71 protein-coding genes and 5 tRNA genes (1 of these 76 cut by a window edge) are annotated in these 84,986 nt (G+C 53.5%); 19 read left to right on the top strand and 57 right to left on the bottom strand.

Features of this window, described 5'->3' with window-relative positions; genetic code table 11:
• The 14 genes from L462_RS11835 to pdxB form a co-directional block, all read right to left on the bottom strand.
• On the bottom strand, window positions 1-597 hold the 5' portion of the coding sequence (locus L462_RS11835; RefSeq protein WP_008502590.1) for an ABC transporter permease. The gene continues 120 nt to the left of window position 1, outside the view; the window shows 597 of its 717 coding nt (coding positions 1-597); the start codon lies at window positions 595-597; its stop codon lies beyond the left edge, outside the window.
• On the bottom strand, window positions 594-1,280 hold the full coding sequence (locus L462_RS11830) for a histidine ABC transporter permease HisQ (protein WP_020883127.1): 687 nt from the start codon (window positions 1,278-1,280) through the stop codon (window positions 594-596). Before L462_RS11830 ends, L462_RS11835 begins: the two co-directional genes overlap by 4 nt.
• Window positions 1,281-1,368: 88 nt before the next feature.
• A complete protein-coding gene (hisJ, locus tag L462_RS11825) occupies window positions 1,369-2,151 on the bottom strand; it encodes a histidine ABC transporter substrate-binding protein HisJ (protein WP_020883126.1) in 783 nt (260 codons plus the stop codon).
• Window positions 2,152-2,377: 226 nt separating this feature from the next.
• Complete coding sequence (argT, locus tag L462_RS11820; protein ID WP_014171026.1) at window positions 2,378-3,160, bottom strand: lysine/arginine/ornithine ABC transporter substrate-binding protein ArgT; 783 nt, start codon at window positions 3,158-3,160, stop codon at window positions 2,378-2,380.
• 290 nt (window positions 3,161-3,450) lie between these two features.
• Window positions 3,451-4,020, bottom strand: coding sequence for a UbiX family flavin prenyltransferase (locus tag L462_RS11815; protein ID WP_014171027.1), 570 nt, complete (start codon window positions 4,018-4,020; stop codon window positions 3,451-3,453).
• Between the two features lie 89 nt (window positions 4,021-4,109).
• Entirely contained in the window at window positions 4,110-5,627 is a 1,518-nt protein-coding gene (gene purF / locus L462_RS11810; RefSeq protein ID WP_014171028.1) for an amidophosphoribosyltransferase, read from the bottom strand.
• 36 nt (window positions 5,628-5,663) lie between these two features.
• Window positions 5,664-6,152, bottom strand: coding sequence for a colicin V production protein (cvpA, locus tag L462_RS11805; RefSeq protein ID WP_000262116.1), 489 nt, complete (start codon window positions 6,150-6,152; stop codon window positions 5,664-5,666).
• 211 nt (window positions 6,153-6,363) lie between these two features.
• Window positions 6,364-7,065 (bottom strand): cell division protein DedD, encoded by a 702-nt coding sequence (dedD, locus tag L462_RS11800; RefSeq protein ID WP_014171030.1) that lies wholly within the window; start codon window positions 7,063-7,065, stop codon window positions 6,364-6,366.
• Window positions 7,055-8,323 carry a bifunctional tetrahydrofolate synthase/dihydrofolate synthase gene (folC, locus tag L462_RS11795; protein ID WP_032678618.1) on the bottom strand — a complete coding sequence of 423 codons (1,269 nt, stop codon included), beginning with the start codon at window positions 8,321-8,323 and terminating at the stop codon, window positions 7,055-7,057. The genes dedD and folC overlap by 11 nt, the downstream gene beginning before the upstream one ends.
• Window positions 8,324-8,390: 67 nt before the next feature.
• Complete coding sequence (gene accD / locus L462_RS11790) at window positions 8,391-9,296, bottom strand: acetyl-CoA carboxylase, carboxyltransferase subunit beta (RefSeq protein ID WP_020883123.1); 906 nt, start codon at window positions 9,294-9,296, stop codon at window positions 8,391-8,393.
• Between the two features lie 154 nt (window positions 9,297-9,450).
• Window positions 9,451-10,110, bottom strand: a complete 660-nt coding sequence (locus L462_RS11785; RefSeq protein ID WP_020883122.1) for a DedA family protein — start codon at window positions 10,108-10,110, stop codon at window positions 9,451-9,453.
• Between the two features lie 28 nt (window positions 10,111-10,138).
• Window positions 10,139-10,951 carry a tRNA pseudouridine(38-40) synthase TruA gene (gene truA / locus L462_RS11780; protein ID WP_032678619.1) on the bottom strand — a complete coding sequence of 271 codons (813 nt, stop codon included), beginning with the start codon at window positions 10,949-10,951 and terminating at the stop codon, window positions 10,139-10,141.
• Window positions 10,951-11,964: an aspartate-semialdehyde dehydrogenase gene (locus tag L462_RS11775; RefSeq protein ID WP_014171035.1), complete on the bottom strand. Its 1,014-nt coding sequence runs from the start codon at window positions 11,962-11,964 to the stop codon at window positions 10,951-10,953. Before L462_RS11775 ends, truA begins: the two co-directional genes overlap by 1 nt.
• Window positions 11,965-12,031: 67 nt before the next feature.
• A complete protein-coding gene (pdxB, locus tag L462_RS11770) occupies window positions 12,032-13,168 on the bottom strand; it encodes a 4-phosphoerythronate dehydrogenase PdxB (RefSeq protein WP_025203570.1) in 1,137 nt (378 codons plus the stop codon).
• A gap of 113 nt (window positions 13,169-13,281) precedes the next feature.
• On the opposite strand from pdxB, the gene flk reads away from it, so the two are divergent.
• A complete protein-coding gene (flk, locus tag L462_RS11765; RefSeq protein WP_025203569.1) occupies window positions 13,282-14,286 on the top strand; it encodes a flagella biosynthesis regulator Flk in 1,005 nt (334 codons plus the stop codon).
• A 77-nt stretch (window positions 14,287-14,363) separates the two neighbouring features.
• On the opposite strand, the gene L462_RS11760 is transcribed toward flk, so the two are convergent.
• Together L462_RS11760 and fabB are read right to left on the bottom strand one after the other, a co-directional pair.
• Window positions 14,364-15,542, bottom strand: coding sequence for an MFS transporter (locus L462_RS11760; protein WP_032678620.1), 1,179 nt, complete (start codon window positions 15,540-15,542; stop codon window positions 14,364-14,366).
• A 205-nt stretch (window positions 15,543-15,747) separates the two neighbouring features.
• Window positions 15,748-16,965: a beta-ketoacyl-ACP synthase I gene (fabB, locus tag L462_RS11755; RefSeq protein WP_014171039.1), complete on the bottom strand. Its 1,218-nt coding sequence runs from the start codon at window positions 16,963-16,965 to the stop codon at window positions 15,748-15,750.
• Between the two features lie 158 nt (window positions 16,966-17,123).
• On the opposite strand from fabB, the gene mnmC reads away from it, so the two are divergent.
• Window positions 17,124-19,121 carry a bifunctional tRNA (5-methylaminomethyl-2-thiouridine)(34)-methyltransferase MnmC2/FAD-dependent 5-carboxymethylaminomethyl-2-thiouridine(34) oxidoreductase MnmC1 gene (gene mnmC, locus L462_RS11750; protein ID WP_032678621.1) on the top strand — a complete coding sequence of 666 codons (1,998 nt, stop codon included), beginning with the start codon at window positions 17,124-17,126 and terminating at the stop codon, window positions 19,119-19,121.
• A 50-nt stretch (window positions 19,122-19,171) separates the two neighbouring features.
• Here the strand turns inward: mnmC and L462_RS11745 are convergent, their stop codons facing one another.
• The 6 genes from L462_RS11745 to prmB are packed head-to-tail and all read right to left on the bottom strand — an operon-like array spanning window position 19,172 to window position 23,723.
• Complete coding sequence (locus L462_RS11745; RefSeq protein ID WP_020883115.1) at window positions 19,172-19,450, bottom strand: YfcL family protein; 279 nt, start codon at window positions 19,448-19,450, stop codon at window positions 19,172-19,174.
• A gap of 13 nt (window positions 19,451-19,463) precedes the next feature.
• On the bottom strand, window positions 19,464-20,009 hold the full coding sequence (locus tag L462_RS11740) for an elongation factor P hydroxylase (protein WP_020883114.1): 546 nt from the start codon (window positions 20,007-20,009) through the stop codon (window positions 19,464-19,466).
• Entirely contained in the window at window positions 20,009-20,818 is an 810-nt protein-coding gene (locus tag L462_RS11735; protein ID WP_014171043.1) for a sulfite exporter TauE/SafE family protein, read from the bottom strand. The genes L462_RS11740 and L462_RS11735 overlap by 1 nt, the downstream gene beginning before the upstream one ends.
• Complete coding sequence (gene mepA / locus L462_RS11730) at window positions 20,818-21,642, bottom strand: penicillin-insensitive murein endopeptidase (RefSeq protein ID WP_014171044.1); 825 nt, start codon at window positions 21,640-21,642, stop codon at window positions 20,818-20,820. Before mepA ends, L462_RS11735 begins: the two co-directional genes overlap by 1 nt.
• Window positions 21,643-21,644: 2 nt before the next feature.
• Window positions 21,645-22,730: a chorismate synthase gene (gene aroC / locus L462_RS11725; RefSeq protein WP_025203566.1), complete on the bottom strand. Its 1,086-nt coding sequence runs from the start codon at window positions 22,728-22,730 to the stop codon at window positions 21,645-21,647.
• A 60-nt stretch (window positions 22,731-22,790) separates the two neighbouring features.
• Window positions 22,791-23,723, bottom strand: a complete 933-nt coding sequence (gene prmB, locus L462_RS11720) for a 50S ribosomal protein L3 N(5)-glutamine methyltransferase (protein ID WP_014171046.1) — start codon at window positions 23,721-23,723, stop codon at window positions 22,791-22,793.
• A gap of 145 nt (window positions 23,724-23,868) precedes the next feature.
• On the opposite strand from prmB, the gene smrB reads away from it, so the two are divergent.
• A complete protein-coding gene (gene smrB, locus L462_RS11715) occupies window positions 23,869-24,420 on the top strand; it encodes an endonuclease SmrB (protein ID WP_014171047.1) in 552 nt (183 codons plus the stop codon).
• A gap of 48 nt (window positions 24,421-24,468) precedes the next feature.
• Here smrB and sixA read toward each other — a convergent pair whose 3' ends face one another.
• The 4 genes from sixA to L462_RS11695 all read right to left on the bottom strand — a co-directional run bounded on the left by sixA (window position 24,469) and on the right by L462_RS11695 (window position 29,145).
• Entirely contained in the window at window positions 24,469-24,954 is a 486-nt protein-coding gene (gene sixA, locus L462_RS11710; RefSeq protein ID WP_014171048.1) for a phosphohistidine phosphatase SixA, read from the bottom strand.
• A gap of 209 nt (window positions 24,955-25,163) precedes the next feature.
• Window positions 25,164-27,311 carry a fatty acid oxidation complex subunit alpha FadJ gene (gene fadJ, locus L462_RS11705; RefSeq protein ID WP_032678622.1) on the bottom strand — a complete coding sequence of 716 codons (2,148 nt, stop codon included), beginning with the start codon at window positions 27,309-27,311 and terminating at the stop codon, window positions 25,164-25,166.
• Window positions 27,311-28,621: an acetyl-CoA C-acyltransferase FadI gene (fadI, locus tag L462_RS11700; protein ID WP_032678623.1), complete on the bottom strand. Its 1,311-nt coding sequence runs from the start codon at window positions 28,619-28,621 to the stop codon at window positions 27,311-27,313. Before fadI ends, fadJ begins: the two co-directional genes overlap by 1 nt.
• A 239-nt stretch (window positions 28,622-28,860) precedes the next feature.
• Window positions 28,861-29,145, bottom strand: a complete 285-nt coding sequence (locus L462_RS11695) for a YfcZ/YiiS family protein (RefSeq protein ID WP_014171053.1) — start codon at window positions 29,143-29,145, stop codon at window positions 28,861-28,863.
• A gap of 372 nt (window positions 29,146-29,517) precedes the next feature.
• Between L462_RS11695 and fadL the strand changes: the two genes are divergently transcribed.
• Window positions 29,518-30,846 carry a long-chain fatty acid transporter FadL gene (fadL, locus tag L462_RS11690; protein ID WP_020883109.1) on the top strand — a complete coding sequence of 443 codons (1,329 nt, stop codon included), beginning with the start codon at window positions 29,518-29,520 and terminating at the stop codon, window positions 30,844-30,846.
• A gap of 63 nt (window positions 30,847-30,909) precedes the next feature.
• Here fadL and mlaA read toward each other — a convergent pair whose 3' ends face one another.
• A complete protein-coding gene (gene mlaA / locus L462_RS11685) occupies window positions 30,910-31,662 on the bottom strand; it encodes a phospholipid-binding lipoprotein MlaA (RefSeq protein WP_020883108.1) in 753 nt (250 codons plus the stop codon).
• A gap of 315 nt (window positions 31,663-31,977) precedes the next feature.
• Between mlaA and L462_RS11680 the strand changes: the two genes are divergently transcribed.
• Together L462_RS11680 and L462_RS11675 are read left to right on the top strand one after the other, a co-directional pair.
• Window positions 31,978-32,907 (top strand): formate/nitrite transporter family protein, encoded by a 930-nt coding sequence (locus tag L462_RS11680; RefSeq protein ID WP_020883107.1) that lies wholly within the window; start codon window positions 31,978-31,980, stop codon window positions 32,905-32,907.
• Window positions 32,908-32,982: 75 nt separating this feature from the next.
• Window positions 32,983-33,057: transfer RNA gene (locus L462_RS11675), tRNA-Arg, on the top strand.
• Between the two features lie 308 nt (window positions 33,058-33,365).
• On the opposite strand, the gene L462_RS11670 is transcribed toward L462_RS11675, so the two are convergent.
• From L462_RS11670 to L462_RS11565, 22 genes are all read right to left on the bottom strand, one after another.
• Window positions 33,366-34,757: a VasL domain-containing protein gene (locus L462_RS11670; protein ID WP_032678624.1), complete on the bottom strand. Its 1,392-nt coding sequence runs from the start codon at window positions 34,755-34,757 to the stop codon at window positions 33,366-33,368.
• 107 nt (window positions 34,758-34,864) lie between these two features.
• On the bottom strand, window positions 34,865-35,317 hold the full coding sequence (gene tssE / locus L462_RS11665; RefSeq protein ID WP_032678625.1) for a type VI secretion system baseplate subunit TssE: 453 nt from the start codon (window positions 35,315-35,317) through the stop codon (window positions 34,865-34,867).
• On the bottom strand, window positions 35,310-35,846 hold the full coding sequence (gene tssJ / locus L462_RS11660) for a type VI secretion system lipoprotein TssJ (protein WP_181006732.1): 537 nt from the start codon (window positions 35,844-35,846) through the stop codon (window positions 35,310-35,312). The genes tssE and tssJ overlap by 8 nt, the downstream gene beginning before the upstream one ends.
• A complete protein-coding gene (gene tssG, locus L462_RS11655) occupies window positions 35,827-36,930 on the bottom strand; it encodes a type VI secretion system baseplate subunit TssG (RefSeq protein WP_032678627.1) in 1,104 nt (367 codons plus the stop codon). Before tssG ends, tssJ begins: the two co-directional genes overlap by 20 nt.
• The gene (gene tssF / locus L462_RS11650) at window positions 36,885-38,648 is read right to left on the bottom strand and encodes a type VI secretion system baseplate subunit TssF (RefSeq protein WP_032678628.1); all 1,764 of its coding nucleotides are present in this window, start codon (window positions 38,646-38,648) and stop codon (window positions 36,885-36,887) included. Before tssF ends, tssG begins: the two co-directional genes overlap by 46 nt.
• Window positions 38,649-38,667: 19 nt before the next feature.
• Window positions 38,668-40,263, bottom strand: coding sequence for a type VI secretion system protein TssA (tssA, locus tag L462_RS11645; RefSeq protein WP_032678629.1), 1,596 nt, complete (start codon window positions 40,261-40,263; stop codon window positions 38,668-38,670).
• Window positions 40,263-43,682 carry an ImcF-related family protein gene (locus L462_RS11640; RefSeq protein ID WP_072031451.1) on the bottom strand — a complete coding sequence of 1,140 codons (3,420 nt, stop codon included), beginning with the start codon at window positions 43,680-43,682 and terminating at the stop codon, window positions 40,263-40,265. Before L462_RS11640 ends, tssA begins: the two co-directional genes overlap by 1 nt.
• Before the next feature lie 11 nt (window positions 43,683-43,693).
• On the bottom strand, window positions 43,694-44,884 hold the full coding sequence (locus L462_RS11635; protein WP_032678631.1) for a hypothetical protein: 1,191 nt from the start codon (window positions 44,882-44,884) through the stop codon (window positions 43,694-43,696).
• Window positions 44,885-44,886: 2 nt separating this feature from the next.
• On the bottom strand, window positions 44,887-45,144 hold the full coding sequence (locus L462_RS24405; RefSeq protein ID WP_072031452.1) for a PAAR domain-containing protein: 258 nt from the start codon (window positions 45,142-45,144) through the stop codon (window positions 44,887-44,889).
• Between the two features lie 143 nt (window positions 45,145-45,287).
• On the bottom strand, window positions 45,288-45,617 hold the full coding sequence (locus tag L462_RS11630; protein ID WP_032678632.1) for a hypothetical protein: 330 nt from the start codon (window positions 45,615-45,617) through the stop codon (window positions 45,288-45,290).
• Between the two features lie 1,031 nt (window positions 45,618-46,648).
• Complete coding sequence (locus L462_RS11620; protein ID WP_032678634.1) at window positions 46,649-47,635, bottom strand: formylglycine-generating enzyme family protein; 987 nt, start codon at window positions 47,633-47,635, stop codon at window positions 46,649-46,651.
• 10 nt (window positions 47,636-47,645) lie between these two features.
• Window positions 47,646-49,973 carry a hypothetical protein gene (locus tag L462_RS11615; protein ID WP_032678635.1) on the bottom strand — a complete coding sequence of 776 codons (2,328 nt, stop codon included), beginning with the start codon at window positions 49,971-49,973 and terminating at the stop codon, window positions 47,646-47,648.
• A 16-nt stretch (window positions 49,974-49,989) separates the two neighbouring features.
• Window positions 49,990-52,500: a type VI secretion system Vgr family protein gene (locus L462_RS11610; RefSeq protein WP_032678636.1), complete on the bottom strand. Its 2,511-nt coding sequence runs from the start codon at window positions 52,498-52,500 to the stop codon at window positions 49,990-49,992.
• 550 nt (window positions 52,501-53,050) lie between these two features.
• Window positions 53,051-53,683 (bottom strand): hypothetical protein, encoded by a 633-nt coding sequence (locus tag L462_RS11605; protein ID WP_032679721.1) that lies wholly within the window; start codon window positions 53,681-53,683, stop codon window positions 53,051-53,053.
• Window positions 53,684-53,687: 4 nt separating this feature from the next.
• The gene (gene tssH, locus L462_RS11600) at window positions 53,688-56,336 is read right to left on the bottom strand and encodes a type VI secretion system ATPase TssH (RefSeq protein WP_032678637.1); all 2,649 of its coding nucleotides are present in this window, start codon (window positions 56,334-56,336) and stop codon (window positions 53,688-53,690) included.
• Window positions 56,337-56,506: 170 nt separating this feature from the next.
• Window positions 56,507-56,998 (bottom strand): type VI secretion system effector Hcp, encoded by a 492-nt coding sequence (gene hcp, locus L462_RS11595; RefSeq protein WP_032678638.1) that lies wholly within the window; start codon window positions 56,996-56,998, stop codon window positions 56,507-56,509.
• 4 nt (window positions 56,999-57,002) lie between these two features.
• Entirely contained in the window at window positions 57,003-58,727 is a 1,725-nt protein-coding gene (locus tag L462_RS11590) for an OmpA family protein (protein ID WP_181006733.1), read from the bottom strand.
• Window positions 58,728-58,730: 3 nt separating this feature from the next.
• On the bottom strand, window positions 58,731-59,384 hold the full coding sequence (gene tssL / locus L462_RS11585) for a type VI secretion system protein TssL, short form (protein WP_032678639.1): 654 nt from the start codon (window positions 59,382-59,384) through the stop codon (window positions 58,731-58,733).
• Complete coding sequence (tssK, locus tag L462_RS11580; RefSeq protein WP_032678640.1) at window positions 59,381-60,718, bottom strand: type VI secretion system baseplate subunit TssK; 1,338 nt, start codon at window positions 60,716-60,718, stop codon at window positions 59,381-59,383. The genes tssL and tssK overlap by 4 nt, the downstream gene beginning before the upstream one ends.
• Before the next feature lie 18 nt (window positions 60,719-60,736).
• Window positions 60,737-62,284 carry a type VI secretion system contractile sheath large subunit gene (gene tssC / locus L462_RS11575; protein WP_032678642.1) on the bottom strand — a complete coding sequence of 516 codons (1,548 nt, stop codon included), beginning with the start codon at window positions 62,282-62,284 and terminating at the stop codon, window positions 60,737-60,739.
• Between the two features lie 33 nt (window positions 62,285-62,317).
• Window positions 62,318-62,818: a type VI secretion system contractile sheath small subunit gene (gene tssB, locus L462_RS11570; RefSeq protein WP_025204527.1), complete on the bottom strand. Its 501-nt coding sequence runs from the start codon at window positions 62,816-62,818 to the stop codon at window positions 62,318-62,320.
• Between the two features lie 857 nt (window positions 62,819-63,675).
• Entirely contained in the window at window positions 63,676-64,344 is a 669-nt protein-coding gene (locus L462_RS11565) for an ECs1377 family protein (protein ID WP_032678644.1), read from the bottom strand.
• Window positions 64,345-64,517: 173 nt separating this feature from the next.
• Here L462_RS11565 and L462_RS11560 point away from each other — a divergent pair, with 173 nt between their 5' ends.
• The 3 genes from L462_RS11560 (at window position 64,518) to ypdK (ending at window position 66,624) form a co-directional block, all read left to right on the top strand.
• Window positions 64,518-64,994, top strand: coding sequence for a WbuC family cupin fold metalloprotein (locus L462_RS11560; protein ID WP_032678645.1), 477 nt, complete (start codon window positions 64,518-64,520; stop codon window positions 64,992-64,994).
• A 283-nt stretch (window positions 64,995-65,277) separates the two neighbouring features.
• Window positions 65,278-66,198, top strand: coding sequence for a kdo(2)-lipid IV(A) palmitoleoyltransferase (lpxP, locus tag L462_RS11555; RefSeq protein WP_025203512.1), 921 nt, complete (start codon window positions 65,278-65,280; stop codon window positions 66,196-66,198).
• 354 nt (window positions 66,199-66,552) lie between these two features.
• Window positions 66,553-66,624 (top strand): membrane protein YpdK, encoded by a 72-nt coding sequence (ypdK, locus tag L462_RS25135; RefSeq protein ID WP_099458937.1) that lies wholly within the window; start codon window positions 66,553-66,555, stop codon window positions 66,622-66,624.
• Window positions 66,625-66,676: 52 nt separating this feature from the next.
• Here ypdK and alaC read toward each other — a convergent pair whose 3' ends face one another.
• A complete protein-coding gene (alaC, locus tag L462_RS11550) occupies window positions 66,677-67,915 on the bottom strand; it encodes an alanine transaminase (RefSeq protein ID WP_025203511.1) in 1,239 nt (412 codons plus the stop codon).
• Between the two features lie 386 nt (window positions 67,916-68,301).
• On the opposite strand from alaC, the gene L462_RS11545 reads away from it, so the two are divergent.
• The gene (locus L462_RS11545) at window positions 68,302-69,999 is read left to right on the top strand and encodes a sensor histidine kinase (protein WP_032678646.1); all 1,698 of its coding nucleotides are present in this window, start codon (window positions 68,302-68,304) and stop codon (window positions 69,997-69,999) included.
• A 13-nt stretch (window positions 70,000-70,012) separates the two neighbouring features.
• Window positions 70,013-70,744 (top strand): LytR/AlgR family response regulator transcription factor, encoded by a 732-nt coding sequence (locus L462_RS11540; protein ID WP_020883103.1) that lies wholly within the window; start codon window positions 70,013-70,015, stop codon window positions 70,742-70,744.
• Between the two features lie 32 nt (window positions 70,745-70,776).
• Here L462_RS11540 and glk read toward each other — a convergent pair whose 3' ends face one another.
• Window positions 70,777-71,742, bottom strand: a complete 966-nt coding sequence (glk, locus tag L462_RS11535; protein WP_014171063.1) for a glucokinase — start codon at window positions 71,740-71,742, stop codon at window positions 70,777-70,779.
• Window positions 71,743-71,947: 205 nt separating this feature from the next.
• Here glk and L462_RS11530 point away from each other — a divergent pair, with 205 nt between their 5' ends.
• Window positions 71,948-73,183, top strand: coding sequence for an ion channel protein (locus L462_RS11530; protein WP_020883101.1), 1,236 nt, complete (start codon window positions 71,948-71,950; stop codon window positions 73,181-73,183).
• On the opposite strand, the gene ipdC is transcribed toward L462_RS11530, so the two are convergent.
• Window positions 73,184-74,842 carry an indolepyruvate decarboxylase gene (gene ipdC / locus L462_RS11525; RefSeq protein ID WP_032678647.1) on the bottom strand — a complete coding sequence of 553 codons (1,659 nt, stop codon included), beginning with the start codon at window positions 74,840-74,842 and terminating at the stop codon, window positions 73,184-73,186. It abuts the gene before it with no gap.
• Window positions 74,843-75,025: 183 nt separating this feature from the next.
• On the opposite strand from ipdC, the gene mgrA reads away from it, so the two are divergent.
• Complete coding sequence (gene mgrA, locus L462_RS11520) at window positions 75,026-76,024, top strand: L-glyceraldehyde 3-phosphate reductase (RefSeq protein ID WP_032678648.1); 999 nt, start codon at window positions 75,026-75,028, stop codon at window positions 76,022-76,024.
• Window positions 76,025-76,151: 127 nt separating this feature from the next.
• Window positions 76,152-76,499, top strand: coding sequence for a DUF2502 domain-containing protein (locus tag L462_RS11515; RefSeq protein ID WP_014171067.1), 348 nt, complete (start codon window positions 76,152-76,154; stop codon window positions 76,497-76,499).
• 75 nt (window positions 76,500-76,574) lie between these two features.
• On the opposite strand, the gene L462_RS11510 is transcribed toward L462_RS11515, so the two are convergent.
• On the bottom strand, window positions 76,575-77,813 hold the full coding sequence (locus L462_RS11510) for an Nramp family divalent metal transporter (RefSeq protein ID WP_020883097.1): 1,239 nt from the start codon (window positions 77,811-77,813) through the stop codon (window positions 76,575-76,577).
• A gap of 350 nt (window positions 77,814-78,163) precedes the next feature.
• On the opposite strand from L462_RS11510, the gene L462_RS11505 reads away from it, so the two are divergent.
• Window positions 78,164-79,351 carry a NupC/NupG family nucleoside CNT transporter gene (locus L462_RS11505; RefSeq protein ID WP_014171069.1) on the top strand — a complete coding sequence of 396 codons (1,188 nt, stop codon included), beginning with the start codon at window positions 78,164-78,166 and terminating at the stop codon, window positions 79,349-79,351.
• Window positions 79,352-79,395: 44 nt separating this feature from the next.
• Here the strand turns inward: L462_RS11505 and L462_RS11500 are convergent, their stop codons facing one another.
• The 3 genes from L462_RS11500 to L462_RS11490 all read right to left on the bottom strand — a co-directional run bounded on the left by L462_RS11500 (window position 79,396) and on the right by L462_RS11490 (window position 81,992).
• The gene (locus L462_RS11500; protein ID WP_025203504.1) at window positions 79,396-81,585 is read right to left on the bottom strand and encodes a sensor domain-containing phosphodiesterase; all 2,190 of its coding nucleotides are present in this window, start codon (window positions 81,583-81,585) and stop codon (window positions 79,396-79,398) included.
• Between the two features lie 213 nt (window positions 81,586-81,798).
• Window positions 81,799-81,874 (bottom strand) — tRNA-Ala (locus tag L462_RS11495).
• Window positions 81,875-81,916: 42 nt separating this feature from the next.
• Window positions 81,917-81,992 (bottom strand) — tRNA-Ala (locus L462_RS11490).
• A gap of 217 nt (window positions 81,993-82,209) precedes the next feature.
• On the opposite strand from L462_RS11490, the gene L462_RS11485 reads away from it, so the two are divergent.
• Window positions 82,210-82,572: a YfeC-like transcriptional regulator gene (locus tag L462_RS11485; RefSeq protein WP_014171072.1), complete on the top strand. Its 363-nt coding sequence runs from the start codon at window positions 82,210-82,212 to the stop codon at window positions 82,570-82,572.
• Between the two features lies 1 nt (window position 82,573).
• The gene (locus L462_RS11480; protein ID WP_032678650.1) at window positions 82,574-82,966 is read left to right on the top strand and encodes a YfeC-like transcriptional regulator; all 393 of its coding nucleotides are present in this window, start codon (window positions 82,574-82,576) and stop codon (window positions 82,964-82,966) included.
• A gap of 44 nt (window positions 82,967-83,010) precedes the next feature.
• Here L462_RS11480 and gltX read toward each other — a convergent pair whose 3' ends face one another.
• Window positions 83,011-84,426, bottom strand: coding sequence for a glutamate--tRNA ligase (gene gltX, locus L462_RS11475; RefSeq protein WP_032678651.1), 1,416 nt, complete (start codon window positions 84,424-84,426; stop codon window positions 83,011-83,013).
• A gap of 258 nt (window positions 84,427-84,684) precedes the next feature.
• On the opposite strand from gltX, the gene L462_RS11470 reads away from it, so the two are divergent.
• Both L462_RS11470 and L462_RS11465 read left to right on the top strand, forming a co-directional pair.
• Window positions 84,685-84,760, top strand: a tRNA-Val gene (locus L462_RS11470).
• A 41-nt stretch (window positions 84,761-84,801) separates the two neighbouring features.
• Window positions 84,802-84,877: transfer RNA gene (locus tag L462_RS11465), tRNA-Val, on the top strand.
• Window positions 84,878-84,986: the final 109 nt, after the last annotated feature.

Below are 84,986 nucleotides of genomic sequence, written 5' to 3' on the forward strand. Positions count from 1 at the left end.
CGGCTGATAGGTTGCCGAGTTAATATCCCGGGCAATCTTCAGTAAGTCCGGCACCGTGGCGGTAAAGGCCAGCGCCGTGGAGTGCAGCATCAGAATCACTTCGTTACTGTACGCCGGTAACGCAATACGCAGCGCCGACGGCAGAATGATGCAACGGTAAAGCTTCACGGAGGAGAAGCCGTACGCACGCGCCGCTTCAATTTCACCGTACGGGACAGAGCGAATCGCCCCTGCGAAAATCTCGGTGGTATAGGCGCAGGTATTGAGCGTCAATGCCAGCACCGTACAGTTCAGACCGCTGCGGAAGAACGCATTGAGCATTTCAGTGCCTTTTACGATCTCAAGCGTGTACATCCCCGAATAGAACACCAGCAGTTGCACGTACAGCGGCGTACCGCGAAACACATAGGTAAACAGCCAGATTGGGAACTGGATAAATTTATTGTTCGACACACGACCAATGGCAAGAAATACCGCCAGAATGCCGCCCATCACCACGGAGGAGATCAGAAGCCAGAGCGTAATGGCAACGCCGGTGAAGCGATAGCCATCTGTCCACAGCAGCGATTTCCAGTATTCCTGAATAATCTCAATCACAGATCAGCCCTCTTCACACCCACGGAGTAGCGACGTTCGAGCAAAAGCAGCACACCATTGGAGGCGGTCGTAAAGACCAGATAGATTACGCCACATACCACCGCAAAGTAGAACGGCTCCCAGGTGCTTTTGCCGGCAAGCTGGGTCGCTTTCACCACATCTTCCAGGCCAAGCAGAGAGACCAGCGCGGTTGCCTTAAGAATAACCTGCCAGTTGTTACCGATACCTGGAAGCGCATAGCGCATCATGGCCGGGAACATGATTCGACGAAACGTCTGTGAGGAGGTGAAACCGAATGCGGTTGCCGCTTCAATGTGGCCTTTCGGCACAGCCATATACGCGCCGCGGAAGGTTTCGGTGAAGTAGGCCCCGTAGATAAAACCGAGCGTAATAATACCGGCCACCATCGGGTCGATATCGATTTGTCCCATACCCATTGCGTCCGTCACGCTGTTAAGCGCAATCTGCAGACCGTAAAAGATCAGAAGCATCAGCACCAGATCGGGAACACCGCGAATCAGCGTCGTATAGCCTTCAAAAATCAGCGCCAGCGGCTTGTTAGCCGAAAGCTTCGCCCCTGCGCCCGCCAGACCTATCAGCACCGCCAGCACCACGGAGCTGAGAGCCAGCTCAAGGGTGACAAGCGCGCCCTGTAAAATAACGCCAGAAAATCCGTACAGCATACCGCGAGCCCTGTCGTATCGTGAGTGGTGGAACCGTGTCTTTTCCCCTCCCACAGTGGGAGGGGCTGCACGTTATTTGACGGGGCGATTAGCCGCCGTAAACATTGAAATCGAAGTATTTTTTCGCAATTTTCTCGTACGTGCCGTCAGCGCGCATTTCGGCAAACGCTTTGTTCAGCGCTTCACGCAGTTCGTTGTCTTCCTTGCGCAGGCCCATACCGGTGCCTACACCAAACAACTTCACATCCTTGATGGATGGACCGCCAAACTTATAGTCTTTGCCGACCGGCTGCTTCAGGAAGCCTTCGCTCGCCGCGACTTCATCCTGGAACGCTGCGTCAATGCGACCTGCCGTCAGGTCAGCGTAGATATTTTCCTGGCCCTGATAAGAGACGATTTCAATCCCTTTCGGCGCCCAGTGTTCGTTACCGTAGGTTTCCTGAGTGGTCCCCTGCAGCACGCCCACGCGTTTGCCTTTCAGCGACTCGAGAGTGGGCTGAATGTCGGAAGATTTGGCGACAACCAGACGTGAATCTGCCGCGTAGAGTTTGTCCGTGAAAGCAATCTCCTGCTGGCGTTTTTCAGTGATGGAGAGCGAGGACATAATCACGTCGATTTTTTTCGCTTTCAGCGACGGGATCAGCGCGTCCAGTGGGTTCTCAACGTAGGTACACTGCGCTTTGATGCGTTTGCACAGTTCGTTGGCCAGATCGATGTCAAAACCAACCAATTCACCTTTAGAATTCTTCGATTCGAACGGTGCATAGGTAGGATCGGTACCGATTCGAATTTTCTGCGGAATTGCTGCGAATGCCGCGGTGGCGCTGGAAAAGGCCAGCACCAGAGAAAGTGACAATACTAGTTTTTTCATATCTGTCCTCAACAAACTGTCTACATACGGGATTTTTACGACGACGGGGTGGTGCTAATGTGCCATCAATCCCCTCCGTCAGGCAAAGAATAATGCCTTTGAGCCGGGATTTTTTGCATTATAAATGCGTAAGTATGCACACAGCGATCCAATACAGTGCATTAATTGCACCATATTGGATCATCCCGCCCGACAATGCACCTCAGCAGTGCATTGTCGTCAGGTATTAGTCACCGTAGACGTTGAAGTCGAAGTATTTCTTCGCCAGTTTGTCGTAGGTACCGTCTTTACGCAGCTCAGCAAACGCTTTGTCGAAGGCGGCTTTCAGCTCGGTATCGTCCTTACGCAGGCCGATACCCGTACCGTCACCAAAGTACTTTTTGTCTTTCACGGACGGGCCAGCAAAAGCGTACTCTTTGCCCGCTGGCTGTTTCAGGAAGCCTTCGCTCGCGGCGACTTCATCCTGGAATGCCGCATCCAGACGGCCTGCCGCCAGGTCAGAGTAGATCAGATCCTGGTTCTGGTACGCCACCACATCGACGCCCTTTTCACGCCAGTTCGCATTGGCAAACCCTTCCTGCGTTGAGCCCTGAAGCACGCCGACATGCTTGCCTTTCAGCGAGTCGATGGTGGGTTGAATCGGGGAGCCTTTAGCGGCAATCAGACGTGAATCTGCAGCGTAAAGCTTGTCAGAGAAGGCAATCTCCTGCTGACGTTTTTCGGTGATAGAGAGAGAAGAGATAATGGCGTCGATTTTCTTGGCTTTCAGCGACGGGATTAACGCATCAAAGTCGCTGCCCACCCATGTGCATTTCACCGCAATGCGTTTGCACATTTCATTTCCCAGATCGATATCAAACCCAACGAAATCGCCTTTCGCATCCTTGGAAGAGAATGGCGCGTAGGTTGCGTCTGTACCGATACGAACTGTCTGTGGAAGCGCTGCGTAGCTACCTGCTGCCGCACTTAACCCCACCAGCAAAGACAGAGCCAGAACCGTCTTCTTCATACATTTACCCTCAAGTACCGTGATTTTATTATGTATTGTGTTGTGTGTTGTGTTGCAGGCTTCTCTTGCAGGTCTTATGCCACATTGCCGTCTGGTGAAAAGTTCGACGTTAAATATGTTAATAAAACGTTGCGATATTGCCTTAATGGTGAAAGATAGCAGGTCTGCCGAACGAACCGGAAAGAGAAAAAGGGAAAAAGCGAATTAAATGTCGAGGATATGATCGCCGTTGCATAATTGCCCTGAAACAGGGCACGTTATCTTTTCATGCACGCTGTGGGTGCACAGATTCAGGCACCCTGCCAGCGGGTGAAAAGGTCTTCAGGCAGGTCGATATCAAACTGATCGAGAACGCGGTTAACCGTCTGATTAATCACATCATCCAGTGAAACGGGTCGGTGATAGAACGCCGGTACCGGTGGCATGATCACCGCGCCGAGTTCAGCAGCCTGAGTCATTAAACGCAGATGTCCCAGGTGCAGCGGCGTTTCCCGCACGCAGAGAACCAGAGGACGGCGCTCCTTCAGCACCACGTCCGCGGCGCGGGTCACCAGCGTGTCGGTATAGCTGTTTACAATGCCAGAGAGCGTTTTAATGGAACAAGGCAGGATAACCATGCCCGCCGTTTTAAACGAGCCAGAGGAGATGCTGGCGGCGATATCGCGGGCATCGTGAACCACATCCGCCAGCGCCTGGACATCACGCAGTGAGAGGTCGGTTTCAAGAGAGAGGGTCTGACGTGCCGCCTGGCTCATGACCAGATGCGTTTCCACTTCTGCCACGTCGCGCAGCACCTGTAACAGACGTACGCCGTAAATCGCGCCACTGGCACCACTGAGCCCAACAATGAGTCGTTTCATGATTTTCGCCCTAACTGATTTCAGGGCAGACTGTGCAGGATTTTGCGGGGAGTTGCAAGTGAGGGCAAATGCCCTCACTTGCACAGACATCAACCTTCGTTGTGCATCTCTAAACTTTCGAGATCGTTTTGCAGCTGGACGGCTTTCGCATCGTCGTTGCGCAGCGAATCAAGGTAGTCGAGGTACTGCTGGTCAACGTCTTTCGTCACGTAAACGCCATTAAACACGGAGCATTCGAACTGCTGAATATCCGGGTTCTCAGCGCGTACTGCGTCGATAAGATCGTTCAGATCCTGGAAAATCAGGCCGTCGGCACCGATGATCTGACGAATTTCGTCCACTTCACGACCGTGAGCGATCAGCTCATTGGCGGTTGGCATATCGATGCCGTACACGTTCGGGAAACGAATTTCCGGTGCGGCTGAGGCCAGATACACTTTCTTCGCACCCGCTTCGCGCGCCATCTCAATAATCTGTTCTGAGGTGGTGCCGCGAACGATGGAGTCATCCACCAGCAGGACGTTTTTGTCGCGGAACTCAGCGCGGTTTGCGTTCAGTTTACGACGCACGGACTTACGGCGCAGCTGCTGACCCGGCATGATAAAGGTACGACCAACGTAGCGGTTTTTCACAAACCCCTGACGGTATGGCTTGTCCAGAATGCGGGCGATTTCCAGAGCGATATCGCAGGACGTTTCCGGAATAGGAATAACGACGTCGATATCCAGATCGTCCCATTCGCGGGCAATCTTCTCGCCAAGTTTTGTCCCCATGTTCACGCGCGCGCTGTAGACGGAAATCTTGTCGATAAACGAGTCCGGACGGGCGAAGTAAACATATTCAAACAGGCACGGATTGCTCACCGGGTTGTCAGCACACTGGCGGGTGAACAGCTGGCCCTTCTCAGTGATATAGACCGCTTCGCCAGGCGCAACATCACGCAGGAACTCGAAGCCCAGGGTATCCAGCGCCACGCTTTCAGAGGCAACCATGTATTCGGTACGACCATCACCGAGATCGCGCTTACCGAGCACCAGCGGGCGGATGCCGTTTGGATCGCGGAAGGCAACCATCCCGTGGCCGATAATCATCGCCACGCAGGCATACGCACCACGGATCTGGCGGTTAGTCGCGGCAACGGCGGCAAAAATGTTGTCTGCTTCCAGCGGGTAGTGACGGAAGTTATCCAGCTCGCTGGCAAAGATATTGAGCAGAATTTCAGAATCAGAGGTGGTGTTAATGTGGCGACGTTTCTCTTCGAACAACTTCTTACGCAGCTCGTGCGCGTTGGTCAGGTTGCCATTGTGGGCAAGCGTGATGCCATACGGTGAGTTGACGTAGAAAGGCTGAGCCTCAGAGGCGCTGGAACTGCCAGCAGTAGGATAACGAACGTGACCGATCCCCATATTACCTTGCAGACGCTGCATATGGCGGGCTTCAAACACATCATTTACCAGACCATTCGCCTTACGTAAACGGAAGCAGTTGTTTGCATCAATGGTGATGATACCCGCAGCATCCTGCCCACGGTGCTGAAGCACCGTTAACGCGTCATAAATCGACTGGTTTACCGGCATGAAACCGGCGATACCGACAATACCGCACATTCGTCTTTTCCTCGTTAAGCCACATCTCAGAGCGCATTACGCTCTGGGCAAGAAACTCGACGAGCTTTGCAGATAGTCAAAGAACCATCTGATGATGAAACTGAACTCTGGAATGAGCTGCGATTTTTGCCAGTCTTCACTTTTGGAGAACCCGGTAAAGGTATCCAGGAAGAACAGGATCGCGGCCACAATCAGCACGCCTCGTAGTGCGCCGAAACAGATCCCGAGTACCCTGTCTGTTCCTGACAGACCGGTTTTCTCGACCAGCTGACCTATCACGTAATTTACGATAGCGCCGACAATCAGCGTCGCGATAAACAGCACCGCGATAGCGATTCCATTTCGGACCAGTTCATCTTCAAAGCCCGTGAACCAGACAGACAGGTAAGTGTAGTAATGACTGGCAACAAAGAAAGCACAACCCCAGGTTACCAGCGATAACGCTTCACGAACAAAGCCACGGATCAGGCTAACCAGACAGGAAAAACCAATCACCGCAATGATGGCGTAATCAATCCAGACCATATGTGTCCCACGATTTAACGCCCTGTCATCCAGTTCGGGGCGAATTCTAACAGAAAAAGAAAACGTTTGCGTAGGGATTTCCTTCCCGCGCGTAAATAAAAAAGGCGCTGAAAAAATGTTCAACGCCGTGGCTTTTTACGTCTCTGTGGACGTCTGCCGTCACTCTTCCCCCCACCCTCTCCTCATAGAAAGGATAAGGGTGAGGGAGGGGTTAGTTCGCGCTGTAGCTCATCACCACACCGCTCAGGCCGGAGATCTGCTTCAGCTCACCCAGCGATCCTTTAAGCTTATCTTTGGACGCTTCTGGCCCCACGAGAATACGGGTAATTTTACCCTGTACCGGCGTGGAAGGTGAAGTGTAAACACGATATCCCGCACTGCGCAGTTTACCCACCACCTCATTGACCTTATCGGCATTTTTCAGCGCACCCAGCTGCACGACGTAGGCTTTGCCCGTCGGTGCGGCTTCCTGCTGAGCCGGTTTCGCCGGAGGCGGTGTCTCAGTCGCTGCGGCAAGCTGTTCGCTCGTTTTATCACGCTGCGGTTTCGGCTGCGTTTTTTCGACCGGCTTCGGTTTCTCAGCCGGTTTAGGCTGCACGACCGGAACCGGTACCGGATCGATATCGTTGGTGTTGCTCGCCGCCAGACGAGACGGATCAAGAGACGGCGCAGCCGCATCGCCCGCGCGAACCTCTTCCGCTGCGCCTTCCGGCGGCTGAGCAGGAAGGGCCTGTGTCGCCGCAGGCAGCATATCCGGCTCGTCGCGATCGCCCGGTTTCGGTACCAGAGGAATGGCTGCAAACTCATCCTGATAGTGCTTTTTCTGCCCGTCGAGCAGGCCCGGGAGAATAATGACTCCCAGCGCCACCAGCACTATTGTTCCTGCTAAACGGTTCTGAAACTTACTCGCCACCGGTTCTCCCCGCGTCCATCACTTCCATGACATGTGCCACCGTGTGGAACGAACCACACACCAGCACGGTATCTTCTGGTTTAGCATCCGCCATCGCGGCATGCCAGGCCTGAGCCACGCTATTATAGATTGCGCCTTTGCCGAGATGTTCCATCAACTGCTCAGCGGTCGCCCCGCGTGGCCCCTCCAGAGGAGCACAATACCAGCTATCGACCACACTCTCCATGCAGGCCAGCGTACCGCCAATATCTTTATCATGAAGCATACCGATAACCGCCAGCACGCGCCCGGTTTTTGGTAACGATTTGAGACGTCCCGCGAGATACGCCGCGGCATGCGGGTTGTGCGCCACATCGAGGATCAGGCGCGGTGACTCGCTGACAATCTGGAAACGCCCGGGCAGAATCGCCCGCTCAATGCCCTCGCGAATCGCCTGCTCGCTCACCGCCAGACCGCTTGCGCGCAGTGCCGCCAGCGCGGTTGCCGCGTTAGGCTGCGGCACCTGCGGCAATGGCAGGTTGTCCAGTGCGCCCTGCGCATCGCTAAAGCGCCAGCCGTCTGCCTGAACCTCATACTGCCACTCTACGCCACGGCGCAGCAGACGCGCACCCGTCTCATTCGCCACCTCTGCAATGGTGTGCGGCATATCCGGCTCGCCGACCACGGCAGGTTTATTCGCCCGGAAAATCCCGGCTTTCTCGCGACCAATGCTTTCGCGATCCGGCCCCAGCCAGTCGGTATGATCCAGCGCAATGCTGGTCACGACGGCCACATCCGCATTCACCATGTTGGTGGCATCAAGACGCCCGCCGAGGCCGACTTCCAGAATCACCACGTCCAGTTGCGCCTGCTTAAACAACCACAGTGCCGACAGGGTGCCGTATTCAAAATAGGTTAATGAAATTTCACCGCGCGCAGCTTCAATTTCCGCGAAAGAGGCGGTATGCGCTGATTCCGGCAGCTCGCGATTTTGCACACGCACCCGCTCGGTATACCGCACGAGGTGTGGAGAGCTGTAAACGCCAACCTTATAGCCTGCTGCCATCAGGACAGATTCCAGCGTGCGGCACGTCGTGCCTTTACCGTTCGTTCCGGCAACGGTGAACACAAACGGCGCTGGTTTCAGTACGTCGAGACGCGCGGCAACCTGGCTTACGCGCTCAAGCCCCATATCGATGGTTTTACTGTGCAGGTTTTCCAGATAAGAAAGCCACGCGGCCAGGGGCGACGTGGCTTGGGGAATGCTTTTATTTTCCATGATGCCCGGTCATTAACAGTTGAGAAAGCAAAAGGGCAGCGCCATCCGGCCCTGCCCTTTTCAGTTATCAGGCCTCGGGTTCCTGATCCGGTACCACCACGCCTTCGCGCGGCTCGTCCGGGTTCGGCGCTGGCAGATTCATCAGCTTCGCCAGGATACTTGCCAGTTTCAGGCGCATCTCCGGACGGCGGACGATCATGTCGATAGCGCCTTTCTCGATGAGGAACTCACTGCGCTGGAAACCCGGCGGCAGTTTTTCACGTACGGTCTGTTCGATAACGCGTGGACCCGCAAAACCGATCAGCGCTTTCGGCTCAGCGATGTTCAGATCGCCCAGCATGGCAAAGCTTGCGGAAACGCCACCCATCGTCGGGTCGGTCAGCACGGAGATGTACGGCAAACCGCGCTCCTGCATTTTCGCCAGCGCAGCAGAGGTTTTCGCCATCTGCATCAGCGACATCAGCGCTTCCTGCATACGTGCACCACCGGAGGCGGAGAAGCAGATCAGCGGGCAGTTGTCTTCCAGCGCCTGCTCAACGGCACGCACGAAGCGCGCACCCACGACAGAGCCCATTGAGCCACCCATAAAGGAAAACTCAAACGCGGCAGCCACCACCGGCATCGTGTGCAGGGTGCCTTTCATGACGATCAGCGCGTCTTTCTCGCCGGTCTCTTTCTGTGCAGAGGCCAGACGGTCTTTGTATTTTTTGGAATCACGGAACTTCAGCACGTCTTTTGGCTCAAGCTCGCTACCCAGTTCTACCAGAGAACCTTCGTCCAGCAGGCTATGCAGGCGATTACGCGCCGTCATACGCATGTGGTGGTCACATTTCGGACACACCTCAAGATTGCGTTCCAGCTCTGCGCGGTACAGAACCTGGCCGCAGCTATCACACTTCGTCCATACCCCTTCAGGAATGCTCGCTTTACGAGTCGGGGTTATGTTGCTTTTAATTCGTTCAATCCAGCTCATTGATAACCTTTCTGCCTGAACCTGGTCGTATGCCAGTTTTGCTATAAGAGGCGAATAATGCCATTTTTGCCTCCAACAGACCATGAATGTTGCACATTAAAACATAACAGCCCGAAACTTTGGATAAAAAAGTGGTCGAACCGCCAGTATGCATTTACTTCGCTTGCTTTGCTGCCGCACGTCGGTGACGAATAATCTCAATAACCCCAGGCAGTACCGAAAGCACAATAATCGCTACAATCAGTAACTTAAGGTTTTCCTGGACCACCGGGAGATCGCCAAACAGGTAGCCGGCATAGGTAAACAGCAACACCCACAGCAGCGCGCCAACAACGTTATATGCCGCAAAGTGACGATAGGACATATGCCCCATTCCCGCCACAAACGGTGCAAATGTACGCACAATAGGCACAAAACGGGCAAGGATAATGGTTTTGCCGCCATGGCGTTCATAGAACGCATGGGTTTTATCGAGATAGCTGCGACGGAAAATTTTCGAGTCCGGATTGCTGAAAAGCCGCTCACCAAACACCCGCCCAATCGTGTAGTTCACCGCATCACCAATAATCGCGGCGATAACCATCAACACAACCATCAGATGCACATTCAAATCGTTAGTCGGTAACGCGGATAACGCGCCGGCCACGAACAGCAGTGAATCCCCCGGCAGGAACGGGGTGACAACCAGACCGGTTTCACAGAACAGAATGAGGAACAGAATAGCGTAAACCCAGACGCCGTACTGCGCGACCAGCTCCGCCAGGTGAACATCAATATGCAGGATGAAATCAATCAAAAAACGTATTACGTCCATTTTGTCTAAGCCTTAATTGCACCTTTGATTAGTCCGCTAAAAACAGCGGGCCCATTGGCGGTTTCGGCAGGTCAAACCGATCCGGATAGTCTACCGAGACCAGATACAGCCCTTCCGCTTTCGCCGTGGCTGCCGCAAGCGTTCTGTCCTTCGCTGCCAGCAGTTCTGCAATCCAGCTCTCCGGCTGGTGTCCGGCACCCACTTCCATCAGGCTGCCCACAATGTTCCGCACCATATGATGTACAAAGGCATTGGCTTTGATATCCACCACCACATACGCGCCATAACGGCTGACGTTTATGTGCATGACATTACGCCACGGCGTACGGGACTGGCACTGCACCGCACGGAACGAGGTAAAGTCATTTTCACCAATCAGACACTGCGCCGCACGATGCATACGTTCAGCATCAAGCGGTTCATAAAAATGCGTCACGCCCTGGCTTAACACCGCCGGACGTAGACGCTGATTGTAGATGACATAGCGGTAACGGCGCGCGGTGGCGCTGAAACGCGCATGAAAATCTTCGGGAACATCTTTAACCCAACGAACCGCAATGTCTCCAGGTAAATTCGCATTCACCCCCAGCGTCCATGCAGCGTCCTTTCGCACAGCGGTGGTTTCAAAATGAACCACCTGCCCCGTGCCGTGAACGCCGGCATCCGTACGCCCGGCACAGAAAACGCTTATCGGTTCGTTCGCCACCTGTGAGAGCGCTTTTTCCAGTTTTTCCTGGACGCTGCGCACCTCATTTTGACGCTGCCAGCCATAATACTTACTGCCATCGTACTCAATACCGAGGGCAATTTTATGAACGGGCTTGTGATCCACTTCTGACATCAGTACAGGTACTCCTGCACGAGTTTCTCCGCAATTTTCACCGCCATCAGCGCACCGCCAAAGCGAACGTTATCGGCAACTGACCAGAACTGGATCTGCTCAGGCATTCCGTAATCGTTACGCACGCAGCCAACAGACAGATGTGCGCTACCGGTCGCATCACCAACCTGCGTCGGGAACTCACTCTCTTCGGAGAGGGCGATATCCTCACCACGACCAAACGCGTCACGCGCTTCTTCTGCGGCGAGCGGGCGCAGCGCTTCAAAACCAACCATCTGCGCGTGGCCGTAGAAGACAGGAGACTGCACGCAGCTGGCAGAGATCATCAGGCCGTCATCCTGCAGAATTTTACGGACTTCATCGACAATACGGCGTTCTTCGCGCACGCTGCCTTCGCGATCCGGCAGCAGTGGCAGCATGTTAAACGCCAGCTGGCGACCAAAATAGTCGTCTTCATCAATCGGAACGCCGCTCAGCAATTTCGCGCTCTGCCCGGCTAGCGCGTTAACCGCTTGCTTGCCGTTGGCAGACGCAGACAGCAGGCTGGTGACGAAGATACGCGACAGGCCGCCTTCATCGATCAGCGGTTTCAGCGCGGTAAGCAGCTGACTGGTCAGGCTGTTCGGTACGGCGATAACGTTGCGGTTACGGTAGTCTGCCAGCACAAACGGGTTCACATCCGGCACCACCAGCGGCACATCCGGCTCAAGCGCGAACAGGCCGCTTAAGTCAATCACCAGACAACCCGAGTTGGTGGCCTCTTCAATGTAAGACGCCGTAGCCTCAGCACCGGCTGCAAAAAACGCCAGCTGCGCCTGAGTCCAGTCGAACCCGGCCGCATCCTGAACCATGACAGATTTACCGCCAAAACGCAGATGTTCACCCGCGCTATCTGTACGCGCCAGCGCATAGATATCACCCACCGGGAACTGACGCTCAGCAAGGGTTTCGAGCAGGGCTTCACCCACGGCACCCGTGGCACCTAAAATGGCAATGTTCCAGCCTTCAGACATGGTGGTTTACTCCAGAAATAAAAAAGCGTCCCTGTCGGAGTATCCAACAGGGAGCATTAAGAAGACATTAATGTGCCGGGTGATGAACGGCGTTAAAACCCAGTTTATGCAGCTGCGTCGCAGCCGTTGCGTCGTCGCAAATCACATACAGGGAAGACCACTCGCGGCGCTCAACATAGTTCTTGCGCAGCTTATCAAACTCACCCGGAATACCCGCCACTTTACGCAGCAGCGCGTCATCGCGGCGCACATCATACACCAAATGGACCAGTCGTTTCAGCGTTGCCTGATCGAGTGGCCCGTGCAGGGTAATGCGGCCAAATTCAGGCGCAGGCAGTAAGGTATCCAGCGCCACCTGCTGTGGATGGCCGATAAAGGCGCTATAGGCCTCAAAGACCTGCGTCGTGCCGCGGGCTTTTCCTTCAAGGGTATAACCGGCTATATGCGCCGTTGCGACGTCCACCTTGTTAAGCAGCGCAACGTTAAGCTCAGGCTCCGGCTCCCAGACGTCCAGCACCACGCTAAGCGCTTGCCCCTCGTCCAGACATTTCAGCAACGCAAGGTTATCGACCACCGGGCCCCGGCAGGCATTTATCAGAATAGTGCCAGGCTTCAGACGACGGATCAGGGCTTCGTCAGCAAGGTGCAGCGACTTATAAGGCCCCTCTTTAAACAGTGGCGTATGGAAAGTGATCACATCGCACTGTGCAACCAGTTCATCCAGCGAACGGAAGTCGCCTTCATCACCGTTGTCTTTACGCGGCGGATCGCACAGCAGGGTGCGAATGCCTAACGCCTCAAGACGTTTATGCAGGCGCCCGCCCACGTTGCCCACACCAACAATCCCGACGGTACGGTCCTGCAACGCAAAACCGTCGCGCTCTGCCAGCATCAGCAGGGAGGAGAAGACATATTCCACGACCGCAATGGCGTTGCAGCCCGGCGCGGCTGAAAAACCGATCCCCGCCTGCTTAAGCCATTTATCATCCACATGATCCGTCCCTGCCGTTGCGGTCCCGACAAATTTCACCGCTTTGCCGGAGAGCAACGCCTCATTTACTTTGGTTACCGAGCGCACCATCAGCGCGTCTGCATCATCCAGCTCGTTTACCGGGATCGGCCGACCCGGGACAGCCTTAACGTTGCCGAGGCGGCTAAAGAGCTCGCGGGCATAAGGCATATTTTCATCAACGAGGATTTTCACGTCTGAGTACCTGTTTGAGAGGAAGAAAACCCGTCAAGTGTGCCATAATCTGGCCGCCAGGCATATACGTCTGCCAGGTTTACGCTGAGTTTTGACTTTAAGGATTTTTGACGATGCAGCCCATTTCAGGTACGCCGCCGCGCCCTCCGGGTGAAGGCCCTGTCACGCCAAACGTTGCAGGCGAACAACCGCTATCCACACAACAGCGCACCGTGCTGGAGCGACTGATCACGCGTCTGATCGCGCTGACGTCGCAGCAAAACGCGGAAGTCTGGGCTGGGGTAAAGCACGATTTAGGTGTCAGGAACGACGCACCTTTGCAGTCGCGCCATTTCCCTGCTGCCGAGCAAAACCTGAACCAGCGGATTGATACTGCACAGCAGAATCACAGCACACGCCAGATTGTCTCGCAGCTGACCGAGCTGTTGGGCCAGGGAAATAACCGCCAGGCGGTGAGTGATTTTATTCGCCAGCAGTTTGGTCAGACCGCCCTGAGCCAGCTGACCCCGGAACAGCTCAAAACCGTACTGACGCTGCTGCAAACCAATCAGCTGTCAATTCCACAGCCTCAGCAACGCCCTGCGACCGAGCGTCCGCTGCTGCCTGCCGAGCACAACACGCTCAAGCAGATGGTGACCAAGCTGGCCGCCGCCACCGGCGAACCAACGAAGCTTATCTGGCAATCAATGCTGGAACTCTCCGGCGTAAAAGCGGGCGAGCTGATCCCGGCGAAACAGTTTACGCATCTGGTGACCTGGCTACAGGCGCGTCAGACGCTCAGCACCCAGACCGCTCCAACCCTGCACACGGTTCAGGCGGCACTTAAGCAGCCGCTGGAGCCGAACGAATTTGACGCCATTCGTGATTACGCCCAGCAAACCTGGCAGGCCACACCGCAAACGGTACTGACCACCGCGCAGGTGCAGGATGTGCTCAATCAGATTTTCGTTCGCCGCGCCGAACGCGAAGGGGGCGTGCCGGAAGCACGAAACATTCAGCCAATCTACAATCCGCTGTTTGCGCCGGTGGTGGAAACGTTCAGAACCCTCTCTGCCCGTCCAGGGTTGATGTTTATTGCGTTAATGATTGCACTGGCGATTTTCTGGCTGGTCGCATAACGGTTTCGCCCGGTGGCGCTACGCCTGCCGGGCCGACAGCACACCGGGGAAGGCATGTCGCCCCGGCACTTAACTAGCTAAGACTGCCGAAAAGCCACCAGCGTCACCACAATGCCCACAACCGCTGCAACCGCGCCCGCCAGGAAAACAGACGGATACCCGAACGACGTCGCTAACAGACCTGCCAGCGGCCCGGTTACCCCGTATGAGATATCCTGAAACGCCGCATAGCCGCCAAGCGCCGTGCCACGCACCTGCGGGGCGACACGTTTTACCACCTCCACACCCAGCGCCGGGAAAATAAGCGAACATCCGCAGCCGGTCAACGCCGCGCCTAACAACGCTACGGACGCAACGGGTGCACTCCACAGTAATAGCAAACCCAGGGTTTCAATCACCAGTGATGCCACTGCAACCTTCATGCCACCAAAACGATCCGGCATCCAGCCGAACAGCACGCGCATTAAGACAAATGCGCCACCAAAGGCGGTCAGCGTAAAACCTGCCATCGCCCAGCCGCGGCTCATAAAGTAGAGCGAGACGAACGTACCGATTACCGCAAAACCGACGCCCTGCAGGGCCAGGCCAAGGCCCGGCTGCCAGATTTGGCCCACCACGCTCCACAAAGACGGGCGCTCCCCTTTATGGGCAGGGACTTTACGTACCGGACCGTTGAATGCCCATGCCAGCAGAGGCAGCATCAGGGTAGTCGCTGCCAGCGCGGCAAAGCCAAAGTGGCTGTGGATAAGCAACCCGAGCGGGGCGCCTGCGGCAAGCGCGCCATAAATGGCCATACCATTCCAGGACATGACTTTGCCGGAGCGTGCAGGCCCCACCAGTCCCATACCCCATGTCAGCGTACCGGTCAGGAGCTGGCTTTCACCAAAGCCCAGGATTAAACGCCCCACGATCAGCAGCGCAAATTTATACGCAGCATCAACTGGCAGGAGAGCGGCCAGCAGCCATGCACCTCCCGCCAGACCACAGGCAAACATGCCCTGTAACGCCGAGCGTTTTGCCCCGTGCTGATCCGCCAGACGTCCGGCGTAACCGCGGGTTAATACCGTAGCCAGGAACTGAATACCCACGGCGACGCCGACCATGGTGTTGCCATAGCCCAGCTCCTGATGAACAAACAGCGGGATCACCGGCAGCGGCAGGCCGACGGTCATATAGGTCAGGAACACCGCAAACGCGATGCGAAACAGCGAGACGTTCGCTGAAGAGGTTGTTTCTGTTTGAGTGACTGCAGTCATGCTTTACTCCGAAATGAAGAGTAAGGCGGGGAAAAACCACGCCCCCTCTTCCTGATAACCAGGATTTAGGTGCGTTGGTTGACGTTGAACGCTTACGCATTATCGTGAGGATAATGTTGAGGTAGGAAGTTTGCCTGCGAGATCAGCCGCTTGTCAATGCATAAAAAAAGGAGCCGTCAGGCTCCCCTTTTGAATCAGTCAGAACTTATGCGTTGTACTTACGCATCACCAGCGTGGCGTTAGTACCGCCAAAACCGAAGCTGTTGGACATGACGGTAGTCAGTGTCGCTTCTTTTGGCTGGGTCACGATGTTCAGACCTGCGGCCTGCTCGTCCATCTCGTCAATGTTGATGCTTGGGGCGATAAAGCCATTTTCCAGCATCAGCAGAGAGTAGATCGCTTCCTGAACGCCAGCAGCACCCAGAGAGTGACCGGTCATGGCTTTGGTCGCGGAGATAGCCGGGCTGTTGTCGCCGAACACTTCACGGATCGCACCCAGCTCTTTCACGTCGCCTACCGGAGTAGAGGTACCGTGGGAGTTCAGGTAGTCGATTGGTGTGTCAACGCCGTGCATCGCCATCTTCATGCAGCGCACTGCGCCTTCACCGGATGGAGCCACCATGTCAGCGCCGTCAGACGTTGCACCGTAGCCCACGATCTCAGCGTAGATGTGCGCACCACGCGCCAGCGCGTGCTCCAGCTCTTCAACCACAACCATACCGCCGCCGCCTGCGATAACGAAACCGTCACGGTGCGCATCATAGGTACGGGATGCTTTATCTGGAGTTTCGTTATATTTGGTGGACAGTGCCCCCATTGCGTCGAATTCACAGGCCATTTCCCAACCCAGTTCTTCGCCGCCGCCAGCAAACACGATGTCCTGTTTACCCAGCTGGATCTGCTCAACCGCATTACCGATGCAGTGTGCGGAGGTCGCACAGGCAGAGCTGATGGAGTAGTTAACGCCGTGGATTTTGAACGGGGTCGCCAGGCAAGCGGAAACCGCTGAACCCATGGCTTTAGTCACAACATAAGGACCTACCGCTTTCAGACCACGTGGGCTACGCATTGCGTCGGCACCAAAGACCTGCGCTTTAGATGAGCCACCGGAACCGGCGATCAGACCTACGCGTGGGTTGTTCTGGTAAACTTCCGCGCTCAGACCCGCATCCGCAATCGCTTCCTGCATGGAGAGATAAGCATAAATAGAGGCATCGTTCATGAAACGAACCACTTTACGGTCAATCAAACCGGTGGTGTCCAGTTTGACGTTACCCCATACGTGGCTACGCATACCTGAATCTTTAAACTCTTCAGAGAAAGTGATCCCGGAGCGTCCTTCACGCAGAGATGCCAGGACTTCCTGCTGGTTATTACCGATGCTGGAAACGATGCCCAGGCCAGTAATCACTGCACGTTTCATTCAATACCTCTGTAAGTCGCACTATATTAAGTTTCGAGTCGCACAATAGCGTACACTTGTACGCCGAACAAGTCCGATCAGACATTTTCTGCGGAAATTTGCACCGATGGACGCACATCGTTAAGATCGTGTCACTGCCTGTCAGACGAGTAACTTACGTGAAACAAAACGCTATACAACCCGCCAACCTCGAATTCAACGCTGAGGGTACACCTGTTTCCCGAGATTTTGATGACGTCTACTTTTCTAATGATAACGGACTGGAAGAAACCCGCTATGTTTTCCTCGACGGAAACCAGTTAAACGCCCGTTTCCCCACGCATCCGCGCAGTCTGTTCGTGGTCGCTGAGAGCGGGTTTGGTACCGGTCTGAATTTTCTCACCCTCTGGCAGATGTTCGATCAGTTTCACGCTGCTCACTCTGACGCTACACTGCAAAGATTACATTTCATCAGTTTTGAAAAATTTCCGCTCACCGCGCATGACCTTCGTCTCGCCCATCAGCACTGGCCGGAACTTGCGCCATGGGCGGAGCAGCTTCAGGCGCAGTGGCCGCCGCACCTCGGCGGCTGTCATCGTCTGCTGCTGGACGGCGGGCGCGTCACGCTGGATCTGTGGCTCGGCGACATCAATGAACTGACCGATAAGCTTGATGATTCAATGAATCAGAAAGTGGACGCATGGTTCCTTGATGGTTTTGCCCCCGCCAAGAATCCGGACATGTGGAGCCAGCATCTGTTTAACGCAATGGCACGCCTGGCGCGTCCTGGCGCAACGCTCGCGACCTTCACCTCGGCAGGCTTTGTCCGCCGCGGATTGCAGGAGGCCGGCTTTACCATGCAAAAGACCAAAGGTTTTGGTCGCAAGCGCGACATGCTGGTCGGAAGAATGGATCAGACGCTGGAGATCCCCGCTCAGACGCCCTGGTTTTCACGCAGCGCCAGCACATCACGAGAGGTAGCAATTGTCGGCGGCGGGATTGCCAGCGCCCTGCTTTCGCTCGCGCTTTTACACCGTGGCTGGCAGGTAACGCTCTACTGCGCCGACGACGCGCCGGCAAAGGGCGCTTCCGGCAACCGCCAGGGGGCGCTCTACCCACTGTTAAGCGCTCACGATCCGGCGCTGAGCCAGTTTTTCCCGGTAGCCTTTACCTTTGCCCGGCGCCTGTATGATGCCCTGCCTGTGGCGTTTGACCACGACTGGTGTGGCGTTACGCAACTGGGCTGGGATGAGAAGAGCCAGCAAAAAATCGCGCACATGTTGTCGCTGGGTCTGCCGCTCGAAATTGCCCGGGCGGTGAATGCGCAGCAGATAACCGAAACCGCGGGCGTCGATACGGGCTGCGACGGTATCCACTATCCGCTCGGTGGCTGGCTGTGTCCGGCAGATCTGACGACGGCAGCCATTGCGCTGGCGCAGTCGCGCGGGTTGACGGTGCACTATTCCCGCCAGGTCGCCTCACTTCACCACACGGAGCACTGGAACCTGCATTTCACCACGGGCGAAGAGGCGCAGCATACCTGCGTAGTGCTGGCCAACGGTCACCCTATCAGCCAGTTCAACCAGACGGAAAAGCTGCCGCTTTACCCTGTCGGCGGCCAGGTCAGCCATATCCCCACCTCGCCAGCGCTGGAAAAACTGCAGCAGGTACTCTGCTACGACGGCTATCTGACGCCACAAAATCCGTCCAACGGCCACCACTGCATTGGTGCCAGCTACCATCGCGGTGAGACCGACATGCGCTACAGCGAAGACGATCAGCAGCAAAATCGCCAGCGCCTGCTCAACTGCTTCCCGCAGGCCGACTGGGCAAAAGAGGTTGATATCAGCGCCGGTGACGCGCGCTGTGGCGTACGCTGTGCCACCCGGGACCATCTGCCGATGGCGGGAAATGTGCCTGACTATGAAGCAACGCTTGAGGCCTATCAGGATCTTGCTGAAAACCGTGATACCGCGGTGAGTGCGCCAGTTTATCCGCAGCTGTTTATGCTCGGGGGGCTCGGTTCACGGGGATTGTGCTCAGCGCCGTTGCTGGCCGAAGTGCTGGCGGCACAGATGAGTGATGAGCCCGTTCCGCTGGACAGCGTTACGCTTGCGGGGCTCAATCCCAACCGTTTGTGGGTACGGAAGTTACTGAAAGGAAAAAGGGTGAAGTAACGTGCGGGCTAATGCCCTCCCTCTCCCACCGGGAGAGGGAGGAGAAATGACTACCTGGCTTTTGCCTGCTGGAACAGGGTGTCCCACATACCCAGCACTAATGACTGGTCACGCGGAGAGAGTTCCCCTGCCTGGATCGCTTTCTCCAGGCTGCGGCTCACTTCATCATGAATGGCCTCGGCAGAGTGATCGTCCCCTGCTTCCAGCTCAGCGACAGCCAGCGTCAGGTGACCACGCAGATAACCGCTGGCGAACAGCTCATCATCACTGGCGTGTTCCACCATGTCATCAATTAACGCCAGAATGCGTGATTCAAATTCTGCGATCATCTTCTTTCCTCTGTTAAAGATCTTCCGGCCAAGGGAAGCATTCCGCCGTGATCTCCGGCGTGTGGTAATAATTCTGTAAGGCCTCGATCAGGCGCGCCGGACGTTCCGGGATGCCTTTCTCAAGATACTCCATCACCTGCGCATGAACGCGGCGCTGGAAGACAATACGGTCTGGCTCGACCTCTCCTTCGAGGTTGTCACAGCTGACGTTGAACGGGAAACCTGCCGCCACACAGAATAACCATTCCAGCGCCTGCGGTTTCACCTCCACATCTTCAAACTGGCTCTGCGTGGCGGCGTCACGGCCGTCCGGACAATACCAGTAGCCGAAGTCCACCTGCTCACGACGCGCTTTCCCCGCTATACACCAGTGCGAAATCTCGTGTAACCCGCTGGCGTAAAAGCCGTGCGCGAACACGATACGGTTATACGGCACGTCCGCATCAGCAGGAAGATAGATCGGTTCGTCGTCGCCTTTAATCAGACGGGTATTAAAATCATCAGCAAAACAGCCATCAAAAATCTCAATCAGCTGTTCGTATTTATGGGTTGTGTTCATTAATTCATTCCCAGCCAGGTGAGGATCTCTTGTCCATGGCTGTCATAAAGCAGTTTGGCACTCATGACCGCTGAGACGACAACAATCATCGGGCGAATGAGCTTCTGTCCTTTGCTTAATACCAGACGCGAGCCCGCGCGTGCGCCTAAAAACTGCCCTGCCATCATCACAAATCCGGTTGCCCAGATAACTTTGCCACCAATGATAAACAGCAGCAGGCCGCCGACGTTTGACGTCGCATTGAGCACTTTGGCGTGGGCGGTGGATTTAGCGAGATTAAAGCCGGCCAGCGTCACGAACGCAAGGGCATAGAACGAGCCTGCTCCGGGGCCAAAGAAGCCATCGTAAAACCCGACGCAGCCACCCGCGATAAGAGCGAACGGCAGGCCATGCAGACGTCGCTGCCGGTCTTCTTCCCCGAGCTTTGGCATCAACAAAAAGTAGAGACCGATGCAGATAACCAGAATGGGGAGGATCTGGCGCAGAATATCGGACTGTACATGCTGAACCAGCAGTGCACCCGAGGTCGAACCAATAAAGGTCATCAGGATATTGAGCTTCTGGTCAGCCAGACTGACGACCTTACGGCGAATAAAATAGAGCGACGCGGAGAGCGAGCCGCCGCACGCCTGAAGCTTGTTAGTGGCGAGCGCCTGTGCCGGGCTCATGCCCGCGGCCAGCAGCGCCGGTACGGTTAACAAACCACCGCCGCCCGCCAGAGCATCAATAAACCCGGCCAGCATCGCCACAAAGAAAAGCACCACCAACAGAAGCGGCGACACCATAAACAGTTCGACGAAATTATCCATTAAAGTACATGCTCATCCAGTAGCGCCTGGCAGGAAGGCGGCAACGGAGGCGGTGTCTTCTTCTCAGGCTTAGAGGTTCCAGGTTTTGCCGGCTCAAACCAGCTCTGCAGTTCCGCACCACAGCCATCGCCTGGCGGGGGTAACGGCTGATCTTCACATTCCAGGCTGTTTGCCGGGCAGCGCAGACGAACGTGCATATGTGCACGATGCTGGAACCACGGGCGCACTTTACGCAGCCAGTCGCGATCGGTGCCGGCATCCAGGCAGAGCTGCTGCTTGATGGCCGGGTTCACGAAAATCCGCGTGACATCGTTATCTTTCGCCGCCAGCTTAATCATGCTGAAGACGTCCTGCGTCCACAACGATGGCACGACGTTTTTACCGTCGCGCGCCACCAGATCCAGCGCCTGCGGTTTCAGCAACTGGGCTGAACTCCAGCGCGCTTTCGGCAGTTGCAGGAAGATATCGACATCGAGACCGGTCTGGTGACTGGCGTGTCCGCCGTTGAACCGACCGCCGGCAGGCATCCCCATATCGCCAATCAGCATCGTGCCCAGCCCCAGGTTATGCACCTGGTTTCCCAGACGCTGGATAAACAGCACCAGATCCGGGTGGCCAAAATAACGACGCTGGTCGGTACGCATCACCTGATAGGTATCGGACTGCAGCGGAAGTTCCTGTGCCCCAACGATACAGCCGTTCGAGAACGCGCCAATAGACTGCGCGCTGCCCGCCACAGGATGGGTGATTTTCTGCCATGGCGTCGCGGCCAGACTGGCTCCACTGGCAAGCAGTGCCAGCAGAGCAATGACGGTTTTTTTCATGTTTACCAGCGTGGAATGGTGGTCGTCACATCCGCATTCTGCGCGCGCTGGCGCAGGAAGTGATCCATCAGTACGATCGCCAGCATCGCTTCTGCGATCGGCACCGCACGGATCCCCACACAGGGATCGTGACGTCCTTTAGTGATCATCTCAACTTCTTCGCCAGAGCGGTTAATCGTGTGGCCTGGCACGGTAATGCTGGAAGTCGGTTTCAGCGCAATATTGGCAATAATCTGCTGACCGCTGCTGATACCGCCGAGGATGCCGCCCGCGTGGTTGCTCTGGAAACCGTCTTTGGTGATTTCGTCGCGGTTCTGGCTGCCCCGCAGCGCAACGACGTCAAAACCGTCGCCAATTTCTACGCCCTTCACCGCGTTGATGCTCATCAGTGCGTGAGCGATGTCCGCATCCAGACGGTCAAATACCGGTTCACCCCAGCCTGGCGGTACGCCATCAGCCACGACGGTGACTTTGGCACCAATGGAGTCGCCCTCTTTTTTCAGGCCACGCATCAGTTCGTCCAGCGCTTCCAGCTTATCTGCATCGGCACAGAAGAACGGATTTTGCTCGACCAGATCCCAGTCTTTGATAGCCAGTGGAATATCGCCCATCTGGGTCAGACAGCCGCGGATCACAATGCCAAATTTCTGCTGCAGGTATTTTTTGGCGATAGCCCCTGCCGCAACGCGCATCGCGGTTTCACGGGCAGACGAACGTCCGCCGCCGCGATAATCACGGAAGCCATACTTTTGTTCGTAGGTGTAATCGGCGTGTCCAGGACGGAACACATCTTTGATGGCGCCGTAATCCTGCGAGCGCTGATCGGTATTTTCAATCAGCAGCCCGATGCTGGTGCCGGTGGTGCGGCCTTCGAAAACGCCGGAAAGAATTTTGACCTGGTCCGGCTCGCGACGCTGCGTGGTGTAGCGAGAAGTCCCCGGACGACGACGGTCGAGGTCGTGCTGTAAATCAGCTTCGGTCAGTTCGATGCCTGGCGGTACGCCGTCAACGATACAGCCCAGTGCCAGCCCGTGCGATTCACCAAAGGTGGTCACCCGGAATAATTGTCCAATACTGTTTCCTGCCATCACGGCTCCGATGTCGTTATTTGTGTTTGAGCGTTGTGAAACGGGCCGAAGCCCGCTGGATTAATCTTTGTAAATGCTGAAGTATTCGCGCGCGTCAAGCAGCTGCGCTTTGGTCAGCATAAAGACGCCGTCACCGCCGTTATCGAACTCAAGCCAGGTGAACGGCACATCCGGGTACTGCTCTATCAGATGTACCATGCTGTTGCCCACTTCACAAATCAGAACACCGTCGTCGGTCAGATAATCCGGCGCGCAGGCCAGAATGCGACGGGTAAGCTTCAGGCCATCAGAGCCTGACGCCAGACCCAGCTCCGGCTCGTGGCGATATTCGTTTGGCAGATCGGACATGTCTTCCGCATCAACATACGGCGGGTTGGTGACGATCAGATCGTACTGCAGCGTTGGCAGATCGCGGAACAGATCGGAGCGGATTGGCGTAACGTGATGGATCAGACCGTGTTCTTCAATATTGTGCTCGGTCACAGCCAGCGCATCGGTGGAGATATCCACGGCATCCACTTCCGCTTCCGGGAAGGCGTACGCACAGGCAATCGCGATACAGCCGCTGCCGGTACACATATCAAGGATATGCTCTGGCTGATGGTTAATCAGGCCTTCAAAGTGGTTGTTGATCAGTTCGCCAATCGGCGAGCGCGGCACCAGAACGCGTTCATCAACATAGAACTCGTGACCACAGAACCAGGCTTTGTTGGTCAGATAGGCAACCGGAATGCGCTCGTTAACGCGGCGGATAACACGCTCCACGATACGGTGCTTTTCGCTGGAGGTCAGGCGTGCGGTACGCATGTCTTCCGGAATATCGAGCGGCAGGTAGAGGGACGGCAGCACCAGTTGAACGGCCTCATCCCACGGGTTATCGGTACCGTGCCCGTACCAGATATTTGCGGCGCTGAAGCGGCTAACCGACCAGCGCAACATGTCCTGTATGGTATGCAGCTCGTTTACTGCTTCATCGACAAAAATTTTATCCACTCTTTCCTCCAGGGCATGCTCGCATAATTTTCGGCGGCTAGTTTGCCATGAAGACGGCGATAAATCAGCAATGACGCGTCGCGCTTGAGGTTAAAAAATGCGTTTAGTCGGGTACACTGTCGGAAATACGAGATGAGAATGACCCATGAAAAAGAAAACATCCCTTAGCGAGGAGGATCAGGCGCTCTTCCGTCAGCTGATGACCGGGACGCGTCAAATCAAGCAGGACATCATTGTCCACCGTCCGATGCGCAAAAAAATCACGGAAGTCCCGGTCAAGCGATTGCTCCAGGAGCAGGCGGATAATAGCCACTATTTTTCAGATGAATTTCAGCCGCTGCTCAATACGCAGGGCGCGGTGAAGTACGTACGGGAAGATGTCAGCCACTTTGAGCTGAAAAAATTACGCCGGGGGGATTACTCGCCCGAACTGTTTCTTGATCTGCACGGTTTGACGCAGATGCAGGCGAAGCAGGAGCTGGGAGCGTTAATTGCCGCCTGTCGTCGCGAACATGTTTTCTGCGCCTGCGTGATGCACGGCCACGGCAAACATATTCTGAAGCAGCAAACACCGCTATGGCTGGCTCAGCATCCCCACGTGATGGCGTTTCATCAGGCACCCAAAGAGTACGGCGGAGATGCCGCATTACTGGTGTTGATTGAAGTAGAAGAGTGGCAGCCGCCAGAATTACCCTGACAGGACGGCGGGAGGCATATTCTGCTCCCCGCCATATCGCACGTCACATCAGATAGCTTTTGCCATCTTCAGATTGCACGGACTCATTTGCCAGTTGAAGACCCCTTTGCCCGTTTCGTCGAGAGCGACGTTGGCAATGGCGGAAGTCGTGAACATCGGCGGCGTCTCGCCCGGGCACAGCTCAGATACCAGATAGCCAACGAGTGGCAGGTGGGAAATGACCAGCGCGGAAGCGACACCTTCATTGCACAGCGCCTGAAGATAAGCGCTGACAAGGCCGACATCACCGCACGGGGTGAGTTCCGGGAGAACATCCACACTGGCTGGCAGGTTCATACACTCCCCCACCACTTCCAGCGTCTGTTCTGCACGCAGGAACGGACTCACCAGAACGCGTTCGATGTCCACTTTTTGACCTTTAAGCCAGGTCGCCATCAGACGAGATTCGTCGCAGCCACAGACGGTCAAAGGACGTACTGAGTCACTGGCGGCATCGAGTGCCGCGTCGCCGTGACGCATGATAAAAACTTGCATATTGCACCGCTTTTGTTAACCAGAATCACCGGCGTTGACTACCCGCGATTACCGCTCCGAGGTAGAAAACCCGATGGTCGGGCATTGTGCCTGATCCATTCGGTGAATGAAACGCTGTTTTTTACCTCAATGGCGTAAGTATAGTCAATCTCTGTTTACAAAATCGCCAAAACAGGTTCATACACTTCAGGATTTACCCTTTTTTGACCTCAACTTACGAGGACAGTTTCCCTTGAAGGCCAAAATGTCTGGCCCCGTTCCGCCATCTGCAATAATTCGTCACACGGTGTAAACCGCGGACCGTATTGCGAGGCCAGACGTTGCAGGATTGCAACCACTTCACCCGCACCGAGAGTGTCCATGTAACGGAACGGGCCGCCGAGGAACGGCGGGAAACCAATACCAAATACCGCACCGATGTCACCATCGCGCGCGCTTTTAATCACCTGCTCACCAAAGCAGCGTGCCGCTTCATTAAGCATCATCATCACACAGCGTTCAGCACATTGAACGGGTGACAGTTTTCCCTGACCGGTTGTCGGAATAAGCCCATAAACCGAAGGGTCGACCTGTTTCTTGCTTTTACGCCCTTTCGCGCCGTAAAGATAGAAACCGCGTTCATTTTTTCTGCCTTTGCGATCGTCCTTCAAAATTGCAGAAACAATGTTTGCAGGCGGGCTAAAACGATCTCCATAAGCATCTTCCAGCACAGGTATAATTTTAGTGCCGGTGTCGATTCCCACCTCATCCAAAAGTTGGATTGGGCCAACGGGGAACCCAAACTTCACCAGCGCCTCGTCGACGTGTTCGATCTTCTCCCCTTCCGTCAGCAGCCGCATCGCTTCATTTATATAAGGCGCCAGAATGCGGTTAACGTAAAAGCCGGCTTTGTCCGCCACCACTATCGGTGTTTTCCCCTGCATTTTGGCCAGTTTAACCACGGTAGCAACGGTTTGCGGGCTGGTGCTGGCGTGCGGGATAACCTCCACCAGCGGCATTTTTTCAACCGGACTGAAATAGTGCAGGCCAATCACCTGCTCCGGACGCTGGGCTCTGGCCGCAATATCACCAATGGGCAATGACGAGGTGTTCGACGCAAAAATGGTATGGGGTGCGCAATGTTGCTCAACGTCAGCCACCATCTGCTGCTTAAGCGCCAGGTCTTCAAACACCGCTTCAATCACCAGATCGCGATGGGCAAAACCGCTGTAGTCTGTCGTGCCGGAGATCAGTGCCAGGGTTTTATCACGCCCATTGGCCTTGATATGGCGGCGTTTAACCTTTTGATCAAGGTTCTGCCAGCTGTACTGCAGCGCGTGATTGATTCCTTTCGCATTGATGTCTTTGATACGTACAGGCAATTTGCCTTTGCTGGCGGTAACAAAAGATATTCCGCCCCCCATCAGCCCGCCACCCAGTACGCCAATGGCATGCAGCGGTGCAGGTTGCGCCTCGCTGCCGGGGTCTTTTTTTACCTCTGTACTGGCAAAAAAGATGTTACGCAGCGCCTGAGACTGCGGCGTCATCGCCAGCTCACCAAAGGCTTTTGCTTCTGCGGCATAGCCGCTGCTGCTGCCCTGAGATAAGCCCACTTCAATAACCTCAAGGATACGTTTCGCCGCCGGGTAGTTGCCTTTGGTTTTTTGTTCGGTTTTCTTGCCCGCCATGCTGAACAGGAGTGTGCGGCCCAGTGGCCCGGCCAGCACGCGCTCACGCACCGGCAGAGGACGTTTTGCCTGCCGTCCTTTGAGCGCCAGTTCAACCGCCGCCTCAAGCAAAATGGCGTGAGGAACCACCTCGTCGACCAGGCCGGCTTTCAGCGCCTGACGGGCACGCAGTTGTTTGCCGGTTAATATCATTTCCAGCGCAGTGCTGACCCCAACCAGACGCGGCAGACGCTGCGTCCCGCCGGAGCCTGGCAGGAGGCCTAACTGTACTTCAGGCAGGCCCAGAACGGTTTTCGCATCGTCGGTACAAATGCGGCTGTGACAGGCCAACGCCAGCTCCAGCCCACCGCCCAGACAGGCACCGTGGATCGCCGCGATGACCGGGATAGACAGCGCATGGATCTCCGCCATAACCTGTTGTCCCTGACGCGCCAGCTCTTCGGCTTCCTGTGCGCTTTGCGCCCGGGCAATCATGTTGATATCGGCTCCGGCAATAAAGTTGTCCGGTTTCGCCGAGATAAACACCAGGCCGCGAATCGCTTTGTTCTCACGGATCTGCTTTAGCATCGCGCGCACCTGAACGCCGAACTCGGCTTTCAGGGTGTTCATCTTCTCGTTGGGAACATCGATAGTAATAACGGCGACGTTATCGAGGCGTACCGTCAGATTAAATGCAGATGGCATATCCATTATTCAGCCTCCAGAACCATTGCCGCGCCCAGACCACCCGCTGCGCAGGCGGTTACGAGACCAAAACCACCGCCCCGGCGACGTAACTCATGTAATGTCTGAGTGATCATCCTCGCCCCCGTCGCCGCAAATGGATGACCGTAGGCGATGGAGCCACCCAGGACGTTAAATTTGCTCTGATCCACTTCGCCAGTGGCATGCGCCCGGCCAAGAACATCGCGCGCGAAACGCTCACTCGCCAGCAGTTGTATGTTTGCCAGGGTTTGTGCAGCAAAGGCTTCGTGCATATCAATGAGGGTTAAATCCGCGAGGGTAAGTCCCGCGCGTTCCAGCGCCAGCGGTGTGGACCACGCCGGCCCTAACAACATGTCCTGCCACACATCTATCGCCGTGAAGGCGTAGCTGCGCAGGTAGCCCAGCGGTTTTATGCCCAGCTCTTTGGCACGGGATTCCGTCATCAGGATCACCGCGGCGGCACCGTCCGTCAGCGGAGTACTGTTGGCGGCCGTGACGGTACCGTGTTTGCGGTCAAATGCCGGACGGAGCCTGGCGTAATCCGCCATCGTCGAGCTGCCGCGAATATTGTTATCTTCTGAGAGCGGTTCACGGTATGGCGGGATGTACGCCGTCATGACTTCATCAGCCAGTTTGCCTTCCGACCAGGCTTTCGCCGCCAGCTGATGTGAGCGATGAGCCAGCGCATCCTGCTGCTCACGGGTGATCCCGTAAGTTTTTGCCATCTGCTCGGCGGTATCGCCCATTCTCAAACCGGTGGAATACTCCGCCACTGCGGGCGGTACAGGCATGAGGTCACGCAGGCGTAAGCGTGAGAAAAGTTTGAGTTTCTGACCGACGGTACGGGCTTTGTTGGCGTCAACCAGGATCCGGGCCAGCTTTTTACTGACCCCAATCGGCAGAACCGAAGAGGAGTCCGCCCCGCCGGCGATCCCAGCACGAATGGTACCTGCCATCAGGCTTTCAGCCACGTTAGCCACCGCCTGGAAACTGGTAGCACATGCCCGGCTGACGCTGTAGGCATCAGTGTGGACATTCATCCCCGTACCGAGGACGATTTCGCGCGCAATATTGGGTGCTTCAGGCATCTGCACAACCTGGCCAAAAACCAGCTGCTCGATGACCTCAGGCGGAATTTCGCTGCGAGCCAGCATCTCCCCCACCACCATTTTCCCCAGATCGACAGCCGGTATGCCATGAAACGCTGTCGCCTGACGTGCAAATGGCGTACGTAATCCACTGACAATGGCAATGCGATCGCCCTGACGGGTAATAAGCGGTAACGCCTGACTCATAACCTTCCCCTGTAAAATTTTTTACTCAAACATAAAGTGGTCTGACCTGATAACAGTCTTAACCATTTTTTTACATTCAGCCAATCAGGGAAACGAAAAAGTGCGAGCTAAGGCACAGAGAAGAAAAAGAAAATGTCTCTGCGAAAACAAAAGCAAAACGGTAACCCGAAGGTTACCGTTTTAGTGTGCACCCTCTTCTGTGAGAGAGGGGCCAGGATGAGGGCATTACGCCGTTGAGGTTAGCGCAGACCCAACTGGAAAATTAGCGTTTCCGCCTCGCAGGCGAACACAAAGTCGATATCCAGCTTTACACCGCCGTCCACGTCAGTAAAGGTGGATTTGATTTCGCACGGATCGGATTCGACTTCACGTGCACGTTTGCTCAGCGCGGCCAGGGTTTCTTCCGCCTCGGCGCGGTTGCTGAATACACGGCTGTAAGAGGCGGTGCAATCGGAGTTGTCCATGATGGTACCAACATCCATACAGCAGCAAACCGGGGTTTCATCAGCACTGCATTTACTCATAGCTCAATTTCCTCTGTATTCGCGCAAGGCGCGAGATAAACACGATGCTGCTATTTTACGCCCTGGGGCTGGCTCTCTCCAGCCGTTAATGGCGCAAAAGCGGATAAGTGACCAATATCACACTAAAAAATGATCTAGAGCAAAAATCACCCTTTCAGACGATTCGCAATGGTCACAATTTTGCCAACCAGATCTCGTTTCAAGAAACATGTTTGAAAATATTAATAAACAAACTTGCAACATTCTGGCTGGTCAGACCTATACTCTCGCCACTGGTCTGATTTGTATGTCATACCTCAGACCCTACACTTCGCGCTCCTGTTACGGTATGTAACAATTATTGAATAAAAATAACTCAATGAGGTTATGGTCATGAGCCAGAAAACCCTGTTCAAAAAGACTGCGCTGGCAGTCGCAGTGGCAATCGTCTCTACGTCCGCCTGGTCCGCGGGCTTTCAGTTAAACGAATTTTCTTCCTCTGGCCTTGGCCGTGCGTATTCCGGGGAAGGCGCAATTGCTGATGATGCGGGCAACGCGAGTCGTAACCCTGCACTGATCATGATGTTCGATCGTCCGACCTTCTCTGCTGGTGCAATCTTTGTTGATCCGGGTGTTGATATCTCGGGCCGCTCTCCAACAGGCGCCAGCCTGAAGGCAGACAACATCGCGCCAACAGCCTGGGTGCCAAACCTCCACTTCGTTGCGCCAATTAATGACCAGTTCGGCTGGGGCGCTTCCGTGACGTCTAACTACGGTCTGGCTACCGAGTTTAATAATAACTACGCCGCAGGGGCGTATGGCGGTAAAACCGACCTTGAAACCCTGAACCTGAACCTGAGCGGTGCTTACCGTCTGGACAACCACTGGAGCTTCGGCGTCGGCTTTGATGCGGTTTATGCTAAAGCGAAGATCGAGCGCTACGCGGGTGATCTGGGTAAAGTCGTTGCTGGCTCAGGCGCTCTGCCGCCGATTCCGGGTCTGGCACAGCAGGTTGCAGGTATTCCGGCAGATACCCAGATTGCTTACCTTAAGGGTGACGAATGGGGCTTCGGCTGGAACGCCGGTATCCTTTATGAAATCGATAAAAATAACCGCTACGGTTTAACCTACCGTTCCGAAGTGAAAATTGACTTCGATGGCGATTATAAGAGCAGCCTGCCTTCAGCCTATAACCAGATTCTGGGTAGCTTCGGCCTGCCAATGGGCACCGACGGCCGTACCACTGGCGGTTCTCTGAGCCTGCACTTGCCAGAAATGTGGGAACTGTCGGGTTATAACAAAGTGGCACCGCAGTGGGCGGTTCACTATAGCCTGACCTACACCAGCTGGAGTCAGTTCCAGGAGCTGAAAGCGACCAACAGCAATGGTGACACGCTCTTCTATAAAGATGAAAGCTTCCGTGATGCCTACCGTATCGCGCTGGGTACCACCTACTATATGGATGACAACTGGACATTCCGTACCGGTATTGCCTTCGATGATAGTCCGGTACCGGCTGACAAGCGTTCCATCTCCATTCCAGACCAGGACCGCTTCTGGCTGAGCGCAGGTGCAACCTATGCCTTCAATAAAGATGCTTCTATCGATGCGGGCATCTCTTACATGCACGGTCAAAAAGTTAACTTTAAGGAGGGGCCGTATGAGTTCTCTTCTGAAGGTAAAGCCTGGCTGTATGGCATGAACTTCAACTACGCGTTCTAATCGCGCAGGGATTAAAAAAGGTGAGCATGGCTCACCTTTTTTCTTTATTCCGGGTCGATATCTTTATTCCGAGTCGATATCTTTTAATTCGTTCTCGATTGCTTTCGCGTTCGGATTCTCTTCCGGCTTCAGCTTGCCGCCATTGGCAATAAAGTCGTGATTCTGGAAGTAAGCTTCGCGGACCATAATATACGGGTCAGAAGACTGACGTAGCAGACCGTCCGAATCAAGCAGTTGCGCACGCGTCTCGATCCCTTCCACCGTCCATTTTCCTACCGACAGCGGCCAGGTCAGCCACGACAGAACCGGATACAGCGTATCCACCATGTCGCCGCCGTCATCACGTACGGTGAAACTGCCGTAGAATGGCAGATGAACATACGGACCATAACCCACGCCATAATGCCCCATCGTACTGCCGAAACGGTGCGGCTGCTCACGCTGAAGTTTCGGGTTCGCCATACCGGCAACATCGATGAATCCCCCCATCCCCAGCAATGAGTTCAGGAAGAAGCGGGTAAAGTGCACCATACCCTGATACGGATCGCCCTGCAGGAAGTAGTTCACCATCACCGCAGGTTCTTCCAGGTTACTGGTGAAGTTACTCAACCCGTTACGCGCAGGTTGTGGAACATAATCACGCCATGCAACTGCCACCGGGCGAACCACATACGGGTCCAGCACGTTGTAGTTGAAGCTGTACATTGAGCGGTTAAATCCTTCGAGAGGATCGGAGCGTCCCGTTTGCTCTCCAGAGCTGGCGCAGCCCACAAGCATCGTCGCGCCCAGCGCAAGCGCCGACAGCCGAAGTTTCATAAATATCTCCCTGTTCAGTATGGCTATCGTTGATTGCCATCCGTAACGGAGCATGGGTTGCTCCGCCTGTAAACGTGCAAGTGATTGTAACAGCACGTTTACCGATGTCTACGAGCACAATTACGGGCAGTAACCACCGTCACTCTGATCTCAGCATAGCCTGGCTTTTAGAATTCGTTTCGCTGGCAATTTTATAATGTCTTTTAATGAGATGTATCGCCTTTGTTGCCATTGCCGCCAATTTAAGAGCATCCCCACGGGCATTTCATTAAAAGCCGCTACGCTTTATAGAAAGATCATCGTGTTGGAGTGGCTATGAAAGAAGTGGGCGAAGAAAAAATTGGCGAGAGTAATGAGGAAATTGAAATTGAAAGCGAGGAAAAAGAGCGCGGTGAGGAGATAGAAATCAATGAAGATCGCCTTCCTTCCCGTGCGATGGCGATCCATGAACATATCCGACAGGATGGCGAAAAAGAGATGGAGCGTGATGCCATGGCTCTGTTTTGGTCGGCCATCGCGGCAGGCTTGTCGATGGGCGCCTCACTCCTCGCCAAGGGCATATTTCATGTGCAACTGGAAGGGGTACCCGGTGGATTTTTACTTGAAAATCTCGGCTACACCTTTGGCTTTGTGATTGTCATTATGGCGCGCCAGCAGCTGTTTACTGAAAACACCGTTACTGCCGTTCTCCCGGTGATGCAAAACCCTACCCTCGGTAATTTCGGTTTACTGATGCGTTTATGGAGCGTGGTGCTGCTGGGGAATATCATCGGTACAGGCGTGGCGGCATGGGCATTTGAATATATGCCGATATTCGATGAGCCCACCCGGGATGCCTTCGTGAAAATCGGTATGGACGTAATGAAAAACACGCCGTTCGAAATGTTCTCGAATGCCATCATCTCCGGCTGGATAATCGCGACCATGGTGTGGATGTTTCCTTCCGCGGGCAGTGCCAAAATTGTCGTGATCATATTAATGACCTGGTTGATAGCGCTGGCTGACACCACGCACATCGTGGTCGGAACTGTTGAAATCCTCTATCTGGTCTTTAATGGTACGCTTCACTGGAGCGATTTTTTCTGGCCGTTCGCCCTGCCGACGCTGGCAGGCAATATCTGCGGCGGAACGTTTATCTTCGCACTGTTAAGCCATGCGCAAATCCGTAACGACATGTCTAATAAGCGCAAGGCCGAACAGAAAGCGCGGGAAAACGATGATAAATCTGCAAAAAAATCGACCTGAATGGTGACTCTTTGAGCAGTCAGGCGGCGATGAGCTTAACGCAAAGTGTAAATGAGGCTATACTCGTGCCGCCTTGTCCCCTTAGTTAAATGGATATAACGAGCCCCTCCTAAGGGCTAGTTGCAGGTTCGATTCCTGCAGGGGACACCATGTACCCCCTCTCCTGATGTCTACCAGACTCAAGAAAACTCCCTTATAAACAGTGATACACTCTCTCCTCTTGCTACCCGATCTCAACCGACTTCGCGCTTTTTCAATCGCTCTTTTGATCCTGATGGTTACAGCTGTGCCTACTCAGGGATAGTCCGCTTTAAGAATATCAAGTTGCTCATCGCGTCAGATACGACCACTTTGCACTCCAGACGTCTCCACCATCACCCCTACCGCATCTGAAGTCCGCTCTGGTCACTCACCCATCTCGGTAACAGACTGAATTTCATAAAATTTTTAGCACCATTTTACTCTGGTGAATTCCGTTTTATTTCAGCGTATCGGGCTGCCAGTTGTTTCAGATGCATCTCCAGCTGAGACCTCGCAGCTGCAGGTAAAGGTACACCAGGAGGATTTTCGGACAAGATACGCAGTTGCTCTTCAGCCGGAATGGACTGGTTAAAAGACTGCCGGACGGAAAATACAACGGACTTCAGTTCACTGACCGTCATGTATTTGCCTTTCTGCTCATCAAGCCCGTTCAGCCGGTCACTCAATTTTTGTAGCGTTGACATTCCCTTATACCAGCCATTGAGCTGTTCTACCGGTAATGCGGCAGCATTAAGGTGTTGCTGCCACTGTTGTATCAGGGGTTTTGCTTGCTCCGGCCACAGCACCTGAGCCTGTTCTGTAAGTTTTCGGCTGTAAGTAATACTCCAGTCAGGAGGCAATTTATCCAGTCGGGCAAGCTGCTGCTGTGTTTGTTCTATCATTGTTTGTGATGACGGAGATTGTTGACGCAACATATCCAGTTTTTCAGGCGCGAGAGGTGCAGGTAACGGAGCCAGTGAGGCAGCAAGCTGAGTCTGTAGCGGGTCTGGCCGGTGAAGAAATTGCCAGCTCCACACTGCGCTCGTACTTATTATCAGCATGGTACACATTCCGGCAGCGAAGGATTTCCACTTTTTTACCTGAGTGGGCATTGCCGTCAGTACTTCCACATTTGGGTGGTGTTCTGGCTGTGCAACGAATACCCACTTCACTGGGCTGTCTGGCGCTGGGGTCTCTTCAGAGAGACTACCGGTATGAGAGCCTGTTGATATTACTGCACCATTCTTTACGGTGGCAGGCAGGACAATCCCAGACTGAATATTCGACCCGGTACCGGTTGTATCGTTGCTGTTTTCCAGCCGGACAGCGCTGTTGTGCATCAGGGAACGCAACGTATCGAGCTGGCTCAGATGCTTAAGCTCCAGACGTTGAAGTACCTCCCCCAGACTGCCAAGCAGTTGCTCAGCCCGATACAGTTGTCTGAGATCGCTGTAATTGAGCGGGAGCGAGCGCATCCGCTGCTGAAGACGCTGGTTCAGACTGCTGAGGATTTCCATGCGGGCATGTACCGGCTGCGGCCACAGTGTCCCCCACTGATGGCTTATCAGCGCATCCAGTATCGCCAGGCCTTCATTGAGGCCGAATAAGCCGGCCAGCTGCGTCCGTGCCAGCGTGTACCAAGCCGCCGTCTGTAACTCCACACCGTTTTGCTCAAACAGTGAAAGGCAGAGTTTTTCGACATAATGCCAGTTCACATCCGGACGAGCCGGATGTGTCAGCTTACTCAGTTCATCACGCAGGGTGGCATAATCCGCTAGCGTGCGCGGATCGCCACCGGTTTTTAGTTTACGTGGAGTGATGTCATGCATGACCAGTTGTCCATTTGACATATAAGGAGGAGCTATAGAAGGTTATTGTTTCTGCAATATCAGCCAGACTTTTACTGACAGATGGAGCCTGCGCGGGCTGTCTGATCTTACAGGCGGGTCGTCGTGTCGAGATAATGCTGTTGCTTAAGATGTCGCAGGAGAACCCGCCCTTCTGGCATAAACTCGGTGCCATAGCGCACCAGACCAACACCTTTGAGTTCGGCATCAATGGCATAGCGCATTTCGCCCGGGACGTCCTGCTCCAGCAGGACAACCGTTATTTTTTTCAGACGAGGCTCATATTTGAGCAAAACAGCCGACAGGGTGCCCATCAGCTCATGGGCAGTGCCCGGCATGCCCTGCAGAATTTTTGCCATATCCGGCAAACCATAGTCCGGCAGATGCGCCAGCGTGCCCGCACGGCTGCTGAGAATACGCTGCATGTTGTCGAGTACGGACAGAATGACCTGGTTCTGCTCACTGACCTGATGCAGGTCGAGGCTGCCGGTAAAGTTGCCGTAGAGCGTTTCATACAACGAAGGACGGGCTGACTCACTCATCTTTCAGCGCCTGCAGGGTCAGCCGGTTATTGTCCGCTTCAATCACCCGGGCCTTATCCGGATCAAGGTCATCGCGGCTCAGTACCACGCGCCAGGTATTGTTCACCTGATCCGGTGACATAAACATCCCGGCTACTGCCACATACTGAGCGTCTTCCTCCATTGGCATATCGACCGTCACCGCGCCGCCCGGCTGCAGGCGGATATCCTTTTCGGCCACCTGGTCAGCCCTGATAGCCTGACTGTCGGTTTTAAACAGTGACGGGTAGTCCATGCTGTCGAAGGTCTTTCGATCTTTCAACTGATAAATTCTGACAACAGTGGACAATGCCACTCCGCCGGCATTGCTGTTCACGCCTTCGCGGGCGCGTATATCCAGATGCAGGGTTTTTACCTGCTTATAAAAAATCGACCTGGTCACAGCAACGGTGCCGTCTGTCACTTTTTGAGTCAGCCCACAGCCCGCGAGTATCATTGTGATACCAGCGACCAGCGCAGCCAGAGGAAATTTACCAGCGGTAATCGCCATCTTCATCGGTCTCCCTGCGGTGAATATTTTCTTGTACCCGCTCATAGCGGCCAAGATTGATGGTTATGGTTTTGGGGTGCGCGGCGATGTTCGCCGCATTCAGCGGTCGCATAACGGCAGTGCGGCCCAACTGTACTGCGCCAGCTTTAGGGTGAATACTCATCGTCGCGTCCGGCAACAGGCTACGGTCGACACACAGCTGCAGGCGGACATCAAGCCGTGACCCAAGATACACGTGCAGCAGCGCCATCAGGTCCGTGTGAAGCTCCCCACCCGGTAACCAGCCCTGCACTTCATCCGGGTCGGTTGTGACCAGACGCATCAGTACCTGGCTGTTCACCTCGGTGGCATAGTTGCCCATCACCGGACGATTTGTCAGGGTGACAGGCTGGCTAACGCTCATGGTCAGGGGCTTCTTCAGCGGCACACGGCGTTTATCATGGTGCCAGATTTTCGCCTGCGTGTTGGGTGCCAGCAGACGCACCAGCGAGGTCATACCTTCCCCAGTCCGCCCCGGCAATAGCATGACCGGCAGCAGCGCCAGAAAGCGTGAGGCTGGCGTCGCTATGCTGTCTGTGCATCCATCAATTCCTAGGCCGGCAAGCCCCAGAAGGTACTGCGAGGTTTTGTCTTTCCCCCCTTCCTCAAAGGTTGCCGGATACGAATATTTCCGCCAGATGCGGTAGTACTGGGCAATCAGTCGGTGGTTAAAGATATCGAGGAAATCCGCAGTGGCTTCATACCCTTCCCGCCGCTGGGTGATGTCATCAATGTAGTGTGTCGGCAGCGGAGACTCCACGCCGTAGAGCCCCATAAAGGTAATACGCACCGTTGGTGGAAGATGCGAATGCTCAGACTGTTCAATCCCTTTGATTTCAGATGCCGGGAAGCCCATGCCCGGATGGGGCCGGAAGCGTACCGGTTCATGACGTACCTGCCAGGTGCTGCCCGTAACCGGTTTGTCAGGCTGGCTCTGTTCCAGTAACTGGCAGAAGCGGTAAAAGTTAATATATGGCAGCCGATCGCCCAGCCGCTTTATCAGCCTGGCAGGCGCGGACTGTGATTCTCTTTCCACCGGATGCATTTTCCTTCTGGCTGAACGATGAGGGTGAGCTGGTTGAACTGATTCATATCGGCATACAACGAAAAGAACCGGTTAAGCATTTCACCAAACAGGTGAATATCGCCCTCACCGGTGAAGCCGTTGCTGTCGAGGGTCACTTCGATATCCAGCCCCCGCAACAGGTAGCCCTGCTCAAAACGTTGAAGGCGGTGGTGCTCAACATGCTGTATCGCTTCCAGACGCCGGGTGTTCAGCTCATCTTCCTGCCAGTTATAGAGCGCAAGCGTCCCGCGTAGCACTTCGGCGGTGCTCATCATGTTCAGGAACCCGGAGCCCAGGTGGCTCAATACCCTCCAGTGGAAACGGTCTTCCGCAGGCGGGTATACCGGCAGCGTGGGCTTACAGAGGTTGTGAACCGTCAGTTGCGTATCCACCACCTGCTCGCAGCGGTCCAGCAGCGTGCTCTGCAGTGCCCGGCGCGGTAACTGACCGTTGGTACCCGTGATTTGCAGCGAGACAGCTTCGCGCTCAAACAGGCGGTCATCTTCCCACTGGTGCCCGCCAAGGATAAGCCAGGTGTCATATAGCCCAGTGATGCCACGCTTTACACGGGTGTGGTAATACCGGGGCGGCGCATGACGGCGCATCATTCCACCCTTGTGGCGGAAGCTGCTGAACGGCACGTATTCGGCATCACGAGTCCTGTTTGAGCCGGTGACTGAATCGACGGCATAAATCTCGGTGTGTCCATCCTGCAGCCGTTTAGGGCGCAGCAGGTACTCACTTTCCAGCCCCGTAATGGTGAGCGGATCCGCCTCCAGCGTGAAAAGGTTAATCACTGGCACACAGTGCAGACGAACCGCGTCATCGGTGACCGGCAGGTCTGATGGCCACGGCGTACTGAACACGACCTCAATGTCGAAGTACTCTGCCCCGGCAGGTGGCGTGATACCGGCCAGACCATTGAGGTGGACAAACATAAACTTGTCGCGGAAAGTGAAGTACTCCAGCAGCAACTGGTAGCCACTGAAAGCGGCGTCACCTTTCGGCCACAGGCCGTCCTCTTCAGCAAACCCGCCCGGCGAGAAATAACCGTCAAGCCGGATACGATCAGTCTGCCCGGGCAGGCGCATGTACAGCGCCGCCTGCCGTTTGGTGAGCATCAGATGTAACTGGTTGCTGACGGGGGCATCCGCCCCGAGATACAGGCTCAGACGGCTGAGGTCAGCACTGGACCAGTCTGCCTGGCTGCTGCAGGCAAAGCGTATCCGCAACAGCGACCGACCGTCGGGTTCAGTTGTCATGGTAATGCCCGAAACACCCAGGGGATTAAGCCTCACATCCTGGGTGGTACGGTAACGACAGACGGTGTTCTTTGGCCCTACCGGACGGGAATATATCTCAAGACCCGCTGGCACCACTTCTGCCATTTTCATCGCATGCGGCGCAGGGGTAAATGCCACTACCGAGAGCGACGGAATAGTGCGTAGATAGTGTGGCCAGAGCATGCTGACCAGCCCTTCTGTCAGTTCCGGCAGATCGTCATCTATCTTTTCACGCAGGCGCCCCATCGAAAAAGCAAAGCCTTCGAACAGGCGTTCAACATACGGATCTGGTGTACCGGCCTTGTCGAGGTCCAGCATCGCGGCGCGAGCGGGGTGGGTTTGGGCAAATTCTTTCGCGGCCTCACGCAGGTAGCGCATTTCCGCGTCGTAATAACGCAGGGTCAAATCTTCCATTTATTCAATTCCTGTGGATTTAACCGCAAAGTACGGCGGCGCGGGCAGGATCGGCAGCGATCAGCCCGGCAAGTAACTGGTCCATTACGGGTATTAGTCGGGCCTTATCAGCCTCACTGCGACCGGCTTTCAGGCGCAGGAGTTTCAGATGGCGGGCGTGGACTTCAAACAGCAGTTCTGGCTCCCACTCAGTGAGAGTGACCTCGCCAGCGCGCACGCCCAGCTCAGCAAACAGATGCACCGCCAGTTCATTTTTTCCGTACTGCTCCGCGATACGCCCCATCAGCAGGCGCAACAGCCACTGCTGTCGGGCAGTGGTGACGCCAGGGCGGTTCTGTAGCCAGGCCAGCGCCATATCCGGGCCTTCATTGTCCGCCAGGGCCATCGCTTCCGGCTCCAGTGCCAAAATGTCATCGTTGCCGCCGGACATCCGTGCCAAAGCTGTGTCATTACCCCACCCGCCACTGGTATCCAGCACGCTTTGCTGGATCCAGTTCAGCGTCACTTCATCCGCAAACGGGGTACCGTCACTGAAGGCAAGCGTTTCGAGCCCGGATAACCGGGCCAGCAGTCCTTTCAGGTCAGCGGCAATGATGTCGGCCAGCGCCTCCTTGCCGGACTTCGTCAGCGCCTGATGGATATACCATTGCAGATCCAGCCACAGGTGATTGGCACCGCGGGAAAACGTGCTGTCTGCTGTTTCCAGCATCTCAGCCCAGTTCTGTTGCAAGTAGAGGCGTTTGAGCAGAGCTCGCTGGTCCGCTCTTGGTGGTTCGATGCGGGTACGACCCTGCGCATCCGGGGCAGGAATGGCCCGCAGGGTATCATGGCGCAGGCTTTTCATCAGATGGTGTGCTGACAGCCAGCCATCAGGCTGCTCTCGGAGGTATTCAGTGAGTGTGCGGGCCTGGGCCAGCAAATCCTGGCCTGAAGTGATTCGCCCGATTGACGGCACATCGCTGTGACTCACTGGAGGAGGGTTTTCTCCTGCGCTGGCATTCTGCGGTACCACGGCATCCACACCGCCGGCTTTCTGCAGACGATTCTCCAGCGCACCGTACAGCGCATTAAGTTCCGGCCGTGTTTCATCCGGCTCATTTTCAGTCAGCTGCGCTATCAGCAGCAACGCCCCGGTAGTACGCACAGCCTCTTCCCTGACTACTTCCGGGTACAGGAAAAGAGAGTCAGTCATGCGCGAACCCGCCAGCCACTCCAGCGCCGCCTTACGGCTGCGGTCACGCTGCGGGTGCAAATGTGTACCAAAGCGCTCCAGCATACCGGCCAGCAGTTCGAGTCCTTCTGCCAGCCCCTGTTCACCCTCGCGGTGCAGCTTTGCCCAGCAGTAGTAGGTGGCAACACGGATATCTTTGGCAGTCGTGGTCAGCAGTTTCTCTGCAAGCCGGCAGATGAGCTCAGTATCCGCACCGGAAAGTTTGTTAACCTCCTCGCGCATCTGCTGGAAATCATCGTCATAACCCGGGTCTTCGCCTACGGGGGATGATCCGGTCAGCGGCAGCAGCCAATTATCCCACTGCGCCACATGCTCACGGGTAGCGGCAAGCAGTGGTGCCTGCTCTGCCTGACAGGTACTGAGTAAGGCATTTAGCGTGCTCATCAGTACACCTCTCCGTCGTCACTGGACACGTCTGCCACCGGGTCTGACGATGCGACACCGGTGGTACTGAAGATGGTTTCCGGCAGACGGAAATTACGCAGCTTCAGCAGTGCCAGCGGGCCTTCTCCCGCTTCGGTACGCAGAGTGTAATTGAGCGAGCGACCATCCTGCGCTTTCCAGCTCAGGCTGTAGCTGCTGCCCACGCCCGGATAGGCTTTAACGCTGGCTTCATCGAGCAGACGGATTAGGCCCCAGTGCCCCGGTATATCCGCGTACTGACGGGTCCCGGCCTGAGTACTAATCCAGCTCAGGTTCGCGCCGGGGGCTTCCGTATCTGCAGGCCACGTGAAGCGCTTCCACACCGGCATTTGATTCACGTAGGTCAGTTTCTGGCTGTCAATAATCATGTCGGTCTGCATCACGCCATCAGCGGTGCCCGGACGAAGCTCAAAGTTCATGCCAGCATTGCCTTCCGTGAAGGCCACATCCGAGATGTGGCTCAGGGTGTTGATGGCATTGAGGAATGCTGGATTAAACACCAGCCCCTGCGAATTGATGCTGTCCGGTACCCAGTGGTTGCCCTCTTTATGCAGCACGCCCTTAAGACGGGTCTGCAGGAATTGGGCGATACGCCCGGAATCGGCATTCAGATATTTAGCCAGCAGCGGCAGAGAAACATCACTGCTGGAGTTATTAAACGGATAACGGCCCCCAAATGCACTGTTCCACTCCGCCACCACCGCCTGCTGCCATTGGGTATTGAGGCTGTCGGCCGCCGGGGTCAGCACCTGCTGCCAGGCCTGCTCCATCGGGTTTACAAACACCGTGCGACCGAAGCCACTCCATTCCTGACCCAGACCGGCGGCCATCAGGCTGCCGTAGTCACGGGTTTCGGTGAGGTCCACGGCTTTGCCCTGGAATACGGTCTGGGCAATGGTCTGGGTCATTGCCTGCGGGTCAGCGGCATTGGTCACCTGCTGCAGGCGCAGACGCACCTGCGTCACGCGGGTCAGGAAGGACTGCAGACTTTGCTCCTGTACACCTGAACGGTTCTTGTCCATCAGCGCCAGTACCGGGCCAAAGGTCGCATCCAGCGGACCATGAACGCCGGCACTCTGGTCAATGGCATCATTGTTATCACCGCCGAGCAGATTTTTGGCCGATTTCACCAGGGAATCCGAAATGGCTTCGCCCGTCTGCCCGGTACGCCCCTGCACATTCAGGGTGTTCATCAGCGCAACCAGAGGTGACTGACGCACATCGGCCATCAGGGTGAGCTGGTCAATTGAATCAGACAGCGTGGTGGCCCGGTTCCAGCGCAGGCTGTTCAGAAATGCCAGCCAGGCTCCGCCAAAGTCAGCAAAGTACCGCTCCGTCAGGCGCTTTTTCAGTGCTTCCGGGGAGGTTTCGTCCTGCGTTTTCGCCTGACGCCTGCCGTCAGTGAGCACCCAGTCGAGTTCGTCCCGGCGGGCCTTCACGACCTTCTCGATGGCAGGCTGCACCGCCTGCTCCCAGGCCTGGCGGATAAACATCCCCGGCACGACTTCATGAGTGCTGAACAGACGGGATGCATCGGTATCGCCGGTTATGTCTTCGAGGCGCATATCGACATACAGGTGTGCCACCCCGGAGAGCATCTTCTGGTACAGAGCCGATTCGCTGTTACGTACTCCCATCAGGCGAACCAGCAGGGAGCGGGCCTGGCTGACCATGTTTTCATCGGCACGGAGTTTCCACTCCGGGTGCGCGACCAGCTGCGCGCCCCAGAACGACAACAGAGACGGAGCCATCCCCAGCCAGACACCGTCTTTCACACCGTTACGCTTCGGCCAGTCGTTCAGCAAAGCAGAGCTGAACCAGGCAGCATCCATATGCTCCGGACGCGCCAGCATCAGGTAGAGTTTGAGCTGGTCATACGTGCTTTTTGCCATCTGTTCACGCAGCGGGCTACCCGGCGGCAACGCATTAAAGGCACTGACCTGCATCTGCAAATGGTCAGCAGCCGCATCCCGCAACAGCGGCAGAGCGCTGTCCTGATAACGTGGCCAGAGGGCTGCCAGCAGGGCGTTATTCTGGCTCAGCCCAGCCTGCTCGTACCACGGCACGCCGTGTTCAGACCGGTACTGCAGACGGGCCAGCGTTTTCTGTAGCTCAGACAGCGCGTGCAGACGCTGTTCCAGAGGCTGGTTTTGTCGTGCGGCAAGTGCAGCCTGGGCATTCGCACCGTCAATCTGGCTGCGGTTGGTCACGTACGCTGTCCCCATCCACGCCGCCCAGCCCACCATTGCCACGGTGACAGCAGATGCCAACAGCTTACGCCATGGAATGCCTGGCTTGCGCGGACGCAGTCCGGCAGGAAGAGTCCGGACTGACTCCGGCAGAACCTCCCAGCGATTATCCATGCCCCAGTGATGCGCCACTGCGCGCTCAGCCCCCGCAGAAGGCTGGCTGAACACCACACCGGCCAGCGGCAGCGGTCGGTACGGATTGAGCATCACCGACAGCGGTGTGGTCACGCTCTGTGGCTCACGAATGAGCTGGTCGGCAAGCGCCAGTAAGAAGTTATGTTTCACTTCACCGCAGGTCTGCTGCAGGCCCAGTGAGGTCAGTTCCGGCGCCAGGGAGGACAGTTGTTCTGCCAGCCCTTCGGTACGACAACCGGCAGGCAGCAGACAGCCGGCTGCCTGTACAACCCGTCCTTCCGGCTTACCGGCGCGCGGGTGCAGGGACCAGACATACAGCGGGATCTGCCAGCCAAGCGCTTCCATACGTGCGCTGATGGCGTGAGACAGGGAATCCATGGTGCTTTCTGACGGTACCGGCAGCGGCAGCTCCAGCCCAGGTGCTGACAGCTGGTCAAAGGCCGAGGTGACCCACACCATGCCATCCACCGGACGGCGGCGCAGTTTGCGCAGTGCGGTCAGCCAGGCACTGTCTGCTGGCGTGTTGAGGTCACCGCCCCACAGCAACAGTGTGCCACGGTCTTCCTGCCAGAGCTGGCTGGTGAGGCCGGGAGTGAGCTGTTCCACTTCGCTGGCAGTGCCGGTGATGATCAGAACACGGATTTTGCTGGCCCAGTTGCAGTTATAAATAGTGCGAAGAGACTGGTGGATTTCTTTAACTACATTAGAATGTAGGTTGTTATTATGTTCATATTCTGGCTGTTCTGGTTTCATCCCTCTCAGGAATTTAAATCTCTGAATAAAACTTTTAGAGACCAGCCCGTCCCATAACCGCACAAACAGCGAATCAAATAGCAAAATCCCAAGACAGACAGCGGTCACGATAAGCGATGCCATCATTTTTTGTTCTTGCCCGGCAAGGCGTACAAACGGATTGTTTAACCAAATTAATCCAGCACTCACGCTAATAATAATTGCAACAATGAGCCAGATGCTTATCCGTTTTTTCTTTATCATGCTGTTTTCCTTCAACACTCTTCCTGACGCACAATCGCCTGATGCGTGGTTTTATCGGTCATTATTACCCACTGCGGTTTACCAGATGTCATGGCGTATTCACAGGCACAGAGCAATGCAATATTTCCCAATGACGCTCCGGGGTTACCAAATAAATCATCTGGCATATAACCTTCGATCTGACCCGGAGAATAACCAAGCCTTTCTGACTGCTGAATTAACCGCGTCATAGCCCCTTTATCGACCCGCCATCGCCAGAGCGTATGTGCTTCTTCCGCAGACAGCTTTCCCCAACGCAACATATCTTCCAGGGTACTGACATCCTCCGTGGCGATGACGGGACGATGAATGACGACCTCAGGTTTAACATCATGTTGAACAAGCCACGCCGGAGAGGCCAACAACAGTGCCGATACCGATTCAGACTGATAATCCACGGGATCAACAAATAAATTTATTTCAACAGAAAGCATCAGCACCTTTTCATGCTGGTCAAGCAAAGCATCTAGCCACATAATGCCATCGCCTTCTTGCTCTACCACAATTGAATCCATGTGATATGTCGCCGGAAATATCGCCTGCCAAATCTGTGTGATTTGCATATTATCCAGAGACCCGTCGTGACGGAGACGAACAGACAATCTGTCTGCGGGTAGCACCGACAAATCCGGCTCCAGCATGCGAAGAAGCTGGGTGATATATCCGGTTAACCTTGTACTGTAGCCTTCCTTTAGGAAGTGCGAAGTGGAAGGCTCAAGTCGGGCCGTAGTGAAGGCCTGCTGAAAATGGGCAAAATAGGTTGATTGTAACTGACTACCATGATTTATGAGGGCGGAAGCAAGTTTATTACAGGCAATCGGAGTGATATACGCTTTCCCCAGTAGGCCTGCCGGACGCCGTCCTCTCTTCACTTGTATATCATGCTGCTCCTGATGAAGATGATTCCAGTAGTTCACGCGATCACGTTCATTTTCATAAGCGCGTAGCCGAAAGGCATAACAGGCCAATCCAGTAGACAGCGGTATGACAAAAATGCAAAACCAGAACCATGCGGAATGCGTAGACATTTTCTCCGGCCATAAATAAAGCGCCAGTATTCCCCCCAGTACGGATATCAGCACAATAGTAATAAACCACCGGAATGCTGAAGGTGGTTCAGGAAGCGGTATTTTCTCTGGTATTTTTTTTAATTCAATGGGCATAGCTAACGCCTTCCGGCATTGGGGAGAGAGCAAATCAGTGAGCAACCACAACCGCAGAGATGTCCGTGAAGTGCAATCGGTTTACCATTGATTTTTGAACCCTCATCACCTTCCGCAATCGTCGTTATGCCGTGAGCGGAACATGATACTTTATCGCCAAAACAGGATACCTCTTTTCCCTGAAATTTAACGCTACTGCTGCCTTGCAAGACTTTCCCACCACTTGATATGGCATCACCAATTCGAATAACTCCTTGCATAATCCATCCTCGTCTACAACATTTATTTATTACCAAAAAGAATCGATTTTAATCATTAACAATGATGGTCGGAACTGAAATGAGAGTCACTACCTCCTGATGAGATAGTGATTCAATTTAAAATCAATCCGGATTGCCGCCAGTTACGCTTCGCTATTTTGTAGCATACTGTTTTTATTGGAAATATAAAAAATTAACAGGCATAACCCTCCAATAACCGTTCCGATATACCATGCAGGCAACAAGCAAATATCAAATGCAATTTGTATTTTTATGTTGTTTTTGATAACACCATAAAGACCTATCACAGACAATAATATAATAATAAAAGGAAGAAGTGTTGTGAGTGCGGTAAATGCCGCCACCTCGGGAACAAATGATGCCATCACACCACTGAGTAAAAATCCCAGCAAACCAAGAAAAACACCGATTACAGAACAAAAACCATTAATGATACGCGCTATTACATTCATAGAAAATCCTTTCCTTATATAAAAACATAAAAAATTGGAATTAACGATTTAACATTCATAAAACAGTTACTAAAAAATGCATACTCCTGTCATAATTGACTTCCATCTATTTTTTGGCTATGAACTACGAAGCAAACCGTTTTATCACCAGTCATTTCAGCATCTGGTTTACTGATGTATCTGGCGACCATTAAGCCTCCCCCCATAAATCTGCACCACGTATGACAATCGTATAATTTCCCTTCGTAAAATTTATGATTTCCCCGCCCCTTAGGGTTCTTTGGAAATAGGAGTGTTGGTATTAGTCAGGATCGAACTAATCATTCGTTCACTCCAAAAATTACCTGTCATATCGTAAATACCAGAGGGGATGAGTGGATGACTATTACAGGCACGCTGTCATAGTTCCAGTAGTCAATTCTATCTATTTTTACACTATCATCGCGATCGAATACTCAGAAAGTATTAATAACGCGATTAATGCTATTTATCTCAAGCACACCATTATTGTCTCCACTAATAAATGTCTACCCCGACTACGGGCCGCATATGTCTTCTGGGCTTCGTCGAAACAATTCACGGTAGACCAATGAACTTGCCCAGCTGGGTACAATATTTATTCGCATCATTCCAATCCATATACGCAGGCGTATAAGGCAGATTATTTAATGCATTTATTCACTTTTGTATCAGTGCATTGTTGGTTTTTTTAGTGACCGATAATTAAGTTTTAAATAAAAATGGTATTGCTGATGGATGGTTTCAAATTTACTGATGAATTAGCGGGTGAGTGTTATATTATGCTGCTTACTATCCTTTTGGGTGTCGAGCTGAATCTTTTTCCGGGCTATATATTGCCCCGAAGCCCTCATCAACTACCTGGTGAATCAGGCTCTGTAATTCCGCGCTGTGCTGCTGGTTTTGCCCCGAGTCCAACGCGGGTTTTGTGAACGCATCATTATCGCAGGCGCTCAACAGTAGCGGAGTCAGTAGCAAAAAAGCCATTCGAGCTATCATAATAGACTCCCCCGTTACTTCACTGGCTGTGGACTGTTAACGACACAGCGAACCGTCGTTATAAAGGTAACTTTTGTATCCTGGCTGCGCTTAAAACGGGCGACCGTCAAGCCGTTAAAGGGACCTGAAGTTCCCGCACCACGCAGCACCTTCTGATATTTTTCTTCTGCATCGTAAATCCCCTCACGACGCTTAAATACCGGTTTTTCTGGTCCCTGGGGGTCAACAACCGGGGAATTCTTATAATAATCTGGATCATACCAGTCCTTGATCCAGTCATAACCATTACCTGCCATATCATAGAGCCCCAGTGGGTTGGGGGGATAACGATCCACTGGCATTGCTGTATCTATTTCAGTACTAAGCCCCATCTTCCGGGCAAACTCCTTACGATCCAGAGAGCCGGAAATATTAATCCCACGCTGGATCCCATCCATCTCCAGTACACCGCTATTGGTTCCAGCAATAATGAACTGCCCCCGGTTGCGAGCCGCATACTCCCACTGGGCTTCGGTTGGTAAGGCAAACGGCAGACCGCTCACCTTACCCAGCCAGGCACAATATTTCTCCGCATCGTACCAGTCCATATGCGCTGGCGTATCAGGCAACTTATTTAACGCATCCATTCGCTTTTGCATTAATGGATTATTATTTTCTCTTAAATACAGTTTATTTAGTTTCAGGTAAAGCTGATATTCCTGATTGGTGGTTTTAAATTTACTGATGGAATAGTTGCTCAGCGTCACCTTATGCAGTGGTTTACTGTCCTTTTGGGCGTCGAGTTGAATCTTTTCTGGGCCGTATTTTGCTCCGAAGTCGCCCATCAGAAAATTACCGCCTTCCACAAACACCAGATTTGCTTTTACCTGACGAATCAGGCTCTGTAATTCCGCGCTGTGCTGCTGGTTCTGCCCGGAGCCCACAACTGGTTTTGTAGTTACATTATTATCGCAGGCGCCCAACATTAGCGGAGCTAATAGCCAAATTCCATATTTGTTCATAATTATCTCCTTAAGCCATTCGCGTCATCGTCGCTTCACTGGGACCAAACTCGCAGCGCTGCGGAAAGTGGGGATTCGGCGCACGGTTCAGGTTATACCAGCGAGTGTTATTCATCGCCAGCGCATAGCCCCAGGAGAGTTCCTGCCCGGTTTTCAGACGGAGGTAGATTTCTGATAGCTCCTGTGCCGCAAGTTCAGCGGCCCTACGTTTCATATCCTGGTCACGATTAAAGCCTTCCCGAAGAAATTCAAGTAACTGTTGTTCCTGCTCTTTTACCACCAATTGCTTATCGCCAATCTGCGCCAGATCAGAACCATCTTTACTACGATGGCACATCACCTTAACCCACTCACGCCGGGTCTGGATGCTACAGAGTACCTGAATAATTGCCTCTTTCCGTTCAGGATAGATATCCAACAGCAAGCTGCTGCGGTTTTCTGGATCGACATGATCCCACTTTCCATGGCGGGTCAACAGATAGAGTAAAATCCCCTTGGCCTCCGGGGTATAGGTTAATAGCCGCTCCGGTTTAGCAATAATATTTGCGGCTAACTGATTACGTTTTTTAGAAGCCTCAATATTTATTTTATTATCATCAATTAAATTTAACATGAAAATTTTAAATTCAACTGCAACGTCACCAGCGTCAGACATTAATTCATTATATACTTGATATATATCTTTTTTTAAATCAGCCAGTTGCATCACACATATTCGGGTAAAAGTTTTAAAAGCGTCCTCAAATACCAGGTCTAAAAAGCGATAGTCCAGGGCAAATAGCTGATAGGCCAGCCAGCTTCCAAACTCCAGCAAGGCTTTCCCCCCCACTTCACAAAGAAACGCCCCTTTTGCTCCGACTCCGCAGCACAAGCTGGCAGCAACCTTAAAGCAGAATTTACCATTAATAAAGGTACACAAGAATTTAGCTCCTGCACCAATCCCCGCCAGACCCCCAATGCTGGCACCAATAGCAGCAAAATCGGTAAATTCCCCTACCGTTTTGGTGATAGCCGTACTATCCGCAGATGGCGCAGGCGTGGGCTTTAGCCATTGAACGGCGCCCTTTAGCGAATACTCCGCACTCGCACCAGCAAAGGCATTAGCAGTAATTGAAGCCCCTTCATCTTCTTCTTTCATCTGCTGGTAAAACTGACTGCTGCGGCCTGACTGACGTTCCTGAAAGCGCGGTAGTCGTCCCCGTGGCTGACCAGTAACAATCTGTTGCTCGTTATCCTTTACCATGACCTGAAGTTGGGCCTCGACCTGGGCTGACGCACCAACAAAACCAATGAGCTGATTTTCAATATATATTCGCACCACCCCCATGTTAAAACTTGTCGGAGTCTGTGTAGCAGTGTTGCTGTCAGCCTCTTTTTCAGGCGTATATTTCAGCTCCCAGCCCAGTCGGTCAGGAATAAAAAATTCTGCACAACCAATACCTGATGCAACAGTTAAAGTCCCTTTTGCTTCACCCTTAATTTTGACGCTCCCTTCATTAGGGTTAAATTCTGCCTCGGCACCGATATTAGAAACAAAACGCATGAACTGAGCAGCCCCCGACACATCTACGCCATTATCAAAGGCATGACTCCCCGCCAGACTTTTATTCCAGCTATCCGCCCAGTCAAACAGTGTTTCATCCACATTATAGTCATTCAGATCGACGTAATCTTTAAGTTCAAGTTTTATCGTAGGCAATATCTCTTTGGTCAACTGCTCTTTCAGCTTTTTGGTATCAATCTTTCGGCGGCCGTGACCGTCAACAGTATAGATACTCTCTTTTCCGGTTGCTGTGTCCTTATTCTTCAGCGAGACAGTACGCCACTTCTTTTTAGCCCCGGCCTGAGAACGCCCGCCGGAACGTTCAGAATAATAGCTTTGGCGGGCATAAGCATAACGCCGCCCCAGTCGCTGATTACCTGGTTCCCTTCCGCGGGTATCGAGTAACGGGAGCAGTTCCACCACATCCTGATATCCCATATTACTTGTTTCTCCCTCTGCGAGTTTTTCCAACAACGCTTCCCGCTTTTTTTCCAGCGTAGTTTCTGCGGCAACAACCTCCGCAATGAGGGAGTCAATATCTATACCAGCTTGCTGTCTTTGCAGCCCATATTTCTCTACTGCGGAAGAATAAGCATGGTTTGCCTGATGAAATTCATCAACATGCCCCATCATCTCCAGACAGTGAGTTTCAAAATCGCCCGCATCCTGTGCAGGGACAACAATAATTTCTTCAGTTTCAGGACGGAAATAGAGCACGCCTGATTCATGACAGACTTGAGTAATGTTATTTTCAGATTTACTTAGCTGACATTCAGCATTCGCTTTAGTATCCATACTCTGGCCACCTTATTTATTCAAAAAATAGCTTAATATTCTGTGGGTCAATACCATAGTGTTTTTGCGTATAGCCATTTTCGTCAGTCCTGCCACAAACAATTTTGCCCTCAGGCGTTTCTATTCGATATGCCACCCAAGGTTTAGGTTTTTGAGTGACCTTGTCCACAACCTGAAACCCACCGCTTACAGGGAATTGATACTGCGGATCTTTTACTGTTGCAGGCTTCAGCGCCTGTTCAAGAGAGGCCCCACCACCCCACAGAATATTTGTACTTTTCAGATCGATTTTTCCGGGCGCTCCAATTTCCACAGATCCATCTTTGATTTTGATATAAGCACCGCCTTTACTGGTCAGGATAATTCCTTCTGCCGCATTCAATACAATTTCACCGTTAACACTATTAATGGCCATCTGCTGATCGGCCTGAAGTCTCATAGCATCAGACTGTGCCTGAATATCTACTTTGCCCCCTGCAGCAATGATCTTCATGCCCATTTTCTGGGCAAATAAGCTGATTGCTTCACCCGCCGCAACGGTCAGCCGTTTGAAAATCGTCATATCCGTATTTTCACCTGCGGTGGCCGTAAGGGTGTGGCCTGCGGTAAGTTGAATATTTTTAGGCGTAGTGACCCCAATCCCCGCGGGCGCAGACAATAATAATCCGGCTTCTTTAAGTTGATTCAGTGTCAGGGCAAGCTGCTGTTGCGAAGGGATATCCGCGTCCAGTGCCCCGGAAGTTCCGGCACTTTGTGCCAGAGCGGTGACCAGCTGTAGCGCACTCTGTAACTGGGCGACAGCCGCATTCATATCCAGCATTACACCCTGTGCTTTTGGTTGATTATCCGCCGTAATAAACACACCACCACCACCGCGAATGGAAACGTGTCGGTCAGTACGTAACTCAGCGCCTTCGCCACGAAGTTCGCGGGAAGCGTTAACGTTGTGCCCTAAATTCAGTTGGGTCTTACCTCCGTATTCTGTACTGAGCTTGACGTGCTCTTCGCCGCGCTTGTCCTCCATCCGCAGTTTATTCAGGCCAGCTGTGCGGATAACGTTACGCGTGCTGTTGGCTTCAGTGACGTGGTCAACGTGGCGGGAGTCGTGGAGGGCGTGAGCGATGTATGGACGGTCCGGGTCACCTTCATGGAACGCAATGGCGACTTCAGTACCCTGTATCAGCGGAAAGTGAAAACCGTACTTGTCGCCTCCATAAGGTTTGGCAAAGCGTACCGGCATACTTTCCATGCCCTGACGCTTGTCGTCACGGTCAGCATCAAATTTCACCCGGTACATGCCTGATGCATCCTGCCAGGCGTAGATGTCGTTATCTTTGGCGCTGGTCACGCGGGCCGTCAGGGTGCCGCTGACCACCGGGCGCTTTTTAGCAGCAGGCCGCCAGCAGCGGTTCTCGTAGTAAGGCATCGCTACCCATGCCACCTTCAGGGCATTCTTACGGCTGGCAGAGTAGCCAGTGCGGATAATAACAACACCGTTCTCCGTTTCGCGGGGCAGTGTTGGTGGGATAGCCATTTCGGTGATGGTCAGCACCTGCGCCGGCCCCAGGGTGTGGTCGGTGCTGCTGCCGGTTACCGTGGTCTGGGTGGACAGAAAGCGCTCATGCTCCAGGCGCGCCCAGAAGTTACCGGTTTCTGCCGCCGGCGTGATTTTATCGCCACGTTCAAGGTGACGTGGCCGGTAGTGATACACATCACCGTAAGTATTCCCCTCCCCGTCGCCGCGGGTCATGTCAGCCGGTACTGAAGTCAGGATGTTCTGGGCTTCACGGTGGTTATAGTCACTGGCCGTGACAGAACGCTCCACCACGTTCTGCTGAACGTTAACGCCCCACACCGATTCGGCAGCATTATCATTCATCCCTGACGGGCTGCTGAGAGGTAGCGATTTGCCAAACGTCCAGGCGCTCTGCTTGTCAGCAAAGTGCACCACTTCAGTTTGCGTGTCCGGCTGCAGAGTGAAGAAGTAGAAAATCCCAACCTCGGCCAGCAGGCGTTCGATAAACTCCAGGTCACTTTCCTGGTACTGGTTTATCTGTTCCCGTTTTGGGTAAGTTTGTTTAAGCTTGAACTCATACTCCCATCCCTTCAAACCATGCTCGCCAAGAATTTGCTCTACCACTTCCGGCACTGATTTGTTGACGAAGAAACGGTGAGTACGAAACTGCTTGTCCAGTAAGGATATAAAAGGTTCCAGAATAATTTCATATGTAACCTGATCGCGTGAACCGGTCAGACGTCGGAAATTTGTCACTACACCATGAACAATTTTACCGACCATAGAATTAAATAGTTCCCCCACCCCCATGCTCAGCGTAACGGTTTTACTCAACATCATTTCAGCCGTAATGTCCGGATGTGAACTGGTAAAACGAATAGTATAATGATAAAGAGCACTCATTTGTTCTAAACCATCAAAATGTTCCACATCTAATGGATAAGGACAGGAAGGAATATCGAGTTTATAGCGATTAAGGATACCCTCTGTCATTTTAAATATATCTTCCATTTCTATAACTCCTGTCCCGGGCCAGAATGATATTGAATAAAATCAAACTCCACAGTATGATGAATACTATCTATAATGCACCCACTCAACATAAATATATTTCAGGGCGGGTTTATAAAGTCCATATCCTATGAGCAAGACCACTACACCTTCCCCGACTGGAATAAAGCGGTAAGGATTGGCAGAAAAGAAGTAGCAGTATACAGAGTAAACTATACTGATAGTTCCTGGTGTCATCCCGATGCTGGCAATGATCCGTGAGACAATGATAAGTATGAAATCTTTTATGTTCATAACGTTCAATTTAAACCAGGTGCCTAATAAAACTAATAATGATCCTCCCATTTTTTATGAATTTTTGGGAATGCATATAGATAGATTACATATCCAACGCATGTAACAACAAAAGCCAACCCTCCAAAGCAGAATTTGTTCTCTTGCTCTGATACAAAAAAGAACCAACAAGACATAATAAGTCCCACAAGAACTAAAGTTGCCCCAACAGCACAAACACCCTTAAAAAAGACAAAAATAATAGTGCTTTTAAAATTCATAAGTCACCAAAAAAGCATTTACAAATCTCATTAAACTCTTCTGAGTTGCATTCACCAATGGCGCATGCCATTTCAAATGGCTTTACTGTATCTTCAACAAGAAAATATAAAAGGTCCACATCCCCCATACCTTTTAATTTATAATAAACTTTAGGATTCCTGCCTCGTAAATATCGTGACGTATAAATAGCACGTGATGCTTCTGCACCAATCGAAAGTAATGATCCAATGACGGTCCCCGCAAACAGTGCCGTTGTTGCTCGATCCGAAATCACATATCCTCGCTGCACGCCGGTCAATTGTGAAAAAAGTGCTTTCCCCACACTACTGCCAGTAATTTGAAGACCGACAGCAGATATATCAACCCGGGAGATGAAATCATCGATAAATGGCTTGATGATGTTATAAACAGTTTCTTTATCAAAAGTGATAGTTTTGATCAGCCTTGCTAACCGAAATTTATCATCCTGATTCTCTCTGCGGTGTTCAGTGTCTATAAAATCATAGCCAAGATAGGCAAAGCTAACGGGTAAGGAAATAACGCCTTTAGCCACGGCGCCGACAAAACCGGATCCATCGATATTAATGGCCTCAAGCATATCTCTGGCAATCTCTTTTGCGCTGTCCATATCACTACCCATCAATTACAGAACCAGAGCGCACATCAAACTCCAGCCCGATACCCTCTTCCTCACTCCAACCCATAATCAGAGACGTTGGTTTCTGTTTCGCGGCCATGTGAGTCAGCAGTTGTTGACTCAGCACAGGCAGAATTTGTTGATTGAGCAGACTGTCAACGTTACGCGCGCCGGTATCCGGCAGCAGACAGGCGGCAGTCAGCGCGTCATACAGGCTCTCATCAATCTGCGTGGTCAGGCCGTAATGACGATGCAGGCGCCTGCTCACCTGCGAGAGTTTCATTTCCACGATGGTGCGCATGGCAGCCTCATGTAGCGGGCGGTAAATCACCGTCTGGAAACGGGCCAGCAGCGCCGGCTGGAAGTGGTCACGTAAAATCGGGCGCAGCAGTTCCTGTAGATCGCTTTCGCTGGCCTTCGGCTGTTCGTCCAGCAGTTGCATGATGTGGTCGCTGCCGAGGTTGGAGGTCATCAGAATTACGGTATTACGGAAGTCGATTTCTCGCCCTTCTCCGTCGCGCATAAAGCCGCGGTCGAAGACCTGATAGAACACGCGGTGCGCCTTTTCCACTTCATCCAGCAGCACCACGCTGTACGGACGCTTGCGCACCGCTTCGGTCAGAATGCCGCCCTGGCCATAACCGACATAGCCCGGAGGCGAGCCCTTCAGCTGGGAAACCGTGTGCGGCTCCTGGTATTCAGAAAGGTTGATGGTAATCAGCGACTTTTCGCCGCCGTACAGCACATCGGTTAGCGCCAGCGCTGTTTCGGTTTTCCCCACACCGCTCGGGCCAACCAGCAGAAATACCCCCTGAGGGCCGTTCTCCGACGTAAGCCCGGTTTTCGCGGCACGCAGGCGATGGGCGATGGCTTCAAGCGCCCTATCCTGGCCGACCACGCGCTTGCCCATTTCGTTTCCCAGACTCAGCAGTTCAGTCTGCTCGTCTTTCATCAAGGAAGACAGCGGCACGCCTGTCCAGTCGGCAATAACGGTGGCCACGGTACGCACATCCACATCAACGGAAAGTAGCGGGTTGTCGTGTTGCATACCATTCAGCGCTTGCTGCAGCTTATGGGCCTCACTCTGGCGGGATATATCCTGACGGCATTCCAGCAGTTGTTCGGTGAGTTTCAGTTCCTGGCCGTACTGGGTTTCAAGTTCATCAAGTGCAATGATAAGGGTATTTTCTTCCCGCTCGATGGCGGTCAGTCGACCACCATGGCCCTTGTTGCCGACGGCGATATCTTCCAGCAGCGCCTGCTTCTCCATTTCAAGCGAGGTCATCTGCGCGCGAATGCGGGTCAACTGTTCGGGTACGGTATCGAGGCTCATACGCACGCGGGCAGCGGCGGTGTCCAGCAGGTCAATGGCCTTGTCAGGCAGCTGACGACCGGTTAGATAGCGACGAGATAGCGTGACCGCGGCACGGACCGCGTCATCAGTGATATGCACATTATGATGTTCGGCATAGCGCGATTTCAGGCCACGTAGCATCAGGCAAGCGGTATCGTCGTCCGGTTCGTCCACTTTCACCATCTGGAAGCGGCGCTCCAGCGCGGCATCGCGCTCAAAATATTGTTTATATTCAGACCAGGTGGTGGCAGCAATGGTTCTGAGTTCGCCGCGAGCCAGCGCAGGTTTTAGCAGGTTGGCCGCATCTGCCCCGCCCGCCTGGTTACCAGCACCGATAAGGGTGTGAGCTTCATCGATAAACAGTAAAATCGGCACTGGCGATTGCTGCACAGCATCGATGACATTTTTAAGACGCTGTTCAAATTCTCCTTTCACGCCCGCGCCCGCCTGCAGCAGACCGAGGTCAAGCGTGCGCAGAACAACCGGCTTGAGGGCTTCCGGTACGTTGCCCCCGGCGATGCGTAATGCAAGCCCCTCCACCAGCGCGGTTTTCCCCACGCCCGGCTCACCGACCAGAATCGGGTTGTTCTTACGACGGCGCGAGAGAATGTCGACCATCTGACGGATTTCCGTATCACGCCCGAACACCGGATCAATCTTGCCCTCTTTAGCTTTGGCGGTGACATCGAGGGTGAATTTATCCAGTGCGTTTTGCAGCGCCGGGCTGAGTTCGCCTTCTTTCAGTTCTGCACCGACCGGACGGCCGACAAGCTCCACTTCACCACCATGTTCTTGTGACAGTTGCTCTTCGTGTTGCACCTCCGGGCGTTCGTCTGACTGCGCATCCAGCAAAGGACGAAGGTGTTCAAATTGACGCTGGCCCAGCGTCAGCAAAGGCCACAGCCCGTCACAGTGAGCAAGTCGCTGATTTTCCGTCAGCGCCATAAGAAGGTGAATGCTACGGATGTGCTCTTCACCTGCCAGCGAAGCCAGCATCCAGGCTTCCTGCATCAGTTTCTGAAGCTCGGCAGATAACTGCGGGCGGGTGCGCACCGAACGCGGTTGATTATCCAGCCAGCCGAGCAAACCCTGCCAGATGCTGTCCATATCCCACTCGTAGCGACGTGCCAGTAACGTCAGGTCTCCCTCCCCCTGCTCCAGCAATTTCAGCAGCCAGTGCTCAGGCAGGATTTCTGCATGGGCACGGGTCTGGCAGAGTGAAGCCGCCCCTTCCATCGCGCGGGCACAGTACGGATTCAGACGACGTAACAGGATGGCTGGATTTTCCATTTTTCTCTCTCTTGATGGCTCCGGGCACGCTACCGCCCTTCGCTGTTTCCCGTTCAGGGGACCAAAGCGCATACAGTCGGGCAGGCAGATTGTGGGGTTCTTTGCTCAGCGCCCGTAATGACAGACGCTCGGCAAAAAAGCGGACAGAAAAGCCCTGTCCGCTTCGTGACTTACGCGGTGGCGCGTTCGTTCCAGGAATCGGAATGAATGATGTTGCCGTCCTTGTAGGTCCAGGTGATTTTTTCGTAACGCAGTTCTATACGCTCAAGGTGGTTGTGCTTCTCTTTTGCAGGATCCTTGATGTCATACATTTCAGGATTTACTTTCACCACTTTCACGTTTTCCAGTCTGGTGTTGAAGTACTCCACTTCCTGGCCCGCATCGTTGATTTTGTACCACTTGAATTCTGCAGATTTCAGGGTCTGACCGGTGGTCACAGCTTTGTACAGGTACGGACTGGACGAATCGATTTCTTTGGTAAACAGAAACGGCGTGTGGATACGGGTGCCAGTCAGCTTGCCGGTGTTGTTATCGGTCGGGATGTACAGATTATGTTCCTGAGCGACCACTTCGATGCTGCCTTCGCGATCCTGGACGTCTACAGACCCTTTAATGTCCGCACCGCCGTCGTCTTTCAGCCAAAGATAAACAGGAATTGCCATGGAATTACTCTCCATTTAATTGTGATGCGCCATCATCCTGCGATGGCGCCGGGTGTTTGCCCGGTATCTGACAGGCATTGGCCTGCGGTACCAGACTGATTTCGACACGACGGTTGAGCGCACGCCCTTCCACAGTGTCGTTGGTTGCGGCAGGACGGCTTTCGCCATAGCCCTGCACCGCAAAACAGCTTTCCGGCACATCGCCGGTGTCACGCATCCAGTTACGCACCGCTTCAGCACGTTTCAGTGACAGCGTCTGGTTCAGTTGCGGATTGCCGGTGTTATCGGTATGTCCGGACACGACAATCAGCCAGCCCGGTTTCGCCTTAACGCCGACCAGAGAATGCACCAGCATTTTGGTTGACCCGGCCTTCAGCGCCGATTTACCGGAATCAAACAACGACATACTGTCGAGTCGAATGGTTTTCGGACCCTGAATGATTTTCTTAATGACCGGTGGAGGCGGTGGCGGAGGTGCCCAGTCGCTGACGGCTGCCTCAACAGGCGGAACCAGCCGCAGTCCCTGATACAGACCCAGGCGATAACGCAGCGGCTCCCCACGGCGCTGCCAGTCGTCCAGCAATGCCCGATCAGCCCGCAACCGCTGCTGCGCCCGCAATTTCGGCGCAGCCGGTGTGCCGGTCAGATGTTGGTATAATGCAAGATGGTCGCTGACATTGCGGATCAAGCGCTGGTTGTTCAACCAGGACGCCAGCATAGCCAGCGCAAGGAAAATGCCCCCCAGCAGCCCGGCATAACGCCAGTACACCATCCTGCGGCTGACGCCACGTCGGCGCGGTAACGCCGCCAGCAGTAATTCAGGCAGCGGCAGGGGTTCTGGGGTAACGGCAGTATCCGGTGGCAGCGCCGTCACGGCGGTGATGTGCTGTTGCCAGAGATTGCCCGTGATACCGTTCACCGGTGCCATACATATGCCCTGCACGCAGGGCGTCATCACCGGCAGCTCGCCCTGTCGTACCGACAGCAGGTCATTGACCGCACAACTCTGCCAGGCAAGCAGACTGTCCAGCCATAGGCTCTGGCTCAGACGGGAAAGTCGTCCGTCTGTTTCGGTCTCGCGGGTCCATTCCGTCAGTGACATATTTCCCTGACCGGGTTGATATACCTGAATACCGCTCCGTTGACTTACGGAGGTAAACCAGACGGACTCTGCATCCGTGCAGGCCGCTGGTGGCGATACCCAGGTCACGGTCCACAGTGGAGGGATCGTGCCGAATGCCGCACGGCACTGGACGACAGCACGCTGCCATCCCCGCAGCGACTGTGTAAAATCATCACCGGATGTGTGTAGCTCGGGTACCACCGCCAGCATGACGGAGATTTGCGATACCAGGGCCGGGCGAACCAGACTCAGGTGCTGTGCAAAGAGAGGCAGCTGTTCCGCATCCTTCACCCATAAATACCAGCCCTGTCGGGTTTCCCGGTGACGGTATCCAGACATAAACAGCAGGACGTTATCACCACAGGCGAGGATCACCGCCCCCTGAAAATCTTCCGGCGGCAGGATTTCATCCATAATCCCCCGGACAGCGGTGACGCGGATCTGAGAAGCCTGATGCTGACGCCAGAACATTACCCCGGACACCAGAACAACCAGCAGGCTGAGCGCCACACGGCTGCCCGTGGACAGTGGCCAGAATCCCAGGATGAGCCACAGCGCCAGCACGGCACCCAGGGCAGTTAACAGACTTCGGTATACATCCCGCATCGCTTACCCCGGCCTGACAGTCTGGCTTACCAGCTCGGCAAGCGAAGACGAAAGGAAGAACCAGAGAGCCGCCAGGGCAACAGTGGCCGCAATCCAGGACAGCCAGTACCACCGACGGCCGCTGCGCAGGCGTGAAGCGCGGGAAACAATGGGGGCGTCCTGTGCCAACGTGAAGGCCGGTACCCGTTCAGCGAGCGCGCGAACAATATCCTCGCGACGCTCGTCGTCCTGGGCGCGATACTGACCAACGAATCCCAGCTGCAGGGTCCGGTACATGCAGGTCAGGACGGCGGCATCAGGGGCGGTTTCTTTCAGCAGTTTCCGGATCCGTTCCCACAGTTCCTCCCCGGCATTAAGGGTGCCAAAAAAATGTGCCTGCAACGGATCACGCCGCCAGGTCAGGTATCCATCATCGGTGGTTCCCCTGTTCATCACGCTCTCATCAAGCAGTGCACACAGGGCATACACCATATGGTCGCGGCTGATATTGCTGTAGCCTGCCTCCGTGAGCGCAATCTTCGCCTCCTGCACCAGACGGCTGGCCCGGCGATAGAGCCCTTCTCCATCACGGACTTCCTGCCCACCGCGTAGCTGGCTGGCCATCAGCCAGCCAGGGTAGAAGATACGTTCTAACTGGCTGAGTTCGGATTTGTTCATGTGCGCAGCACCGCAAAGAGTTCAAGGTTCACATCCCCCAGCGAACGCGGGGTATAGAAGGTGCAGTTGCCCATTTCAAGCATCGCTCTTGCCGCCTGAGTATTGAGATCAAGAGAGAAATACTGGTTCTCAAGACGTAACGGGATAGCGGCCGGAACATGCGTCAGAGGCTTGATAATCATCCCGCTCAGGGCCACATTCACTACATCCGAAACATCATCAAAGCTGCCCGCTTTACACAACTGCGGGAACTTCGTCTGAAGTTCATGGTTCGGCATGGTGGAGCGTACGGAGAGATAGAAGTCCGCCCCTTCGCGCAGACGCGCATCGTGCAGGACACCCTTCCAGATCTGGTCCTGATGTTCGAGGTGGATACTCACTACTCTCGACGGCAGGCTCGCTTCCAGCAGCTTATCGAGCAGTGCCAACAACGGTGGGAATACCCGTTCCGGTGTATCGTGCTGATAAGCAGGAATGTCTCCGGCATCGTGCTCCAGTGAGAAGGTCAGCAGGCTGCCGGCCAGACGGGTCAGTTCGCGATACAGCAGTTCCGGGTGCCGTGCAGGTGTCTGCAGGAGTTCCGTCAGCACCGGCTCGGCGCTGTTCAGGGCATTAAGCAGCCAGAACAGGGAGACATCCGCAACCGCAAAGTCGGCCATCCGCTCATTGCTCTCACGACGCATCGCCATCAGACGTCGGCGGCGGGCCTGCAGCCGGACCACCAGGTCGCCCAGTTCGGTGGTCAGCAGTGGGCTTGCAGAAACGGAAAGCATCGGCGGGATGAAAGCCGGGTCCCTGCTCCACTGTCCCTGCGCATTACGCACCAGACGTGCCACCGGGCAGGTCAGCCAGGCCGTGTTTTCCTGACTGGACAGACGCAGGGTGAGCGCATTACGCAGAATGGCGAGTTCTCCGCTTTCATGGCCAGCCAGTTCCTGCACCACTATACGTTCGGCTTTCCAGCGACGCGGGCGTTCACTGTCCTGCCCGTTATCTAGGTTGCCGCCACTGGCGCTCAGCAGGGGCAGTGCGACAACCACGTCAACAGCCTCAGAACCGTTTGCGGCGGATAAATCACAGACCGGCGGAAGATTATCCGCCAGGCCCGTATCAACAATCGTGCCATCCTGAAAACGAACCACCAGACGGGTGGCATTCAGGCGCGAGAGCACCAGTGCGGCATCATCAAATTCAGCCGCAACCACACCCCAGGGATGCGAAATTCCCATTCGGGCGACCATGTCGGCAACATGCTCACTCCAGCGTGCCTGCTGCTGGAACTGTTGTGGGGCAAGAGCTGCCCCATCCTCCCAAAGCGGGCGATAAATTTTCATCCCTGATTTCCCCTCGCCTTACGATTTGGCTTTCGGCATCTGAGAAACCAGAGACAGATTGACGTCCATCCCTTCCACCTGGAAGTGCGGTACGGCGTACAGCTTCACGCGGAAGAAGCCCGGGTTATCTTCGATATCTTCCACCACCACTTTCGCATCGCGCAGTGGGTGGGACGCCTGCAGCTCATCGCCAGGATCGGTCATTTCCGTCACCAGACCGCGAACCCAGGTGTTCAGCTCCAGCTCCAGAAGACGACGATCCTTAGTGGTGCCGATGTTTTCGCGCTGAATGAGCTTCAGGTAGTGCGCGATACGTGACAACAAGAAGATATACGGCAGGCGAGCGTTAATGCGGCTGTTGGCCGTCGCATCGGCGGTATCGTAAAGCGCCGGTTTCTGCGTGGAGTTCGCAGAGAAAAAGCACGCGTAGTCGCGATTTTTGTAGTACGACAATGGAATGAAACCCAGGTTGGCAAATTCAAATTCACGCGTCTCAGGGATCATCACTTCAGACGGGATCTTCACCTGATTGCCAGTGCCCAGATCGTATAAATGGATAGGCAGATCCTGTACAGCACCACCAGCCTGCGGGCCACGTATCTGTACACACCAACCGTTGTTGATAAAGCTGCGTACCATATTGGTCGCAAAGGCAAAGGAAGCATTGGTCCACAAATATCTATTGTGATCCGGACCTTTCACTTCTTCGACGTAGTTGAAGCTACGCACAGGTACGGTATCCGGACCATAAGGCAGGCGCCCCAGTACACGCGGCATAACCAGACCGATATAGCGGGAATCATCCGTCTCGCGGAAGGATTTCCACTTGATGTACTCAGCGCGGTCAAAGTAGTTGCCGATATCCTTGATGGCCGCCACATCCTCCATACTGTCTTTCAGGAAGAATTTCGGGCCGGCAGAACCGATAAATGGCATATGTGCAGCAGCAGACACTTTAGAGATGCTGCGCAGCAGGGCTACATCCTGGGCAGACGCATCAAATTCGTAAGCGGAAATCAGCGCAGCAATCGGCTCGCCACCCGGGGTATCATACTCATCAATATATGTATGTTTATACAGCCCACTCTGGACGATTTCCGGGCAATCTTCAAAGTCCTGACGCAGGTCTTCTTTAGACATATCCAGTAGTTCAACTTTCACGTTCTGGCGAAAATCGGTTTTGTCGACAAGAGATTTCACACCGCGCCACAGACTTTCTACCGCCTGAAAGTCTTCATGATGCATAACAGCATCAAGCTGACGGCTGATCTGGTAATCCAGTTCCGCGATATGGTGGTCAATCAGGTTTTTATCGAGTTTCTCAACTTTTGAGCCCACTTTTGTCAGACATTCCAGGAACACCTTCATGCCGGCAGTTAAACGTTCGTCTGCTGTTGCATCCGACATCGCCTGTGCATCCTGCCAGATATCAAGCGCACTTAGCTCAGAGACAGGGTTAAGATTGATTTTTTCAAACAGGGACGCATATACCCCGCCTGCTGCAGGACGTTCAAGCACTACGCTCTCGTTACCCGCGGCATTCTCATTTTTTACAGACATCAACATATTCCTTATTAATCCGTTAAAAGCACATGGCCGTTATGGCTGTTTCGGGGCCAGGGCTGAGAGTTCGGCTCTGAGTTCTGCACTTAATGCAGGATCGAGAAGAATTTTTTCCAGCTCTTTTCGGAAAGCCTGGTTATCAAGGAGATTGGCTTTTAAATCGCGAAGCAAATTGCGCATGGAAAGCATGGCCTTCAGCTGAGGTATTTGCCGCGAAACCTGCTCCGGAGAGAAATCATTAATACTCTGGAATGTCAGATTGATGTTGTCCTCACTACCATCACCAGCAAGCGTGTTTTTAACGGTAATATTTACGATTGGGGAATATTCGGAAAGAACAGAGTCAAAGTTGTTTTTATTCAGATTAACTTTTTTGCGCTCCGATAGTGGTGCAGTCTCCTGACCATTACTGAAGTCTCCCGCCACCAGTAATTTCAGGGGGAGCTCAGTTTTCTTGCTCGCTCCGCCCGTATGCAAATCAAGCTTTAAATTAATACGTGCCTTGGGTATTTCGGACTGAAAAGAAGAGTTAGACATGGCTATCCCTGTTTTATGGAGTTATAAAAACGGTCAATGCCAGTGAGAAATTAATAAGAAAGGCAAACCCAGCCAGAACAGCTTCCAGGTTCACGTCATCGGACGAAAATCAAAACCCCGGAATTAAAAGCGGGCACATTCCATTCACCAGCATATCGACATTGTGTTTTTGAGCTTTTGTCTGAAATGAAAAAAATTTCGGATAAGACCCAATAGCCGGAGTGTAGGAACGTTCCCTGCCCGATCGGAAACCAAAAAATGTAACAAAACGTTGCCGCTAAAAATCTTAACAACCAAAGATCATCTTTCTGATTTATAAGAATTTTCTTGCACACCCCTTTAACCCTTATGAAATAAGGGTGTACAGTAAGTGATCAATTTAATTTAGGGGCTATTTTGTATAAAATCTCATCAATCACATGAAATATCTGATTTTGTACTTTTATCAAAAATGAAAGGCAGAACATGCCTGCCTATGTGAAAAAATTGGCGACATTTACAGGCCTTCACCATTTTTTATTATTTACTTAAATGAGTTTTATTATTTTCATCAGAAAAGTAAATATCACGGGGACTTTATGGATGCCTCATCCCAGTGCCAGTGATAGGTAAATCTCAGGCATCAATCGAGGAGTGGGCACAACCTTGAACAACAACCCTATCTTGTTGCTAAAATCAGGGTTCCAGGGATACAGAGGGGACGACGCTGACACGACGTCATTAAAGTTGGTTTTGAAATCTGTATAACACCGTCTGGTGCAACGTTGTTGATTTAACTTTCCTGAAAGATATCATCACGCCCTTAACCGGGCCCCCTCTGTAACCCAAAGCATGCTCTCACTTTATATAATAAAGGGTCATTCCTGCCGTTGCATTCCTGCAGGGGACACCATGCTCTCATCGGCGCGTCGATACACCGGCACAAGGCGAGTCGTTCCGGTAAGATTATCAAATACCTGTTTTTCCGCAGTGGTAATTCTCATTCCGGCCTTTCTCAGACGCGACACCTCAGCAGCAATCCGCTGGATCCCAAACCAGAACAGCGCATCGAGTGCGGTTACCTCCAGACCACTTAACAGAGCACGCTTCAGACGTTCCGTGGGGGGCTTAATTTCTTTGGCTATCTGCAGAAAAGGTTCCGCGGTCAATTGTGTCGCTTCCATTCGCCGTATACGTGTGGACAGATGATATTGAAAAACGTCAGGAACATCGCTCAAATCGGACTTCACGCTCCAGACACAGCCAAACCGTTTCCCGTTAAAAATGACATTCTTCTGGCTGAGCTGCAGTTCATCACGCAACCCGGCAATTAACTGAGGTGTCCGCACGAGCAGCAGGCGGAAAGGCAGCTCAAAGCTGGTAACGTAATCGACATTGGTCAGGGCAATACGCAGACGCGCCTCGGCCCCGGCCTGCATCGCCTTGCACTCGCTTAAAACGTCGGCCCACTGACGGGTAAGACGCGGAGGTTCATTCGCCTCGGTAAATCTGTATTTTTCAATCTGATAATCGATTTGCTCTGTCACCCGCTTTTCCCTGTCAGTCACGTTTTAGCCGCTAAAGAGAATTTAGCAGCACAGGTTATTATGCTCCAGAGGTGATGTGCAGTGATTGAACCCTCATTTATACGGGTTATGTTATTCCGTATTACAATTCCACTGCTTTACTCCACAGGCCCTCTTCTCTTTAGGCAGCCACCATGAAACAAATCACGCTCTCCGATTTGAAGCAACAAAGTGAAGCGGCGGCTAACGCCCCGCGTTTACGCGCGCATCGTAACTTTCATCCTGAACTGAGCGACCCGGTTCAGCGACTGGCCATCGCGATGGAACCTGGCACCTATGTTCGCCCTCATCGTCATCCGCATACCTTTGAGCTGTTACTTCCCCTTCGCGGGCGTTTTGTCGTGCTGAATTTTGACGACCAGGGCGTCGTCACCCGTCGCGTCGTATTAGGTGAAGCGTGTATGGCGCTGGAGATGGAGGCGGGAACCTGGCATGCCGTACTGTCACTGGATCATGGCGGCGTTATTTTTGAAGTTAAACACGGTGGCTATCAACCGGTGGCTGATGAGGATTTCGTTACCTGGGCCCCCGCCGAGGGAGAGCCCGATACAGCCGCGCTGATGGCATGGTATAAACAGGTACAGCCTGGCGATGCGGCCTGGAAAGCATAACGACTGCTTTCAAAATATCCAAACAGATGCCGTCGCGCATCTGTTCTGGTTTATAAAAACAGAAAAATCAAAGACCTTTCGAATTGCCGCTTTTTTAATCAAGCACGAGTAATAGCACATACCGTATAAAGGGTGCTACATTATACCGCCCACCCAACGTCAGCAATGGCCAGGCAACGCCGTAAAGATCGGTAAAGCCTGCAACCATGACCTTGTACTACGGTCTAACAGGTACGTGGTTACGCAATGCGTGACTTTCACCGACTTTATATAGGTTCCCATTATTTTGTCACAATCCAAATTCAAACGCGCGTTTCTGCACCCGCGTTACTGGTTCACATGGTTTGGTCTTGGCGTGCTCTGGTTACTGGTTCAGCTTCCTTATCCCGTAATCCGCATTCTGGGCTCCAGGCTTGGCAGCGCATCGCGTCACTTCCTTAAACGTCGTGAGTCTATTGCGCGTAAAAATCTCGAACTTTGCTTTCCACAGTACAATGCGGAACAGCGCGAAAAACTGATTGCTGAAAACTTTAAATCTATCGGCATGGCTCTGCTTGAAACCGGCATGGCATGGTTCTGGTCTGATGAACGTGTTCGTAAATGGTTTGATGTGGAAGGCCTGGATAACCTGAAACGTGCCCAGTTGCAAAACCGCGGCGTGATGGTGGTCGGCGTTCACTTTATGTCTCTGGAACTGGGGGGTCGCGTCATGGGGCTATGCCAGCCGATGATGGCAACCTACCGTCCGCACAACAGCGCCGTGATGGAATGGGTGCAGACACGTGGTCGTATGCGCTCGAATAAGGCGATGATCAGCCGTAACAACCTGCGCGGCATGGTTGGCGCACTGAAAAAAGGTGAGGCCGTCTGGTTCGCACCGGACCAGGATTATGGGCGTAAAGGCAGTAGCTTCGCTCCGTTCTTTGCGGTGAAAGATGTCGCCACGACCAATGGTACCTTTGTGATTTCACGTCTTTCCGGTGCCTCCATGTTGACCGTCACGATGGTCAGAAAAGCGGATAAATCAGGTTATCGCCTGCATATCTCCCCTGAGATGGCTAACTATCCGGAAAACGAAGGCGAAGCCGCTACGTTCATCAATAAAGTTATCGAAATGGAAATCATGCGTGCGCCTGAGCAATATCTCTGGATGCATCGCCGTTTCAAAACACGCCCTCTTGGCGAAGCCTCGCTGTATATCTAAATTCCAGAAGGTTAGTTTCGTTAAGAAACTAACCTTTTCAATGACCTGTAATCACGCTGTGTACTGTCTTTCTTTGCGTCGCTCAAAGTGAATTTATTGCGTTCTGAAATCAAACTGTCGCCGTTCCACGACACCCGTAAGTGACGGAAATTATTTAAAAAAATCCCTCTTGTCACCCCCCATTTTTAGGCGTACATTAGCGCCGTCTGGCAACAGGAAAGCACAGAATTCTGAGCGGGAGTCGGCGGTATTACGGGAAAAATCTTATTTCCGCTATAAGCCAACTTCAGCTCTCTATAATCAGGTGGACTCTGTTTTTAAATGCGTACCACAAGATACGCGGAGCGATGAAACGTGAAATATTTCTTTATGGGCATTTCGGTGATTGTTTTAGTCTGGGCCGGAACGTTTGCCCTGATGATCTAGTGAAGAACATGCAGTCAAAAAAACAGGAGCCGATGGCTCCTGTTTTTTTATGTCATGATGACGCGTGATGTTCGGTGACGCTTTTAGATGAGAGAAGTCCGTCGGCGCGGAACATACTCTTGATGCCCCTCACCGCCTGCCGGATGCGGTCACTGTTTTCAATCAGAGCGAATCGCACATGGGTGTCGCCATAATCACCAAAGCCAATGCCCGGCGAGACACATACCTTCGCGTCCTGCAGCAGCTTTTTGGCAAACTCCAGCGATCCCATTGCCGCATACGGCTCCGGAATTTTAGCCCAGACGTACATGGACGCTTTTGGCATGTCCACCATCCAGCCAGCTTCATGCAACCCTTTGACCAGCACATCACGGCGACGCTTATACTGCGCAGCAATCTCATGCACACACTGCTGATCGCCTTCAAGTGCTGCAATAGCCGCGACCTGAAGCGGGGTAAAGGTACCGTAGTCGTGATAACTCTTGATGCGCGCCAGGGCATTCACCAGCGTCTTGTTGCCCACCATAAAGCCGATGCGCCAGCCAGCCATGTTGTAGCTTTTCGACAGCGTAAAGAACTCAACCGCCACATCGCGTGCGCCAGGAACCTGCATAATCGAAGGGGCTTTCCAGCCGTCATAGACAATATCGGCATAGGCTAAATCATGCACCACCAGCACGTCGTAACGTTTGGCCAGGGCGACCACTTTTTCAAAGAAATCGAGCTCTACGCACTGCGCCGTCGGGTTCGACGGAAAACCGAGGATCATCATCTTAGGTTTCGGATAGCTTTCGCGAATCGCACGTTCCAGTTCGTTAAAGAAATCGACCCCTTCCACCAGTGGTACGGAGCGAACCTGCGCTCCGGCAATCACGGCGCCATAAATGTGAATCGGGTAGCTCGGATTGGGCACCAGTACGGTATCACCATGATCCAGAGTCGCCAGCATCAGGTGCGCCAGACCCTCTTTTGAGCCGATGGTGACAATCGCCTCGCTTTCAGGGTCGATATCGACCTGGTAGCGATCCTGATACCAGCGAGAAATTGCACGACGTAATCGAGGAATACCGCGAGAGGTAGAGTAGCCGTGCGTATCCGGACGCTGAGCAACCGTACATAACTTCTCAACAATATGCGGCGGTGTTGGGCCGTCAGGGTTACCCATGCTGAAATCGATAATGTCTTCGCCGCGCCGACGCGCAGCCATTTTCAGTTCAGCAGTGATGTTGAATACATAAGGGGGGAGACGATCGATACGCGTAAAACGGCGTTCAGGACTGAATTCAGCCATAGATTCCTCAGATTAACGTTAGCGCCCGGACCGTCCGAGCGACGCTGCCACCGATGTGGCATGTTTAGAAAATAACCTGAAAAAAATCATGCTGTCGAGAGGGAAATGAAAAAAAAGAGTGCGCGCTAAAATCGGAACCCTGCTGCATTGAAAAGCGGAAGCGTCCGAAGTGACAGCCTCTTTCTGATATCTGTTGTGTAACACGATGATATCAAAACCGTTACCTGCTCAGGCGTTATCACAAAAAAATCGGGCGACTTCAGCCCTCTCCTGATAATCCCCTTTGCAAAACAGGGTTTTTCCCCATTTGATAAACCTGACGGATAGCTGGTCAATACGCGCCAGGTTTTTTATCATGGTCCTTTCCCGTTTTCCCTGGTCTACTCGTGCACGAAATATTCAATATGCTGCTGGCGGTTTTTGACCGTGCGGCATTAATGCTGATTTGCCTGTTTTTCCTCATCCGCATTCGCCTGTTCCGCGAGCTTTTGCACAAGTCTGCGCACTCGCCAAAAGAGCTGCTGGCCGTCACCGCGATCTTCTCGCTGTTCGCGTTGTTCAGCACCTGGTCCGGCGTGCCGGTCGAGGGATCGCTGGTTAACGTGCGTATCATTGCCGTCATGTCCGGCGGGATTTTGTTTGGTCCGTGGGTCGGCGTCATCACCGGACTGATTGCCGGTACGCACCGTTACCTGATTGATATCGGTGGCGTGACGGCAATTCCCTGTTTTATTACCAGTATTATTGCCGGGGTACTGTCAGGATGGATTAACCGCAAGATCCCGAAAAAGCAGCGCTGGCGCGCCGGGATCATCGCCGGCATGGTGTGCGAAACGCTGACCATGATCCTGGTGGTGGTGTGGGCCCCCACTATCGCACTGGGGCTGGATATCGTTTCGAAAATCGGTATTCCCATGATCCTCGGCAGCGTCTGCATCGGTTTTATCGTGCTGCTGGTACAAAGCGTTGAGGGAGAAAAAGAGGCCAGTGCCGCGCGTCAGGCCAAGCTTGCGCTGGATATCGCCAACAAAACGCTGCCACTCTTCCGCCATGTGAACGCGGAGTCATTACGTCAGGTCTGCGATATTATCCGCCGCGATATTCATGCCGATGCGGTCGCCATTACCAATAACGACCACGTACTGGCTTACGTCGGCGTCGGGGAACACAATTACCGCGATAATGACGATACCATTAGCCCCACCACCCGACAGGCGATCAACTACGGTAAAATCATCATTAAGAACAATGATGAAGCTCACCGAACGCCGGAAATCCACTCCATGCTGGTGATTCCGCTGTGGGAAAAAGGCGTGGTAACGGGCACACTAAAAATCTACTACTGCCACGCGCACCAGATCACCTCCACGCTTCAGGAGATGGCCATCGGCCTGTCGCAGATTATCTCTACCCAGTTGGAAGTTTCCCGTGCAGAACAGCTGCGCGAGATGGCAAATAAGGCAGAGCTGCGCGCGCTTCAGAGCAAAATCAATCCTCATTTTCTGTTTAACGCGCTGAACGCCATCTCGTCCTCCATCCGGATGAATCCGGACACCGCGCGTCAGCTTATATTCAATCTGTCGCGCTACCTGCGCTACAACATTGAACTGAACGATGACGAGCAGATTGACATCAAAAAAGAGCTGTATCAGATCAAGGACTATATTGCGATTGAGCAGGCCCGTTTTGGCGACAAGCTCACGGTGATTTACGATATCGATGAAGAGGTCAACTGTGTGATCCCAAGCCTGCTGATCCAGCCGCTGGTGGAAAACGCGATTGTTCACGGCATTCAGCCGTGTAAAGGTAAAGGCGTGGTCACCATCAGCGTAACCGAAAGCGGTAACCGCGTGCGCATTGCCGTGCGCGATACCGGCCACGGTATTGATCCAAAAGTCGTTGAGCGCGTGGAGTCTAACGAAATGCCGGGCAATAAAATTGGACTGCTGAACGTGCACCATCGGGTCAAGCTGTTGTTCGGCGACGGACTGCACATTCACCGTCTCGAACCCGGCACCGAAATTGCTTTTTACGTCCCGAATGAACGCTCCCCCGTTCATGCGGCGACATCACTGTTGCCATAGGCCGGAGTAATCAATGAAAGTCATCATCGTGGAAGATGAAATTCTGGCTCAACAGGAGCTGAGCTGGCTTATCAAAACGCACAGCCAGATGGAGATTGTGGGTACCTTTGAGGATGGTCTGGACGTACTCAAGTTTTTGCAGCATAACCGGGTCGACGCCATTTTTCTGGATATCAACATTCCATCACTGGACGGTGTATTACTGGCGCAAAATATTAATCAGTTTGCCCATAAGCCGTTTATTGTTTTCGTTACCGCCTGGAAAGAGCACGCCGTAGAAGCCTTCGAACTGGAAGCGTTTGACTATATTCTGAAGCCTTACCAGGAATCGCGTATTGTCAGCATGCTGCGAAAGCTGGAAGCCGCATGGCAACAACAGGCCACGCCTGCTAACGCAAGCCCGGCGATACGTGAAAACGACACCATAAACCTGGTCAAGGATGAACGCATCATCGTGACGCCTATCGACGATATCTACTATGCCGAAGCGCACGAGAAGATGACGTTTGTCTATACACGGCGTGAATCGTACGTGATGGCAATGAACATCACCGAGTTTTGCAACAAACTGCCGGCGGCGCACTTTTTCCGCTGCCACCGTTCGTTTTGCGTCAATCTAAACAAGATCCGCGAGATCGAACCGTGGTTTAACAACACCTATATTTTGCGTCTGAAGGATCTTGATTTTCAGGTCCCGGTGAGTCGCAGCAAGGTGAAAGAGTTCCGCCAGCTGATGCATCTGTAAAAATCCCCTCTCCCGCAGGAGAGGGATAGTCGTCAGAGGATTTGACCCAGTACCTGACGCAGGTGCGCGCCCGAGCCAAGCAGGCCAGGGTTATCGTGCACAATCAGGTACACAGGGATGTCCTGCACATAGCTTCTGAAGCGACCTTTGTCTTCAAACGCACCGCGAAAGCCTGAGGCAGTAAAGAAGTCGAGGAAACGCGGTACGATCCCGCCCGCGATGTAAACTCCCCCGAAGGTGCCCAGCGTCAGCGCCAGGTTGCCGCCAAACCGTCCCATGATCACACAGAACAGCGACAGCGCACGGCGACAGTCGATGCAGCTGTCCGCAAGCGCGCGTTCGGTCACATCTTTTGGCTGCAGATTTTCCGGCAGACGGCCGTCTGATTTTACAATCGCCCGGTACAGATTCACCAGACCCGGACCGGAAAGCACGCGCTCGGCGGAGACGTGGCCGATTTCAGCACGCAGCTCTTCGAGGATAATGCCCTCTTCTTCGCTGTTGGGCGCAAAGTCCACGTGACCGCCCTCACCCGGCAGGCTTACCCAGCGCTGGTCGACGTGAACCAGATGTGAAACGCCAAGACCGGTACCGGCACCGTAGACCGCAATCGGCTTACCTTCTACTGGCGCTGTACCGCCAAATTGAATCAGATGCTCTGGCTTCAGCATCGGGATCGCCATGGACACGGCAGTAAAGTCATTGATGATTTCAAGATGCGAAAAACCAAGGTTTTTTTTCATCTCAGCGATGGAAAATGCCCAGACATGGTTGGTCATCGCCACCCAGTCACCGGTAATCGGGCAGGCAATGGCGATACATCCGTCTTCGATGCTCACCTGTTGCTCTTCAAGATAGACCCGAACAACGGCCTCAAGACTTGGATAATCCAGCCCTGAATAGGTTTTCGCCCGGGAAATTTCACCGCTATTTACATCGCATAGGGCAAGGCGAGCATTCGTGCCGCCCACATCGCCTACCAAAGCATACTTTGTCATTCTTCTACTGCTCCGCTAAAGTCAGAATAAATCTTTGGGACACTGTAAGTTCAAGGCGTGATAACAACAACGACCGGAAGGTGAATGCCCGTGGATTATCGATCTTCGTCACAGAATAACTTTACCGTTTCAGCACCTTTTGCACTATTGCCATAAAGCTGATTGTGCAAAGTAACGTAATAGCGTTTTGTACAAGGAAATCATCATGCTCCATCCGCGAGCCAGAACCATGCTCTTACTGGCAATACCGGCGCTGATCATTGGCGTTGCCTCAAGTCTGGTGCTCATTGTCGTGATGAAAGTCGCGTCGGTGTTGCAGGCGATGTTATGGACGGCGCTTCCTGCACAACTGGGCGTCAGTGTGGATTCGCCGGGATGGATCATGTTGATGCTGACGCTCACCGGCGTTGCGGTGGGTCTGGTGATCCGCTTTAGCCCCGGGCACGCCGGGCCTGATCCGGCGCTTGAGCCACTGATCGGTGCGCCCGTTCCCCCCTCGGCGCTGCCGGGGCTGATTATCGCGTTGATCCTGGGTCTGGCGGGCGGTGTCAGCCTTGGTCCTGAACACCCCATCATGGCGGTAAACATTGGTATGGCGGTCTTTCTTGGTTCGCGCATTTTACCCCGGGTCGGTGCGCTGGACTGGACCATCCTCGCCTCTGCAGGCACCATCGGGGCGCTTTTCGGCACGCCCGTTGCCGCCGCCCTTATTTTTTCTCAGACGCTTACCAGCAATAACGACGTCCCGCTCTGGGATAAACTCTTTGCGCCGCTGATGGCCGCTGCGGCTGGCGCGCTCACGACCAGTCTGTTTTTCCATCCTCATTTCTCACTCTCTCTGCCCCACTACGGTCAGATGCATATTGCCGATATTTTCAGCGGTGCCATCGTCGTCGCGATCGCCATTGCACTCGGGATGATTGCGGTATGGTGCCTTCCGCGCCTGCACCGTCTGATGCACCGGCTGAAGCACCCGGTGCTGATTCTGGGGGCGGGTGGTCTGATGCTGGGCGTATTAGGGGCTATCGGCGGAACGGTAACGCTGTTTAAAGGCCTTGATGAAATGCAGCAGTTGGCTTTCAGCCAGGTGTTCAGCGTGTCTGATTACCTGCTGTTTGCGCTGGTTAAACTGGCGGCGCTGGTGGTGGCTGCAGCATGTGGGTTCCGCGGTGGGCGTATCTTCCCGGCGGTGTTTATCGGCGTGGCGCTGGGGCTGATGCTGCATGAACATGTGGATGCGGTGCCGGCAGCGATAACGGTCTCTTGCTCAATTCTGGGGCTGGTGCTGGTGGTGACGCGCGATGCGTGGCTGAGCCTGTTTATGGCGGCGGTAGTGGTGCCGGATTCAACGCTCTTCCCCCTGCTCTGTATCGTGATGTTGCCCGCCTGGCTCCTGCTGGCGGGCAAACCGATGATGATGGCCTGGCGAAACGACAAGTAATCAGGCGTTATTACGCGCTTCCAGAGCTTTGGTAAGCGCCCCGAGCAGCGGCGGGATATCCGCTTTCGGGAGCATCACCTCAATCAACGAGAGCTGCTCGTGGTGCGCCACTTTTTCAAGTACATCCGCCAGCTGTTCCGCTTCACTGACCCGCCAGCACTCAGACTGAGGATCGAGGCTCAACGCCTGTGGAATGTACGTCCAGTTCCACAAAGCAATGTCGTTATACCGCTGCTCCGCCCCGTGGATAGCCCTCTCAACCGTGTAGCCTTCGTTGTTGAGCACCAGAATAATGGGGTGCTGTTTATCACGCAGCATCGAGCCTAGTTCCTGAATGGTGAGCTGGGCCGCGCCATCCCCCGTTAGCACAATCACGCGTCGGTTCGGGCATGCGGTTTGTGCACCAAACGCCGCCGCCAGCGTGTAACCAATCGAGCCCCACAGCGGCTGGACGATAAAATTCACATCAGCCGGTAAACGCAGATCAATCGCGCCGAAGGCGGATGTTCCCTGGTCGGCAAGGATAATGTCCCCCGGGCGAATAAAGGTTTGCAACGTTCTCCAGAAATTCTCCTGGGTAAGCGAACCGTCCGGCTGCGGGAACGGTATTGCGCCGGATGATGACGACATAAGGCCAGCATGCACGTGCTGTTTGCAGAGTTCGACCAGCGTCTCAATCGCCTGGTTCATTGGGATGCCGGTAAACCAGACATCCCCGACGCGTGCGGCATGCGGCTGGACTTCAATGGTTTGCGCAGGGGTAAGCTGGTGCGTGAACCCCGCCGTCAGGGTATCGGTAAAACGCGTGCCAACACACAATACCGTGTCAGCCCCTTCAATCGCCTCTTTTACCGCACCGGTGCTGGCTGAACCACTGTATGTGCCGTAAAAACCCGCCTGACGCTCGTCGAATATCCCTTTCCCCATCAGCATGGTGGCATGGGCCATCGGTACCTCTTTCACCCACTTCTGTAGCGCATGCTTCAGGCCATGGCGCAGAACAAGGAAGTCGGCCAGCAGCGCGGTACGTTTGCTCATCGCCAGTTTGTTCTCAGCAGCATCCCGGAACGCTTTCAGGCAGGCGCTATCGGCATGAGCCTGCTTATGAGTGAGAGCGTTTACAGGCGGCGTGGCGGCTTTTTTTGCCACATCGGCGGGTAACATCAGATAACCGGGGCGACGTTCCCGAAGCATGGTTGTCAACACACGGTCGATTTCATAACAGGCATTTTGTTCGGTAAGGACCGCCTGTGCGACGGTGATCGGCTCACTCATATGATAAAAGTGACGGAACTCCCCATCCCCCAACGTATGATGCAGCAACTCTCCCCTTTGCTGTGCCGCCGTACCCGGCGCCCCCACTATATGTAAAACCGGGACATGCTCGGCATAGCTGCCGGCAATGCCGTTCATGGCACTTAACTCCCCAACGCCGAATGTGGTCAGCAGCGCGGCAAAGCCCTTACATCGGGCGTATCCGTCAGCGGCATAGGATGCGTTCAGCTCATTGGCACAGCCCACCCAACAAATATCCGGGCTGTCTATTACGTGGTCGAGAAACTGCAGGTTATAGTCGCCCGGCACGCCAAACAGATGATCGGCACCACAATCTGTAAGACGGTCCAGCAGGTAATCGGCGACGCAGTATGGGGTTCGCATAACAGGTGTCCTTCTGACGTTGACCTCACTTTGAGTATTAAAGAAGCGTGATGGCTGTCCAGAATTGGTCGTAAGAAGGGCATGGAAAGAATGCTTTACAAAAAAGGCTGCGCTATGCTCTTTTTTTCACGTTAATGTAAACGTATACACTGATTTTTCCTTTCAGCGCCAGAGGGCATCAGAATGGGTTACCAGCCGGACAAAAATCGTTATCAGACAATGCAGTATCGCCGCTGCGGGCAAAGCGGACTCAAGTTGCCCGCCATCTCACTCGGGTTGTGGCACAATTTTGGCGACGCCACGCTTGTCGAAAACAGCCGTCAACTTTTACAACGCGCGTTCGATCTGGGTATTACGCATTTCGACCTTGCCAATAATTACGGTCCTCCTCCCGGCTCAGCCGAACGTAATTTCGGTCGCATTTTGCAGGAAGATTTCCTGCCATGGCGCGACGAGCTGATCATCTCGACCAAAGCGGGTTATACCATGTGGGATGGCCCCTACGGCGACTGGGGGTCACGCAAATATCTGGTTGCCAGCCTGGATCAAAGCCTGAAGCGTATGGGGCTGGAATATGTGGATATCTTCTATCATCACCGTCCTGACCCACAAACGCCACTGCTGGAAACCATGAAAGCGCTTGACCATGTGGTGCGTCAGGGAAAAGCCCTTTACGTCGGGTTATCAAATTACCCTGCAGAACAGGCCCGCAAGGCTATCGATATCCTGAACGACCTTGGGACGCCGTGTCTGATCCACCAGCCGAAATATTCGATGTTTGAACGTGCGCCAGAGGAAGGCCTGCTGGACGTGCTGCAGGAAAAAGGCGTCGGCTGCATTCCCTTCTCGCCGCTGGCGGGGGGACAGCTGACTAACCGCTACCTGAACGGTATTCCTGCAGACTCGCGTGCGGCAAGCGGCAGTAAGTTCCTTAACCCCGATCAGATCACCGAAGAGAAGCTGGAGAAGGTTCGTCAACTGAACGCGCTGGCGGAAAGCCGCGGCCAGAAACTGTCACAGATGGCCCTGGCCTGGATTTTACGCCACGAGTCGGTAACGTCAGTCCTGATTGGGGCCAGTAAAACTGCCCAGATTGACGATGCCGTGGCAATGCTGGAAAACCGCCATTTCTCGGCGGAAGAACTGGCAATCATTGATGGGATCCTGAACAGCTCAAAATAAAATCACTTTTAGCAAAAAGTGCTCTCATTCATGAATTAGGAGTTGAGGCGATGAAACGAGCCTTTACCAACTCGTAATATTGCGTTAACAGGCCCCACAAAGGCCCCGATCGTGAAGGAGAAAGAGTATGTTCAGGTCACTGATTCTTGCAGCGGTATTACTGGCTTCGGCCCCGCTGATCGCCACTGCGGGCGAAATCACCCTGTTGCCATCAGTTAAATTACAAATTGGCGATCGTGACGACTACGGCAGATACTGGGACGGTGGCTACTGGCGCGACCGTGATTACTGGAACCGTCACTATGAGTGGCGCGGCGACCGCTGGCGCAGACATGATAATGGCCTGCATCGCGGCTGGTACAAAAACAACGCCTATGAGCGTGGTTACCGTGAAGGCTGGAACGATCGTGACGACCGCCGCGGTGGCTGGGGTCACGGTGGCAGAGGACACGGTGGTCACGGCCATCATCACTAATGCATCATCAGTAATGCATTATCAGTAATGCAAAAAGGAGCCTCCCGGCTCCTTTTTCTTTGGTTCAACGCGACGCTATAACCCCAGAGCAGTGCCGACCAGGAGCCACAGATTCAACGACACCACTACCGCCACAATGACCCAGCCGGTTCGTTTCACCAGCGTGCTATTCACCAGTTCGCCCATCAGGCTTTTGTCACTGGTAAAGATCAGCAGCGGCACCAGTGCAAGCGCGATACCAAAACTCAGCAGTACCTGGCTCATGACCAGAATTCTCGTGGGATCCAGCCCCATCAGAATCACAACAAAGGAGGGCAGCATGGTCACGGAGCGACGAACCCAAAGCGGAATGTGGAAACGGACAAAGCCCTGCATCACCACCTGCCCTGCCAGCGTCCCCACAACCGTTGACGAGAGACCGGCCGCCACCAGGCTCAGCCCGAATATCGTGGCAGCAGCGTGGCTCAGTAACGGCTCCAGCGTAAGGTATGCCTGGTCGAGATCGGCAATACCGGTGTGACCGTTAAAATGGAAAGCGGCGGCAGCGGTCGCCATCATCGCCAGGTTCACAAAACCGGCAATGGTCATGGCGATCGCCACATCCCATTTCGTCGCAGAGTAACGCTCTTTGCGCGTCCCGCCGTGCAGGTGCTGAGTCAGCGAGGAATGCAGGTAAATGACATGCGGCATGATGGTTGCGCCCAGCACACCGGCGGCCAGGAACACCGCTTCAGAGGTTGGCAGGCTCGGGATAATCATCCCTTTGCTGAGCTGTGCCAGATTCGGCTGAGAGAAAATCAGCTCGACGATATAGGCCGCCGCCACAAACAGCAGCAGCCCACCGATAACTTTTTCCAGCGGTTTTTGACCGCGACGCTGCAGCATCAGGATCAGGAAAGTGGCAATCCCGGTGAGCACCGCGCCCTGAAGCAGCGAGACGCCGAGGATCAATTTAAAACCAATCGCGGCCCCGATGAATTCGGCGAGGTCGGTTGCCATGGCGATAATTTCCGCCTGAACCCAGTAAAGCCATACCGCCGGACGCGGATAGTGATCGCGAATTTGTTCAGCCAGGTTTTTGCCCGTGGCAATCCCCAGCTTCGCGGACAGCATCTGAATCAACATGGCCATCAGGTTAGCCCACACGACCACCCAGAGCAGCTTATAGCCGAAGCTGGCCCCGGCCTGAATATTGGTCGCAAAGTTACCTGGATCGATATAGCCGATGGCAGCAATGAACGCAGGTCCCATTAACGCGAACCGCAACTTGCGCGCTGCTCTGCCACTGCTACCCTCTACGCGACTGTTTGTCATTTCTGCCTCTGGAAATATAGCCTTTGCTATGTTTAATGCTATCAAAATGAGAATGATTATCAAGATCATTTAGTGAGTTTATAGTGATTTCTCTGATAGCTTTGAACAATAGACGGGCGGGTAAGGTGGGGCGATCTAACAAAACCTGCAATCGCGCACGCTTTTGTGAAGACTAGCACACAAACTTAACTTTTCACGCATTTACCTAACATAACAAAAATGTATTGTGGATCACTAATTTTGAGACTCGTCACAGGATGTAACTATAGTGTGTCCTTGATCTCGTTTTCTTTTCGCTTGTTACATAGAATGTGCACGAAAATTAAACCTGCCTCATATTTGGAGCAAATATGGACCGCGTCCTTCATTTTGTCCTGGCACTCGTTGTCGTTACTGCGCTTGCGTTACTGGTCAGCCATGACCGTAAAAAAATCCGCATCCGCTTTGTTGTTCAGCTTCTCGTTATTGAAGTTTTGCTCGCGTGGTTCTTCCTGAACTCCAACGTGGGGCTTGGCTTCGTAAAAGGCTTCTCCGAAATGTTCGAAAAACTGCTCGGATTCGCCAACGAAGGGACGAACTTTGTCTTCGGTAAAATGAACGACGAAGGTCTGGCGTTCTTCTTCCTGAAGGTACTGTGCCCTATCGTCTTCATCTCTGCGCTGATCGGTATTCTGCAACACATTCGTGTTCTGCCCGTCGTTATCCGCGCCATTGGTACCGTACTCTCTAAAGTTAACGGCATGGGTAAACTGGAATCGTTCAACGCCGTCAGCTCCCTGATCCTGGGTCAGTCTGAGAACTTCATCGCCTATAAAGACATCCTCGGTAAGATGTCCCGCAACCGCATGTACACCATGGCAGCCACCGCAATGTCTACCGTCTCCATGTCTATCGTGGGTGCGTATATGACGATGCTGGAACCTAAATACGTGGTTGCCGCGCTGGTCTTGAACATGTTCAGTACCTTTATCGTTCTCTCTCTGATCAACCCGTACCGTGTTGACGAAGGCGAAGAGAACCTGCAGATGGCAAATCTGCATGAAGGTCAGAGCTTCTTCGAAATGCTGGGTGAGTACATTCTGGCTGGTTTCAAAGTGGCGATTATCGTTGCGGCGATGCTGATCGGCTTTATTGCCCTGATTTCTGCTCTGAACGCCCTGTTCGCAGCGGTTCTGGGTATCTCCTTCCAGGGCATTCTGGGCTACATCTTCTACCCGGTTGCTTGGGTGATGGGTGTTCCTGCACATGAAGCGCTGCAGGTAGGCAGTATCATGGCGACTAAACTGGTCTCTAACGAATTCGTTGCGATGATGGATCTGCAGAAAATTGCCAGCACGCTCTCGCCACGCGCGGAAGGCATCCTGTCCGTGTTCCTGGTCTCCTTCGCTAACTTCTCTTCCATCGGTATTATCGCCGGTGCGATTAAAGGTCTGAATGAAGAACAGGGTAACGTGGTTTCTCGCTTCGGTCTGAAGCTGGTTTACGGTTCTACGCTGGTGAGCGTACTGTCTGCCTCTATTGCGGCACTGGTACTTTAACACCTGCAGCGAAATAAAAACCGGGAGCTCAGCTCCCGGTTTTTTTATGTCCGTAATTCATTAAGCGGTTTGGGTTTGCCAATCAGGTAACCCTGCAGATAGTCGACCCCGAAGTGAAGCAGCTTCTCCCGCTGTTCCGGCGTTTCAACATATTCGGCCACCACACTCAGCGATTTCGTCTTCGCCAGGTTGCAAATCGACTGCACGATCATCGCATCCATATCGTCGGTACAGATATCTTTCACAAAGCACCCGTCAATTTTGATGATGTCCGCCTGCAAACGTCTGAGACGTTCGTAGTTGGCATATCCGGTGCCGAAATCATCAATCGCGATCCGGAAACCGCAGTCCCGCAACTGCTGAATGTTTTTGATACTGCTGCCCGAATTAGAGAAAGCCTGCTCTTCGGTGATCTCAATCACCACCGCCTGTGGTGCAACCCCATAGCGTTCAAAGAGCGAGCAAATCTCGATGGCCACCTCTTTTTGCATCAACGTCAGGGGCATCAGATTGACAGAAAAACGCACTCCGGCATGCGTCGCTGGATGATCGCGCAGCCACACCAGTAATTTTTCCATCACGCACATGTCGAAGCGGTGGCTCAGGTTAAACTGGGCTATCAGGGGTATAAAGCGGTCTGGGGTGATGATCTCGCCCTCGCTTTCCATGCGCGTCAGTATTTCGTAATACCCGCTACCATCTGCCTTCTGGATTGGCTGGGCGTATAAATGAAACTGTCCGGCATCCAGAGCATGTTTAATGCGTGCTAACATCAAAACCCGCTCGGTTGTTTGTCCTGATGCCACCTCGAGGCTATTGGTGAGCGCCAGTACATTATGCGCTCCGCAAGATTGCTCAGCCAGCCAGCTGAGCTGCCCCAGCGTATGGTGTAACTTCTCACCGTTCTCAACCATTCCCCAGGAAGCGCCAAATTCAATATCCAGCCCGGTGTTGTTCCAGACAATCTTACGGCTGTTCAGCTGATCGACCATATGCTGCAGGCGCTCAGCGGTTCCCGGCCCCAGCAATACCAGCACCAGTTCGCTGCCCGGGAGCTGGAAAAGCCGCTCATCTTTTTGCAAAAATGGCTGCAGCGAGGTGGTCACCATCCGTTTGCAATGTACCCGCATAAGAATGCCGTAGTGACGACTCAAGAACTCGAGGTTGTCCATTCGCAGACAGCACACTTTGGCATCAGGGTGGTCCTGCAGAAAATCTTCCAGTGCACGAATGTTCGGTAAACCGGTCAGCGGATCGGTTAGCGCCCTGTCCTGCCAGTCCTGCTTCAGCCACTCGCTGCGCTGATAAATCCGCGACATATAGAGCAAACAGATGGCGAAAGAGATAAGGACAGACAAAATAAAGGAGAGCGAATGGCCTGACTCCACGCCATTGAGGAAATTATAGTTATAGGTCAACAGCAGAAGTGCGGATGCCGCCCAGAAAAGAGAAATGAGCGCGTAGCTCAGGCGACTGATCCCTAACGTAAAGAGAATAAAAATCACTGGCATTAAATAGCCCGCAATAATAGGTGACTCAAAAGGAGCACATAAAATTGCGAGGATGACGATTAAAAGCATCAGCCAGACTAATATATATAGCGATTTCTTTTGAAAAAACACGGGCTTCACACTGCGTCGCCAGAAGGTGATGGCATAACGTGGATTAATTATCATTCTTAACGGGTAATAGAACATCATGGTAAATATCAACGCCGCGCAGATCAGACTTTGTATATCGACTACGTTATAAATTGCGGTACCTTCACCGAAGAAGGTTGAGATAGTAACCGGGAAATGGAACAAATAACCTGCCAGGTACATCGACACTTTTATGCCTATCGGTACCATAAAGCCGAGCCAAAATATCCGTAACCCAATATGCTTGTTCGGCACGCAGTAGCGCCAGCGCTTGCCCAGTATGATCCTGAGGATGCCGCACCCCGCAAACACCGAGAACGTCTGACAGAACAATAAAACTGAATATTGTAGCGGTGCTAAATCAATGCTGAATATATTAGTGATAGTAAAACTTAACAGAACAGGAATAACCGCCCGACGCCCAAATACCAGAATAACCGCCAGCATTACGCTTAAAGGCAGCCATGCTAAATATACGTCATGACCATTAACAACAGCGCGCGGAGAGATATAACGGGAGAATGGCACCGCAACCAGGCAAAGCGCCAGGGCAGTTATAAATATCTTTACATTATTGTAAGTTTTTCTATTCATTAAGTTAGATAATCTATTTTCCATTCGTATCATTGACCGGATGGATAATAGGTTTATTAATTGCGCGAATCAAGTTGAAGTCTATTTATAGACCGCTTTATTGATTTTGATTGAGGTGAGGTACAAAAACACCTCTATTTCAGCAACAAATTAGGGTGAAGAGTTTTACAAAAGCATAAAAAAACCCCCGTCTTTCGACGAGGGTTCAAATTTTGGTGGAGCTAAGCGGGATCGAACCGCTGACCTCTTGCATGCCATGCAAGCGCTCTCCCAGCTGAGCTATAGCCCCACATGTTGACTTTACTGACCGCACTCTGTTGGGTTCAGAGTGTGGTGGAGCTAAGCGGGATCGAACCGCTGACCTCTTGCATGCCATGCAAGCGCTCTCCCAGCTGAGCTATAGCCCCATCGTAAAGCTGTCATGTTGACGGGCGGCATAATATGAATTCCGCTGCGGAGTGTCAACGGCAAAATCAATGACGGCGGTTCAATCGCCGAAAAATCATGCAAATGAATCACTTTGCGAGTCTGCTCGCAGTCATGAGTTAAGCCTGTCACATTTTCCTCTAAAACGGTGCTATAAAATGAGCCGTTAATTAACCCCACGAATATTCAGGAAATTGCATGATCAAGGAACGAATGACGCCAGAAGAGTTAGCCCTGCTCACTGGCTATAGCCGCCAGACCATCAATAAATGGGTACGCAAAGAGGGTTGGATTACATCGCCAAAACCAGGAGTCCAGGGCGGCAAAGCGCGTCTGGTGCACGTTAATGAAAAAGTGCGTGAGTTTATCCGCAGCGCGCGCCGGGCAAGTGAAACGTCTGAGATACCAGAAAGTGCCAGCCATGATGGCTCGCTTCACTCCCTGCTCCTGACGCTGGCAAATGAAATGACGCCGGAAGAGCAAAGGCAGATGACATCACTGTTACTGCGGGAAGGGATTACCGGATTGTTGCAACGTTTAGGGATACGCGACCAGAACTGATATGAAAAGATTCCGTAGCAAAATGACCACAGAAGAGCTGGCAGAAAATTTGGGTGTTGCACGGCAAACGGTGAACCGCTGGATACGCCAGCAGGGATGGAAAACCGAGGGCGTCAATGGGGTGAAAGGCGGACGTGCACGGCTGATTCACATTGATGCCCGCGTGAAGGAGCACATCATGAGCCTCCCGGCTGTCCGTAACCGTCAGGCGGTGTACCATCTGGCGGAGGTGACATCGTTGTACAGTGACCCCTCCTCTACTTTGCGTCCTGGGATCATCGAGACGCTGGAGAATATGACGCACCTTGAGCAGGAGCGTCTGGATGCCTTACTAAAGCGTGAAGGGATATGCGGCTTTCTTGCACGTCTCGGCATTGCTGAATTTAATGCATAAAAAAACGGCAGGTCTCCCTGCCGTTTTTCATGGTTCAGGCGTTATTACTGCTGGTTTTCGCGCTCAGTAATAAAATCCAGCGCCTTGTTAATGCGCGCTACGCTGCGTGATTTACCAATGGCATGAACGGTAACATCGAGTGCCGGAGACTGACCCGCACCGGTGACTGCCACACGCAGTGGCATACCCACTTTGCCCATACCAACTTCCAGCTCATCTGCCGTCGCCTGAATGGCATGATGCACATTCTCGGCAGTCCAGTCAGTCATCGCCACCAGTTTGTCACGCACCACTTCGAGTGGCTGACGCGCAACCGGACGCAGGTGCTTCTTCGCCGCGTCCGCGTCGAACTCGTCAAACTCTTCATAGAAGTAGCGGCAGCTTTCAGCGATCTCTTTCAGCGTTTTGCAACGCTCGCCGAGCAGTTTCACCAGTTCCGCCAGTTCAGGGCCAGTACGAGTATCAATATTTGCCTGCTCGATGTGCCACTGCAGGTATGTCGCCACATATTCCGGCTGCATGGTATTGATGTAGTGGTGGTTCAGCCAGAGCAGCTTATCAGTGTTAAACGCGCTCGCAGATTTGCTTACCGCGCCCAGAGAGAACAGATTGATCATCTCTTCACGGCTAAAGATCTCCTGATCGCCGCTCGACCAGCCCAGACGCACCAGATAGTTCAGAAGCGCTTCCGGCAGATAGCCGTCGTCGCGGTACTGCATGACGCTGACCGCACCGTGGCGTTTAGACAGTTTTTTGCCGTCGTCGCCATTGATCATGGACACGTGCGCATAGACCGGAACAGGGGCGTTCAGCGCTTTCAGGATGTTGATTTGACGTGGGGTGTTGTTGATATGGTCTTCGCCGCGGATAACATGCGTGATTTCCATATCCCAGTCGTCAACCACAACGCAGAAGTTATAGGTTGGGGAACCGTCGGTGCGGCGGATGATCAAATCGTCCAGCTCATGGTTGCTGAATTCGATCGGGCCACGGATCTGGTCGTCAAAAATTACCGAGCCGTCCTGCGGGTTAGCAAAACGCACCACGCACGGTTCATCAGCAGCATGCTCGCTATGGTCATGGCGGCAGCGGCCGTCATAACGCGGTTTTTCACCCTTCGCCATCTGATCTTCACGCAGCGCATCAAGGCGTTCTTTGGAGCAATAGCATTTATACGCTGTACCCGCGACCAGCATCTCATCAATCACGGCGTTGTAGCGGTCAAAACGTTTGGTCTGGAAATACGGGCCTTCGTCCCACTCCAGATTCAGCCAGTTCATACCATCCATAATGGCTTCAATTGCTTCCGGCGTGGAGCGCTCGAGATCGGTGTCTTCAATACGCAGTACGAACTCACCTTTGTTGTGGCGTGCAAAAAGCCAGGAATAGAGAGCGGTACGTGCACCACCGACGTGCAGATAGCCTGTCGGGCTCGGCGCGAAGCGAGTTTTGATTTTCATGAAATGGCCTTACGTTATAAAGATGCCGGCAATCGGCAAATCCTGGGAAAAAAACAATGGGCAATATTCTATCACTGTGGGGGGATTCCTCAATGTTGATCCCTTTATCGTGAGGGAGTTTGCGATTTTTGTTTAGAAATCATGCGTCATCGCCCGTTTCGCGATCGTTTTGTTTAATTTTACGACGAACGAATAAAAACTTTAGAAAATGCGTTGACTCATTTTCAACTCTCCCTATAATGCGACTCCACACAGCGGGGGTGATTAGCTCAGTTGGTAGAGCATCTCCTTTACACGGAGGGGGTCGGCGGTTCGAGCCCGTCATCACCCACCATCTACTTAAGTAGACTCGCAGTGTAGATAAGTATTGAGATTGGGCGATTAGCTCAGTTGGTAGAGCATCTCCTTTACACGGAGGGGGTCGGCGGTTCGAGCCCGTCATCGCCCACCATCTACTTAAGTAGACTCGCAGTGTAGATAAGTATTGAGATTGGGCGATTAGCTCAGTTGGTAGAGCATCTCCTTTACACGGAGGGGGTCGGCGGTTCGAGCCCGTCATC

This window comes from Enterobacter sp. BIDMC 26 (assembly GCF_000534435.1).
Taxonomy (GTDB): Bacteria; Pseudomonadota; Gammaproteobacteria; order Enterobacterales; family Enterobacteriaceae; genus Enterobacter; species Enterobacter ludwigii.

Bases quoted from the DNA above. Each gene is read 5' to 3' on its own strand.
- L462_RS11830 (WP_020883127.1), bottom strand. From the start codon at position 1,280: ATGCTGTACGGATTTTCTGGCGTTATTTTACAGGGCGCGCTTGTCACC.
- hisJ (WP_020883126.1), bottom strand. From the start codon at position 2,151: ATGAAAAAACTAGTATTGTCACTTTCTCTGGTGCTGGCCTTTTCCAGC.
- argT (WP_014171026.1), bottom strand. From the start codon at position 3,160: ATGAAGAAGACGGTTCTGGCTCTGTCTTTGCTGGTGGGGTTAAGTGCG.
- L462_RS11815 (WP_014171027.1), bottom strand. From the start codon at position 4,020: ATGAAACGACTCATTGTTGGGCTCAGTGGTGCCAGTGGCGCGATTTAC.
- purF (WP_014171028.1), bottom strand. From the start codon at position 5,627: ATGTGCGGTATTGTCGGTATCGCCGGTTTCATGCCGGTAAACCAGTCG.
- cvpA (WP_000262116.1), bottom strand. From the start codon at position 6,152: ATGGTCTGGATTGATTACGCCATCATTGCGGTGATTGGTTTTTCCTGT.
- folC (WP_032678618.1), bottom strand. From the start codon at position 8,323: ATGGAAAATAAAAGCATTCCCCAAGCCACGTCGCCCCTGGCCGCGTGG.
- accD (WP_020883123.1), bottom strand. From the start codon at position 9,296: ATGAGCTGGATTGAACGAATTAAAAGCAACATAACCCCGACTCGTAAA.
- L462_RS11785 (WP_020883122.1), bottom strand. From the start codon at position 10,110: ATGGACGTAATACGTTTTTTGATTGATTTCATCCTGCATATTGATGTT.
- truA (WP_032678619.1), bottom strand. From the start codon at position 10,951: ATGTCAGAAGTGGATCACAAGCCCGTTCATAAAATTGCCCTCGGTATT.
- L462_RS11775 (WP_014171035.1), bottom strand. From the start codon at position 11,964: ATGTCTGAAGGCTGGAACATTGCCATTTTAGGTGCCACGGGTGCCGTG.
- flk (WP_025203569.1), top strand. From the start codon at position 13,282: ATGCAGCCCATTTCAGGTACGCCGCCGCGCCCTCCGGGTGAAGGCCCT.
- L462_RS11760 (WP_032678620.1), bottom strand. From the start codon at position 15,542: ATGACTGCAGTCACTCAAACAGAAACAACCTCTTCAGCGAACGTCTCG.
- fabB (WP_014171039.1), bottom strand. From the start codon at position 16,965: ATGAAACGTGCAGTGATTACTGGCCTGGGCATCGTTTCCAGCATCGGT.
- L462_RS11745 (WP_020883115.1), bottom strand. From the start codon at position 19,450: ATGATCGCAGAATTTGAATCACGCATTCTGGCGTTAATTGATGACATG.
- L462_RS11740 (WP_020883114.1), bottom strand. From the start codon at position 20,009: ATGAACACAACCCATAAATACGAACAGCTGATTGAGATTTTTGATGGC.
- L462_RS11735 (WP_014171043.1), bottom strand. From the start codon at position 20,818: ATGGATAATTTCGTCGAACTGTTTATGGTGTCGCCGCTTCTGTTGGTG.
- mepA (WP_014171044.1), bottom strand. From the start codon at position 21,642: ATGAAAAAAACCGTCATTGCTCTGCTGGCACTGCTTGCCAGTGGAGCC.
- aroC (WP_025203566.1), bottom strand. From the start codon at position 22,730: ATGGCAGGAAACAGTATTGGACAATTATTCCGGGTGACCACCTTTGGT.
- smrB (WP_014171047.1), top strand. From the start codon at position 23,869: ATGAAAAAGAAAACATCCCTTAGCGAGGAGGATCAGGCGCTCTTCCGT.
- sixA (WP_014171048.1), bottom strand. From the start codon at position 24,954: ATGCAAGTTTTTATCATGCGTCACGGCGACGCGGCACTCGATGCCGCC.
- fadJ (WP_032678622.1), bottom strand. From the start codon at position 27,311: ATGGATATGCCATCTGCATTTAATCTGACGGTACGCCTCGATAACGTC.
- fadI (WP_032678623.1), bottom strand. From the start codon at position 28,621: ATGAGTCAGGCGTTACCGCTTATTACCCGTCAGGGCGATCGCATTGCC.
- L462_RS11695 (WP_014171053.1), bottom strand. From the start codon at position 29,145: ATGAGTAAATGCAGTGCTGATGAAACCCCGGTTTGCTGCTGTATGGAT.
- fadL (WP_020883109.1), top strand. From the start codon at position 29,518: ATGAGCCAGAAAACCCTGTTCAAAAAGACTGCGCTGGCAGTCGCAGTG.
- mlaA (WP_020883108.1), bottom strand. From the start codon at position 31,662: ATGAAACTTCGGCTGTCGGCGCTTGCGCTGGGCGCGACGATGCTTGTG.
- L462_RS11680 (WP_020883107.1), top strand. From the start codon at position 31,978: ATGAAAGAAGTGGGCGAAGAAAAAATTGGCGAGAGTAATGAGGAAATT.
- L462_RS11670 (WP_032678624.1), bottom strand. From the start codon at position 34,757: ATGCATGACATCACTCCACGTAAACTAAAAACCGGTGGCGATCCGCGC.
- tssE (WP_032678625.1), bottom strand. From the start codon at position 35,317: ATGAGTGAGTCAGCCCGTCCTTCGTTGTATGAAACGCTCTACGGCAAC.
- tssJ (WP_181006732.1), bottom strand. From the start codon at position 35,846: ATGGCGATTACCGCTGGTAAATTTCCTCTGGCTGCGCTGGTCGCTGGT.
- tssG (WP_032678627.1), bottom strand. From the start codon at position 36,930: ATGCATCCGGTGGAAAGAGAATCACAGTCCGCGCCTGCCAGGCTGATA.
- tssF (WP_032678628.1), bottom strand. From the start codon at position 38,648: ATGGAAGATTTGACCCTGCGTTATTACGACGCGGAAATGCGCTACCTG.
- tssA (WP_032678629.1), bottom strand. From the start codon at position 40,263: ATGAGCACGCTAAATGCCTTACTCAGTACCTGTCAGGCAGAGCAGGCA.
- L462_RS11640 (WP_072031451.1), bottom strand. From the start codon at position 43,682: ATGATAAAGAAAAAACGGATAAGCATCTGGCTCATTGTTGCAATTATT.
- L462_RS11635 (WP_032678631.1), bottom strand. From the start codon at position 44,884: ATGCCCATTGAATTAAAAAAAATACCAGAGAAAATACCGCTTCCTGAA.
- L462_RS24405 (WP_072031452.1), bottom strand. From the start codon at position 45,144: ATGCAAGGAGTTATTCGAATTGGTGATGCCATATCAAGTGGTGGGAAA.
- L462_RS11630 (WP_032678632.1), bottom strand. From the start codon at position 45,617: ATGAATGTAATAGCGCGTATCATTAATGGTTTTTGTTCTGTAATCGGT.
- L462_RS11620 (WP_032678634.1), bottom strand. From the start codon at position 47,635: ATGAACAAATATGGAATTTGGCTATTAGCTCCGCTAATGTTGGGCGCC.
- L462_RS11615 (WP_032678635.1), bottom strand. From the start codon at position 49,973: ATGGATACTAAAGCGAATGCTGAATGTCAGCTAAGTAAATCTGAAAAT.
- L462_RS11610 (WP_032678636.1), bottom strand. From the start codon at position 52,500: ATGGAAGATATATTTAAAATGACAGAGGGTATCCTTAATCGCTATAAA.
- L462_RS11605 (WP_032679721.1), bottom strand. From the start codon at position 53,683: ATGGACAGCGCAAAAGAGATTGCCAGAGATATGCTTGAGGCCATTAAT.
- tssH (WP_032678637.1), bottom strand. From the start codon at position 56,336: ATGGAAAATCCAGCCATCCTGTTACGTCGTCTGAATCCGTACTGTGCC.
- hcp (WP_032678638.1), bottom strand. From the start codon at position 56,998: ATGGCAATTCCTGTTTATCTTTGGCTGAAAGACGACGGCGGTGCGGAC.
- L462_RS11590 (WP_181006733.1), bottom strand. From the start codon at position 58,727: ATGCGGGATGTATACCGAAGTCTGTTAACTGCCCTGGGTGCCGTGCTG.
- tssL (WP_032678639.1), bottom strand. From the start codon at position 59,384: ATGAACAAATCCGAACTCAGCCAGTTAGAACGTATCTTCTACCCTGGC.
- tssK (WP_032678640.1), bottom strand. From the start codon at position 60,718: ATGAAAATTTATCGCCCGCTTTGGGAGGATGGGGCAGCTCTTGCCCCA.
- tssC (WP_032678642.1), bottom strand. From the start codon at position 62,284: ATGTTGATGTCTGTAAAAAATGAGAATGCCGCGGGTAACGAGAGCGTA.
- tssB (WP_025204527.1), bottom strand. From the start codon at position 62,818: ATGTCTAACTCTTCTTTTCAGTCCGAAATACCCAAGGCACGTATTAAT.
- L462_RS11560 (WP_032678645.1), top strand. From the start codon at position 64,518: ATGAAACAAATCACGCTCTCCGATTTGAAGCAACAAAGTGAAGCGGCG.
- alaC (WP_025203511.1), bottom strand. From the start codon at position 67,915: ATGGCTGAATTCAGTCCTGAACGCCGTTTTACGCGTATCGATCGTCTC.
- L462_RS11540 (WP_020883103.1), top strand. From the start codon at position 70,013: ATGAAAGTCATCATCGTGGAAGATGAAATTCTGGCTCAACAGGAGCTG.
- glk (WP_014171063.1), bottom strand. From the start codon at position 71,742: ATGACAAAGTATGCTTTGGTAGGCGATGTGGGCGGCACGAATGCTCGC.
- L462_RS11530 (WP_020883101.1), top strand. From the start codon at position 71,948: ATGCTCCATCCGCGAGCCAGAACCATGCTCTTACTGGCAATACCGGCG.
- ipdC (WP_032678647.1), bottom strand. From the start codon at position 74,842: ATGCGAACCCCATACTGCGTCGCCGATTACCTGCTGGACCGTCTTACA.
- mgrA (WP_032678648.1), top strand. From the start codon at position 75,026: ATGGGTTACCAGCCGGACAAAAATCGTTATCAGACAATGCAGTATCGC.
- L462_RS11515 (WP_014171067.1), top strand. From the start codon at position 76,152: ATGTTCAGGTCACTGATTCTTGCAGCGGTATTACTGGCTTCGGCCCCG.
- L462_RS11510 (WP_020883097.1), bottom strand. From the start codon at position 77,813: ATGACAAACAGTCGCGTAGAGGGTAGCAGTGGCAGAGCAGCGCGCAAG.
- L462_RS11505 (WP_014171069.1), top strand. From the start codon at position 78,164: ATGGACCGCGTCCTTCATTTTGTCCTGGCACTCGTTGTCGTTACTGCG.
- L462_RS11500 (WP_025203504.1), bottom strand. From the start codon at position 81,585: ATGAATAGAAAAACTTACAATAATGTAAAGATATTTATAACTGCCCTG.
- L462_RS11485 (WP_014171072.1), top strand. From the start codon at position 82,210: ATGATCAAGGAACGAATGACGCCAGAAGAGTTAGCCCTGCTCACTGGC.
- L462_RS11480 (WP_032678650.1), top strand. From the start codon at position 82,574: ATGAAAAGATTCCGTAGCAAAATGACCACAGAAGAGCTGGCAGAAAAT.
- gltX (WP_032678651.1), bottom strand. From the start codon at position 84,426: ATGAAAATCAAAACTCGCTTCGCGCCGAGCCCGACAGGCTATCTGCAC.